Origin of the sequence: Rhodomicrobium sp. R_RK_3 (assembly GCF_002198715.1) — a bacterium.
In the GTDB taxonomy this organism is placed as follows: domain Bacteria; phylum Pseudomonadota; class Alphaproteobacteria; order Rhizobiales; family Rhodomicrobiaceae; genus R-RK-3.
Genome location: NZ_MWLK01000006.1, coordinates 112,606 through 221,994, shown reverse-complemented (window position 1 = coordinate 221,994; position 109,389 = coordinate 112,606). Strand labels below are relative to the sequence as shown.

Annotated in this window: 105 protein-coding genes, 1 tRNA gene, 1 other RNA gene and 1 pseudogene (1 of these 108 only partly in view); 51 read left to right on the top strand and 57 right to left on the bottom strand. The window is 65.9% G+C overall.

Annotated features, from left to right (window positions below; genetic code table 11):
- Positions 1-71: 71 nt before the first annotated feature.
- Both BLEFHOIH_RS03065 and BLEFHOIH_RS03060 read right to left on the bottom strand, forming a co-directional pair.
- Complete coding sequence (locus tag BLEFHOIH_RS03065; RefSeq protein ID WP_125461560.1) at positions 72-686, bottom strand: DUF937 domain-containing protein; 615 nt, start codon at positions 684-686, stop codon at positions 72-74.
- A gap of 416 nt (positions 687-1,102) precedes the next feature.
- Positions 1,103-1,564 (bottom strand): invasion associated locus B family protein, encoded by a 462-nt coding sequence (locus tag BLEFHOIH_RS03060; RefSeq protein ID WP_348626022.1) that lies wholly within the window; start codon positions 1,562-1,564, stop codon positions 1,103-1,105.
- 450 nt (positions 1,565-2,014) lie between these two features.
- Between BLEFHOIH_RS03060 and coxB the strand changes: the two genes are divergently transcribed.
- The 6 genes from coxB (at position 2,015) to BLEFHOIH_RS03035 (ending at position 7,364) form a co-directional block, all read left to right on the top strand.
- Positions 2,015-2,857 (top strand): cytochrome c oxidase subunit II, encoded by an 843-nt coding sequence (gene coxB, locus BLEFHOIH_RS03055; RefSeq protein ID WP_245296857.1) that lies wholly within the window; start codon positions 2,015-2,017, stop codon positions 2,855-2,857.
- An 80-nt stretch (positions 2,858-2,937) separates the two neighbouring features.
- Positions 2,938-4,539, top strand: coding sequence for a cytochrome c oxidase subunit I (gene ctaD, locus BLEFHOIH_RS03050; RefSeq protein ID WP_088343017.1), 1,602 nt, complete (start codon positions 2,938-2,940; stop codon positions 4,537-4,539).
- A 118-nt stretch (positions 4,540-4,657) separates the two neighbouring features.
- Positions 4,658-5,590 (top strand): heme o synthase, encoded by a 933-nt coding sequence (locus BLEFHOIH_RS03045; RefSeq protein WP_088343016.1) that lies wholly within the window; start codon positions 4,658-4,660, stop codon positions 5,588-5,590.
- A complete protein-coding gene (locus BLEFHOIH_RS26540) occupies positions 5,590-5,757 on the top strand; it encodes a hypothetical protein (RefSeq protein ID WP_170936964.1) in 168 nt (55 codons plus the stop codon). The genes BLEFHOIH_RS03045 and BLEFHOIH_RS26540 overlap by 1 nt, the downstream gene beginning before the upstream one ends.
- Before the next feature lie 10 nt (positions 5,758-5,767).
- Positions 5,768-6,403, top strand: coding sequence for a cytochrome c oxidase assembly protein (locus BLEFHOIH_RS03040; protein ID WP_088343015.1), 636 nt, complete (start codon positions 5,768-5,770; stop codon positions 6,401-6,403).
- 49 nt (positions 6,404-6,452) lie between these two features.
- The gene (locus tag BLEFHOIH_RS03035; RefSeq protein WP_088343014.1) at positions 6,453-7,364 is read left to right on the top strand and encodes a cytochrome c oxidase subunit 3; all 912 of its coding nucleotides are present in this window, start codon (positions 6,453-6,455) and stop codon (positions 7,362-7,364) included.
- Positions 7,365-7,652: 288 nt separating this feature from the next.
- On the opposite strand, the gene mutS is transcribed toward BLEFHOIH_RS03035, so the two are convergent.
- Positions 7,653-10,418, bottom strand: coding sequence for a DNA mismatch repair protein MutS (mutS, locus tag BLEFHOIH_RS03030; RefSeq protein WP_088343144.1), 2,766 nt, complete (start codon positions 10,416-10,418; stop codon positions 7,653-7,655).
- 302 nt (positions 10,419-10,720) lie between these two features.
- Here mutS and BLEFHOIH_RS26990 point away from each other — a divergent pair, with 302 nt between their 5' ends.
- Positions 10,721-12,991 (top strand): NADP-dependent malic enzyme, encoded by a 2,271-nt coding sequence (locus BLEFHOIH_RS26990; RefSeq protein ID WP_088343143.1) that lies wholly within the window; start codon positions 10,721-10,723, stop codon positions 12,989-12,991.
- A 206-nt stretch (positions 12,992-13,197) separates the two neighbouring features.
- Here the strand turns inward: BLEFHOIH_RS26990 and BLEFHOIH_RS26985 are convergent, their stop codons facing one another.
- The gene (locus BLEFHOIH_RS26985; protein WP_245296846.1) at positions 13,198-13,422 is read right to left on the bottom strand and encodes a DUF1127 domain-containing protein; all 225 of its coding nucleotides are present in this window, start codon (positions 13,420-13,422) and stop codon (positions 13,198-13,200) included.
- Positions 13,423-13,557: 135 nt separating this feature from the next.
- Here BLEFHOIH_RS26985 and BLEFHOIH_RS03015 point away from each other — a divergent pair, with 135 nt between their 5' ends.
- On the top strand, positions 13,558-14,433 hold the full coding sequence (locus tag BLEFHOIH_RS03015; protein ID WP_088343142.1) for a LysR family transcriptional regulator: 876 nt from the start codon (positions 13,558-13,560) through the stop codon (positions 14,431-14,433).
- 433 nt (positions 14,434-14,866) lie between these two features.
- Here the strand turns inward: BLEFHOIH_RS03015 and BLEFHOIH_RS03010 are convergent, their stop codons facing one another.
- A complete protein-coding gene (locus BLEFHOIH_RS03010) occupies positions 14,867-15,277 on the bottom strand; it encodes a MucR family transcriptional regulator (RefSeq protein ID WP_088343012.1) in 411 nt (136 codons plus the stop codon).
- Positions 15,278-15,914: 637 nt separating this feature from the next.
- Positions 15,915-17,375, bottom strand: coding sequence for a sodium:proton antiporter (locus tag BLEFHOIH_RS03005; protein WP_245296845.1), 1,461 nt, complete (start codon positions 17,373-17,375; stop codon positions 15,915-15,917).
- 153 nt (positions 17,376-17,528) lie between these two features.
- On the opposite strand from BLEFHOIH_RS03005, the gene msrB reads away from it, so the two are divergent.
- From msrB to BLEFHOIH_RS02985, 4 genes are all read left to right on the top strand, one after another.
- A complete protein-coding gene (gene msrB / locus BLEFHOIH_RS03000; protein WP_088343011.1) occupies positions 17,529-17,930 on the top strand; it encodes a peptide-methionine (R)-S-oxide reductase MsrB in 402 nt (133 codons plus the stop codon).
- 109 nt (positions 17,931-18,039) lie between these two features.
- Positions 18,040-20,190, top strand: coding sequence for a S9 family peptidase (locus tag BLEFHOIH_RS02995; RefSeq protein WP_088343140.1), 2,151 nt, complete (start codon positions 18,040-18,042; stop codon positions 20,188-20,190).
- The gene (locus BLEFHOIH_RS02990; protein ID WP_088343010.1) at positions 20,156-20,848 is read left to right on the top strand and encodes a DNA-3-methyladenine glycosylase; all 693 of its coding nucleotides are present in this window, start codon (positions 20,156-20,158) and stop codon (positions 20,846-20,848) included. The genes BLEFHOIH_RS02995 and BLEFHOIH_RS02990 overlap by 35 nt, the downstream gene beginning before the upstream one ends.
- A gap of 268 nt (positions 20,849-21,116) precedes the next feature.
- Positions 21,117-22,091, top strand: coding sequence for a complex I NDUFA9 subunit family protein (locus BLEFHOIH_RS02985; protein ID WP_088343009.1), 975 nt, complete (start codon positions 21,117-21,119; stop codon positions 22,089-22,091).
- A gap of 243 nt (positions 22,092-22,334) precedes the next feature.
- Here BLEFHOIH_RS02985 and BLEFHOIH_RS02980 read toward each other — a convergent pair whose 3' ends face one another.
- Positions 22,335-23,672, bottom strand: a complete 1,338-nt coding sequence (locus BLEFHOIH_RS02980; RefSeq protein WP_088343008.1) for a dihydroorotase — start codon at positions 23,670-23,672, stop codon at positions 22,335-22,337.
- A 104-nt stretch (positions 23,673-23,776) separates the two neighbouring features.
- Between BLEFHOIH_RS02980 and BLEFHOIH_RS02975 the strand changes: the two genes are divergently transcribed.
- From BLEFHOIH_RS02975 to BLEFHOIH_RS02945, 7 genes are all read left to right on the top strand, one after another.
- A complete protein-coding gene (locus BLEFHOIH_RS02975; RefSeq protein WP_125461559.1) occupies positions 23,777-24,130 on the top strand; it encodes a hypothetical protein in 354 nt (117 codons plus the stop codon).
- Between the two features lie 76 nt (positions 24,131-24,206).
- Entirely contained in the window at positions 24,207-25,097 is an 891-nt protein-coding gene (locus BLEFHOIH_RS02970; protein WP_088343006.1) for a folate-binding protein YgfZ, read from the top strand.
- Positions 25,094-25,681 (top strand): DNA-3-methyladenine glycosylase I, encoded by a 588-nt coding sequence (locus BLEFHOIH_RS02965; RefSeq protein WP_245296844.1) that lies wholly within the window; start codon positions 25,094-25,096, stop codon positions 25,679-25,681. Before BLEFHOIH_RS02970 ends, BLEFHOIH_RS02965 begins: the two co-directional genes overlap by 4 nt.
- Positions 25,682-26,010: 329 nt before the next feature.
- Positions 26,011-26,697, top strand: coding sequence for a GntR family transcriptional regulator (locus BLEFHOIH_RS02960; protein ID WP_088343004.1), 687 nt, complete (start codon positions 26,011-26,013; stop codon positions 26,695-26,697).
- Between the two features lie 224 nt (positions 26,698-26,921).
- Positions 26,922-28,637, top strand: a complete 1,716-nt coding sequence (oxc, locus tag BLEFHOIH_RS02955) for an oxalyl-CoA decarboxylase (protein ID WP_088343139.1) — start codon at positions 26,922-26,924, stop codon at positions 28,635-28,637.
- A gap of 39 nt (positions 28,638-28,676) precedes the next feature.
- On the top strand, positions 28,677-29,927 hold the full coding sequence (frc, locus tag BLEFHOIH_RS02950) for a formyl-CoA transferase (RefSeq protein WP_088343003.1): 1,251 nt from the start codon (positions 28,677-28,679) through the stop codon (positions 29,925-29,927).
- 294 nt (positions 29,928-30,221) lie between these two features.
- The gene (locus BLEFHOIH_RS02945; protein ID WP_088343002.1) at positions 30,222-30,689 is read left to right on the top strand and encodes a PAS domain-containing protein; all 468 of its coding nucleotides are present in this window, start codon (positions 30,222-30,224) and stop codon (positions 30,687-30,689) included.
- Positions 30,690-30,706: 17 nt separating this feature from the next.
- Here BLEFHOIH_RS02945 and BLEFHOIH_RS02940 read toward each other — a convergent pair whose 3' ends face one another.
- Positions 30,707-31,330, bottom strand: a complete 624-nt coding sequence (locus BLEFHOIH_RS02940) for a hypothetical protein (protein WP_125461558.1) — start codon at positions 31,328-31,330, stop codon at positions 30,707-30,709.
- Positions 31,331-31,573: 243 nt separating this feature from the next.
- On the opposite strand from BLEFHOIH_RS02940, the gene BLEFHOIH_RS02935 reads away from it, so the two are divergent.
- Entirely contained in the window at positions 31,574-32,389 is an 816-nt protein-coding gene (locus tag BLEFHOIH_RS02935; RefSeq protein WP_170936962.1) for a LysE family transporter, read from the top strand.
- Here the strand turns inward: BLEFHOIH_RS02935 and BLEFHOIH_RS02930 are convergent.
- The 3 genes from BLEFHOIH_RS02930 to BLEFHOIH_RS02920 all read right to left on the bottom strand — a co-directional run bounded on the left by BLEFHOIH_RS02930 (position 32,369) and on the right by BLEFHOIH_RS02920 (position 33,790).
- Entirely contained in the window at positions 32,369-32,629 is a 261-nt protein-coding gene (locus tag BLEFHOIH_RS02930; RefSeq protein WP_170936981.1) for a hypothetical protein, read from the bottom strand. The genes BLEFHOIH_RS02935 and BLEFHOIH_RS02930 overlap by 21 nt on opposite strands.
- A 132-nt stretch (positions 32,630-32,761) precedes the next feature.
- Positions 32,762-33,181: a TIGR02301 family protein gene (locus tag BLEFHOIH_RS02925; RefSeq protein WP_088342999.1), complete on the bottom strand. Its 420-nt coding sequence runs from the start codon at positions 33,179-33,181 to the stop codon at positions 32,762-32,764.
- Between the two features lie 123 nt (positions 33,182-33,304).
- Complete coding sequence (locus BLEFHOIH_RS02920; RefSeq protein ID WP_088342998.1) at positions 33,305-33,790, bottom strand: NUDIX hydrolase; 486 nt, start codon at positions 33,788-33,790, stop codon at positions 33,305-33,307.
- Positions 33,791-33,877: 87 nt separating this feature from the next.
- On the opposite strand from BLEFHOIH_RS02920, the gene BLEFHOIH_RS02915 reads away from it, so the two are divergent.
- From BLEFHOIH_RS02915 to BLEFHOIH_RS02905, 3 genes are read left to right on the top strand one after another with little or no spacing between them, the layout of a single operon-like run.
- Positions 33,878-34,339: a TerB family tellurite resistance protein gene (locus BLEFHOIH_RS02915; protein ID WP_088342997.1), complete on the top strand. Its 462-nt coding sequence runs from the start codon at positions 33,878-33,880 to the stop codon at positions 34,337-34,339.
- A complete protein-coding gene (locus BLEFHOIH_RS02910; RefSeq protein WP_088342996.1) occupies positions 34,336-35,202 on the top strand; it encodes an SDR family NAD(P)-dependent oxidoreductase in 867 nt (288 codons plus the stop codon). The genes BLEFHOIH_RS02915 and BLEFHOIH_RS02910 overlap by 4 nt, the downstream gene beginning before the upstream one ends.
- A gap of 37 nt (positions 35,203-35,239) precedes the next feature.
- The gene (locus BLEFHOIH_RS02905; protein WP_245296843.1) at positions 35,240-36,019 is read left to right on the top strand and encodes a glutamine amidotransferase; all 780 of its coding nucleotides are present in this window, start codon (positions 35,240-35,242) and stop codon (positions 36,017-36,019) included.
- A 15-nt stretch (positions 36,020-36,034) separates the two neighbouring features.
- Here the strand turns inward: BLEFHOIH_RS02905 and BLEFHOIH_RS02900 are convergent, their stop codons facing one another.
- Both BLEFHOIH_RS02900 and BLEFHOIH_RS02895 read right to left on the bottom strand, forming a co-directional pair.
- Complete coding sequence (locus BLEFHOIH_RS02900) at positions 36,035-36,895, bottom strand: hypothetical protein (protein ID WP_088342995.1); 861 nt, start codon at positions 36,893-36,895, stop codon at positions 36,035-36,037.
- A 149-nt stretch (positions 36,896-37,044) separates the two neighbouring features.
- Positions 37,045-38,643, bottom strand: coding sequence for a hypothetical protein (locus BLEFHOIH_RS02895; protein ID WP_088342994.1), 1,599 nt, complete (start codon positions 38,641-38,643; stop codon positions 37,045-37,047).
- Between the two features lie 412 nt (positions 38,644-39,055).
- On the opposite strand from BLEFHOIH_RS02895, the gene BLEFHOIH_RS02890 reads away from it, so the two are divergent.
- Positions 39,056-39,349, top strand: coding sequence for a hypothetical protein (locus tag BLEFHOIH_RS02890; RefSeq protein ID WP_088342993.1), 294 nt, complete (start codon positions 39,056-39,058; stop codon positions 39,347-39,349).
- Here BLEFHOIH_RS02890 and crtI read toward each other — a convergent pair.
- A complete protein-coding gene (crtI, locus tag BLEFHOIH_RS02885) occupies positions 39,346-40,851 on the bottom strand; it encodes a phytoene desaturase family protein (protein WP_088342992.1) in 1,506 nt (501 codons plus the stop codon). The genes BLEFHOIH_RS02890 and crtI overlap by 4 nt on opposite strands.
- A 10-nt stretch (positions 40,852-40,861) precedes the next feature.
- Positions 40,862-41,881, bottom strand: a complete 1,020-nt coding sequence (gene fni / locus BLEFHOIH_RS02880; RefSeq protein ID WP_088342991.1) for a type 2 isopentenyl-diphosphate Delta-isomerase — start codon at positions 41,879-41,881, stop codon at positions 40,862-40,864.
- A gap of 224 nt (positions 41,882-42,105) precedes the next feature.
- On the opposite strand from fni, the gene BLEFHOIH_RS02875 reads away from it, so the two are divergent.
- The 3 genes from BLEFHOIH_RS02875 to BLEFHOIH_RS02865 all read left to right on the top strand — a co-directional run bounded on the left by BLEFHOIH_RS02875 (position 42,106) and on the right by BLEFHOIH_RS02865 (position 44,585).
- On the top strand, positions 42,106-43,023 hold the full coding sequence (locus tag BLEFHOIH_RS02875; RefSeq protein WP_088342990.1) for a polyprenyl synthetase family protein: 918 nt from the start codon (positions 42,106-42,108) through the stop codon (positions 43,021-43,023).
- A gap of 38 nt (positions 43,024-43,061) precedes the next feature.
- On the top strand, positions 43,062-43,565 hold the full coding sequence (locus BLEFHOIH_RS02870; RefSeq protein WP_088342989.1) for a sterol desaturase family protein: 504 nt from the start codon (positions 43,062-43,064) through the stop codon (positions 43,563-43,565).
- 114 nt (positions 43,566-43,679) lie between these two features.
- Positions 43,680-44,585 (top strand): LysR substrate-binding domain-containing protein, encoded by a 906-nt coding sequence (locus BLEFHOIH_RS02865; protein WP_088342988.1) that lies wholly within the window; start codon positions 43,680-43,682, stop codon positions 44,583-44,585.
- 236 nt (positions 44,586-44,821) lie between these two features.
- Here BLEFHOIH_RS02865 and BLEFHOIH_RS02860 read toward each other — a convergent pair whose 3' ends face one another.
- On the bottom strand, positions 44,822-46,207 hold the full coding sequence (locus BLEFHOIH_RS02860; RefSeq protein ID WP_088343136.1) for a PLP-dependent aminotransferase family protein: 1,386 nt from the start codon (positions 46,205-46,207) through the stop codon (positions 44,822-44,824).
- 360 nt (positions 46,208-46,567) lie between these two features.
- Between BLEFHOIH_RS02860 and BLEFHOIH_RS02855 the strand changes: the two genes are divergently transcribed.
- Genes BLEFHOIH_RS02855 through BLEFHOIH_RS02820 form a run of 8 tightly spaced genes read left to right on the top strand, consistent with a single transcriptional unit; the run spans position 46,568 to position 53,583 of the window.
- On the top strand, positions 46,568-47,050 hold the full coding sequence (locus BLEFHOIH_RS02855) for an MSMEG_0572/Sll0783 family nitrogen starvation response protein (protein ID WP_088342987.1): 483 nt from the start codon (positions 46,568-46,570) through the stop codon (positions 47,048-47,050).
- A gap of 37 nt (positions 47,051-47,087) precedes the next feature.
- Complete coding sequence (locus BLEFHOIH_RS02850) at positions 47,088-48,164, top strand: Nit6803 family nitrilase (RefSeq protein ID WP_088342986.1); 1,077 nt, start codon at positions 47,088-47,090, stop codon at positions 48,162-48,164.
- Entirely contained in the window at positions 48,067-49,209 is a 1,143-nt protein-coding gene (locus BLEFHOIH_RS02845; RefSeq protein ID WP_088342985.1) for an MSMEG_0568 family radical SAM protein, read from the top strand. Before BLEFHOIH_RS02850 ends, BLEFHOIH_RS02845 begins: the two co-directional genes overlap by 98 nt.
- Complete coding sequence (locus tag BLEFHOIH_RS02840) at positions 49,206-49,751, top strand: MSMEG_0567/Sll0786 family nitrogen starvation N-acetyltransferase (RefSeq protein WP_170936961.1); 546 nt, start codon at positions 49,206-49,208, stop codon at positions 49,749-49,751. Before BLEFHOIH_RS02845 ends, BLEFHOIH_RS02840 begins: the two co-directional genes overlap by 4 nt.
- Entirely contained in the window at positions 49,748-50,725 is a 978-nt protein-coding gene (locus tag BLEFHOIH_RS02835; protein ID WP_088342984.1) for a sll0787 family AIR synthase-like protein, read from the top strand. The genes BLEFHOIH_RS02840 and BLEFHOIH_RS02835 overlap by 4 nt, the downstream gene beginning before the upstream one ends.
- Entirely contained in the window at positions 50,722-51,888 is a 1,167-nt protein-coding gene (locus BLEFHOIH_RS02830) for an MSMEG_0565 family glycosyltransferase (protein WP_088342983.1), read from the top strand. Before BLEFHOIH_RS02835 ends, BLEFHOIH_RS02830 begins: the two co-directional genes overlap by 4 nt.
- The gene (locus BLEFHOIH_RS02825) at positions 51,881-52,192 is read left to right on the top strand and encodes an MSMEG_0570 family nitrogen starvation response protein (RefSeq protein WP_088342982.1); all 312 of its coding nucleotides are present in this window, start codon (positions 51,881-51,883) and stop codon (positions 52,190-52,192) included. Before BLEFHOIH_RS02830 ends, BLEFHOIH_RS02825 begins: the two co-directional genes overlap by 8 nt.
- Positions 52,189-53,583, top strand: a complete 1,395-nt coding sequence (locus BLEFHOIH_RS02820; RefSeq protein ID WP_088342981.1) for an MSMEG_0569 family flavin-dependent oxidoreductase — start codon at positions 52,189-52,191, stop codon at positions 53,581-53,583. The genes BLEFHOIH_RS02825 and BLEFHOIH_RS02820 overlap by 4 nt, the downstream gene beginning before the upstream one ends.
- Before the next feature lie 43 nt (positions 53,584-53,626).
- On the opposite strand, the gene BLEFHOIH_RS02815 is transcribed toward BLEFHOIH_RS02820, so the two are convergent.
- From BLEFHOIH_RS02815 to BLEFHOIH_RS02760, 11 genes are all read right to left on the bottom strand, one after another.
- Entirely contained in the window at positions 53,627-53,917 is a 291-nt protein-coding gene (locus BLEFHOIH_RS02815) for a hypothetical protein (protein ID WP_088342980.1), read from the bottom strand.
- A 57-nt stretch (positions 53,918-53,974) separates the two neighbouring features.
- A complete protein-coding gene (locus tag BLEFHOIH_RS02810) occupies positions 53,975-54,553 on the bottom strand; it encodes a fasciclin domain-containing protein (RefSeq protein WP_088342979.1) in 579 nt (192 codons plus the stop codon).
- 299 nt (positions 54,554-54,852) lie between these two features.
- A complete protein-coding gene (locus tag BLEFHOIH_RS02805) occupies positions 54,853-55,560 on the bottom strand; it encodes an anti-sigma factor (protein WP_088342978.1) in 708 nt (235 codons plus the stop codon).
- Entirely contained in the window at positions 55,547-56,071 is a 525-nt protein-coding gene (locus BLEFHOIH_RS02800) for a sigma-70 family RNA polymerase sigma factor (RefSeq protein ID WP_088342977.1), read from the bottom strand. Before BLEFHOIH_RS02800 ends, BLEFHOIH_RS02805 begins: the two co-directional genes overlap by 14 nt.
- A 697-nt stretch (positions 56,072-56,768) precedes the next feature.
- On the bottom strand, positions 56,769-57,542 hold the full coding sequence (locus BLEFHOIH_RS02790; protein ID WP_088343134.1) for a molybdopterin-dependent oxidoreductase: 774 nt from the start codon (positions 57,540-57,542) through the stop codon (positions 56,769-56,771).
- Complete coding sequence (locus tag BLEFHOIH_RS02785; RefSeq protein ID WP_088342975.1) at positions 57,526-58,251, bottom strand: cytochrome b/b6 domain-containing protein; 726 nt, start codon at positions 58,249-58,251, stop codon at positions 57,526-57,528. The genes BLEFHOIH_RS02790 and BLEFHOIH_RS02785 overlap by 17 nt, the downstream gene beginning before the upstream one ends.
- A 313-nt stretch (positions 58,252-58,564) precedes the next feature.
- Positions 58,565-59,575, bottom strand: a complete 1,011-nt coding sequence (locus tag BLEFHOIH_RS02780; protein ID WP_088342974.1) for a DUF4394 domain-containing protein — start codon at positions 59,573-59,575, stop codon at positions 58,565-58,567.
- Between the two features lie 101 nt (positions 59,576-59,676).
- The gene (locus tag BLEFHOIH_RS02775) at positions 59,677-61,263 is read right to left on the bottom strand and encodes a copper resistance CopC/CopD family protein (protein ID WP_088342973.1); all 1,587 of its coding nucleotides are present in this window, start codon (positions 61,261-61,263) and stop codon (positions 59,677-59,679) included.
- Positions 61,260-61,778, bottom strand: coding sequence for a DUF1775 domain-containing protein (locus BLEFHOIH_RS02770; RefSeq protein WP_088342972.1), 519 nt, complete (start codon positions 61,776-61,778; stop codon positions 61,260-61,262). Before BLEFHOIH_RS02770 ends, BLEFHOIH_RS02775 begins: the two co-directional genes overlap by 4 nt.
- 17 nt (positions 61,779-61,795) lie before the next feature.
- The gene (locus tag BLEFHOIH_RS02765) at positions 61,796-62,293 is read right to left on the bottom strand and encodes a copper chaperone PCu(A)C (protein WP_088342971.1); all 498 of its coding nucleotides are present in this window, start codon (positions 62,291-62,293) and stop codon (positions 61,796-61,798) included.
- A 95-nt stretch (positions 62,294-62,388) separates the two neighbouring features.
- Positions 62,389-62,754, bottom strand: a complete 366-nt coding sequence (locus BLEFHOIH_RS02760; RefSeq protein ID WP_170936960.1) for a DUF2946 family protein — start codon at positions 62,752-62,754, stop codon at positions 62,389-62,391.
- 514 nt (positions 62,755-63,268) lie between these two features.
- Between BLEFHOIH_RS02760 and BLEFHOIH_RS02755 the strand changes: the two genes are divergently transcribed.
- On the top strand, positions 63,269-64,690 hold the full coding sequence (locus tag BLEFHOIH_RS02755) for a glycoside hydrolase family 140 protein (protein ID WP_088342969.1): 1,422 nt from the start codon (positions 63,269-63,271) through the stop codon (positions 64,688-64,690).
- A gap of 206 nt (positions 64,691-64,896) precedes the next feature.
- On the opposite strand, the gene BLEFHOIH_RS02750 is transcribed toward BLEFHOIH_RS02755, so the two are convergent.
- A complete protein-coding gene (locus tag BLEFHOIH_RS02750; protein WP_088342968.1) occupies positions 64,897-66,735 on the bottom strand; it encodes a DEAD/DEAH box helicase in 1,839 nt (612 codons plus the stop codon).
- Positions 66,736-67,288: 553 nt separating this feature from the next.
- Here BLEFHOIH_RS02750 and BLEFHOIH_RS02745 point away from each other — a divergent pair.
- Entirely contained in the window at positions 67,289-68,623 is a 1,335-nt protein-coding gene (locus BLEFHOIH_RS02745) for a hypothetical protein (RefSeq protein ID WP_125461556.1), read from the top strand.
- Positions 68,624-68,698: 75 nt separating this feature from the next.
- Here BLEFHOIH_RS02745 and rocF read toward each other — a convergent pair whose 3' ends face one another.
- Positions 68,699-69,643: an arginase gene (gene rocF / locus BLEFHOIH_RS02740; RefSeq protein WP_088342966.1), complete on the bottom strand. Its 945-nt coding sequence runs from the start codon at positions 69,641-69,643 to the stop codon at positions 68,699-68,701.
- 129 nt (positions 69,644-69,772) lie between these two features.
- Here rocF and BLEFHOIH_RS02735 point away from each other — a divergent pair, with 129 nt between their 5' ends.
- Positions 69,773-69,976 carry a DUF2905 domain-containing protein gene (locus tag BLEFHOIH_RS02735; protein ID WP_088343133.1) on the top strand — a complete coding sequence of 68 codons (204 nt, stop codon included), beginning with the start codon at positions 69,773-69,775 and terminating at the stop codon, positions 69,974-69,976.
- A gap of 11 nt (positions 69,977-69,987) precedes the next feature.
- Here BLEFHOIH_RS02735 and BLEFHOIH_RS02730 read toward each other — a convergent pair whose 3' ends face one another.
- The 12 genes from BLEFHOIH_RS02730 to BLEFHOIH_RS02675 form a co-directional block, all read right to left on the bottom strand.
- Positions 69,988-70,635 carry a glutathione S-transferase family protein gene (locus tag BLEFHOIH_RS02730; RefSeq protein WP_088342965.1) on the bottom strand — a complete coding sequence of 216 codons (648 nt, stop codon included), beginning with the start codon at positions 70,633-70,635 and terminating at the stop codon, positions 69,988-69,990.
- A 23-nt stretch (positions 70,636-70,658) separates the two neighbouring features.
- Entirely contained in the window at positions 70,659-71,126 is a 468-nt protein-coding gene (locus BLEFHOIH_RS02725; RefSeq protein WP_088342964.1) for an SRPBCC family protein, read from the bottom strand.
- Between the two features lie 192 nt (positions 71,127-71,318).
- Positions 71,319-72,443 (bottom strand): DUF1513 domain-containing protein, encoded by a 1,125-nt coding sequence (locus BLEFHOIH_RS02720; protein ID WP_088342963.1) that lies wholly within the window; start codon positions 72,441-72,443, stop codon positions 71,319-71,321.
- 2 nt (positions 72,444-72,445) lie between these two features.
- Positions 72,446-73,504 carry an imelysin family protein gene (locus tag BLEFHOIH_RS02715; protein ID WP_088342962.1) on the bottom strand — a complete coding sequence of 353 codons (1,059 nt, stop codon included), beginning with the start codon at positions 73,502-73,504 and terminating at the stop codon, positions 72,446-72,448.
- Positions 73,505-73,511: 7 nt separating this feature from the next.
- A complete protein-coding gene (locus tag BLEFHOIH_RS02710; RefSeq protein ID WP_088343132.1) occupies positions 73,512-75,011 on the bottom strand; it encodes a di-heme oxidoredictase family protein in 1,500 nt (499 codons plus the stop codon).
- 118 nt (positions 75,012-75,129) lie between these two features.
- Positions 75,130-76,428 carry an imelysin family protein gene (locus BLEFHOIH_RS02705; protein ID WP_088342961.1) on the bottom strand — a complete coding sequence of 433 codons (1,299 nt, stop codon included), beginning with the start codon at positions 76,426-76,428 and terminating at the stop codon, positions 75,130-75,132.
- Positions 76,429-76,593: 165 nt separating this feature from the next.
- Positions 76,594-77,589: a magnesium transporter CorA family protein gene (locus BLEFHOIH_RS02700; RefSeq protein ID WP_088342960.1), complete on the bottom strand. Its 996-nt coding sequence runs from the start codon at positions 77,587-77,589 to the stop codon at positions 76,594-76,596.
- Positions 77,590-77,816: 227 nt separating this feature from the next.
- A complete protein-coding gene (locus BLEFHOIH_RS02695) occupies positions 77,817-78,926 on the bottom strand; it encodes an SMP-30/gluconolactonase/LRE family protein (protein ID WP_088342959.1) in 1,110 nt (369 codons plus the stop codon).
- A gap of 263 nt (positions 78,927-79,189) precedes the next feature.
- Positions 79,190-79,807 (bottom strand): hypothetical protein, encoded by a 618-nt coding sequence (locus BLEFHOIH_RS02690; protein WP_125461555.1) that lies wholly within the window; start codon positions 79,805-79,807, stop codon positions 79,190-79,192.
- 47 nt (positions 79,808-79,854) lie between these two features.
- On the bottom strand, positions 79,855-81,006 hold the full coding sequence (locus tag BLEFHOIH_RS02685) for an SMP-30/gluconolactonase/LRE family protein (protein WP_245296842.1): 1,152 nt from the start codon (positions 81,004-81,006) through the stop codon (positions 79,855-79,857).
- Between the two features lie 114 nt (positions 81,007-81,120).
- Positions 81,121-82,077 (bottom strand): AraC family transcriptional regulator, encoded by a 957-nt coding sequence (locus tag BLEFHOIH_RS02680; protein ID WP_170936959.1) that lies wholly within the window; start codon positions 82,075-82,077, stop codon positions 81,121-81,123.
- A 183-nt stretch (positions 82,078-82,260) separates the two neighbouring features.
- Positions 82,261-82,776 (bottom strand): hypothetical protein, encoded by a 516-nt coding sequence (locus BLEFHOIH_RS02675; RefSeq protein WP_088342956.1) that lies wholly within the window; start codon positions 82,774-82,776, stop codon positions 82,261-82,263.
- A 112-nt stretch (positions 82,777-82,888) separates the two neighbouring features.
- Between BLEFHOIH_RS02675 and BLEFHOIH_RS27470 the strand changes: the two genes are divergently transcribed.
- The gene (locus tag BLEFHOIH_RS27470) at positions 82,889-83,011 is read left to right on the top strand and encodes a hypothetical protein (RefSeq protein ID WP_280950382.1); all 123 of its coding nucleotides are present in this window, start codon (positions 82,889-82,891) and stop codon (positions 83,009-83,011) included.
- Between the two features lie 105 nt (positions 83,012-83,116).
- Positions 83,117-84,523, top strand: coding sequence for a DUF305 domain-containing protein (locus BLEFHOIH_RS02670; protein WP_088342955.1), 1,407 nt, complete (start codon positions 83,117-83,119; stop codon positions 84,521-84,523).
- Between the two features lie 22 nt (positions 84,524-84,545).
- Here BLEFHOIH_RS02670 and BLEFHOIH_RS02665 read toward each other — a convergent pair whose 3' ends face one another.
- The 5 genes from BLEFHOIH_RS02665 to BLEFHOIH_RS02645 form a co-directional block, all read right to left on the bottom strand.
- On the bottom strand, positions 84,546-84,935 hold the full coding sequence (locus BLEFHOIH_RS02665) for a GFA family protein (protein WP_088342954.1): 390 nt from the start codon (positions 84,933-84,935) through the stop codon (positions 84,546-84,548).
- A gap of 53 nt (positions 84,936-84,988) precedes the next feature.
- Positions 84,989-85,129 carry a hypothetical protein gene (locus BLEFHOIH_RS26525; protein ID WP_170936958.1) on the bottom strand — a complete coding sequence of 47 codons (141 nt, stop codon included), beginning with the start codon at positions 85,127-85,129 and terminating at the stop codon, positions 84,989-84,991.
- Between the two features lie 110 nt (positions 85,130-85,239).
- A tRNA-Gln gene (locus BLEFHOIH_RS02660) sits at positions 85,240-85,313 on the bottom strand.
- Positions 85,314-85,681: 368 nt separating this feature from the next.
- On the bottom strand, positions 85,682-86,182 hold the full coding sequence (locus BLEFHOIH_RS02650) for a DUF892 family protein (protein ID WP_088342952.1): 501 nt from the start codon (positions 86,180-86,182) through the stop codon (positions 85,682-85,684).
- A 240-nt stretch (positions 86,183-86,422) separates the two neighbouring features.
- Positions 86,423-88,162: a glucan ABC transporter ATP-binding protein/ permease gene (locus tag BLEFHOIH_RS02645; protein ID WP_088342951.1), complete on the bottom strand. Its 1,740-nt coding sequence runs from the start codon at positions 88,160-88,162 to the stop codon at positions 86,423-86,425.
- A 165-nt stretch (positions 88,163-88,327) separates the two neighbouring features.
- Between BLEFHOIH_RS02645 and BLEFHOIH_RS02640 the strand changes: the two genes are divergently transcribed.
- Together BLEFHOIH_RS02640 and BLEFHOIH_RS02635 are read left to right on the top strand one after the other, a co-directional pair.
- On the top strand, positions 88,328-89,263 hold the full coding sequence (locus tag BLEFHOIH_RS02640) for a pirin family protein (RefSeq protein ID WP_088342950.1): 936 nt from the start codon (positions 88,328-88,330) through the stop codon (positions 89,261-89,263).
- Between the two features lie 116 nt (positions 89,264-89,379).
- Positions 89,380-89,691: pseudogene (locus BLEFHOIH_RS02635) on the top strand (GNAT family N-acetyltransferase); the annotation flags it as partial.
- Positions 89,692-89,738: 47 nt separating this feature from the next.
- On the opposite strand, the gene BLEFHOIH_RS02630 reads toward BLEFHOIH_RS02635, so the two are convergent.
- Together BLEFHOIH_RS02630 and BLEFHOIH_RS02625 are read right to left on the bottom strand one after the other, a co-directional pair.
- Positions 89,739-90,608, bottom strand: coding sequence for a C40 family peptidase (locus BLEFHOIH_RS02630; protein ID WP_170936957.1), 870 nt, complete (start codon positions 90,606-90,608; stop codon positions 89,739-89,741).
- The gene (locus tag BLEFHOIH_RS02625) at positions 90,605-92,029 is read right to left on the bottom strand and encodes a leucyl aminopeptidase family protein (protein WP_088342949.1); all 1,425 of its coding nucleotides are present in this window, start codon (positions 92,027-92,029) and stop codon (positions 90,605-90,607) included. Before BLEFHOIH_RS02625 ends, BLEFHOIH_RS02630 begins: the two co-directional genes overlap by 4 nt.
- 68 nt (positions 92,030-92,097) lie before the next feature.
- On the opposite strand from BLEFHOIH_RS02625, the gene BLEFHOIH_RS02620 reads away from it, so the two are divergent.
- Together BLEFHOIH_RS02620 and BLEFHOIH_RS26050 are read left to right on the top strand one after the other, a co-directional pair.
- On the top strand, positions 92,098-92,745 hold the full coding sequence (locus tag BLEFHOIH_RS02620) for a glutathione S-transferase family protein (RefSeq protein WP_088342948.1): 648 nt from the start codon (positions 92,098-92,100) through the stop codon (positions 92,743-92,745).
- Positions 92,746-92,880: 135 nt separating this feature from the next.
- The gene (locus tag BLEFHOIH_RS26050) at positions 92,881-93,663 is read left to right on the top strand and encodes a hypothetical protein (protein ID WP_125461554.1); all 783 of its coding nucleotides are present in this window, start codon (positions 92,881-92,883) and stop codon (positions 93,661-93,663) included.
- Here BLEFHOIH_RS26050 and BLEFHOIH_RS02610 read toward each other — a convergent pair.
- From BLEFHOIH_RS02610 to cpaB, 7 genes are read right to left on the bottom strand one after another with little or no spacing between them, the layout of a single operon-like run.
- Positions 93,569-94,618 (bottom strand): type II secretion system F family protein, encoded by a 1,050-nt coding sequence (locus tag BLEFHOIH_RS02610; RefSeq protein WP_088342946.1) that lies wholly within the window; start codon positions 94,616-94,618, stop codon positions 93,569-93,571. The genes BLEFHOIH_RS26050 and BLEFHOIH_RS02610 overlap by 95 nt on opposite strands.
- A 10-nt stretch (positions 94,619-94,628) precedes the next feature.
- A complete protein-coding gene (locus BLEFHOIH_RS02605; protein WP_088360701.1) occupies positions 94,629-95,603 on the bottom strand; it encodes a type II secretion system F family protein in 975 nt (324 codons plus the stop codon).
- Complete coding sequence (locus tag BLEFHOIH_RS02600; protein ID WP_245296856.1) at positions 95,596-96,939, bottom strand: CpaF family protein; 1,344 nt, start codon at positions 96,937-96,939, stop codon at positions 95,596-95,598. The genes BLEFHOIH_RS02605 and BLEFHOIH_RS02600 overlap by 8 nt, the downstream gene beginning before the upstream one ends.
- A 32-nt stretch (positions 96,940-96,971) precedes the next feature.
- A complete protein-coding gene (locus BLEFHOIH_RS02595) occupies positions 96,972-98,207 on the bottom strand; it encodes a cellulose synthase operon protein YhjQ/BcsQ (protein WP_088342943.1) in 1,236 nt (411 codons plus the stop codon).
- Complete coding sequence (locus BLEFHOIH_RS02590; protein ID WP_125461553.1) at positions 98,204-98,467, bottom strand: hypothetical protein; 264 nt, start codon at positions 98,465-98,467, stop codon at positions 98,204-98,206. The genes BLEFHOIH_RS02595 and BLEFHOIH_RS02590 overlap by 4 nt, the downstream gene beginning before the upstream one ends.
- 8 nt (positions 98,468-98,475) lie before the next feature.
- Positions 98,476-99,846 carry a type II and III secretion system protein family protein gene (locus BLEFHOIH_RS02585; protein ID WP_170936956.1) on the bottom strand — a complete coding sequence of 457 codons (1,371 nt, stop codon included), beginning with the start codon at positions 99,844-99,846 and terminating at the stop codon, positions 98,476-98,478.
- Between the two features lie 23 nt (positions 99,847-99,869).
- The gene (gene cpaB / locus BLEFHOIH_RS02580) at positions 99,870-100,613 is read right to left on the bottom strand and encodes a Flp pilus assembly protein CpaB (protein ID WP_170936955.1); all 744 of its coding nucleotides are present in this window, start codon (positions 100,611-100,613) and stop codon (positions 99,870-99,872) included.
- Between the two features lie 342 nt (positions 100,614-100,955).
- Here cpaB and BLEFHOIH_RS02575 point away from each other — a divergent pair, with 342 nt between their 5' ends.
- The 5 genes from BLEFHOIH_RS02575 (at position 100,956) to BLEFHOIH_RS02560 (ending at position 106,381) form a co-directional block, all read left to right on the top strand.
- Entirely contained in the window at positions 100,956-101,501 is a 546-nt protein-coding gene (locus tag BLEFHOIH_RS02575; RefSeq protein ID WP_125461552.1) for a hypothetical protein, read from the top strand.
- Positions 101,502-101,593: 92 nt separating this feature from the next.
- Positions 101,594-102,142 (top strand): spore coat protein U domain-containing protein, encoded by a 549-nt coding sequence (locus BLEFHOIH_RS26045; RefSeq protein WP_125461551.1) that lies wholly within the window; start codon positions 101,594-101,596, stop codon positions 102,140-102,142.
- Between the two features lie 126 nt (positions 102,143-102,268).
- Positions 102,269-102,937: a fimbria/pilus periplasmic chaperone gene (locus BLEFHOIH_RS02570; RefSeq protein WP_170936954.1), complete on the top strand. Its 669-nt coding sequence runs from the start codon at positions 102,269-102,271 to the stop codon at positions 102,935-102,937.
- Positions 102,938-102,980: 43 nt separating this feature from the next.
- A complete protein-coding gene (locus BLEFHOIH_RS02565) occupies positions 102,981-105,518 on the top strand; it encodes a fimbria/pilus outer membrane usher protein (protein ID WP_088342937.1) in 2,538 nt (845 codons plus the stop codon).
- Positions 105,518-106,381 carry a hypothetical protein gene (locus BLEFHOIH_RS02560; protein ID WP_088342936.1) on the top strand — a complete coding sequence of 288 codons (864 nt, stop codon included), beginning with the start codon at positions 105,518-105,520 and terminating at the stop codon, positions 106,379-106,381. The genes BLEFHOIH_RS02565 and BLEFHOIH_RS02560 overlap by 1 nt, the downstream gene beginning before the upstream one ends.
- Before the next feature lie 11 nt (positions 106,382-106,392).
- Here the strand turns inward: BLEFHOIH_RS02560 and rnpB are convergent.
- An RNA gene (rnpB, locus tag BLEFHOIH_RS02555) (RNase P RNA component class A) lies at positions 106,393-106,776 on the bottom strand.
- A 313-nt stretch (positions 106,777-107,089) separates the two neighbouring features.
- Between rnpB and BLEFHOIH_RS02550 the strand changes: the two genes are divergently transcribed.
- Positions 107,090-107,389 carry a hypothetical protein gene (locus BLEFHOIH_RS02550; protein ID WP_125461550.1) on the top strand — a complete coding sequence of 100 codons (300 nt, stop codon included), beginning with the start codon at positions 107,090-107,092 and terminating at the stop codon, positions 107,387-107,389.
- Here BLEFHOIH_RS02550 and BLEFHOIH_RS02545 read toward each other — a convergent pair.
- A complete protein-coding gene (locus tag BLEFHOIH_RS02545) occupies positions 107,382-108,491 on the bottom strand; it encodes a site-specific DNA-methyltransferase (protein WP_088342934.1) in 1,110 nt (369 codons plus the stop codon). The genes BLEFHOIH_RS02550 and BLEFHOIH_RS02545 overlap by 8 nt on opposite strands.
- Positions 108,492-108,725: 234 nt before the next feature.
- On the opposite strand from BLEFHOIH_RS02545, the gene BLEFHOIH_RS02540 reads away from it, so the two are divergent.
- Positions 108,726-109,389, top strand: the 5' portion of a protein-coding gene (locus tag BLEFHOIH_RS02540; RefSeq protein ID WP_088342933.1) for a metalloregulator ArsR/SmtB family transcription factor. It continues 347 nt past the right edge of the window; only the first 664 of its 1,011 coding nucleotides appear in the window; its start codon is at positions 108,726-108,728; its stop codon lies beyond the right edge, outside the window.

Below are 109,389 nucleotides of genomic sequence, written 5' to 3'. Positions count from 1 at the left end.
CGATGGGAAAAGCGGGCGCGGCGGTGCCGGCGGCCAGAGCACTAGGCTCCGGCCCTCGCACCGTCTTGCCGTCAGGCCGCGCGCTGGTTGTCCGTCCGCGCGAAGAGCGAGCTGATGACCTCGGAGAGGCTGGCGCGGCGTTCCTGCTGGCGGGCGCGGCTGGTCAGACGGTGGCGGCGGATCTCCACCGCCAGCGCCTTATAGGGGTTGGCCATCGCCACCTGATCGGCCCGGCCTTGCGAGATGCGGTGCAGGATCGAGCGCAGCGGCTGGCGCGTTTTTAGCTCGATGGCGCCCAGCGCCAATATGGCGATATAGGGCAGCATCCGCTCCAGCAAAGGCGGCGCGAGCGGCAGCACCTTGGCGCGGTTCTCGATGATCTTGCGCAGATGCGCCGCATTCGGGAACAGCGTCGCCAGGATCGCGCGCCCGTCGGCCTCGACCTGCGGATGGCCGAAAATGCCGGGATCGGCGAGATAGCGGTCATGCCGGCGGGTGCCGACGAAATCGAGGAAATTGATCAGCCCTTGCGAAGTGTCCATCCGCCGCGAGATGCTCTTGATCATGGGTGGGAGGAAATAACGAACAACCTGGGCGGCCAATTCATCATTGATGCCGAAGGCGGCTCCCATATTAGCGAACACCCGTCCCCCCTGGGCGCCGGCAATGGTGCGGAAAAGTCTCATCCGGTCTCTCTCGTAATGCCTGGCTGAGAGACGCCTATGGCGTCCCGAAAGCGCTAGTCACACGCAAGACGCAACGAACCGAACGCAAAGCGAATACATTGCAAACCAATACAACCGGCGGCCGGGCCGCCATCCCGAGCGGTTGCACGAAGCAGCCGCGAATCACACGCATTAAGGAAGTGTAAGGGAATTTAGGCGCAACCCGATGCGCGACCACCGCTATCCACAGGCACGGATGCCGATTGGCCACGCGACTGTGGCGCGCGGGGCACAGACGCTGGGGTGCGAATGGGCGGCTGATTTGGCGGAGAGGGCCTTGCCGCGAGCACAGCGCTTGTGGCGGCCCTTCCGGGCATTCGCCGAACGAAGCCGATACATCGGCGCCTTGCGCCGATGTATCTAAGTGTCCGCAAATCTCAGTTTAACTGCACCAGCCCGTCGGAAAAGCCGCCGAGCGAGATCGGCACGCCGATGCCGAATTCGGGCGTCTGGAAGATGATGAATACCGCGCTCTGGCCGGTCTTCATCTTCGAGATCAGCTCCTCATTGGCGACGACTTCCGCCACGCAGCCGACGGGGCCGCATTTCAGGAAAGGCGCATGGCCGACATCGACATTGTCGATCTTCAGGCCGAGCCCGGTCGGCAGCAGCACGCCGAGCGGCGCGACGACGCGCAAAATGCGGGTCTTGCCGTCATAGGAGCGCAGGAAGATCACCGTCAGCGACACGTTCGGCCGGTCCTCGGCCTTCACGCTCTGGACGAGCGCGCATTTCTCCTGCCGGGCGCCGGGCGGCTGGCCGCAGCGGAGCTGCCAGGAGCCGTGCGTCGCCTTGATCTGGCTGGAGCTGAGTTCGGGCCCCGCGGCTCGGGCCTGCACGGCGGCCGCAAGGATAAAGAGCAGCGTCCAAACCAACGAAGACCGTCTTGCCCTTATCACGCTCTGCTTTCTCCACTGACAATCATTCATATGCCGTCCGCGCACCGCTTAAACCGGGCGGGCGCTTAAGGTCAAGGCACGAATGGGAGGGAAAGGCTGTCTGCCACCTTTAAGGCCAAAGTGAGACTGCCTTGCGACAGCCCCGGTCCGCACGCAGCCCGACACGTGAAAATATGTCGCGAACGGGGGATAGGCGTTTACGCTCACAAATATTGTATATCTGGCTCGAACCGGCATAAGAAGGGTGCGCGTGCCGGTGAGGGCCCACGCCTGTTTGCAAACCGCCGCATTCTTTGCTTTCAGCAACGATAAGGGTTTCGAGGTGGACGGATGATGCTGATGAGCTTTCGAGGTTTGGGCCTGCGGTTGGCGGCGGGGCTTGCCTTCCTGATGCTGCCGGCTGTGGCGGCGTTCGCGGCCGAGGGGCGCCCGGAGAATTGGCAGATCGGTTTCCAGCCGGCCGCCACCCCCGTCGCCGAGCAGATGCACGGCTTCCATGATCTGGTGCTGGTCATCATGATCGCCATCGTGGTCTTCGTCACGGCGCTGCTGATCTGGGTGATGGTCCGCTATAATGCCAAGGCCAACCCGGTCCCGTCCAAGAACGCGCACAACACCACCATCGAAGTCGCCTGGACCATTATTCCGGTGCTGATCCTTTTGGTGATCGCGATCCCCTCCTTCCGGCTGCTCTATGCGCAATATGACGTGCCCAAGGCCGATGTGACGATCAAGGTGACGGGCCATCAGTGGTATTGGAGCTATGTCTATCCCGACCATGGCGGCTTCGGCTTCGATTCGCTGCTGGTCGAGCAGTCCGACATCAAGCCGGGACAGACCTACCTGCTCTCGGTCGACAATGAGGTCGTGGTGCCGGTGAACAAGGTCGTGCATCTCCTGATCACCTCGGACGACGTCATTCATGACTGGGCAATACCGGCTTTCGGCACCAAGGTCGACGCCATGAAGGGCCGCAATTCGCTCGCCTGGTTCCAGGCTACCGAAACCGGCACCTATTACGGCCAGTGCTCGGAATTGTGCGGCGCGCGCCATGCCTTCATGCCGATCGCGGTCCGCGTCGTCAGCGACGAGGAATTCGCGGCCTGGGTCGAGGGGGCCAAGCAGAAATTCACCGCCAGCATCGCCGCGCCGGTCCAGACCGCCGGGCATGAGGCGGAAGGTGCCAAGGCGGCCGGCAAGGCTCCGCTTGCGGTTGCCGCGAACGTTGATTGATAGGGCTGACCGGTCCAATCCGCGCGGGCGCAAAGCTTCAGGCCGGCGCGCGGGGGCCGCAATGAATAGAGGAACGGATCATGGCGACGAACGCTGAGGGTGGCACGCATGACAACCACGCGCCGGGCTTTGTCCAGCGCTGGCTTTTCTCCACCAACCACAAGGACATCGGCACGCTCTATCTGATCTTCGCCATTCTGGCGGGGATTTTCGGCGGCGCGCTCTCCGTCGGCATCCGCATGGAGCTGCAGGAGCCGGGGATGCAGATTTTCTCAAATCCGCATACCTATAATGTGTTCGTCACCTCGCACGGCCTGATCATGATCTTCTTCATGGTAATGCCGGCGATGATCGGCGGTTTCGGCAATTGGATGGTGCCCTTGATGATCGGCGCGCCGGACATGGCCTTCCCCCGCATGAACAACATCTCGTTCTGGCTGCTGCCGGCCTCCTTCACGCTGCTGATCCTGTCGCTCTTCGTCGAAGGCGATTCCGGCGGCACGGGCTTCGGCGGCGGCTGGACCATCTATCCGCCGCTCTCGACAACAGGCGCGCCTGGCCCCGCCATGGATCTCGCCATCCTGGCGCTGCACGTCGCCGGCGCCTCCTCGATCCTCGGCGCCATCAACTTCATCACCACCATCTTCAACATGCGCGCGCCGGGCATGACCCTGCATAAGATGCCGCTATTCGTGTGGTCGGTGCTGGTGACGGCCTTCCTGCTGCTGTTGTCGCTGCCTGTGCTCGCCGGCGCCATCACCATGCTGCTGACCGACCGCAATTTCGGCACCACCTTCTTCGATCCGGCCGGCGGCGGCGACCCGCTCCTGTTCCAGCACCTGTTCTGGTTCTTCGGCCATCCGGAAGTGTACATCCTGATCCTGCCCGGCTTCGGCATGATCTCGCACATCATCGCGACCTTCTCGCGCAAGCCCGTCTTCGGCTATCTCGGCATGGCCTACGCCATGGTTGCGATCGGCGTGATCGGCTTCATCGTCTGGGCGCATCACATGTATGCGGCGGGCATCAGCGTCGACACCCAGGCCTATTTCGTCTTCGCCACCATGGTGATCGCGGTGCCGACCGGCATCAAGATCTTCTCCTGGATCGCCACCATGTGGGGCGGCTCGATCACCTTCAAGACCCCGATGCTGTGGGCGATCGGCTTCATCTTCCTGTTCACCGTCGGCGGCGTGACCGGCGTGGTGCTGGCCAATGCCGGTATCGACCGCGCCTTCCACGACACCTATTATGTCGTGGCGCATTTCCACTACGTGCTCTCGCTCGGCGCGGTGTTCGCGATCTTCGCCGGCTGGTACTACTGGTTCCCGAAGATGACCGGCTACACCTACTCGGAATTCTTGGGCAAGCTGCATTTCTGGATCACCTTCGTCGGCGTGAACCTGATCTTCTTCCCGCAGCATTTCCTCGGCATGGCCGGCATGCCGCGCCGCTATGCGGATTACCCGGCCGAGTTCTCGGGCTGGAACTATGTCTCCTCGATCGGGTCCTATATCGCGGCCTTCAGCGTGGTGATCTTCATCGCCAGCATGATCTACGCCTTCCTGCGGGCGGAAAAAGCCGCCGCCAATCCGTGGGGCCCCGGCGCCACGACGCTGGAATGGACCTTGTCCTCGCCGCCGCCGTTCCACTCCTTTGAGGAACTGCCGCGGATCAAATAGACTGGCGGGCAGGCGGGGCTTCTCCCAGCCTTCTTGCCGCTTTGGACGGCCGGACGGGGCCGCGAAGCATCTCCTCTAGACCGGGCGGGGCCACCCCGCTCGGAAATGGTGGTCGGACATGAGCGACATCAGCGCAGCACAGACCCGGAATTTGCCTGAGGACGGCGGCGCGACGCAGGGCGCGCTGCGCGATTATCTCCTGCTGCTGAAACCGCGCGTCATGTCGCTGGCGATCTTCACCGCCCTCGCCGGCATGATCGCCGCGCCCGGTCCGCTGCATCCGCTGGTCGCCTTCACCGCATTGATCTTCATCGCGGCGGGGGCAGGGGCTTGCGGCGCGCTGAACATGTGGTACGACGCCGATATCGACCGCCAGATGAGCCGCACCGCGCTGCGCCCGATCCCGCAGAACCGCGTGCCGCCGGTGGAAGTGCTCAGCTTCGGCCTCGTGCTCGCCGCCGGTTCGGTGTTCTGCCTCGGCGTGCTGGTGAACTGGGTCGCGAGCGGCCTCCTGGCGCTGACCATCGCCTATTACATCGTCATCTACACCATGTGGCTGAAGCGCCGGACGCCGCAGAACATCGTCGTCGGCGGCGCGGCCGGGGCTTTCCCGCCGATGATCGGCTGGGCGGTGACGACGGGCAGCGTCTCGGTCGAAAGCATCCTGCTGTTCACCATCATCTTCCTCTGGACGCCGCCGCATTTCTGGGCGCTGGCGCTCTACCGGATGCGCGATTACGAGCGCGCGGGCGTGCCGATGCTGCCCAACGTCGCCGGCAAGGACGAGACGCGCCGCCAGATCCTGCTCTACAGCCTGCCGATGGCCGCCTCCGGCATCGCGCCCGGACTGATCGGGCTCGGCGGACCGCTCTATCTCGCCGTATCGACGGTGCTGGGCGCGATCTTCCTCTATCTCGCCTGGATGGTTTTCCGCCGCCGCGAAGGCCACCCGGCCGATAAGGCCGCGCGCGCCTTGTTCAGCTTTTCGATCTTCTATCTGTTCGCGCTGTTCGCCGTGCTGCTGGCGGAACATGGGCTGAGGCTGGTGTGATGCCCGAAGACAACCCGAACGACACCATCATCCTGACGCCGGAGGAAAAGCGCCGCCAGCGCATCCGCTCGCTCGCCATCGGCTGGGGCCTCGGCGTGCTGGCGCTGCTGTTCTTCCTGATGACCGTCGTCCGGCTGACGGGCAACATGGCCAGCCGGGGGCTTTGAGGTCGACACGATGAGCGATGAGGGCCGAGCCGCGAAAAACGCCAAGGCAGGCGCCGCCAACAAGCGGGTCGCGGCGAGCCTCGTGCTGTTCACCGCGCTGATGCTCGGCATGGCCTTCGCCGCCGTGCCGCTCTACCGGCTGTTCTGCCAGGCGACCGGCTATGCCGGCACGACGAAGCGCGCCGAGGCGCCATCGGCCAAGGCCATCGACCGCATGGTGACGGTCCGCTTCGACGCCAGCGTGTCCTCCTCGCTCGGCTGGAGCTTCCAGCCGGTGCAGCGCGAGCTCAAGCTGAGGCTCGGCGAGAACACCTTGGCTTTCTATCACGCCAAGAACCTGACCGACGAGCCCGTGACGGGCGTCGCGACCTTCAACGTCACCCCCGAGATCGCCGGCAGCTATTTCAACAAGGTCGAATGTTTCTGCTTCACCGAGCAGACGCTCGCAGCCGGGCAGACCGTCGACATGCCGGTCTCCTTCTTCGTCGACCCGGCCATCCTCGACGACCCGAGCGCCAGCCACGTCGAAGAAATCACGCTTTCATATACATTCTTCAAAGCGAATACGCCCGATCGCCCGGCCTCCGAGGGAGCGCCCAAAGGCGCGGCATCAAGGCAGTTGGAAAATGGGACACCACCCGGATAAAAGGGGCGGCAACGACGACGCGGACCGCCCGGGGACCAAGGGAACAGACATGGCCGACACTCACGCAAAGCATCATGATTACCACCTCGTCGATCCGAGCCCCTGGCCGCTGGCCGGTTCGGTCGCGGCGCTCGCCATGGCCATCGGCGCCGTCGCCTGGATGAAGACCAGCGCGGGCGGCGTGTTCGGCATTCAGGGGCCCTGGCTGTTCGCGGGCGGCTTCGCCGGCGTGCTGCTGGTGATGGCGATGTGGTGGCGCGACGTCATCGACGAGGCCGAGCACCGCCACCTGCACACGCCCGTCGTGCAGATGCATCTGCGCTACGGCATGATCCTGTTCATCGCCTCCGAGGTGATGTTCTTCGTCGCCTGGTTCTGGGCCTATTTCGACGTCGCCTTCTTCCCGGCCGACATCCACACCCTTCCCGGCACCAACGAAGTGCTCGGCGTCGTCGGCCGCGACGAGGTCACCGGCGGCAAGTGGCCGCCTATCCCGACCGGCGACGGCCGCTTCACCTCGACCTTCGATCCCTGGACGCTGCCGCTGGTCAACACCCTGATCCTTTTGACCTCCGGCACGACCGTCACCTGGGCGCATTACGCCCTCCAGGAAGGCGACCGCCGCGGCATGATCTGGGGCCTGTCGCTGACGGTGCTGCTGGGCATGCTGTTCACGGCGCTGCAGGCTTTCGAATACCACCACGCGCAGTTCCAGTTCGCCGGCCATATCTACGGCTCGACCTTCTTCATGGCGACCGGCTTCCATGGCTTCCACGTCATCGTCGGCACGCTGTTCCTGAGCATCATCCTGATCCGGGCGCTGCTGGGGCATTTCACCGAAAAGCACCATTTCGGCTTCGAGGCCGCCGCCTGGTACTGGCACTTCGTCGACGTGGTCTGGCTGTTCCTGTTCGTCAGCATCTATGTCTGGGGCGCGGGCACACCGGGCGCGCATCATTAGCGCGGGATCTTCTGGTCGGAGCTGACACGCTTCTCTTGCCGCAGTTCAGCCCTCTCCCATGGAAGACCTTTGCAAAACTTGCGATTCCTTCGCCCCGGCCGTTAGAGCCGGGGCCCACTCGCCTCTCCACTTGCCGCAGCAATAGCGGAAATATGATTGGGTCCCGGCTCGGCCTGACGGCCGTCCGGGACGACGGGGAGAGGACCTTCGATACGCAACGGTCTCCCAAGGGAGAGGGGGGAGCTGCGGCGAGGGTTGGCGCGGTGGTTCCGGCCAAGTGATCGAGCTCTAGCCCGGTGCGCTCTTTTCCCGGTCGAGCGCTTTCAGCCTGTAAAGCGCATCGAGCGCCTCGCGGGGCGACATGCTGTCGGGGTCGAGGGCGGCGAGCGCCCGGGCGAGCTCGGTGGCCGCCTTGTCCGGCTCGGGCTTCGGAGCGGCGGGCGCGAGCGCGGCGAAGAGCGGAAGGTCGCCCAGCGCCTCGGCATTCGGCTTGCCCTGTCCCTTCTCCAGCCGGGCGAGCACCTGCCGCGCGCGGGCGATCACCGGACCCGGCAATCCGGCAAGCTTTGCCACCTGGATGCCGTAGGAGCGGTCCGCCGCGCCCTCGACCACCTCGTGCAGGAAGACGATATTGTCCTTCCACTCCTTCACCGCGACCGTCACGTTCGTCGCGCAAGGCAGCTTTTCCGCCATCGCCGTCAGCTCGTGATAATGGGTCGCGAACAGGGCGCGGCACTTATTGACATTGTGCAGATGCTCGACCGCCGCCCAGGCGATCGAGAGCCCGTCGAAGGTCGCCGTGCCGCGGCCGATCTCGTCGAGGATGACGAGCGAGCGCTCGGTCGCCTGGTTGAGGATGGCGGCGGTCTCGACCATCTCGACCATGAAGGTCGAGCGGCCGCGCGCCAGATCGTCGGATGCCCCGACCCGGCTGAACAGGCGGTCGGCCACGCCGATATGCGCGGCGCGGGCGGGGACGAAGCTGCCCATCTGGGCGAGGATGACGATCAGCGCGTTCTGGCGCAGGAAGGTCGATTTGCCCGCCATGTTCGGCCCGGTGACGAGCCAGAGCCGTTCGCGGCTGAGATTGCAGCCATTGGCGATGAACGGCCCGGCCCGGCTCTTGGCCAGCGCCTGCTCCACGACGGGATGGCGGGCGGCCTCGATGGCGAAGGCGGTCGAGGCGTCGACCTCCGGGCGGCAATAGCCCTGCGCTTCGGCGAGTTCTGCAAGCGCGCAATAGACGTCGAGATCGGCGAGCGCGGCGGCGGCGGCGCTCAGCTTGCGCTCGTCCGCGAGGGCCTGGCGGCTCAGCGCGGCGAAGACCTCCAGCTCGATGGCGAGCGCCCGGTCGGCGGCGCCGGTTATGCGGGCTTCGGCGCTGGCGAGTTCCTCCGAGGTGAAACGCACCTGATTGGCGAGCGTCTGGCGGTGGCGGAAATTGTCCGAATGCGGCGGCTTCAGCAGAGGCCCGGCATTGGCGGCGGTGGTCTCGATGAAATAGCCGAGGAGATTGTTGTGCCGGATCTTCAGGCCCTTCACGCCGGTCTCGGCCGCGTAGCGCGCCTGCAAAGCCGCAATCATGCCCCGGCTGTCGTCGCGCAGGCGCCGGTTCTCGTCGAGATCGGCGCTGAAGCCGGCGCGGATGAAGCCGCCGTCGCGCTTCAGATGCGGCAGCTCATCGGCGAGCGCCGCCGACAGCTTCTCCGCCAGCGCCCCGTCAGCCGCCGCGAGCCGGTCTGAAATCGCGGCGATCTCGGCGGGGGCGCCGTCGGCCATCAGCGGTTCGGCGAGCAGGCGCGCGATCACCGCCGCGCAGGCAAGGCCATCGCGCAGTGCCCCGAGGTCGCGCGGGCCGCCGCGGTCGAGCGCGAGCCGCGACAAAGCGCGGGCGATGTCGGGCGCGGCTTTGAGGCAGTCGCGCAGCCGCGAGCGCAGCATCTGCCGGTCCTTGAGGAAGGCGACGGCGTCGAGCCGGGCATTGATGGCGGCGGGATCGGTGAGCGGGCTCGATAGCCGCGCGGCCAGTTCCCGGCTGCCGGCATTGGTCATGGTGCCGTCGATGGCGGCCATCAGGCTGCCCTGCTTGGCGCCTGCGAGCGAGCGCGTCATCTCCAGATTGGCGCGCGTCGCGGCATCGATGGCGAGGAACGCCCCGCCCCCGGCGCGGCGCGGCGGCCGCATCACCGGCTTCTGGCCGATCTGGGTGATCTCGACATATTTTAACAGCGCGCCGGTCGCGGCGAGTTCGCCCCGGCTGAAGCTGCCGAAGCCGTCCAACGCGTTGACGCCAAGCTCGGCCTTCAGCCCCGCCTCGCCGCTCGCCGCGCTGAAATAGGCGTTCGGCAAAGGCGTCAGAGCCGCGCCCGCATGGGCGATGATGCCGCGCAGAGCCTTGTCGCCGCTCAGCTCGTCGCTCATCAGCACTTCGCGCGAGGCGAGCCGCGCCAATTCGCCGGGCAGGTCCGCCGCCGCGCAGTCGCCGAGCAGAAACTCGCCCGTCGAGATATCGAGCGAGGCGAGCGCGAATTCCCCGCGTCCTCCGGCGGACGATCTGAACAGCGCGGTCAGAAAATTGTTCGCCGCCGCGTCGAGCAGGGTTTCCTCGGTGATGGTGCCGGGTGTGACGAGCCGCACCACGTCGCGCTTGACGACGGACTTGCCGCCGCGCTTCTTCGCCTCGGCCGGATCCTCGAGCTGCTCGCACACCGCGATCCGGAAGCCCGCCGCGATCAGCTTCTGCAGATATTCATCCGAGCGGATCACCGGCACGCCGCACATGGGGATATCCTCGCCCAGATGCTTGCCGCGTTTGGTGAGCTGGATGCCGAGCGCGCGCGAGGCCTGGACGGCGTCGTCGAAGAACAGCTCGAAGAAATCGCCCATGCGATAGAACAGCAGGCAGTCGGCGTGGGCCGCCTTGATCTTCACATATTGCGCCATCATCGGCGTTGCGGCGGCGTGGGACTCGTATTCGGCCGGCGTCACATCCCGGATGTCCCCGAATGTGCCGCTTTCCTCGTCAATCGCACGCCCAGCCGCGCGTTGCGTCATGCTCTGCCCCATCCGAACGCTGATGCAAATGCCACACAGATCGCCAGCGAAAAGGCATAGCGCGCTGCAACTGGGGCTGGAAAGTGCGGAGCTTAAGAAATGCACCGCTTGTTTCGTAACAATCCGGCAGCTATGGTCCAGCCTTAAAACACCAATGAATAAGAGGCTCTAAACGCCTCGAGGAAACCTCCAAGATCACCGCCATGACATTAGATATCCACGACAAAGCCGTCGCCAAGACCGCCATCGATAGCGAGCATGCATCGCCGGCGGACGTTTCGAAGCCGAGAAAGCCCGCCAAAATGCCCAAATCCGCCGACACCGCGTTCACGCGCCAGGACGCGCTGGAATTCCATCAGGTGGGCAAGCCGGGCAAGCTGGAGATCGTGCCGACTAAACCCTTGGCAACGCAGCGCGATTTGAGCCTCGCCTATTCGCCCGGCGTCGCCATTCCTGTCGAGGAAATCGCCAAGACGCCGAGCACGGCCTACGACTATACCGCCAAGGGCAACCTCGTCGCGGTGATCTCGAACGGCACCGCGATCCTGGGCATGGGCAATCTCGGCGCGCTGGCGTCGAAGCCGGTGATGGAAGGCAAGGCGGTGCTGTTCAAGCGCTTCGCTGACGTCGATTCCATCGACCTGGAAATCGGCACCGAGGATGTCGACCAGTTCATCAACGCCGTGCGCTATCTCGGGCCGTCCTTCGGCGGCATCAACCTGGAAGACATCCGCGCGCCCGACTGCTTCATCATCGAGCAGCAACTGCGCGAAATGATGGACATTCCCGTCTTCCACGACGACCAGCACGGCACCGCCATCATCGCCGCCGCCGGCCTCATCAATGCGCTGGACCTCACCGGCCGCGACATCCGCGACGTGAAGTTCGTCTGCAACGGCGCCGGATCGGCGGGCATCGCCTGCCTGGAACTCCTGAAGACCATGGGCCTGCGCCAGGAGAATTCGATTCTCTGCGACACCAAGGGCGTGATCTATAAGGGCCGCGAATTCGGCATGAACCAGTGGAAGTCGGCCCATGCCTCCGACACGCCCGCGCGCACGCTCGCCGAGGCGATGGTCGGGGCCGACGTGGTATTCGGCCTCTCCAGCGCCGGGTCGCTGACGCGCGAGATGATCGCAAGCATGGCGCCCAAGCCGATCATCTTCGCCATGGCCAACCCCGATCCGGAAATCACCCCGGAAGAGGTCGCCGGCATCCGCGACGACGCCATCATGGCGACCGGCCGCTCGGATTATCCGAACCAGGTCAACAATGTGCTGGGTTTCCCGTATATCTTCCGCGGCGCCCTCGACGTGCAGGCCTCGACCATCAATGACGCGATGAAGATCGCCGCCGCCGAGGCGCTGGCCGCACTCGCCCGCGAGGACGTGCCGGATAAAGTTGCCGCCGCCTATCAGGGCCGCCGCCTGCGTTACGGGCCGGATTACATCATCCCGGCGCCGTTCGATCCACGCCTCATCAGCCGCGTGCCCGAGGCCGTCGCCCGTGCGGCGATGGATTCCGGCGTCGCGCGCAAGCCGATCGCCGACATGGACGGCTACCGAGCGAGGCTAGACGGACGGCTCGATCCCGCCGCAGCCTTCCTGCATTCGATCTTCGCCCAGGTGCGGCAGAACCCCAAGCGCGTCGTCTTCGCCGAGGGCGAGGAGAACCGCGTCGTGCGCGCGGCCAATAATTTCTACAATTCCGGCCTCGGCACGCCGATCCTCGTCGGCCGCGAAGACCAGATCAAGAACGCCTTCCGCGTCAGCGGCCTCAATCACCGCGAGGGGATCGAGATCCACAATGCGCGGCTGTCGCATCAGAATCGCGAATATGCGGAGTTCCTTTATTCGCGTTTGCAGCGCAAGGGCTACCTCTTCCGCGACTGCCAGCGGCTCGTGAACAATGACCGCAATGTCTTTGCCGCCTGCATGGTCGCCTGCGGCCATGCCGATGCGCTGGTGACGGGCACGACGCGCAACTGGTCGACGGCTTTCGCCGACATCTCCCACGCGCTCGACCCGAAACCCTCGCATACGGTGATCGGCGTCTCGCTGGTCATTACGCAAGGGCGCAGTGTGCTGGTCGCGGACACCTCGGTGCATGACATGCCCAACGCTGAGCAACTGGCCAATATCGCGGTGGAAGCGGCGGCGGTGGCGGCGCGCCTCGGCTTTGAGCCGCGCGTCGCCATGCTGGCCTATTCGACCTTCGGCCATCCGCGCGGCGAGCGGTCGGAGCGCGTGGCGGAAGCGGTCAAGCTGCTCGACCGGCGCGGCGTCGATTTCGAATATGACGGCGAAATGGGGGCCGATGTCGCGCTGAACCGTGATGCGATGGCGCTCTATCCGTTCTGCCGCCTGTCCGATACGGCCAATGTTCTGGTGATGCCCGCCTTCCACTCGGCCAGCATCTCGACCAAGATGCTGCAGGAGCTGGGCGGCGGCACTGTCATCGGTCCGCTGCTGGTCGGCATGGCGAAGCCCGTCCAGATCGCCTCGCTCGGCGCGACCGACAGCGATCTAGTCAACCTGGCGGCGCTGGCGGCTTACGATATTTCGGGGTGCTGAGCGGGGAATGGCGGCGGCTTCACATTTGAGGTTGCCGCGTCCTCTCCTCCTTCGGCCCGGGCAGGGTGTTCTTGCGCTGTCCGGGGCGGTATTTGAACGCGTAGCCTTCGAATTTTCAAGTCATCGAGGCTACGAAAATACAAAGCGCGGACGGTCCTAACGAACCGGCCGCGCTCTCATTTCGGCTATACAGCCGCTCGCCGCGATCAGATCTTGTTCCAATCATGCGGCTGGTTCGCGATGCGGACGACGTCGGCGCGGGTCAGGCCAATATCCTTCAGCATGTGGTCATCGAGCTCCAGCAAAGCACGGCGCTGGCGCCGCTGTTCGGCATAGGATTCCAGCCGCAGCATCATACGGGACACCAGGCTGGGGCCCTGACGCGACGGCGCGGCGACCGAACGGCCCGCTTCGAAAGAGTCGGATCTCATCAACATATCTTGCACTCCTGCAATGGCTCGAAAATTTGGAGATGCGCGCGCAGTCCATAGATAAGGTTCCCCTTTGCATAAGCCAAACGAATGTTTATGATGATGATCATTAGCGATCGTTATGCAGGTGGCATCATGCGCAGAGATATCGATATCGGTTTGCTCCGGGCCTTCGTCGCCGTGGCGGAGACGGGCGGCATGACCAGCGCGGCGCGGGCTTTGAACCTCACCCAGGCGGCGGTCAGCCAGCAGATCCGGCGGCTGGAGGAGTTTTTCGACATCCCGCTTTTCACGCGCGGCAACCGCAAGCCCGAGCTGACGCCATCGGGCGAGCGGCTGTTCGCCTATTCGCGGCGGATGCTGTCGCTCAATGACGAGGTCTGGGGCATGATGACCTCGCCGGATTTCGAGGGCGAAGTGAAGCTGGGCGTGCCGCATGACATCGTCACCCCCTTCATCCCGCCGATCCTGAAGAGTTTCAACACCCATTGGCCGCGCGTGCGTGTCACGCTGGTTTGCCTTGCCACCTTCAAGCTCTTGAGATTGCTCGACGATCGCGAAATCGATCTGACGCTGACCACCGAGAGCCTGCCCGGCGACCGAGGCGAGTTGCTGCTGCCGGACCAATTGGTCTGGGTCGGCGCGCGTGGCGGCGATGCCCATAAGCGGCGGCCGCTGCCGGTCTCGTTCGGCGACGGCAGTTGTGCGTTCCGGGCCGCCACGGTCAAGGCGCTCGGCAATGCCGGCATCGACTGGCGGCTGACTTGCGAGACCAGTGACTTCAATCCATATTGCGCCACACTGGAGGCAGATCTCGCCGTCGCGCCGATGCTGAAACTGGCCGTGCCGCGCAGCCTGCAAGTGCTCGGCGCCGCGGAAGGGCTGCCGCCGCTACCGGTGTTCTACATCAACCTGCGGATGCCGGCTGCCGGTGGCAGCGAAATCGCCGACGAGATGGCCCGCTTCATCCGCACCGGATTCGCCACGCCCTATCAATCGCTTGCGGCTTAGGCCGGGGGCCTCGTCAGGCGGGCAGGAAGCGACCGGAGCAGTTCATCGGGGCGCTTCCCTTGCGCTGACGGACGGGGCGATGAATGGGAGAGACCCGCCGATCGCGCGGGGCGTCAGCCGACGTCGCGCTTCCTATCTCCGTCGCCCCGGACGGCGCGAAGTGCCGGGCCAGTGTCCAATCATCGCCCGACTCGGGAGTAGGCCGGGTGATATTCGTGCGCTCGGCATGCCTCGAATCGGCGCATCGAACCCCTTAATGCCGGTCCCCACCGAGACGATCAACCCGCACCAGTAAACTGCTGATTCTACTGCGAATACTGCCCTCACGGACCGGCCTTGCGCCACCCGTGCAACCGCGCCTCGCACAAAGCAAAACCTCCGCCTGATGGCGGAGGTTTGAAGACTTCAGGCTTTGGACTCGAGCTCGCGACGCTTATTTGCGACGCTGGCCAAGACCCATTTTCTTTGCGAGTGCAGACCGTGCCGCCGCATAGTTCGGCGCGACCATCGGATAGTCGTGAGGCAGGCCCCATTTGTCGCGGTATTCTTCCGGCGACATGTTGTAATGGGTGCGCAAGTGACGCTTCAGCGACTTGAACTTTTTGCCATCCTCCAAACAGACGATGTACTCAGGCGTCACCGAACGCTTGACCGGAACGGCCGGCTTCAGCTCTTCGCTGGGCGGCTGGGTCGCGTTCACAGACGCGCGCGACAAAGCGTCGTGCACATCGTTGATGATGTTCGGGAGGTCGCCAGCAATCACGGTGTTATTGCTGACATAGGCGGAGACAATGGTGGTTGTGAATTCAACCAGCTCATTGTTGTCTGATTTCATATCCATCATATGCGGTCTCCTGGCGTCCTTTGCGGACATCGTTCAGTTCATTCCATCAGCTCCGGGGGAGTCTGGGGTTCCGTCCGGAGCCTAATTCTCTAGGCAGCAAAGATGAAGATAATGGTCCCGCCGGATAGGCTCGCGTATTTTTGATAAAGCCCGAATGGACCTCACTATCTTCTCAGATCATAATATTCGAAATTGCTCGGTATTCAAGGAAAACTAATTAGTTTGGTCTAAAGAATAACCCCCACAAACAGTAAGTTGATAAGCGTGCCTGATAAGGCTCATATTTTACGGATGTTCTTATGGTAAAGCCGGAAATCGAGGGACAGAACGTACCGCTTCTGTGAATTTTTTCCGTTCAAAATCACCATATGCGCGGTGCATCCACCTCCAAACTCCTCATCTCATCTGGGCTGTCCCTGGTTTTTTTGAATTACGCGCACGCCGACGGGTGCGAGCATTCAGCCATACCGTAAAAAGTCGGAAATAGATAAATCTTTACCGGAGTTAGACCGGTAAGCGCTTGGCTTTCAACTGCCAAGCATTTGGAGCATTTTTGTGGAACGGCAATGCGGCGGTATGCCGCAGTTGATGAGTAGTAATGCTAACAGAGGCACAAATGCCGCAGCGTTGACGCCTTCTAGCGAAAAAATAGAAACGTGATCAGGGCAAATACGGGCAGCAGAAACACGGCCGCCCAGGCCATATAGCCGAAGAAGCTGGGCATCGGCACGCCCTGGCTCTCCGCGATGGACTTGACCATGAAGTTGGGCGCGTTGCCGATATAGCTGTTGGCTCCCATGAACACAGCACCCGCCGAGATTGCCAGCAAGGTGTTTGCCAGCGGCCCTTGCAACTCAGCCGGATCGCCGCCCGCGGCATTGAAGAAGATCAGATAGGTCGGCGCATTGTCCAAAAGGCTCGACAATAGTCCGGTCACCCAGAAATACATGGCGTTATTGGGGCCGCCGCCCGGCTCGCTGACGAGGTCCATCAGCGAGGCGAGGGCGCCGGAGCGCCCCGCATGCAGAATCGCGATGGCGGGTATGATGGTGACGAAGATGCCGGCGAAGAGCTTGGCCACTTCCAGCACCGGCTCCCAGGTGAAGCGATTGGCCTCGCGCGTCTGCCCCGGCGTCACCGCGAGCGAAATCGCGGCAAGCGCGACCAATGCCGCATCGCGCGCCAGTCCGGAAAGCGGCAGTTCGATTCCCCGCAGCGTCACCGCCCCCAAGTCCAGCGTTCCGCTCGCCAGCACGGCGCCCATCAGCAGAACCAGCAGCGCCATATTGGCAAAGCCGGTGACGAAGAGCGGCCGGTCCGGGCTAGGGTCGCGCGGCAGATGGCCTTCTCTCGCATAATAGGCGCGGTCGAGCAGGAAAAATGCCGCCAGCAGGATGCCGGACACGGTCAGCATCGGGAGGGCCATGGCCTTCAGCGGCCAGAAGAAATCGACGCCCTTCAGGAAGCCGAGAAACAAGGGCGGGTCGCCGAGGGGGGTGAGCGATCCGCCGATATTGGAGACCAGGAATATGAAGAAGACGACCGTGTGGGCGCAATGTTTGCGATCGTCATTGGCGCGCAGCAGCGGGCGGATCAGGATCATCGAGGCGCCTGTGGTGCCGACGATGCTGGCGAGCCCCGTCCCGGCGGCGAGAAAGCCGGTATTGACCAGCGGCGAGCCGTGCAGATTTCCGCCGACGAAAATGCCGCCTGCGATGGTGAACAGCGATCCGACCAGGATGATGAAGGGCAGATATTCCAGAAACAGCGTGTGCAGCAGCGTGTCGAGCGCCGGCGCGAAGCCGAATTGCACAGCGAACGGCGCCAGAAACGCCATTGCCCAGACCAGCGCCACCTTGCCATAATGATGGTGCCAGAAGCCCGGCGCGAGGAGTGGCAGCAGCGCGATCGACAGGAGGATGCCCGCAAATGGCAGCGTCCAGATCAGCCCCAACCGGCCGCCATCTGGCCCGTGCCGGGCAGCCTCCGCCGCAAAGGCAAGCTCCGGATCGAGAAAAACGTAGATGAATGCCAGCGCCGGCACCATGATTGCGGCGGGTCCGGCGAAACAGCGATAGAGGAAATGGCCCTGCGTCATGCTGTCCTGAGATCGATTGCTGCCGGGATGGTGGGATAACGCGCAGTTGACCGTAGAAGCGCGGCCGTCTGATCCGCAAGCACTTATAATGCAGCCGCTTTCGCCCCCATATCGGGGTGACGCTTCAGACACAGTCCAGGGAGTGATAAGCCGATGGGGAACGACCCGATCAAGAAGAGTGACGCGGAGTGGAAAGCCCAGCTTTCGCCCGAGGCCTATTATGTGACCCGCAAGCATGGCACGGAGCGCGCCTTTACCAGCCCGCTCAATGCCGAAAAGCGGACCGGCACCTATCACTGCGTCGCCTGCGGCGAGGCGCTGTTCTCCTCCGAGGCCAAATTCGAGTCCGGCACCGGCTGGCCGAGCTTCTACAAGCCGGCGGAGGGTGCGGCGGTCGGCGAGAAGGAGGATCGTTCCTTATTCATGCGCCGCACCGAAGTGCACTGCGCCCGCTGCGAGGCCCATCTCGGGCACGTCTTTCCAGACGGCCCACGCCCCACCGGGTTGCGCTATTGCATCAACGGCGTGGCGCTCGAATTTGCGCCCAAAGATTAGCCCGGCGGCTTGAATGCGGGGCGTGCCCGCGTCTATGGTCGCCAATGCCGCCTGCCCGCCGCGCGCCGCCCGGCCGGTCCCTCCCATTCCGCATCCGGTCGAGGACGCCATGTCAGACACCCAAAAAACGCAAAGACCCCTCGCGCCCACGGCTGAAAAGCGGCCGCTGCGCAGCCTGCATCACGGCATCGAGCGCTTCGACGATTACGCCTGGCTGCGCGCCGACAATTGGCAGGAGGTGATGCGCGACCCGTCCGTGCTGGCCGAGGACATCCGTTCCTATCTGTCCGCCGAGAATGCTTATACGGAAAGCGTGCTCGCCCAAACCGAGGCGCTGCTGGAGACGCTGTTCCAGGAGATGAAGGGGCGCATCAAGGAAGATGATTCGACCGTCCCGGCGCGCGACGGCCCCTGGGCATATTTCGTCAGCTTCGTCACCGGCGGCCAGCATCCCCTGTTCTGCCGCGAGCCCGAGGGCGGCGGCGAGAAACAGGTGCTGCTCGACGGCAACAAGCTCGCCGAGGGCCAGGCCTATTTCGATATTGCCAGCGCCACGCACAGCCACGATCACCGTCTGCTCGCCTATGGCGTCGACGACCGCGGCTCGGAATTCTACACGCTGAAGCTGCGCGATCTGGACAAGGGCGCCGACCTCGCCGACGTCATCCCGGAGACGACCGGACAGGGCGTCTGGAGTGCGGACGGGCAATGGCTGTTCTACACGCGGCTCGACGAAAACCACCGGCCGCGCCAGGTCTACCGCCACCGCCTCGGCACGCCGGCGGAAGAGGATATTCTCGTCTATGACGAGCCCGACACCGGATTCTATGTCTCCGTCAGCGAGACGTCCGACCGGCGCTACATCCTGCTGCAATCGGGCGACCACCAGACCTCGGAAGTGCACCTGCTCGACAGCGCCAATGTCGATGCCGAGCCGATCCTGGTCTCGGGGCGCGAGCAGGATCACGAATATTCCGTCGACCACCGCGACGACCGGCTGATCATCCTCACCAATTCCGGCGGGGCGGAGGATTTCCGCATCGTCGAGGGCGTGCCCGGCGCCAGCCGCGAAAGCTGGCGCGAGCTCGAGCCGCACCGGCCCGGCCGCCTCATCCTCGACGTGCTGGTGTTCCGCGATTTCCTCGTCCGGCTGGAGCGCGAGCAGGGCCTGCCGCGCCTCGTCATCCGGCGCTTCGAGGATGGCCAGGAGCATTCCATCGCCTTCGACGAGGAGGCCTATTCGCTGAGCGCCATGTCTGGCTATGAGTTCGCGACCAACAATCTGCGCTTCAGCTATTCCTCGATGACGACGCCGAGCCAGATTTTCGACTATGACATGGCGACCCGCGAGCGCCGCCTGCGCAAAACCCAGGAAGTACCGACCGGCCACCGCCCGCAGGACTACATCACCGCCCGCGTCTTCGCCCCCGCCGAGGATGGCGAACTGGTGCCGGTCTCGCTGCTCTACCGCCGCGATACCCCGCTCGACGGCTCGGCCCCGCTGCTGCTCTACGGCTATGGCTCCTATGGCATGGCGATGCCGGCGAGCTTTTCGACCAACCGGCTGAGCCTCGTGGATCGCGGCTTCATCTACGCCATCGCCCATATTCGCGGCGGCAAGGACAAAGGCTATGGCTGGTACCGCACCGGGCGGCGCAATCTGAAGGTCAACACCTTCACCGACTTCATCGCGGCGGGCCGCTATCTGGCCAGCAACGGCTTCACCAAGCCCGGCAACATCGTCGCCCACGGCGGATCGGCGGGTGGCATGCTGATGGGCGCCGTCGCCAATATGGCGCCGGAGCTGTTCAAGGGCGTCATCGCCGAAGTGCCCTTCGTCGACGTGCTGACCACCATGCTCGACGCCTCGCTGCCGCTCACGCCGCCGGAATGGCCCGAATGGGGCAATCCGCTGGCGAGCAGCGTCGACTACCTGACCATCGCGGCCTACTCGCCCTACGACAATGTCAGCGCCCAGAACTATCCGCACATCCTGGCGCTCGCCGGGCTGACCGATCCGCGCGTCACCTATTGGGAGCCGGCGAAATGGGTGGCGAAGCTGCGCGCCCTGAAGACGGACGGCAATCTCCTGCTCTTGCGCACCAATATGGAAGCGGGCCATGGCGGTGCTTCGGGCCGCTTCGACCGGCTGAAGGAAGTCGCGCTCTCCTATGCCTTCGCGCTAATGATCGCCGGCCGCGCCGGGCAACTGGAGGGGACCGCCAATGGCGAAGCGTCCGCGGCGCAAACCGGCGCCTGAGCCGGCGGAATTGCCGCTCGCCATCGCGACGGAAGCGGACCTGGAAGCCCATGTCGCGGCGCTGATCGCGATTGAGCCGTATTTCGGCACCATCCAGGCGTTGACCGGGCCGCTGCCGATGCGCCAGCTCGACCCTGGCTTTCACGGCTTGTTCTGGATCATCAGCGGCCAGCAGATTTCGGTTGCGGCCGGCCGCGCCATCTTCAACCGCGCCGAGGCTGCGCTCGGCACGCTCACGCCGGAGAATGTCGCTGGCGTCGATGATACGGTGCTGAAGACGGCGGGGCTTTCGGGGCCGAAAATCCGGACGCTGCGCGCGGTGTCGGCGGCGCTGCTGTCAGGCGAACTCGATCTGCCCGGCCTGCTCGAGCTGGAGCCCGAGGACGCCATCGCGCATCTCTCCGCCGTCAAGGGCATCGGCCGCTGGACGTCGGAGGTCTACCTCCTGTTCGCCCTCGGCCATCCCGACATCTTTCCCGCCGGCGACCTCGCCTTGAAAGAAGGCGCCCGCCTCGCCTTCGACCTCGCCGAGCGCCCCTCCGAGAAGGAGCTCATCGCCCGCGCCGAAGCGTGGCACCCGCATCGCTCCGCCGCCGCGCGCCTGATCTGGGCCTATTATGGCGCGGTGAAATCCGGCAAGCAGACGACGCCGGTTTAGCGGCCTCCTACGGTCCGATGGAGAAAGGGCGGCGCGCGTCGGCCCGCTGGGTCGGGGCCCTTTGCGCCGAGCTCTCGCAACCGGGAGGTAGCGCCGCGGCAATTGGCGGGTCGTGCCGCCGGCTTGCCCGACCATGTTTCAACGCCCAATCCTGCGCCCAAAGCCGCACCTGCCGCATCGGCGCTTCACAAAGTGGTGTCTGCCAGTGTAAGCGGAATGCGGGGATTCTTCCGCGCGATCGCTCAACAAACGAAAAGACGGATCAGCCATGGCCATCACGCTCAACAGCTCGACCTTGGTGACGGTGTTCGGCGGCTCGGGCTTTCTCGGGCGCTATGTGGTGCAGGCGCTCGCGCGCACCGGCTGCCGCGTCCGCGTCGCGGTGCGCCAGCCGCATCTGGCCGGCTTCCTGCAGCCGCTCGGCAGCGTCGGCCAGATCCACCCGGTGCAGGCCAATCTGCGTTTCCCGGCCTCGGTCCGGCGCGCCGCTGAAGGTGCGGACGGCGTCGTCAATCTCGTCGGCATCCTGCAAGCCTCGGGCAAGCAGAATTTCCGCGCCATCCAGGCCGAGGGCGCGGGTGTCGTCGCGCGCGCGGCGCGGGAGGCGGGCGCCCGGGCGCTCGTCCATATCTCGGCCATCGGTGCGAACCGGTCGAGCCCGTCGGCCTATGCCCGCAGCAAGGGCGAGGGCGAGGATCTGGTCAGCGCCGCCTTTCCGACCGCCAGCATTCTGCGCCCCTCGATCGTGTTCGGGCCGGAGGATGATTTCTTCAACCGCTTCGCCTCTTTGTCGCGCTTGTCGCCCTTCATGCCGCTGATCGGCGGCGGTCGCACGCGCTTCCAGCCGGTCTATGTCGCCGATGTGGCGCGCGCCGTCATCGCCGGGCTCGACGGCCGTGCTCGGCCCGGCGTGCCCTATGAGCTGGGCGGCCCCGCCGTCTACACGTTCCGCGAACTGCTCGACCTCGTCGCCGAATATACTGAGCGCAAGCGGCCCTATTTCCCGCTGCCCTTCTGGCTGGCCAAGCTCCAGGGTGCGATCCTGCAAGTGTTACCCAATGCGCCGCTGACCCTCGATCAGGTGCGGATGTTGCAGGTCGACAATGTCGTCAGCGAGGAAGCCGTCTCCGAGGCGCGCACCCTGCAGACGCTCGGCATCGAGCCGCAAGCGCTGGAGACCATCGTACCGCGCTACCTCGTGCGCTTCCGCCCCAAGGGCGAGTTTTCGACCCGGGCGATTTGAGGGGCGGGGCGCAGTGCGCTCCAAGGCAGCCCGCGCCCCAGCGCATTCGCGATGCCTCTCCCACTCGTCGTCCCGGACACCGCGAAGCGGTGCGCCGGGACCCAATGGCCGATCCGCGAGCACTGCGGCAAGAGGGGAGGCGAGTAGGCCCCGGCTCTGACGGCCGGGGCGACGGAGAATATTTTCTGAGTTGCCAGTTGTTCCGAGTCGGACGGGCTGCGGCTGGGTTTCAGCTCATCGAACCTAACCCCGCGCCAGCGCCTCGCCGAACCGGACCGGCTGCCCGTCCGCCTCGGCGGTGATTTCACCCTCGCGCATCACCACGCGGCCGCGCACCAGTGTCGCCACCGGCCAGCCCTTGACCGTCCAGCCGTCATAAGGCGTCCAGCCGCAGCGGCTGGCGCTGGCGGCATTCGTAATCACCCGCTCCGCCTGCATGTCGACCACCGTCAGATCCGCGTCATAACCGAGTGCGATCCGTCCTTTGCCCACGATGCCGTAGACGCGCGCGGGGCCGGCGCTGGTCAGGTCGACGAAGCGCGGCAAACTCAGCGCGCCGGCATTCACCCGGTCGAGCATCAAAGGCACCGTCGATTGCACCCCCGGCATCCCCGAGGGCGAGGCCGGATAGGGTTTCGCCTTCGCCGCCAGACTATGCGGCGCATGGTCCGAGCCGATCGTATCGACCACGCCCTGGCGCAGGCCTTCCCATAAGGCGGTGCGCTCGGCCTCGCCGCGCAAGGGCGGGTTCATCTGAGCGCGGGTGCTGAGCTGTTCATAGGCGTCCGGCGCGACCAGCATCAGATGATGCGGCGTCACTTCCGCCGTCGCCAGATCGCGATTGGCGGCGATCAGCGTCATCTCCTCCGCCGTCGAGACATGCAGGATGTGGATGCGCTTGCCAGCTTCCCGCGCCAATTGCAGGAGCAACTGCGTCGCCATGACCGCCGCTTTCGGGTCGCGCCATTCCGAATGGCTGGCGGGATCGTCCTCGCGGCGCAGGCCCTTCCGCGCATTCAGCCGCGCCTCGTCCTCGCAGTGGAAGGCGACGCGCCGCCCGACCACCGCCAGCAGCCGCCGCAGCAGGGCAGGGTCATCGACCAGCAGATCGCCCGTCGAGGAGCCCATGAACACCTTGATCCCGGCCGCGCCTTCCAGCCGCTCGAGCGTCGCCAGCTCCTCGATATTATGCGGCGTGGCGCCGGGGTAGAAGGCGAAGTCACAGTACATCCGGCCGCGCGCCCGCTTCACCTTGTCCGCCAAAGTCTCTGCGTTCACCGTCGCCGGATCGGTATTGGGCATGTCGAAAACGGCGGTGACGCCGCCGAGCACCGCCGCCCGGCTGCCGCTCTCCAGATCCTCGCACTCCTCGCCGCCCGGCTCCCGAAAATGCACATGGCTGTCGATCACGCCGGGCAGGATATGCAGGCCGGACGCGTCGAAGCTTTCGCCCGCCGCCCCCTCCGCAACAGTGCCAATATGCGAGATGCGGCCGCCGCGAATGCCGAGATCGGCGGCGGCGATGCCGTCCTGGTTGACGATGGTGCCGCCGCGAAGGACGAGGTCGTAGAGCTGTGCCATGAGATGCCGTCTGGAACGAGGAGCCGTGAGGCCCGTTTGATCCCTATGGATAGACGCGCGCGCCGCCTAGTTCAACGCGCAGCTCACAACATATAGGTTTGATGATGAGCGAGCACCGCAACAAAACGCCCGGCGATCCGCCGGACCCGAACGATAAGCCGCACAAGGAATATTGGCTGGACGAGGCGATCGCCGATTCCATGGTCGCGAGCGATCCGGTCTCAGCCGTCTCGAAAGGCGAGCCGACCGCGCCGCCGCGCGAGGGCGACGATGATGCGCCGGCGGACGAGAATGAGGAGGAGCCGCATGAGGAGCGCAAGCTCGACGAGGCGATCGCCGCTTCGATGGATGCGAGCGATCCGGTCGCGGTGATCACCAAGGGTGCCCCGACCACGCCGCCGCGCCGCCCGCGCCCGGACGACACGGCGCCGAAACCTCCGGACAAGATGGGCGGTTGATGCTCCCAGCGTGGGGCTTCGATTGCGCCTCGCCGTCAACTGTCATAGTAGAGAAGACGGCATTTAGGGATCGCGCATGTCTTATAGCCAAATCAGCCTGCTGCCCGACCGGGGCGTGATCGAGCTGCGGGGCCCGGAGGCGGCAAGCTTCCTGTCCGGCCTCGTCACCAATGATGTCGAGCGCGCCGAGCCCGGGCAGGCGGTGTTCGCGGGCCTGCTGACGCCGCAGGGCAAGATCCTGTTCGACTTCCTGATCTATGTCCGCGACGGCGAAACGCTCTGGCTCGACTGCGTCAAGGAGCAGGCCGAGACGCTTTTGAAGCGGCTGACCATGTACCGTCTGCGCGCCAAGGTCGAACTGGCAGACCGCTCGGCTGAGCTGGCGGTCGCGGCAGCCTGGGGCGACGAGCCGCGCGAAGGCAATGACGCCTTCATCGCCGCCTATGCCGATCCACGCTTCGCTCCGCTCGGCGAGCGGCTCATTCTCGAAGCCGATCCCGGCCAGCCGCATCATTTCGGCGACCGCGCCGGGGGCGACACGCTCTATCACAGCCACCGCGTCGCGCTCGCCGTGCCGCAGGGCGGCCTCGACTACGCCTATGGCGAGAGCTTTCCGCACGAGGCCTGCTACGACGATCTGCACGGCGTCGATTTCGAGAAGGGCTGCTATGTCGGTCAGGAGGTCGTCTCGCGGATGCACCACCGGGGCACGGCCAAGACCCGCATCGCCGCCATCGAGGCCAGCGCCCCGCTCGACCTGTCCGGCGCCGAAATCCGGGCCGGCGAATTCCCGGTCGGCACGCTCGGCTCGATGGACGGCACGCGCGGCATCGCCATGGTCCGGCTCGACCGCATCGACGAAGCCGCCCGCCATGGCATCCCCTTGCGCGTCGGCGAGGTGACTCTGACGGCGAGCCGCCCGGCCTGGGCGAGCTACGACGTCCCGGCAGGCGGGGTGCGGGCGTGAGCGAGCTGGTGCGATGCGGCTGGGCGGGCAGCGAGCCGATCTATGTCGAGTACCACGACAAGGAATGGGGCGTGCCGCAAGGCGACAGCCGCGCGCTGTTCGAGAAGATCGTCCTCGAGGGCTTTCAGGCCGGGTTGTCCTGGATCACCATCCTGCGCAAGCGCGAGCATTTCCGCCGCGTCTTCGACAATTTCGACGCGGAGAAGATCGCCGCTTACGGTCCGGAGAAACGGGCTGCGCTGATGGGTGATCCCGGTATCATCCGGCATCGGCAGAAGGTCGAGGCGGCGGTGACCAACGCGCAGGCTTATCTCGCCCTGTCGGAGCAGCAGAGCCTCGCCTCCTTCCTGTGGGATTTCGTCGATGGCAAGCCGGTGCAGAACCGCTTCACGAATTTGGGCCAGATCCCGCCGGAGACGCCGGTCAGCCGCGCCATCTCCAAGGCCTTGAAGGCGCGCGGCTTCCGCTTCGTCGGGCCGACGACGGTCTATGCCATGATGCAGTCGGTCGGCATGGTTAACGACCACATGATGCACTGCCACCGGCAGGAGCCGTGCTCGAAGATGATGCCGAAGTTGAAGTGAACTAAGTCGAGGGCTAGGCTTTCGCCTTTTTTGTTATTCCCGCGAAGGCAGGAATCCAGTACTCCGCAGCATTCGCATTTCAACCTGAGCAATCACTGTTTGCTTTGCCCTTTTACTGGATCCCCGCTTTTGCGGGGACGACAAGAGGGGGTGGTTGGAGGCGCGCCGGCTGACCCCTCATGCCGCGACCTGACGGCACTTCCCCACCCCGAATCCATCGGACCCGCGAACAAAATTTCTCACCCGAAGGGCGCGACACCTTGCGCGCGCCGCCATCTTGGTATACCAAATACCGTATGCCATGGTAACGTGCGAGGCAACCCAGGCTCATGTCCGAGAATCGCCTGAATATCGGTCCGCTCGGCGGCGCTGTCAGCCTCAGGGAGCGTGCCTACGACGCCATGAAGGCGGCGATCGTGCAGATGGATATTTACGCGCCCGACGCCGAGCTAAAATTCGACGAGCGCGACCTGTCGGCGCGCTTCGGGGTGTCGCGGACGCCGCTGCGGCAGGCGCTGGCGCTGCTCGACAATGAGCGCCTGGTCAAGATCGTCGCCCGGCGCGGCATCTTCATCGTCAGGAAGACCAAGGCTGAAATCCTCGACATGATCGCGGTCTGGGCGGCGCTGGAGAGCACGGCGGCGCGCCTCGTCACCGAGGTCGCCAGCGACGCCGACATCGAGGCGCTGCACGCGTTGGTCGACCCGCGCGCGCTAACCGGCATGCCCGAGGATTTAGGCGCCTACAGCCATGCCCATATCCGTTTCCATCAGGCCATCATCGAGGCGAGCCGCAGCTCCTATATCAGCGATATCACCAATGGCCTGTTCTTTCACATGCGCGCCATCCGGCACCGCATCATCGGCGACCGGGATCTGGCGTGCCGCTGCGTCGAGGACCGCTCGCAGATCGTCGCCGTGCTGGAGCGGCGAGACGGCGACCGCGCCGAGCGCCTGGTGCGCGAGCACACGCTGATGCTGCGCGACCATGTCGCCAGATATGTCGATCTGAACTAGCAACAACGCATTCAAAACATGGGAGGACTAGCGTGAACTTTTTCGCGAAGAGGCAATCGGCGGGGCCCGAACCGACGACCGCGCAGGAGTCCCCCGCGGCGCCCGCACCGGCAGCCCCCGCGGCCAATGGCGCGGCGGGTTTCATCCCCGCCTCCTATCCGCTCGGCATCGCGCGCGGGACGGGACCGGCCAAGGCGTTCGTCCCGGCATCCTATCCGCTCGGCATCGGGCCGAAACCCAAGGCCGAAGCCGAGCTGACCGACGGCTTCCACCTCGTCATCGACGCGCTGAAGCTGAACGGTATCGAGACCATCTACGGCGTGCCCGGCATTCCGATCACCGATCTCGGCCGTCTGGCGCAGGCGGCGGGCATCCGCGTGATCTCGTTCCGGCATGAGCAGAATGCCGGCAACGCCGCCGCCATCGCCGGCTTCCTGACCAAGAAGCCCGGCGTCTGCCTCACGGTGTCGGCGCCCGGCTTCCTCAACGGCCTCACAGCGCTCGCCAATGCGACGACCAACTGCTTCCCGATGATCCTGATTTCCGGCTCATCCGAGCGCGAGATCGTCGACCTGCAGCAGGGCGACTATGAGGAGATGGACCAGCTCGCCATCGCCAAGCCGCTCTGCAAGGCCGCCTTCCGCGTGCTGCATGCGGCCGATATCGGCATCGGCATCGCCCGCGCCATCCGCGCGGCGGTGTCCGGCCGTCCGGGCGGCGTCTATCTCGACCTGCCGGCAAAGCTGTTCTCGCAGGTCATGGACGGCGAGGCGGGCGCCAAATCGCTGGTCAAGGTCATCGACGCGGCCCCGGCCCAGATCCCCGGCAAAGATGCCGTCAAGCGCGCGCTGGATGTGCTGAAAAGCGCCAAGCGCCCGCTCATCATCTTCGGCAAGGGCGCCGCTTACGCCCAGGCCGACGACGTAATTCGCCAGTTCGTCGAAAAGAGCGGCATCCCGTTCCTGCCGATGAGCATGGCCAAGGGCCTCCTGCCCGACACCCATCCGCAATGCGCGGGCGCGGCGCGCTCGACCGTGCTCGCCCAGTCCGACGTCGTGCTGCTGGTCGGCGCGCGGCTGAACTGGCTGCTGTCGCACGGCAAGGGCAAGACCTGGGGTGAGGCGCCGAAGAAGTTCATCCAGATCGACATCGAGCCGAAGGAGATGGACTCCAATGTCGAGATCGCCGCGCCGCTCGTCGGCGATATCGGCTCCTGCGTCTCGGCGCTGCTCGATGGCCTCGGCGCCGATTGGGCGCCCGCTCCGGCCGCATGGACCGGCGCCATCAATGCCAAGAAGGAAGAGAACATCGCCAAGATGGCGCCCCGCCTGATGAACAACCGTTCGCCGATGGATTTCCACGGCGCGCTTGGCGCCCTGCGCGCGGTCATCAAGGAGCGGCCCGACGCCATCCTGGTCAATGAAGGCGCCAACACGCTGGATCTGGCGCGCGGCGTCATCGACATGTACCAGCCGCGCAAGCGCCTGGACGTCGGCACCTGGGGCGTGATGGGCATCGGCATGGGCTTCGCGGTCGGCGCGGCCATCGAGACCGGCAAGCCGGTGCTGGCGGTCGAGGGCGACTCGGCCTTCGGCTTCTCCGGCATGGAGGTCGAGACCATCTGCCGGTACAACCTGCCGGTCTGCGTCGTCATCTTCAACAATGACGGCATCTATCGCGGCCTCGACACCGACCCGACCGGCCGCGATCCCGGCACCACCGTCTTCGTCAAGGGCTCGCGCTACGACAAGATGATGGAAGCCTTCGGCGGCGTCGGCGTCAATGTGACGACCCCGGACGAGCTGAAGCGCGCGGTCGATGCCGCCATGGACTCGGGCAGGCCGACCCTCATCAATGCCGTCATCGACCCTGCCGCCGGCACCGAAAGCGGCCGCATCGGCAATCTCAACCCGCAAAGCGTCGTGAACCGCAAGAAATAGACCGGCGCGGCAAACAGACAGGAACGACAAGGAACCGCAATGACCAAAGCATTAGACGGCATCAAGATCATCGACTTCACCCATGTGCAGGCCGGTCCCGCCTGCACCCAGCTCCTGGCCTGGTTCGGCGCCGACGTCATCAAGGTGGAACGCCCCGGCTCGGGCGACGTGACCCGCGCCCAGCTCCGCGACATCCCCGACGCCGACGCGCTCTATTTCACCATGCTGAACTCCAACAAGCGCTCGCTGACCCTCGACACCAAGAAGCCGGAGGGCAAGGAAGTGCTGGAGAAGCTGATCCGCGTCTCCGACGTCATGGTCGAGAATTTCGGCCCCGGCGCGCTCGACCGCATGGGCTTCACCTGGGAGCGCATCCTGGAGCTGAACCCGAAGATGATCCTTGCCTCGGTGAAGGGCTTTTCCGACGGCCACCACTACGACGACCTGAAGGTCTATGAGAACGTCGCCCAATGCGCCGGCGGCGCGGCCTCGACGACCGGCTTCTGGGACGGCCCGCCCACCATCAGCGCCGCCGCCCTCGGCGATTCGAACACCGGGATGCATCTGGCCATCGGCATCCTCGCCGCCCTGCGCCAGCGCGACATCACCGGCCGGGGCCAGAAGGTCGCCGCCTCGATGCAGGACAGCGTCCTGAACCTGTGCCGCGTCAAGCTGCGCGACCAGCAGCGCCTCGATAAGGTCGGCTATCTCGAGGAGTACCCGCAATATCCGCACGGCCAGTTCACCGACGTGGTGCCGCGCGGCGGCAATGCGGGCGGCGGCGGCCAGCCGGGCTGGGTTTTGAAGTGCAAGGGCTGGGAGACCGACCCGAACGCCTATATCTACTTCACCATCCAGGGCCATGCCTGGGCGCCGATCGCCGACGCCATCGGCAAGCCGGAATGGAAGACCGATCCGGCCTACGCGACGGCGCAGGCCCGCCAGCCGCATATCGTCGAGATCTTCGAGACCATCGAGGCCTGGCTTTCCGACAAGACCAAGTTCGAGGCGGTCGACATCCTGCGCAAATACGACATCCCTTGCGCGCCGGTCCTGTCGATGAAGGAGCTGTCGGTCGATCCCTCGCTGCGTGCGTCGGGCACCATTGCCGAAGTCGATCACAAGGTGCGCGGCAAGTACCTGACGGTCGGCAGCCCGATCAAGTTCTCCGACATGAAGGTCGAGATCACCGGATCGCCGCTGCTCGGCGAGCACACGTCGGAAGTCCTGGCGGAACTCGGCTATTCCGAGGAGCACATCAAGAAGCTTCACGAAGCTCAGGCTGTCTGATTTCGCGGGAACCGGTCCGCAGGCGCCGCGATCATTCCCGGCGTCTGTAACCGCCGCAGCCTAGAGGGCGGCGCGCGTCAGCGTGCCGGGGTGAGGGGTTAAAACTATCGGTTAGGCATGACCCCCTCGCCCTAACCCTCTCCCCCATGGGAGAGGGGACCTGGCTGCGGATCAGGTTGGAGGTCCGAGGCGGCTCCGCCCAGAACATAACGGCCCCAGGCATTAGAGCAAACGGGCGGCGCCTCATGGGGCGTCGCCTTTCATGCTTGGCAATGCCGATCCGAGGAGACGAAGATGCAAACGACGGTTGATCTGAACGGCCTCGTCGCGGCCATGGGCGACGCGGTCATCGTCAGCGATGCGAGCGGCGCCATCACCTTGTGGAATCCGGCCGCCGAACGGCTGTTCGGCTATAGCGAGGCCGAGGCGCTGGGGCAGTCGCTGGACATCATCACCCCCGAGCGGCTCCGCGCGCGGCACTGGGAGGGCTACCGGAAGACCATGGAGACCGGCATCACCAAATACGGCACCGACCTGCTGCAGGTGCCCGCCATCGACAAGGCGGGGCGGTCGTTCTCGATTGCGTTTACGGTCGGATTGCTGCATGGGGCCGACGGCAAGGTCTCGGGCATCGCCGCCGTCATCCGCGACGACACCCACCGCTTCGAGCGGGACAAGACCCAGCGCAAGAAAATCTTCGAACTGGAATCCAAGCTGACGGCGCTTGGCAACGCCGCGCCCGCCGAGCCGCCCGCCGCGTAACCGGCGGGCCTTCCCACCTATTCGATGTGGTCGGCGAAATAGTGCCAGACACCGTCATGGCCGATGCCGATGCGGTAATCATCATATTTGCCGGCACTCTTCATCGCCTTCGCCCGCTCGGGCGAGACGATGGTCAGCAGTTCCACCTCCTGGGCGGGTGTCAGTTTGCCGAGGTCGAGGGCGGCGAAATAGGGCCAGACATACATCTCGTCGCCCGTGCCCGGGGACTGGCGCACGAAGCCGGAGCGGAAGAGCTGGATCATGCGCGCCATCATCTCGCGGCCCTCGCCGTCGCCTGATGCGGTGCGCAGATGGTCGATCGGATCGGAGATTTTTTCCCGCGCCACCATCGGCGGAATCTCGTTCATCTCAACCGGAATGCGCATGGCGTTGATCTCGCCGCTCATCGCCGCTTCGAGGATGGCGCCGCGCATCCGGTTGACCTCGGCGGGAAGAGTTGAAATGTCTCGCAAAATCTCGACATCGCTTTTCCCGCCTATCGCCTTCGGATTGGCGGTTTTTTCTGCTCTTACCGAGGGGGTGAGCGCGGGCAGGGCATAGACAAGACCCAGGCCCGCCGCTAGGAATAACATCGTAGCTGCGAGGCGGCGAATCGCGGTCGGTCCTTGTGGCTGTCGCATCCGGCACTTCTCCTAATGGTGCGTTCTATCGCTTCGCACCATCGTTCTTTAGCTTATGGATCAGATCGTGCTGACAATTCAGTGAGTTGGGTCTAAGCGTGTTGCGCCGGACCGGAACTGAAATGGCAGGTTTGAGCCAATAGTGCAGCAAAAATTTACAGAATGAAGGCAATTTGGGGACTGCCGATTGATGCAACCGACAGGGCTATCGACGAGCCAACCTAATGACGGGGCCAGCTAAGGGTGTTTCCTACTGAAGCCGTTACGTCCAGCACGCAGCTTATTGCCAGCGGCCTCGTTATTGGCGTGCTGATTGCTGCGCCTGTCGGCCCGGTCAACATCATCTGCATTCAGCGGACATTGGAGCGCGGCTTCTGGGGCGGCTTCGCCGCCGGACTTGGCGCGGTGCTGGCAGACGGGCTGATCGCCGCCGTCGCTGCATTCGGCATCACCGCGATCTCGGGAATTCTCGACGCGCACCGGCAGGAGATTCAACTCGTCGGCGGGCTGATCATGATCGCCTTCGGAGTGCGGCTCTATATGGCCAAGCCGCGCCTCGCCGTGCCGAAGCGGACGACCTTCACCCAGCTTCGACGCATCGTCGATTGGGTTCCGGAGAGCCTGCGTCCGGCGCTGCGCTTCCAGATCTGGCGGCTGTTGCCCCATGCGGGCGTGACCACCCAGACCTTCTTCCTGACCATCACCAATCCCGGCGCCATCCTCGGCCTGTTCGCCATTGTCGGCGGCCTAGGCTCGGTGATCGGCGGCATCGACAGCTACGTCGAGGCTTTGACGCTGGTCTTCTCGGTGATGGCGGGGAGCCTGCTCTGGTGGGCGGGCCTGTCGCGGCTGATCGAGAAGCTGCGCGGACGGCTGACGGAGAGCCGGCTGAAGATCATCAATCAGGTGGCGGGAGCGGTGCTGCTGGCCTTTGGCGGCCTGCTGTTCTTCCAACTGGCGATCGGGATGCTGGGTCATGCGGCCGGCGCCTCGACGGCGCCGCCGCTGATCCCGAGCCTGATCGGACGTCAGCTCGGCCTATTGGGTAACCCGGTTTAGCGTAAACTCGCCATTGTGGATGCGCCGGGGCAGCCCTTCCGTCATCTTGGCGACGGCATCCTCGCCGTAGCTGGAGACGAGATCCGACAGGGCGGCGAAGAAGGCCGCATTGGCCAGCATCTCGGGTTGGATGCCGTCATAAATGGCTTCCTCCCAAGCTTCCATAATATAACGCAGAGCAGCCTGCTTCTGCTCATCCAAAGCCGCCGTAGTTTCCCGTGGCAAGTCGTAATTTCTTATCCGATACACGCGCGGCTCTCCGATCTGACCTTACATTTGCCCGCACCCACGCCTAGCATAGCCGCCGGGAGAGCGTATCATTGGCGTGTCTTGTTGCTTAACGGGCCAATGGGATCGATGAAATCAAATGTCCTAACGATGATCTTCCACAAGACCATTAGCGATGCTTGAGCCTTGCTCCATGAAACGGTTGATGGCCAGGACCGCCGGCCGGGTGCAGGTCCGGTAGGTGCGGGCATAGCCGCGATAGCCCTTGTTGAAACTGTCGACCAGCCGGGCGCGGCGCAGCGCGCTGGTGCCTTCGGCATTGACGAGATCGCGCATCTGGTTGCGCCAGATCTGGCCCTCGGCAGCGCCGCACAATTCGCGCAGATAATGGACCGCGCCGAGAATTTCAGACAGCCGGTAGATTTGCGCATCATAGGGACGCGCATCGGGATCCCCGGACGCCGCTGGAGGCTGCGCCGCTTGCGCCCGCGCTGTGCCCGAGGGGAGTCCGGCCGCCGCCAACACCATGATCACCAAACTCGCAATGAACGATCTGAACGTCATATTACAAGCGCTCTATACCGGAGGTTGTAGGCCGGCGTCAATTTCAACCGGGAAGGAAAGAATACTTACCACCGCTTTTACATCTTCGCCCGGCCCTTTATGCGGCCAATCGGGGTGCAGCCGTCAGAAACTTTCCAATCGCAGGTTTTCCGCCGCGGCGTCAATCAGCGCTTCCAGCCCGTCCGTCAGGGAAAGCTGCGCGATTTGCGCGCGGTCGAACCAGCCCGCCACCTCGGCGTCGCTGTCCGCGCGCGCTTCGCCGGAGAGCCAGACGCCGTAGAACACGACGATCACCCGATGCAATAGCACGCCGCCGCTGTCATTTCGGTGAACGACGTCCTTGACGCCGGCAAGGCCGAGCAATTGCGCCTCGATGCCGGTCTCTTCCCGCAGCTCGCGGCGGGCGGCGTCGAGCGCCGGTTCGCCCGGCTCGATATGGCCGCCGGGAAAGCTCCACAAGCCGACGGATGGCGGCTGCCCGCGCCGCACCAGCAGTAGCTTGCCGCCGCGAAAAATCGCCGCGCTGACCGCCGCGCGGGGGATGATGCCCGCGTTATCGGCCGCGCTTGCCGGGCCACCGCTTCCATCGCTCGTTGCATCGCTGGACATGCTTCCAATATATCCCCTCGGGCGCTACAAGCGTTGCTGGCTCTCCGCTATCCGCCCGCCATCAAACATGTTTGAGGATCGATTGCCATGTTCAAATCGATTGCCGCATTCCTCGACGGCTTGTCGGAGCGGCAAGACAGCAAGGCGCTCGCCGCCGATGAGGTGCAGCTCGCGGTCGCCGCGCTGCTGTTCCACGCCGTCGCCATCGACGGCACCGTGCGCGAGGACGAGATGGGACGGCTGAAGCCGCTGCTCGCCTCGCATTACAATCTCGACGAAGCCGGCCTCAACCGCCTGCTCACCCAGGCGCAGCAGCGCGAGCGCGAGTCGGTCGATATTTTCCGCTTCACCTCCGTGCTGCGCGACCGGCTTTCGCCCGAGGAGAAGCGCGAGATCATCGGCATGATGTGGCGCGCCGTCTATGCCGATGGCGAGCTGACCGCGCTCGAGGACAATCTGATCTGGCGCACCGCCGAATTGCTCGCCGTGCCCGCGCGCGAGCGCATGGAGATGAAGCAGATCGTCCGCGCCGAGTACAGCCGGGCATGACCAATTGGCTGCAACGGCTGGAGACCTTGTGGTCGCGGCGGCATCTACGTGGCGCCGAGGGGCCGCTGCCGGAGGATGCAGGCCGCAAGCCCGTTTGCGTCATCACCGGAGGCAGCGAGGGCATCGGCCGGCATCTGGCCAATGAATTCGCCGCGCGCGGCCATGCGCTGCTGCTGGTGGCGCGCACCGTTGCAAGGCTCGAAGCCGCCGCCGCCGAGCTGCGCCGCGATCACGGCGCGGAGGTGCATGTGGCCGCCGTCGATCTGACCCTGCCGGATGCCGCCGCCGCTATTGGCAAGGCGCTGGACCGTCACCGCCTCTATGCCGACATCCTCGTCAACAATGCCGCCTTCGGTCTCGGCGGCGCCTTCGCCGGGCAGAAGGCCGAGACCATCCTGGCGCTCTGCCGGCTGAATATCGAAGCGCTGACCATGCTCACCCGCGCCTTTCTGCCGGCCATGCTGCTGCGCGGGCGGGGCGGCATCCTCAACATCGCCTCGCTCGGCGGCTACACGCCCGGCCCCTATCAGGCCGTCTATTACGCCTCCAAAGCCTATGTCGTCTCCTTCACCGAGGCGCTGGCCTATGAGAATGCCGGACGCGGCGTGCGCATCTCGGCGGCGGCGCCGGGCCCCGTCGCGACGCGCTTCCACGAGCGGATGGGCGTTGGCAAGGCGCTCTATCTGAAGCTTGCGATGATGCCGCCGGAGATGGCCGCCCGGATCATCCATAGCGGCTTCATCGGCCGGCGCACCATCATCGTGCCGGGGCTGATGCCCTCGTTCAACGCGTTCTGGACCCAGGTCATCCCGCACCGCTTCCTGACCCCGCTCGTCGGCACGATTTTGAAACGGCGCTATTGAGTTTCGGGACGCGATCGCTCAATCTGCCAAAATGCCCATGCGCCAGGTCGAAGACGAAAATTCCGCCGACGATGATGCCGGCGGCATTGCCATGCTCGGGTCCGGACCCGCAGCGCCAAAAAAGCTGCTGGTCATCGTGCACCGGCGCGAAACCAATCCCGGCGCCATCGGCCAATGGCTTACCGGCAACGGCTACCGGCTCGATATACGCTGTCCCCGCTTCGGCGATCCGCTGCCGCCGACATTGGCGGGACATGCGGGCGCCGTGGTGTTCGGCGGCCCGATGAGCGCCAATGATCCGGACGATTATATCCGCGCCGAAATCGACTGGCTCGCCGTGCCGCTGCGGGAGAACAAGCCGTTCTTCGGCGTCTGCCTCGGCGCGCAGATGCTGGCCAAGCATCTCGGGGCCGAGGTCAGCAGCCATCCCGGCAAGATCATCGAGGTCGGCTATTATCCGATCACGCCGAGCGAGGCGGGCGCCGCGCTGACGCAGTGGCCGGATCAGGTCTATCAATGGCACCAGGAGGGGTTTACGCTGCCGTGGGGCGCACGCAGGCTGGCCAGCGGAAGCCAGTTCGAGAACCAGGCGATTCAGTATGGCGAGAAGGCGTTCGGCGTGCAGTTCCACCCCGAGATGACGCTGGCCATGATCCACCGCTGGACCACCGTCGCCGCCCATCGCCTCGCCTCGCCGGGGGCGCGCTCGCGCGCCGAGCACATCATGGCGCATTGCGTGCATGGCGAGCCGCAGCGGGCATGGCTCGACCGCTTCATGCGGATCTGGCTGGGACAGGTCGCCGCGCGCCAAGGCTGAGGCTGGCGGGCGCCGTCAATTGCCGCTGAACGGATTGAGACTGTCCAGAAAACCCGACGGCTCCTGCGCCGGCTCCGCGGCGGCGCCTTCGGCGGCCGACCAGCCTTGCGCGGCCCCGGACCCGCCCGGCGGCGGGGCGGTCAGATCGATGCGGGCGACATTGTTCGTGGTGCCGTTCTGGATTTTGCTTTCCGCCGCCGCCGATGCCGCCGGCGTCTGAGCGGGACGGCCGTTCTGTGCCGAGGCCGCGGGCTTCTTTCCGGGCGCGGGGGCTGCGTCGGGCTTGGCGGCCGCTTTCGGCGGATTGGTCTGGCCGGCGCGCGGAGCCGCGCCATTCGGCGCCTGCGGCGCGGGCTGAGGCGCGGCGGCCTGCGGCTGGTCGGCCAGTGCGGCGGTGACATCGGCCGGGCTGAGATTGACGCCGATGCCGTAGATGCGCCAGTCGGTGCCGATGCGCTGGAAGATCAGCTCGAAATTCACTCGTTCCGGCGTCGTTGGGAAATAGCCCGAGAGCCGGAGCAGGCCATTGGGGTTCAATTGCGGCTCTGCGAGCAGCTTCGGCGTGAAGAAAAGGACAGGCGACAAATCGATCTGCCGCTGGCGCAGCGCCGCGAAGATCTGGGCCAGCCGGGCCGAATCATTGCCCGCGCGGAAAGCGGGCGCGCCGAGGTCCTGCAGCACGGTGTAATTGCCGGTCTGATTGGCCTGATTGAGCGCGATGATCGAGGAGCGGATCAGCAGATTGAGCTTGATGGCGTCGGGCATGGCCGGCGTCGTGGGCTGGGCCGGTTGCGCGGGCGCTTGCGGAGCGGGCTGTTTCCTCTGCTGTTGCTGGGCCGCCGCCTGTTCGGCCATGACGAGCATCAAGACGGCCATCGATAGCGATCCTGCCCGAACTCGCCCCATCTCCCGTCAGCCCTTTCGGTCGGAATTTCCATGATCCGGCCACACCGTTTCCGGGCGGTGAGCAGGCGAGAAAATGGGCCACCGGCAGATCCGGTGGCCCAAGCTTGATGGGCGCGGTCTTACCAGGAGACTTGCACACCGGCGCGGCCGGCAACCGTGCGATCGGTTTGATGGCCGCCATAATTGTTTTCGTTCAAGCTGACGCCGACGCCGCCTGAAATCGCCCAGCGCTCGTTGCCCCCCATGAAGTTCTGGCCGATCACGCCCATCGCGGCCACGGCCAGCGCCGAATTGCCCTCGAAGAAGCCGACATTTGCGGCAAGGCCGAAGGTCTCATTGCCGACGAGGTCGGGGTTTTCCAGCGCGGTGGCGATAGCGATGCCGGCGCCCTGCTCGCCGAGCTCACGGAAGATCTGGCCACCATCGGAGGCAAGATGTCCATTCGAGTCGGTGGTTACGACTTCCAGCGGGCCGGTCTGACGCTCGCGGCTGAGATCGGAGGTTATGCCGGGAGCGGTATAAGTGTGGTTCGCGGTGCCGAGCACGAACTCGTTCTCCTTCGAGGCGACGGCGCCATTGCCGGAGCTGTCGCGGCCGACGGCGACCGAGCCGTTCGCATTGGCGGACGTGCCCGCGCCGAGCGCCGTAGCGTTCTCACCTGCTTCCGACCCCGCGCCGATCGCGGTTGCGGCATTGCCGGAGGTGCGGGAAAACGCGCCATAAGCCGTTCCGCCTTGAGTGAACGCGGCAACCTCGGAGCCAAAGCCGCTTGCGGTGGCGAACGCCGTGCCGGAGACGTCGGAGAACGCGCCGTTTGCCGTGGAGCCGATGCTGAGCGCCGCGTTGGAATGCGCGCCGGTTGCCGTGGACCCGATGCTGAGCGAAGCGCTGGCATCGGCGCCGGTGGCGGTGGAGCCGATGCTCAATGCGGCATTCGCGCCCGCGCCCGTGGCGGTCGATTCGATGCTATAGGCGACATTCGCGCCCGCGCCGGTCGCGGTCGAGCCGATGCTGTTGCTGGCATTTGAGAAGGCGCCGGTCGCCGTCGAGCCGACGCTGTCGCTGGCATCCGACGAGGCGCCGGTCGCGGTGGAACCGAAGCTGTCGCTCGCATTGGCCAAAGCGCCGGTTGCGGTCGAGAACGCGCTATCGTCGGCCTGCGCGCCGGAACCGAATGCGCTCGATAGCAGCGCCTCCGAGGCGCTTGCGTTCGGACCAATGGCGGTCGCGCCGATACTGCCGCGGACGTCCGAATTCTGACCGCAGGCGAATGAATTGATCGAGCCTGCGTCGCTGGCCCCGCTGTATCTGGGCGTCACGCTGTTGATGACATTTACGTGAGAAGCAGTCACATTTGTTACAAATTCGCCTGTCTCAGTCGTCAAAGTCGCGTCTTCCAGCACCGGTGTTTCCGAGCTGCCGACATTGGTTACGACGAGACCTGCAGGAATGATCGTGTAGGTTCCCAAAAAGCCTAAGTCAGCCTTGACGGCTGGGTTCTTGGTCTGAGTCACCTCGTCCACGACGCTCACCGTGCTCGTCTCGAGTCCGACGTCGGTGATCGCTGAGCCTGTATCTACGTCGATATCCTTGACAACTTCCGTGGAGGTTGTGCTCACGCCCGTCGCGCAGCGGGCGGCGAAGGCCGGCTGTGAGAAAGCGGCCAAAAGTGCCACCGCGCTGGCGGAGACCGCCAGACGTTTAATCTGCTGCTTCATTATCATCCCTCACATAATGCCCCGGCAGCGGCGCCTAGCCCATAAGCGCGAAATTCGCTGCCCAGTCTTTGTTCAATTCAATTCCGTAAATGCCCCCGAAGGGGACAAGGAGCTTCCATAAACGCTTACAATGCACAGACGATAATCATTGGAATCCGTGTGCCGCAATCGAAACATAAACCCGCCACAATGAATACTTGCGGAAATTACGGACGGTGGCCGGAGCGCAACATAAAGCACGGAGTTTCTACTTTAGCGTGTGTTAACCTGTGAATTGAAGCTTGCGGTAATGCTTGCCGTAGAAATATTGCCGGGGGCCCCGGAAAAGCAGGGCTGCTGCGAAAATAAGGCTCCACTTGACTTTTTATGCTTAACCGAATATGAACAAAACAAGAACATCGGAGTGACGCGTATGACCGACGACAAGCCGGACAAGGCCGATCTTTTCGCGCATCCCAGTCTGACGGAGTTCGACTACAAGCCGCTGCTGGTGGCGCTGCGGGAGTGCCGGTTTCGGGTCGCCGAGTTCATGGGGCGGACCGGGCCGCGCAATCCGGCGCATATCGAGGGCGAATCGCTGCTCGCCTATATCGACGCGGTGGCGCGGCTGACCCGCGTGCCGGGCGCCATGAAGTTCATCAAGCAGAGGCCGAAAGAGCCGGGCGGGAAGTGGCCCGCCACCAAGCCGGCAGAGGATGAGCGCTAGCGCGCCACCGCCGGGATCAGCTTGTCGATCACCTTGGCCGAGCACAGCACGCCCGGCATCCCCGCCCCCGGATGCGTTCCGGCGCCGGTGAGGTAGAGGCCGTCGATGCCTTCGGCGCGGTTGTGGAAGCGGAACCAGGCGCTCTGGGTGAAATAAGGCGCGATCGAAAAGCCGCTGCCCTGATAGCTCAGATAATTCTGCTTGAAGTCGGCCGGTGTCAGCATCAGTTCCGCCGTGATGGTCTCGCGTAAGCCGGGCAGGATGGTGCGGTCGAGCGCTTCGACGATCTTGCCGCGCAGGCGCGGGCCCTCGACGCTCCAATCGAGGCCGGCGCTGAGATTGGGCACTGGGCAGAGCGCGTAAAAGCTGTCGCAGCCTTCGGGCGCAAAGCTCGGATCGGTCGCGGTCGGGCGGTGGATGTAGAGCGAGAAATCGTCTGCCAGCGTGCCGCGCTTAAAAATGTCGTCCAGCAATTCGCGGAAGCGCTCGCCCAGCCAGATGGTGTGATGCGCGACCTCCGGGTATTGCCGCCGCGTGCCAAAATAGAGAAGGAACAGGCCCATCGACAGCCGCGCCGCGCGCATCTTCAGCCGCGCACCCGCGCCGAGCTTGTTCGACGGCAGCATCTCGGTGAACAGATGCATCGGATCGGCGTTCGACACGACGATCTCGGCAGGCACCGTCCGCCCATTCGCCAAGCTCACCCCCGTCACCTTGCGGCCTTCCAGCGTCACGCGCGCGACGGTCTCGTTCAGCCGCACGTCGATGCCTGTCTCCTCCATCAGGCGTCCGATGCCGGCGATCATCGCGCCGGTGCCGCCCATGGCGAAATGCACGCCCCATTTGCGCTCGAGAAAATGGATCAGCCCGTAAATGCTGGTCGTGTCGAACGGGCTGCCGCCGACGAGGAGCGGCTGGATCGAAAAAGCCTGCCGCAATTTCGGGTTCTTCAGATATTTGGCGATCATCTGCCAGACGGTGCGGTGCGCGCCGAGTTTTACGAGCGCCGGGGCCTGCGACAGCATGGTCGAGAAATTGTGGAAGGGCTGGTCGGCGAGACCTGTAAAGCCGGCGTTGAAGAGCTGTTCGGAATGGGCAAGCAGGCGCAGATAGCCGTCGGCGTCGGCGGGCTCGAAGCGGCGGATTTCGGCCAGCGTGTCCTCGACGGTGCCGCCATAGTCGAAAGTGTCGCCGTCCGGGAAGCGGAAGCGGTACCACGGGTCGAGCGGCACCAGCGTGACGTAATCCTCCATGCGCCGGCCGAACAGCGCGAACAGCTCTTCGAACAGGAATTGCGCGGTGATGACGGTCGGCCCGGCATCGTAGCGGAAGCCGTCGCGCTCGAAGACCTGGGCGCGCCCGCCCAGCATTGGTCCGCGCTCGAACAGCGTGACGCGGTAGCCCTTGGCGCGAAGCCGGAGCGCCGCCGCCATGCCGCCAAGGCCGCCGCCGATGATGACCGCGTGCGGCGCGGCGCCGTTCCCGGCGGGTGAGTTCAGCATGGGGGGAACCTCAAGGGATGAGCGGCGCCTGCCGCAGGTCGTTCAATGTCGGGCTGCCGGTGCAGAAACAGGCGATGCGCAGCTCGGCGATGCGGTCCTCGAAATGCGCGGTGACGGCGTCGACGCCTTGCAACGCGGCCGACAGCACGCCCGCCGCCTGCCCGACCAGATCGGCGCCCAGCCGGATGGCCTTGGCTGCGTCGAGCCCGCTGCGGATGCCGCCGGACGCGATCACCACCGCGTCGGGGCAGGCCGCCCGCACATCGGCGACGGCGCGGGCGGTCGGAATGCCCCAGTCGCGGAAGGTCTCGGCGACGGCGCGCAGCCGGGCATTGGGCGCGCGCCCCGCCTCGACGGCGGCCCAACTCGTGCCGCCCGCGCCCGCGACGTCGATGATGCGCACGCCGGCGTCCCAGAGCCGTTTTGCCAGCGGCCCGGAAATGCCCGAGCCGACTTCCTTGACAATGACCGGCACCGGCAGGGTCTTGACCAGCGCCTCGATGCGGCCGAGCAGGCCCGACCAGTCGCGGTCGCCGCCATGCTGTACGGCTTCCTGCAGCGGATTGAGATGAATGATGAGGGCGTCGGCGCCGATCATCTCGACGACGCGGCGCGCCATCTCGGCACCGCCGGGCTGGGCGAGCTGAGCCGCGCCCAGATTCGACAGAAGCGGCATCTCCCCGACGAAGCCGCGCAATTCGCGCCCGAAGCCGAACGAGCCGCCATCCTCGATCGCTACGCGCTGCGAGCCGACCGCGAAGGCGATGCCGAGCTGGCCGGCGGCGCGCGCCAGCGTTTCATTGATGGCGGCGGCCTTGGCCGGACCGCCCGTCATCGAGCTGATCAGCAGCGGCGCCTGCATCCGGCGGCCCAAAAAAGCGGCCGAGAGATCGACATCGTCGAGATGCATTTCCGGCAGGGCGACATGCTCGAACTGCACGGCCTCGAAGCCCGTGGTTCCGGCCGTGCGGACATTCTGCGTCAGGACGACGTTCAAATGTTCGTCCTTGCGCCGGAGCATGTCGGACATAAAATTCCTTTTCCATTGCGTGCCGTGGACAAGGGGGCGTAAAGCTAAAACGGCGAAAGGTCAAATGGCGTTGAGTTAAGACGACGCATGGAGGCAGCCATTCGTCATCCTCATGCCGCGCTGCATCGGTAAAATATTTGTCACCACCGCCGCCCGTTCGACAAGAATTTCCGCGATAATCACGCGATAATACGGGACGCAATGAGGGTATATGAGCTTGCTCCATGCTGAGCAATGAGAACCTGACACAGTCGATGCGGGAGCTGCGCGATGCGGTCGAGATCAAACTCGACGCGCTCATCCCGCCGCCCGAGCAGCGCCCTGCCGACCTCCACCGCTCCATGCGCCATACGCTGCTTGCTCCGGGCAAGCGCGTGCGCGCGCTGCTGACGCTGTTCGCGGCGATGCATCTGGGAGGCGACGAGGAAAAGGCGCTGAGCTCGGCCTGCGCCTTGGAGATGGTTCACGCCGCCTCGCTGATCCTCGACGATCTGCCGGCCATGGACAACGCCTCGCTGCGGCGCGGCCGGCCCGCCAATCACGGCGTCTATGGCGAGGCGACGGCGATTCTGGCCGCCATCGGGCTGCTCAACCGCGCCTTCGGCATCATCGCCGAGGATGAAACGCTGGATGCCGGCGCCAAGGTCCGCCTGGCGGAGATTCTGAGCCGGTCGGTCGGCTCGGAGGGGCTGGTCGCGGGCCAGGAGCAGGATTTGAAATGGGCGCCCGCCGAGGCGACCCGCGAGGATGTTGCGCTGGTCCATGCAAGGAAGACGGCCGCCCTGTTCTCGGCGGCGGGCGAAATGGGTGCGGTCGCGGCGGGGGCGGATGAGGCCCATGTCGGGCTGCTGCGTGATTTCGGCCTGAAACTCGGCCTCGCCTTCCAGATCCTGGACGACCTCATCGATGCGACCGACAATCGAGAGAGCGCGGGCAAGGATGTGTCGCAGGATCACGGCCGGCCCTCGCTGGTGCTGACCATTGGGCTGGATGCGGCGCGGCGCGAGGCGCAGAACTATATCGAGGACGCCTCCTCGCTGATCTCCTGCAGCGGCGGCGATGAGACCGCGCTGAGACATTTCGCCATGGGCTTGATCGCGGGGCTGGAGAATAAGCTGAAATCGGTGCGGGGGCTCGGCTGAATTTGGCCGGGCGATGCGGTTCGGATAAGGGGTAAGCGATGCCCGAATGGTTGATCAGCCTGACGGTTTTCCTGGGCGTGTTTCTCGGCATGGAAGGCGTTGCCTGGGCGACGCATAAATATGTCATGCATGGCAGCCTGTGGAACCTGCATGAATCGCATCACCGCCCACGCAAGAGCTGGTTCGAGCTGAACGATTTGTTCGGCTTCTTCTTCACCGGCATTTCGCTCGCGCTGATTATCGCGGGCACCTTCTATTACAGCCCGTATTTCTGGGCGGGCCTGGGCATGGCGGCCTATGGCGCCGTCTATTTCCTGGTGCATGACGTGCTGGTGCATCGCCGCGTCGAGCATGGTTTCGTGCCGCGCAACGGCTATCTGCGCCGCATCTATCAGGCACACCGGCTGCATCATGCCGTCCCCGGCAAGGAGGGCTCGGTCTCCTTCGGCTTCCTCTATTCGCCGCCGCCGGAAAAGCTGGCCGCCAAGCTGAAGAGCCAAGCCGCCAAGGACATCGTCGCGGAGGACCGCACGGTCCATTAAGGCCCGATGGCCCGCATCTTGGCCTTTCACCATGCGTTTTCCGCCCGACGCCTTCCATTTATTCGCGGTAGATGGCAGTCTGTTGGACGTGCCTACCGAAAAGTGGAAGGTCCGATGGATCGTTTCGACTCCATGTCGATCCTGCTCAGCGTGGTGGAAGCCGGCAGCCTGTCGGCAGCGGGGCGCAAGCTGCGCATGCCACTGACGACGGTCAGCCGCAAGATCTCCGACCTGGAAGCGCATCTGAAGACCCGGCTCCTGAACCGGACCAGCCGCCAGCTCACGCTGACCGACGCCGGGCTCGCCTATGTCGCCGCCTGCAAGCGCATTCTGGAGGATCTGGGCGAGGCCGAGCGCGCGGCGATGGGCGAATATAGCGCGCCCAAGGGCAATCTGGTCGTCACCGCCCCGGTGGTGTTCGGTCGCCTGCATGTGCTGCCGGTGATCTCGGAATTTCTGAAAAGCTTCCCCGAGATCGACATCCGGCTGGTGCTCGCCGACCGCCTCGTCAATATCCTCGACGACCATATCGACCTCGCCATCCGCATCGGCCGCCTGCCCGACAGCAGCCTCGTCGCCATCCGCATCGGCGAGATCCGCCGCGTGATCTGCGCCAGTCCGTCCTATTGGGCGGCGCGGGGGCTGCCGGCCAGCCCTGACGAGCTGCGCACGCATGACTGCATCGCCTTTCAGGGCCTGACCGCGCCCGAGGCCTGGCGTTTCGGCAACGGCAATGCCGAGATGCTGGTGCCGCTGCATTCGCGGCTGGTCGTCAACACGGCGGAAGCCGCCATCGACGCGGCCATCGGCGGCGTCGGGGTGACGCGGGTGCTGTCCTACCAGATTGCCGACGCGGTGCGGGCGGGCCGGCTCGCGACCGCCCTCGAAGCCTTCGAGCCCGCACCCTGGCCGATCAGCCTCGTCCATGCCGGGCAAGGCCTATTGCCGCTGAAGTTGCGCGCCTTCCTCGATTTCGCCGCGCCCCGGCTGAAGGAGCGGGTGACACAGGCGGCGCTGTAGGTGGTCGGCAATGATGGAAGGGCTGACGCAACGGCTCGCTGCAATGTCCCGCTCGCCCCGCGGGCCCTCTGAGTATTCCGGAAACCTCTCATCCGTCGCCCCGGCCGAAGAGCCGGGGCCCACTCGCATATCCTCTTGCCGCAGCGATCGCGGATCAGCCATTGGGTCCCGGCTCACCGCTTCGCGGTGTCCGGGACGACGGGAGGGGCGAACGGTGGCCCAAGCGATCCCGCTCTTTACAGAAAGCTCGACGTGAATGCGGGCGACTCCGTCAGCGCGTGGGCCATGAACTCCAGCGCGCTGCGCACGCCGCTGCGCTCGGTCGGGCCGCCCAGGCAGACGCGCACGGCCTCGATGGGCGTGCCGTCGACCGTGAAGGCGTCGCTGGCGACGACGCCGATCCGGCTCGCCCGCATATGGCCGACAAAGGACGAGCGGGTCCAGGGCGGGCTGAGCGGTACCCAGAGATGGAAGCTCAGCGGGTCGGCGCGATAGCTGCCGGCGGGCAGCATTTCGGCGGCGAGCGCCTGCCGCGCCATGGTCTCCTTGCGGATGAAGCGCAGCAGGGCATCCGCCGTGCCGTCCTCGATCCAGCGCGTGGCGAGCGCTTCGGTGAGCGGCGAGGCCATCACCACCGCGCCGCGCAAGGCCGCCGCGAAGGGCCAGCCGGAGCGGGCGTCCGGCGTGATGACATAAGCGAGCCGCAAGCCTGCACCAAGGCATTTGGCGAGTCCCGCCACATGCCATGTGAGTTCGGGCGCGAGGGCCGTGAACGGCGCGGGGCCATCTACGGGGATGAAGCCATAGGCATCGTCCTCGACGATCGGCACGCCATAGCGCCGGGCGACGGCGACGATCTCGGCGCGGCGCTCGGGCGGGATGGTCAGGGTGGTCGGATTTTGCAGGGTCGGGTTGAGATAGAGTGCCTTTGGCGTCCGCTCGGCGCAGACCTTGGCGAAGGCGTCCGGGTCGATCCCCGCCTCGTCCATCGGCAGGCCGCGCAGCTCCAGCCCGAGCTGCGCCGCCAGTGCCCGCGCACCGGGATAGGTGATCGCCTCCGATAGGATCAGGTCGCGGCTGCGGGCGAGCGTTGTGAAAATGCCGAGCAGCGCCGGATGGGCGCCAGGGGTGATGAACAGCCGGTCGGCCGCCGGGGTCAGCGCGCGCTGGGCGAGCCATTTCAGCGCGCCGTCCTTGGCCGCGTCCGATCCGCCAAAGCCCTGATAGCGCATCAGCGCGACCAGATCCTGGCCGACCGCCTCCAGGCCCAATTCCATCCGCGCCAGCAGCAAGGGATCGTCCGGCTCCGGCGGCAGGTTCATCGAGAAATCGACCAGCTCCGGCCGCCGCGCCGCCGCCGCCGTCCGCACCTTTCGCTGCGCCTGGCGGACGAAGGTGCCCCGGCCGACGCGCGATTCGATCAATCCGCGCTTTTGCGCCTCGACATAGCCGCGCGCGACGGTGGTGAAATCCACGCGCAGACGGCGCGCGAGCTGGCGCTGCGGCGGCAGCCGGTCGAGCGGGGCGAGGCGGCCGCTCTTGATGTCCCTGGCGATAGCGTCCGCGATGGCGAGATAGCGGGGCTTGTCGTTGCCGGTCAGGTCTGGAAGCCAATCAGGCATCGGCGCGCTCAAAACCCCTTATCGACTATAGGCGATCTGCACCACCGCGTGCCCTGCGGCCCTGCGGCGCTTTCAGCCCGTTGCGATGCAAATATCGGGCCGCGCCAAGCATAGTCCAGAGCCTTCTGCACTGCCGGGAAAAAATGCAAAGGGCTGTTTCCGAGGCAGGCGAGCGCGGCGGCAAGGCGGAAGCGGGAATGCCAATTCCGCCTATTGACTGCATAATTGTATGCAAATTGACCGCATGTGCCAACGGAGTGAGCACGCGATCAATTGGCATGGAGTTTGCAATCCGTAAACGGCAACGCTTCCGGGCGCAGTGCCTGAGCGAAGCGGTTACGCTCACGACAGGAGAGGCTTATGCCCGCAGTCGCTTTTGCCCCGCACCAAAAAGGTGATTACCTCGTCGATTACGAAGAGAAGGTGTTTGAGGACGTCAAGGCGGAACCCGGCGAGAAGGCGCTCGTCACCTTCCACACGGTCGCCTTCGAAGGCTCGATCGGCTTCGTCAACCTGCTGCAAGCGACCCGCCTCCAGCGCAAAGGCTTCGAGACATCGGTACTGCTCTACGGTCCCGGCGTGACGCTGGGCATCCAGCGCGGCTTCCCCAAGCTCGGCGACGAGGCCTTTCCGGGCCAGCAGAATTTCAACAACACGCTGGTCAAGTTCATGTCCGAGGGCGGCAAGGTCTATGCCTGCCGCTTCGCCCTGCAGGCGCTTTACGGCCATGGCGAAGGCGCGCTGATCCCCGGCATCCGGCCGATCCACCCGCTCGACGTGCTCGACATCATCCTGCTGCACCGCAAGGACAATGCCTTCATGGTCCATACCTGGACCGTCTGAGCGCGATCTGACCAAGGCGGATCGAAGGGAGACCGGGATGGCCGAGAAACGAATGATCCGGGTTGCCGCCGTGCAGCTTTCGCCGGAGCTGGAGAGGCCCGGCGGCACGGTGGACAAGGTGCTGGCGGCGATCGCCGAGGCCGGCGCCAAGGGCGTCCGGCTGGCGGTTTTCCCAGAAACCTTCGTGCCCTGGTATCCCTATTTCTCCTTCATCTACCCGCCTTTCAAGACCGGCGCGGAGCATCTGCGCCTTTATGACAATGCCGTCGTGGTGCCGGGTCCCGTCACGGATGCGGTCGCCGCGGCGGCGAAGGCGCACGCCATGGTGGTCGTGCTCGGGGTGAACGAGCGCGATCATGGCACGCTCTACAACACCCAGCTCGTCTTCGACGCCGATGGCGCGATCGTGCTGAAGCGCCGCAAGATCACGCCGACCTTCCACGAGCGCATGATCTGGGGGCAGGGCGACGGCTCCGGCCTGACCGTCGTCGAGACCGCCGCCGGGCGCGTCGGCGCGCTGGCCTGCTGGGAGCATTACAATCCGCTCGCCCGCTACGCGCTGATGGCGCAGCACGAGGAGATCCACGTCGCGCAATTTCCCGGCTCGCTGGTCGGGCCGATCTTCGCCGACCAGATCGAGGTGACGATCCGGCATCACGCGCTGGAATCGGGCTGCTTCGTGGTCAATGCGACCGGCTGGCTGAGCGAAGCCCAGATCGCCGCCATCGCCCCGGATGAAAGTTTGCGCGGGCCGCTGCGCGGCGGCTGCATGACCGCGATCATCTCGCCGGAAGGCGTGCATCTGGCGCCGCCGCTCAAGGACGGCGAGGGCTTGGTGATCGCCGATCTCGACATGGGTCTCATCCTGAAGCGCAAGCGCATGATGGATTCGGTCGGCCATTATGCGCGGCCCGAATTGCTGCATCTCGTCCTCGACAGCGCCGCCGCCGTGCCCATGCGCGCCGCCGCCGCCACTGCCGCGCCTTTGTTTGCCGCCAGCCTTGGGAGTAATGCCGATGAGCCCGTCCCCGCAGAAGTCAGAGACGCTGGAGAAGCCGGTTCGGACGGAGACCCTCATCAACGAGTTGCAATCGCTGGGAGCGCGGCTGGCTGACCCGAAAGCCGGCGCCGAAAGCCGGCGCGGCGGGGCGGGCCCGTCCGACCACAAGGCGATGACGCTCGACGGCATGACGGTCATGGTGCCGGTGCACACCGCCCCCGCTTTCGAGAGCCCGTTCACCGTCGAGAAGCCGGACGCCGCCGGGCGCGGCCGCCTGCTGCGCGACGGCGTGCCGGTCAGCGAGGTGCTGTTCCCGAGCCGCCCGCGCTTCTACGACCTGACCACCGCCGACGGCATCCCCTATTGGAAGATCGCCGTCCTGCATGGCCGTGACGTGCTGGCGACCACCGTGCTGCAAAGCTGCATCCGCTATCAGAGCCGCACCAAGACCTGCCAGTTCTGCTCCATTGGCCAGTCGCTCGCGGCGGGCCGCACCATCGAGCGCAAGACCCCAGCGCAACTGGCCGAAGTCGCCAAGGCCGCCGCCGAACTGGACGGGGTCTCGCATATGGTGATGACCACGGGCACGCCGCGCGGCGAGGATCGCGGCGCGGCGATGCTGGCCGAAAGCGCCGCCGCCGTGAAAGCTGCCGTCGCGCTGCCGATCCAGGCGCAATGCGAGCCGCCCGGCGACGACATCTGGTTCGAGCGCATGAAGGCGGCGGGCGTCGACGCGCTCGGAATGCATCTGGAGGTCGTCACGCCGGAGCTGCGGGCGCGCATCATGCCCGGCAAGGCGCAAGTGCCGCTCGCGCGCTATTTCGAAGCCTTCGCCGCCGCCGTGCCGGTCTTCGGCCGCGGCCAGGTCTCGACCTATATCCTCGCCGGCCTCGGCGATACCAGGGAAGCCATCCTCGACATCAGCGCCAGGCTGATCGCGCTCGGCGTCTATCCCTTCGTCGTGCCGTTCGTGCCGATTTCCGGCACGCCGATGGAGAGCCACCCGGCGCCCGCGCCCGGCTTCATGCACGACATTCTGAAGCCGCTCGCCGAGATGCTGCACGCGGGCGGCTTGCGGGCGGCCGACGTCAAGGCCGGCTGCGCCAAGTGCGGCGCCTGCTCGGCGCTGTCGACCTATGAGCGGAGGGCGACGCTGTGATCTTCGACCCCTTCCTGCCCTTCATCGCCAGCGCCTACCGCGTCAAATACGCGACCGAGCCTTGGGAATTCCGCGATGCCGCCGCGCTGCGCCGCCGCGTCTTCTGCGACGAGCAGGGCCTGTTCGAGGACGACGACCGCGACGAGATCGACCGCATCGCCATCCCGCTGGTGGCGCTCTCCTTCCTCGGCCTTGACTCCGATGAAGTGGTCGGCACGGTGCGCATCCATGAGGCCGAGCCGGGGCTGTGGTGGGGCTCGCGCCTCGCCGTCGCCGAGCGCTACCGCAAGGTCGGGCAGATCGGCGCGGGGCTGATCCGGCTGGCGGTGTCGTCGGCCCACGCGCGCGGCTGCAAATGCTTCCTCGCCCATGTCCAGAGCCAGAACGCGCCGCTGTTTCACAAGCTGCATTGGGAGACGCTGGCCGAGATCGAGATCCATGGCCGCCCGCATCATCACATGCGGGCCGATCTCAGCCACTATCCGCCGATCGCCGATGCCGAAACCGGCTTCCTCTCGCTGCCGAAGAGGCTCGCCGCATGATCGAAAGCCGCCGCCTCGCCGAACTCGCCGAGCGCCTGCGCGACAGCCGGGGCTTCGCCGCCAAGCGCGACATTGCCGGCGCAATGGCGCGGCTCGGGCTGGCGGGCGGCGCGGCGGTCGCGGTCGGCGACGATTGCGCGGCGATCCCGGATGGCGACGGTTTCCTGCTGTTCGCCATCGAGGGTTTCATCAACGCGTTCGTCGCCGCCGATCCCTGGTTCGCGGGCTGGTGCGGGGTGATGGTCAATCTCTCCGACGTCGCCGCCATGGGCGGACGGCCGCTCGCCGTCGTCGATGCGCTCTGGGCCGATGGCGATGCCAAGGGCGAGCCGATCCTGGCCGGTTTGCGTGCGGCGTCGGCGGCGTTCGGCGTGCCGCTGGTCGGCGGCCATACCAATTTGCGCTGCGCGTCGAGCCAGTTGTCGGTCGCCGTCCTGGGCCGCGCGAAAAAGCTGCTGACCAGCTTCGACGCCAGGCCCGGCGACCGGCTGATCGCCGCCATCGATCTGCGCGGCCGCTATCGCGAGCCCTTCTCCAATTGGGAGGCCGCGACCACGGCGCCGGCCGAACGCCTGCGCGCCGACCTCGCTTTGCTGCCCGAGATCGCGGAGGCGGGCCTCTCGCGCGTCGCCAAGGACATTAGCCAGGGCGGGCTGATCGGCACCGCGCTGATGCTGGCCGAATGCTCCGGCGTCGGCGCGGCCATCGACCTCGCCGCGATCCCCCGGCCCGCCGAGGTCCCGCTGGAGCGCTGGCTGGAAACCTTTCCGAGCTTCGGCTATCTGATCGCCGCATCGCCGGCGGAGGCCGCCGCGATCGTGGCCCGCTTCGAGGCGCGCGGCATCGCCGCAGCCGAGATCGGCGCGATCACGGCCGGCAGCGCCATCACGATTTCCGAGCGAGCCCAGCGCGAAACCGTCTGGGATCATGCCAGGACGCCGTTTATCGGCTGTACAGTAAGGGAGCTGTCATGACCGCCACGACGCCACGACTTCGCATCGCCATTCTCGCCCATTCCACCAATCCGCGCGGCGGCGTCGTCCACGCCCTCGCCCTCGCCGATGCGCTGACCGAACTCGGCCATATCGCCGTGCTGCACGCCCCCGATCCGAGCGGGCGCGGCTTCTTCCGGCCCTCCGATTGCCGCACCGTTTCGGTGCCGGCCTCGCCCATCGGCAGCGATGTCGCCGAAATGGTCGAGATCCGCGCCGGCGAATATGTCAGCTATTTCGAGAACGCCGCCAATCGAGGCTTCGACGTCTGGCACGCCCAGGACGGCATTTCCGGCAATGCGCTGGCCACGCTGAAGGAGCGCGGGCTGATCCCCGGCTTTGCCCGCACCGTGCATCACATCGACAGCTTCCACGATCCGCGCCTGCACGCCATGCAATTGCGCGCCATCACCTCGGCCGACCGTCATTTCGTCGTCAGCCGCACCTGGCAGGACGTGCTCGCGCGCGATTTCGGGCTGGCGGCGCCCATCGTTGGCAATGGCGTCAGGCGCCGGGAATTCTCGCCCGTCCCCGACGGCACCGACGCCATTCTGCGGCGGACCTTGAAATTGACCGGGCGGCCGGTGTTCCTATCGATCGGCGGCGTCGAGGAGCGCAAGAACACGCTTCGGCTGTTCGACGCCTTTTGCCGCGTCCGCCTCACTTTTCCGGATGCGCAATTCGTCATCGCGGGCGGCGCATCCGTCCTGGATCATACCGCCTGGCGCTGCCAGTTCGACGCCGCGCTCGCCCAGAGCGGACTGCCGTCGGACGCCGTGCAGCTCACCGGACCCCTGCCGCAGCATTTGATGGCCGCCCTCTACCGCAGTGCCGACACGCTGGTCTTTCCATCGGTCAAGGAGGGTTTTGGCCTCGTCGTGCTGGAAGCCATGGCGAGCGGCGTGCCTGTTGTCACCTCGCGCATCGCGCCCTTCACCGAATATCTCGGCGAGGGCGATGTCGCGTGGTGCGATCCGCAGGAGCCGGCCTCGATCGCCGAGGCGATGGTCGCCTCGCTGGCGCCCGCCGCCCGCCGCACATGGATCGCGCGCGGCCATGAACTGGCGGCGCGGCACGACTGGACGACGGTCGCCGAGCGCCATCTCGCCGTCTATGCCGAACTCGCGGAGCCCGTCCATGCCTGAGATGCATTTCTCCATCCGCTGGCCCGATGGCAGCGTCGAGCGCTGCTATTCGCCCTCGCTTGTGGTGCGCGATTTCCTGGCCGAGGGCGCGGCCTACCCGCTGCCGAAATTCCTCATGCGCACCCGCGAGGCGCTGCTGCTGGCGAGCAATCGCGTCAAGGCCCAATACGGCTTCCCCTGCGGCCGGGCCCTGAGCCAGCTCTCGCGCATCGAGGAGCAGGCCGCGCGCTTCGCGCCCGACTCGGTGGTGACGGTCGAGCGGCTGGAGGAGGCCGCTGCCGTATTGCCGGGGGGCCGGTCATGACGGCACTCGCGCCGCATTACCCGGTCGTCATCGTCGGCGGCGGTCAGGCGGGGCTGGCGACGAGCTACCATCTGAAGGCGCGCGACATCGCCCATATCGTCCTGGAGCGCCATCGCATCGCCCATTCCTGGCGCAATGAGCGCTGGGACAGCTTCTGCCTCGTCACGCCGAACTGGCAGTGCCAATTGCCGGGCCATCCCTATCGCGGCGGCGAACCGCACGGCTTCATGCCCAAGGACGACATCGTCGCCTATGTCGAGGACTATGCGCGAAGCTGCGATCTGCCGGTCGCGGAAGGCATCGGCGTCGAGCGGCTCGAGCGCGACGGCGCGGCGTTCCGCCTGCAAACCAGCGGCGGCGCGATCACGGCGGACGCGGTGGTGCTTGCGGTCGGCGGCTATCACCGGCCGAATATTCCGCGCGGCGCCGAGGCGCTGCCGGCGGGCATCGCGCAGCTCCACTCCTCGCAATATCGCAATCCGGCGCAGCTACCTGACGGCGAGGTGCTGGTGGTCGGCTCAGGGCAGTCGGGCTGCCAGATCGCGGAGGATCTGCATCTGAGCGGGCAGCGGGTGCATCTGGTGGTCGGCAGCGCGCCGCGCTGTCCGCGCTTCTATCGCGGCCGCGACGCTGTCGACTGGCTCGCCGATCTCGGCCAGTACGACCTGCCCGTGCATCAGCATCCGCTGAAGGAAGGCGTGCGCAAGAAGGCCAACCACTATCTGACCGGACGTGGAGGCGGCCGCGACATCGACCTGCGCAAATTCGCCGGCGAAGGCATGCGGCTCTATGGACGCCTGCGGCGGATCAGCGAGGGTGTCATCGGCTTCGAGGACGATCTGGAAAAAAATCTCGACGCCGCCGACGCGGTCTATAACGGCATTTGCGCGCTGATCGACAAGCATATTGACGAGGCGGGCATTTCCGCGCCGCCCGGCGGCCGCTACGAGCCGGTCTGGCGGCCTGGCGATCCGGCGAATCCGGCGGCGGAGGCCCCGCCGCGCAGGCTGTGGCAGCGCGCCTTTTCCCCGGCGATCCCGGACAAGGCGCATCTGCAACTCGATCCGGTCGCGGCGGGCATCACCAGCGTCGTGTGGAGCACAGGCTTCCGCTCGGATTACGGCTGGGTGCGTCTGCCGATGTTCGACGGAAGCGGCTATCCGATCCATCAGCGCGGCGTCACCGCCATCGACGGCGTCTATGTGGTCGGGCTGCCCTGGCTGCATAGCTGGGGATCGGGCCGTTTCATCGGCGTCGGGCGCGATGCGGATTTCATCGTGCGGGCCATCGCCGAGCGCCAGAAAGCGGCCGTGCTCCCCGGCTATTACCATGTCCCCGCCATCGAGGGCGAGGTGGCGTATCATCCCTTCGCCAGCCACAGCTTTTCATAGAAGCGGCCCCGGAGAGGGGCCGCTCATGCCATGTCCTGAACAATCACCAATGGCGATGGCAACGCCAGCTATAGGAGTGGTCGTAGCAGTAGCGCTGATAGCGCCAATGGTCCTTGTGCCAATGGCGATGCCAGTAGCGGTGCTTGTGCCAGCGGTAATGCGAGGGCTTCCAATAATGCCGGTCCGAACCGTAATCGGAGTGGCCATAATTATAATGGGAGCTGTAGCCGTCGCCGTAATAGGTGACGGGGCGCGCGCCGTCCGCGCTGGCGGCCGAGCTGCCGGCAATCGCGGCCATGACCGCAAAGCCGAATGCGATGAAGGTCGTCTTCATGGGCTTTACTCCATCAATTGGATTGTAACGCAGGGTTGAGGTCGCGGCCGCCGGGGCTCAGCTCGGCAGCAGCACGCCGTCGATGACGTGGATGACGCCGTTCGACTGCAGCACATTCGAGATCGTGATGCTGGCCTTGCCGCCCTTCGCATCGATGACGGAAAGCTGCGTGTCCGAGGTCTTCTCGATGGTCAGGGTCCCGCCCTGCACGGTCTTCAGCGTGAAGCTGCCGCCCATTGCGCCGGCCTTGGCCATCAGCTCGTCGGCGGTAAAGCGGCCGGAGACGACGTGATAGGTGAGCACGCCCGCGAGCGTCTTCTTGTTCTCGGGCTTCAGCAGCGTCGGCACCGTGCCGGCGGGGAGCTTGTCGAAGGCGGCGTTCACCGGCGCGAACACCGTGAACGGTCCGGGGCCCTTCAGCGTGTCGACAAGGCCGGCGGCCTTGACGGCGGCGACGAGGGTGGTGTGGTCCTTGGAGTTGACGGCGTTGTCGACGATGGTCTTCGAGGGGAACATCGGCGCGCCGCCGACCATCACCGTGGTCTCAGGCTGGGCCGCCGATAGGCTGGTCGCCGCGCCGAAAGCCGCCGCGCCGATGGCCGCGATGGCGACGAGGGTCTTTGCAGATTTCAACATCTCACTTCTCCGATTTGCTTGGGCTCCATGTTCGGAGCTGGCGAAGTTACGGAGGCGGGACGGCAGGGTTTCAGATGCGGGGATCACGGAGTGGTGAGCGGGGCGGTGGCCCTGAACCTCCCCTCCCGTCGTCCCGGACGGCCGTCAGGCCGAGCCGGGACCCAACCCCGGCACCGCGAGCACTGCGGCAAGAGGAGATGCGAGTAGGCCCCGGCTCTGACGGCCGGGGCGACGGGGTGATTTGCCGAGTTTTGTAAAAGGTCTCCAACGAGAGAGCCTTTGGCCGCGGAGATCGGCCGTCAGAACGGCGCGCTGATCAGCGGGCCGCTATAGAGCACCGGGCCCGTCACCTTGCCGGTCGGCGAGCCGCCTTTCGGCTCGAGGCTGATGGCGACGGCGGAGGCTTCGATGGTGGCCGGGTCGTAGCCGTGCAGGCGCTGGCTGACGGTGAGCGGGGCCGAGATCACGCCGAGCGACCGGGGATCGCCGAGCTTGGCATTGATGAGCCAGAGTTCGTAGCTCTTGTCGGGCGCGGCCGGGCTGGTCAGCGGCTTGACCGTCAGCGTCCGCGTCGGCAGGTCGACGGTGACGAGGAAGGCGGGCGAGGCGGAATCCTTCTGCAGCACGGCGACGAGGCGGGTCTCCGGCGCGGGCGCGTGGATCCCCTGCCAAGCGATGAAGAATGCCAGCGAGGCCGCCAGCGCCGTGCTCGCCGCCGCAACCGACCGCCACAGGCTCAGCTTGCGGCGCAACTCGACGACATTGCCGGGGCGCTCACGCTCGGGCAGGCCGAGCCGCGTCTCGATGCGCGCGAACAGGTCGGCGGGCGGCGCTATCGGCTCACCCGCGTCGAGGAGCGGGGCGAACTGGCTCTCCCAGCGCAGGATGGCGCGGTCGAGCGCGGGCTCGCGCCGGCGGCGGGCGGCGATGGCGGCGCGTTCGGCCGCATCCAGCGTGCCGAGCACATATTCGCCGGCGAGGGCGTCGATATCGTCAAGCTCGTTCATCGCCGAGACACGCCCTGAGTTGCATGAGGCTGCGCCGCAGCCAGGTCTTGATCGTCGCTACCGGCGCACCGAATTTCGCCGCGAGCTCTTCCCGCGACATGCCGTGATGATAGGCCAGCAGCACCATTTCGCGCCGGTCCGGTTCGATGCCGTCGAGGCAGGCCATCAGCCGCGCCCAGGTCTCGCTCTTCTCGCGCGCATCGAGCGGGTGGACGAATTCGTCCGGCACATCCATCAGCTCCGGCCGCTCCTCGATCGAGACGGGCTGGGCGCGGCGCACCTCGTCCAGCGCCAGATTGCGCGCGATTACCGCCATCCAGGTGATCGGCGAGCCGGAGCCCGGATCGAACGACTCCGCGCGGCGCCAGATTCGCAAATACGCCTCCTGCACGATCTCGTCGGCGAGATCCTTCCTGCGTAAGATACGGAAGACGATGCCGTAGAGTTTCGCTGAAGTGGCGCGGAAAAGCATTTGAAATGCTTCGCGATCCTCCGCCGCGACGCGCCGCATCAGCACGACGAGATCCGTTGTCCCCGTTGGCGGTGCCACCAAACTCCCCTCCAGGCCGCGTCCGCCCGCGTTTTACCGGGATTTTATCGGACAGGGAAGGCCGTATGCGGAGCGCTTTCGCCGTGCCGGGCACAACCGGCGCAACCTGGCTCCCGCCTTCATCCCGATTCGATTGAGATCAATAATCAATAAATCGAAAATCCAACAACACGCCTTTTGGACGAATTCTCCAATAACTTTCCATCTTTATCAACGGTTTTTCCGCAATTTACTTTCACTGATTGCTTAGACAAACAGTATTTTTTGCGCCAGACAGGTCGATCGAGGAGTATAGGTGGCATGTGATAGTGTTCTGTGCTTTGGCGCTAGGAGTGTATCATGCGTCCTATGGTATTGATGTTTTCGCTGCTTTCGCTTTTGATGCTCGTTGGAGCGCCGAGCCCCAGCTACGCGGGCGATTGGTGTTTCTTTCGATCAAACGCGCCGAAATTAGGATTGCAGTGTCCGAGAGGCACATGCGCCTGCGGCTATACTTGCAAGTCATGTGACGGCTATTGCTTCGGTTGGCAGATGAGCCGTGGAATTCCGGGGCGTCTGGTCCGCCTCAACTAGTCTTTTCAAATGCGATGCGCCCGGCCAACCCGCGGCGCGTCGCTTTGCTCCGTTCAATACCGCCACCTGGGGAACCAAGGGGGGGTCATATTCCCGCATACCAGGAATAGCCGTTATCGGCCCAGTAGCTGCCATTGCCGCCGCCGATATTGGCAAAGCTCTCCACCGCCTCGATGGCCATCACATATTTCGCGTGCTTGTAGCCGAGCTGGCGCTCCACGCGCAGCCGCAGCGGCGCGCCATGGGCGACCGGCAAGTCCTGGCCGTTCATTTCATAGGCGAGGATGGTCTGCTCGTGCCAGGCGTCGTTGAGGTCGATGCTCTCGTAATAGGGGACGGGCGGGCTGAAATCGCCGCTCGGCAGGGCGTCGGCGCAGTGGAAGACGATGTAGCGCGCGGTGGGTTTGAGATCGGTCTTCTCCAAAAGCGCCGACAGCCGGGTACCGCTCCACTTGCCGATGCAGCTCCAGCCTTCGACGCAATCATGCCGGGTGATCTGCGTCCGCGACGGCAGGGCGCGCAGATCGGCGAGCGAGAACTGCGCCGGACGCCCGACGAGGCCGGTCACGTTCAGCCGCCAGTCGGAAAAGCCCTGGCCGGCGGCGGCTTGATAGGCTGCGTTGTCCGGATCGGTGCTGCCGTTCGGGCGGAACTTTGGCGACAGATCGGCCTCGTCGAATTCGGCGGCGAGCGCGTTGGGGCCGAGCGCCCGCTGCACGGTCTGGTCCACCGGGTTGGCCGCGCCGAGGATGCGGCGCACGGTCTGGTCCTGGGTGAGCTGGTCGCAGCCGGTAAGCAGCGCGGCGCCGAGGCCGCCTGCCATCTTCAGCAGCGCCCTGCGGTTAAGATTTTGCGCGATCGGCATGGCCGTCTCCCGTTTCGATGGCATAGCGGCCGGTGATCATCGACCGCAGATTGTTCCAAAAGCCCGAGGCCAGCACCATCGCAACATGCACGATGAAGAAGGCGAGCAGCCCCGAAGCGGCGAGGAAATGCACCGTGCGCGCCGATTGCCGTCCGCCGAACAGCGCGGGCAGCCATTGGAAATCGGCGTTGAGGCGCGGCGACATGCAAAGGCCGGTGACGATGACGAGCGGCACGAGGACGACGATCACCGCGAGATAGGCGAGCTGTTGCAGCACGTTATAGCGGCGCGCCTCCTCGCCCTGGGGGAAGCGGAGGCGGATATGCTCGCGGATCGCTTGGCCGACATGGGCGAGTTCGGCGCGCGTCGGCAGGAGGTCGCGGCTGAGATGGCGGCTGACGAGCGAGGCCAGAAGATAGACCGCGCCGTTGATGACGAGCAGCCAGGCGAAGAAGAAATGCCAGAGCCGCCCGCTGGCGAGATCCTGATAGGAGGGGAGCGTTGCCCAGCCGGGGAAGGGGCCGATGAGGGCGAGCGGGTTGTCGAAGGTCGAGATATTGCCCCAATAGAGGGCGGGATGAGCGTTGAAGATCTGCAACCCGCTCATCAGCAGCACCGCGAGGCAGAGCGCGTTGACCCAATGCGTCACGCGGGTGACGGCGGAATGCCGCCGAATCAGCAGTTTCGGCGATGGCTGGGGCATGGAAGCCTCCGTTCGGTCCTCGCGGGACTATACTGTGTCTGCCAGCGGAAGTTTCGCGCTGGATTGAGATCGATTGCGCACTTTTTCGTAATACGGGCGGAGGTCCGCTCCTGCCTCGCCCCGGCCGAAGAGCCGTGGCCCACTCGCCTCTCCGCGGGCACTGCGGCAAGCGGGGACGCCTGTAGGCCCTGGCTCTTCGGCCGGGGCGACGCTTCGGGAGGCGCATCGCAATGACGCAACGACCGGCCCCGTCCGCCACGGAGCCGGTCATCGAGAGCGGGCGGCCTCGCTCGGCCCGCCCGCACCACGCTACTCAATAATGCTCTTCGCGCTCGCAATTCGGGCCGCCGCGCTTGGCTTTGGGGGCGGAATAGGCGTCGCGCTTCATGCTGCGCTCGGTGCGGTATTGCGGCTGCTTCTCGTAGCCCGCCTTCATCTGCCCGGTGGGCTTCGGCTCGCCCGCGACCATGCCCTTAGGCGGCAGGTAGGAGGCGGTCATATCGGCGCCGGCTTGCGACTTCATCATCATGTCGCCGCCGACCCGCTTCATCCCCGCCGCCGGCAGCACGGCGATGTCGCGCACGTCGGAGGGAAGCCCGGCGATCGCCTTGCCGCCGCCTACCTTGCCGCTCGCCAGATCGACCGAATAGAGATTGCCCTTCGCCAGCAGCATCGCCGAATTCACGCCCATGCCGTCGGTCGAGATGTCGAAGGCGATGGTCTCGGCATCGATGCCGAGCAAGCCGATGCCGCTCAGGATGCCGTCATTCGGCGGCGCTTGGCGGAACAGGCCGCCGGTTGCGGCGTCGATATCGTAGAGCGTGGTTTCCTTGGCGCCCTTCACCGCATTCACATAGGCGCCCGCGATCACCATCGGCGAGCCGCCGATCGCCGGCTCGGTCGCGGCGAAGGTCAGAGGCTTGTCGGTCGCCACTTTGCCGTCATCGACATTGGCGCGCAGATTGGTGCCGTCGCTGCCGATGATGCGCATGCGGTCGGCGACCGGATTGAAATCGACGCTGATCTTCGCGCCTTCGGGCAGCGGCGTGTCGAGTTGGGATTTCGGCGTCGCGCGGCCGGATGCCGGGTCGATGGTCGAAACGCTGCCGTCGCCCGCAAGCGCGTAGAGCTGGCCATCCGCCGGGCGGATGTCGAGGCCGAGGATCGGCCCGGCGCCTTCGATCTTGGTGAGGCCGGTGGTCTTGCCGGTGCGGCTGTCGATGGTGGCCAGGAGGTCGGTGCCGACCAGGGCGAAAATGGTTTCGGCATGGGCGCTCGACACTTGCAAAGCCAGGGCCGCCGCCGCCGCGAGATAATAACGCATGGTGTTCTCTCCTCGAAAAACGGTCCGCGGGAATTCGCTGCCGTTGTCCGAGATACGGGGCGTTTCGGCGCGGGTTTTAAATCCGCGAAAAAAAATTTGCCTTAGCGCCGGATGTCGATTTCGCCGTCGAGCTTTAGGAGCTCGAAATCGGTCACCAGGATTTCGAGCTCGACCTGCCAGCGCCCGGCTTGCGGGATGGTGAGGCCGTCGACGGCCCAGGTGCCGTCGCCGGGGCGGGTGGCGGGGCGGCGGATCGGCTCGATGCCGGCGGTGGGGTTGGCGAGCACCAGCGTCAGCTCCCTGGCGGCGAGCGGGCCGAAATCGCCCGTCATCAGGAATATGGATGCGGTGGTGGTGCCGGCGCGGCCGGGGGTGAGGGTGAAATCGGCCATCGCCTTGGCGGTGTGGATGTGGATCGCGGCGGGCTTTGCGGCAGCTTCGGCGAGGGCGCGGGGCGGCGGCGTGAAGCGCCAGGCGGCGGCGACGCCGAAGATGGCGAGCATCAGCGCGGTTTCGATCAGGATGGAGCGGCGCAAAATGTGGAACGCGCCGACATCGCCGCCCAGCGTCCGATGCGTGAAGCGGTAGCGGTTGGCGGCGGCAAAGGCGAGCAAGGCGAGGAGCAAAGCCAGCTTGATGAGCAGGATCTGGCCGTATGCGGTGGTCCAAAGCGCATCGGGGCTCTGCACCTGGACGAAGGCGAGCAGGATGCCGGCCGCGAGCAGCGGCAGGATGGCGAAGGGGATCGACGCGGAGAAGCGGCGGAGGGCGGCGATCGAGTCGGGCCCGTTCGTGGCAAGGAGCGTGGCGAGCGGTATCAGCGAACCCGCCCAGAAGGCGATGGCGATGCCGTGCAGGAAGACGGCGGGGCGGGTGAGCCATTGCGGCGGCGCGGCGCTCGCATGTCCGCTGGCGGCGAGGGCCAGTCCGACGGCGATCAGGGCGAGGAGGGACAGTGCTTTGGCGGGCCAGCCCCTCGGCAGCAGGGCCAGCAATCCGCCGACGAGGGCGATAGCGGCGAGAGACGCGGTGTCGCCAAAACTCGTTGCGAAGCCGGTTGCCCAAACGATCCGCCTGCCGAGCCCGTCGAGCGAAGCACCGAGCGCATCGACGCCTTGCAGTCCGACCGAAATCCCAACCGCGAGCAAGCCCAGCCCCATCACACCGGCGGCGAGACTCCTTGCGCCTCTGCCGCCGTCGCCGATCCACGCCGCGAAAAACGCGCCGCCGACGCCGAAGAACAGCCCGGCATAGAGCAAGACCCTCGCGGCCCAAAGGGCGCGCCGCACCGGCCAATCGACGGCTTCGTCAATATCCGGCAGCGGCCCCGCGCTCGGCGCGCCGATCGAGAACAGCAGCGACCCGCCGACCGGATGCCCGTCCTCGGAGACCACGCGCCAGCTCAGCGCATGCGTCCCGGCGCCCAGCCCGGGCGGCGCGTCGATGCTGAGCCTGTTGCCCTCCAGCGCGAAATGGTCCAGCGCGACCGCGCTGCCATCGGGGCGGATCAGCTTCAGCACCAGCGGCGCAATGGGCTGGTTGAAGGTCAGCGTCAGGCGCTGTGGCGCCGCCGCGACGACGCCGTCATCCGCCGGCTCCGACCCCACCAGCGCCGCATGGGCAAAGGCAGGCGCGCCCGAAGCGAGCAGCGCCGCCATGGCCAAAAGGATCAGCGCGATCCGCCTCATTTCTTCGGCAAGAGCTTGACGCCCGGCGCCGGCTTTTCGTAATCCGCCGCCGATTTGCCCGCTTCCGGGATCTCGATCCAGCGCTCGACGCCCTGTTCGCATTCCTGCACGACGGGGAAGTAGAGCACCGTCTCCGGCGCCAGATCGGCGGTGAGGCTGGTCTGCATGACGAACTCGTCATAATAGTCATCGGGCAGTTTGCCGCCGCTCCAGACGACTTCCTTGACGCCTTCGCTCAGCGTCACCCCGTGATAATAGGGGTAGGACTTTGCATATTTGCCCTTCACGGTTTCCAGCGACCAGCCCGGCTTCGGCATCGGCTTGACGGCAATGACCCCTTCGGGGATCTGCACGCGCAGCTTGACCGTCGCCGCGCCCTTGCAGCCATGCGGCACGCGGAAGACCGCCTTATAGCCCGACGCAACCGGCGCTTCCTTGGCCTCCAATGTGACATGGGCGAGGGCGGGCGCTGTCCCGGCCGCGAGCAGCGCGGCCGCGAGAATGGATTTCAGCATCAATGGTCCCCGCGCGCTTAATGCTTGTGATGGCCGTGCGCTTCAGCGCCGGTCGCGCCGATCGCCTGCACTTCGAACTCCACGGGAACCTTGCCGGCCTTCTCGAAGGCGAGCGCGCCCTTGATCATGGCGCCCTGCTTAAAACCGCTCTTCAGGCCCATCATCATCAGGTGGTAGGAGCTGGGCTTGAACTCGACGGTTTCGCCCGGCTTGATCTCGACGCCGTCATCCAGCTTGCGCATCTTCATCAGGTCGTTCTCGACCGACATCTGATGCACTTCGACCGTCTCCACGCCGTCCGCCGAGCCGCCGACCAGCCGGTCGGGCGCGGTGCCGTGATTGGTGATGGTCATGTAGCCGGCGGCCGTCTTGGCGCCGGTGGGTGTCGCCCGCGTCCAGGGGTGATCGATTTCGAGGCTGCCGGCCTTGAATTCATGGGCGGCAAGAGGGGCGGCGGTAATGGTCAGCGCGGCAGATAAGAGAGAGGCGCGCAAAATATTGCGGAAATGCAGCATGGTTTAAGCTCCTGAGGGCTTTGGCGTATCGAATGATGTGCGCCCGGCTTATGTGTCCGGCCCGAAGGCAGCGGGCATAAGCATGGGCAGAAGTCTCAGGAGAAATACGGGGGTGCCCGGGCGCTGTGCGCGTCGAGACGGAAGGGCAGGGCGGCGTCCTGACCGGCGCGCGTGGCCAGGGCGGGCGCGAATTGTTCGCCTGCCGGGAGGGCATGATCGGCGGCGGTCGCCAGATGGCCAAGCGCGGAATAGGGGCAGAGCGTGGCAGCGTGTCGATGATCCGCGTTTTGGTCGTCGCTCGGATCGGCGGGCAGCGAGCGGCTGTCGCCGGAGCTGCAAAGCACGAGTTTGAACTCGCCCCGCGCGGCGGCGGCCGGATCGGGCATCACGCCCGGCGCGATCACAGCGCGCAGCAGCACGACGAACACGCCGAGCCATGCGGCCAGCGCTCCGAATGCCATGCGACGCGGATTTAGCCCAATCATCATGCGCTAAATACTAAGCAATAATGCGAAATTTGGGCAGTGTTTCTTTTGGCCGCAAAGGGCGCGCGTTGCTGGGCCGGACGGCTCCACCAACAGGCCCCCGCGCCAGGCGCGCCGGCTTGGACTTTAGGCCCACGAGCCGATCCTCGACAGTTTCCGCCAGCGCGCCGGCATGCTCTATGTCGGCTTCCTGGAAGCGCCGTTCTCGCGCGCCAAAACCATCACGCTCGTGAGCGTCGCGCTGGCCTTCTGCGCCATCACCGCTGTTCTAGTCAGGATTTAGCCTGGCCCGTGCCTCGCTTTCCGGTGTCATGACCGGAGGGCGGGGCATTTTTGTGCGGAGCTACGTCTTGACGATGGTGCGCGCGTCAAGCGGGCAAAGGTGGCGAACGTCACTTGGCGGCGGCGCGCATCCGCGCTATCGAATCGCGGGGCCGGACGAGGTTGCGGACCCCGGCCGGTTTCGCGGATTTTTGGAGCGTGCAAGCCCATGGCCCGGTTTTTTCGCCGCCTCCCGCGACGCAGGCCGCTCGCCGCCCTCGCCTTGCTCGCGCTGATCGCGGCGAGCGCCGTCGCCGTCACCGCGATGCTGGCTCACCTGCCGGGGCGCGGTGCGCGAAGCTCCGGCCTCGTCCTGGCCGATCCGAGGCCGGCCGCCGCTTTTCCGCTCAAGGTCGAGGCGGGCAAGCGGTATCTCGTCGATGCGGGCGGCGCCCCGTTCCTGATCCAGGGCGACGCCGCCTGGTCGCTGATCGCCGATCTGACCCGCGCCGAGGTCGACATTTATTTGGCCGACCGGCACGCGCGCGGCTTCAACACGCTGCTCGTCAACCTCATCGAGCATCAATTCGCCCGCAAGGCGCCGAGCAACGCCAATGGCGACGCGCCCTTCACCGAGCCGGGCGATTTCACCAAGCCGAACGAGGCTTATTTCCGCCACGCCGACTGGGTGCTGGGCCGCGCCCGCGCGATGGGCTTCATGGTGCTGCTGACCCCGGCCTATATCGGCTTTTCCGGCGACGACCAGGGCTGGTGGCGGAGCATGGCGAAGGCCGGTCCCGACGCGATGCGCGGCTACGGCGAATTTCTCGGCCGTCGCTATGCCGGGTATGACAATATCATCTGGGTCAATGGCGGCGATTACGACCCGCCCGACAAGGCGCTGGTCGGCGCCGTCGCCGCCGGGCTGAAAGCCGCTGCGCCCCAGCAATTGCACACCGCGCATAATGGGCCGGAGACCGTCGTGCCGGAATTTTGGCGCGGCTCGCCCTGGCTCGACCTGACCACCCTCTACACCTATCAGCCGGTCTGCCAGCGCGCCGCCGAGGCTTACCGGGAGCCCGGCGGGCGTCCGGCCTTCCTCATCGAGAGCACCTATGAGGACGAGCACGATGCCGGTCCCCAGCGTGTGCGGCAGCATGCTTATTCGGCGCTGTTATGCGGCGCGTCGGGGCAGGTGTTCGGCAACAATCCGATCTGGCATTTCGGCCATCCCGGCCTCTTCCCCGCCCCGACCGACTGGTGGCACGCGCTCGGCAGCCAGGGCGCGCAGAGCATGACGCATCTGGTGAACCTGTTCCAGGGCGTGCCCTGGTGGGAGCTGCGGCCGGATCTGGACGGCACGCTGGTCGTTGCGGGCCGAGCGGAGGGCATGGAGCAAGCCGTAGGCGCGCTGACGGCGGACCGGAAGCTAGCGTTAGTCTATTTGCCGACGGCGCGCGAGATTTCGATAGATCTCGGTAAGTTTGACGGCAAGGTGGTCTCGGCGCGCTGGATCGATCCGTCGAGCGGCAAGGAGACGGATGCGGGGGGATCGGTCGAGACGTCGGGGGGGCGTAAGAGTTTCACGCCGCCTGGGCAGAATGCGGCCGGCGATGGGGATTGGGTGCTGGTGCTAAGGGTCGCGAACTAGGCCATCGCGCGGATCAGAAATGGCGAACCGCGCCCGGCATGTCGCACAATTCAACAGCAGCGGACCCAGCTCAATACAAAGAGATATTTCGAAATCCCCGCGAAGGCGGGGATCCAGTACGCCGCAGCGCCAGAGGTCAGGCAGCAAGCCAATTCCGGCTTCGTGAATACTGGATCCCCGCCTTCGCGAGGATTGCGTTTAATTGATTACCCGCCCGCCGCAGGCCGAGCGCGGGCGGCGGCCCGGCGCGCCTTGGATGGATTCATCTTCTTGCGCGGCTTGCCGTCATCTCCGGCGCCGGGGCGGGTGGCCGCATCCGGCTGATGCCCTAACTTGCGCTTTGCGCCTTCCAGCTTGCCGCGCGGCGGACCAGCCTTCCGGTCGGCGAAGGACTTGCCAGAATGTGGAGGACGCCCGCGTCCGTCCTCGGTCTGCTCCGGCGCGGAATCCATGCGCTTGACCTTGATGCTGTTCTCCAGCGTGCGGCTCGGGCCGATGGCGGCGAAGAAGCGGTCGACGCTGTCCGCCGCGAGTTGGACATGGGTCTCGTCGGGCTGGATCTTGATCGCGCCGATGTCGCGCTTGGTGATCTTGCCCGCGCCGCACAGCATCGGCAAAAGCCAACGCGGCTCCGCATTCTGCTTGCGCCCGACCGAGATCGAGACCCAGACGCTGTCGCCGAATTCGGTGCGCTGGGGCTTCCTCGGCTCGGCCGCCGACCGCGGCGCCGGCGCGACATCCAGCAGATCCTCCGGCGCCGATTGCCCCGCCCGGTAGCGGCGCACGAAGGCGGCGGCGACCTGCTCGGCCCCGTGCCGTGCCAGCAATTCCTGCACGAAGGCGGTCTCGTCCTCCTTCAGCGGCTCGGTCAAGGCCGGATCGGCCAGGATGCGCTCGTCGTCGCGGCGGATGACGTCGTCGGCGGAAGGCGGCTTGGCCCAATTGGCATTGATGCCGGCACTCATCAGCAGGCGTTCGGCGCGTTTGCGCGCGCTTTGCGGCACGATCAGCACGCTGACGCCCTTGCGGCCGGCGCGGCCCGTCCGCCCGCTGCGGTGCAGCAGCGCCTCGCGATTGGTCGGCAGGTCGGCGTGGATGACCAGTTCCAGATTGGGCAGATCGATGCCGCGCGCGGCGACATCGGTGGCGATGCAGACGCGGGCGCGGCCGTCGCGCATCGCCTGCAGCGCGTGGGTTCGCTCGGACTGGCTGAGTTCGCCCGACAGCGCCACCACCGAAAAGCCGCGATTGCTGAACCGCGCCGTCATATGGCTGACGGCAGCGCGCGTCGCGCAGAAGACGAGGGCGGTCTTCGCCTCGAAATAGCGCAGCACGTTGACGATCGCATTTTCCTTCTCGTGCGATGCGACCAGCAGGGCGCGATATTCGATGTCCAGATGCTGCTTCTGCTCGCCGGCGGCGGTGATGCGCACGGCGTCGCGCTGATATCGCTTGGCGAGATCGACGATCGAGCGCGGCACTGTGGCGGAGAACATCAGCGTGCGCCGCTCGGTCGGCGTTGCCTCCAGGATGAATTCCAGGTCTTCGCGGAAGCCGAGATCGAGCATTTCGTCGGCCTCGTCAAGCACCACGGCCTTCAGCTCGGAGACGTCGAGCGAATTGCGGGTGATGTGGTCGCGCAGGCGGCCCGGCGTGCCGACGACGATATGCGCGCCCCGTTCCAGCGCCCGGCGTTCGCCGCGCATATCCATGCCGCCGACGCAGGAGGCAATGGTCGCGCCGGTCGGCTCATACAGCCATTCCAGCTCGCGCTTGACCTGCAAGGCAAGCTCCCGCGTCGGGGCGATCACGAGGGCGAGCGGCGCGCCGCCATGCGTGAAGCGCTCGGCCCCGTCCAGGAGGCCGGGCGCGAGCGCCAGGCCGAAAGCGACGGTCTTGCCGGAGCCGGTCTGCGCCGAGACCAGCGCGTCCTTGCCGGTCAGCTCGGGGGCGAGCACCGCGCGCTGCACCGGCGTCAGTTCGGCATAGCCGCGTTTGCTGAGCGCCTGGCCAAGCGCCGGAACGATGCCGTCGAACTCTGTCATGCGTAGGGTCTTTCAGAATTCGGGTGTCATTGCCCGGTTTCGGATCGCCTGATTGAGGCGCATCTCGGCGCGGCCGATGGTGCGGTGCGACAAATGCTTGATGCATTTGATACGTGGCGTCGGCTGAGTTGTACAGAGCACTTGGGCGCGTCATGTTGATTGCGCAGATCTGCGTTGCGGCGCCGCACAAGGCGGAAATTTCGGTCTAGGCAAGGCTGACGCCGCTTGCCGTCTTGTGTCCAGCCTCCGCAGCTATGTATTGAATTGTCTGCCGCAAGTCATTGATATTCTATGACGATCATCACAAGAATAGTTCCCCCTCTGTTCTTTGCACGCTCTGAGTGTCGTACCCGATTTGCCACTCTTATTGGCAAACCCGCCTGCTTTTTCGCCCGTGCGCGATTGCATTATGGTCCGCGCCGGACTCTTGCGATAAATTCCCGGCGGGGGACTTTGGGCGACGGATGGGATTTCGGTTTCCGTTGGCAGTTGCGTTCGGTGTGCGGCACCGGCCGCTCCCCCCGCAGAAAGCACGTTTGGGGGAGTGTGTTTTATGTCTGCTTTATCCGTTTCGTTCGCCGATTTGCGGCGCGGAGCCTTCGGGCGCAGTTTGAACCGCGCCTTCGCCAAATTTGCCGGCCTGCTGATCTGCCTGCCGCTCGCCGCCTGCGCCTTCACCGATTCGACCGTCGATGGCCGCTACGACACCATCAACCGCAGCACCGACGCAGCCCGCAATCAGGCCATCCTTTTGAACATCGTGCGCGCCTCCAAGGCCGAGCCGCTGAATTTCGTGGCCTTCTCCAAGATCGGCGGCACCACTTCGACCAGCCTGGGCGTCGGCCTGCCGTCCTTCCTGATCGGGCCGGACAAGGTACCGAACCAGCGGCAGGTGACGCTCGGCAACAGCACGTTGAACGGCAGCGTCGCGGCGAACAGCAATTTCGACATCGCCATCCTGGAGAACAAGGATTTCTACAGCGCGCTGCTGACGCCCGTTGACGACGTGACGCTGAATTTCTTCGAGCGCCAGGGCTATCCGCGCGAGCTGCTGTTCTGGCTGTTCGCCGATGCGGTCCGCGTGACGCAGGGCTCGAAGACCGTCGAGTTCCGCAACGAGCCGTCGGAGGAGAAATCCTGCGAGACGCTCGGGGCGCATCGCTGGTGCTTCGTCGATTATGTCGATGCGGCCATCGACACCGGCTTCCGCGTCGAGACGCGCGTCGTCGAGAAGCAGCAGCCGGGTTCGGATGGGCGGCCGCGCAGCGTCCCCAAGACCGAAGGCCGGCCGTGCTTCGATCCGGTGCTGGCCGACCGGGCAAGACGCGAAGTCCTCGAAGGGGTGCGCAAGCGCCCGCGCGGACCGCTGGCGCAAGGGCTCAATCCGATTTGCGGCAAGACGCCCTGGCCGAAGTCCGAGGACGGCGAAGGCCGGCGCGGTAAGTCCGCTGCCTCCGAGGGCCTTTCGGTCAATCGCCTGATCGTTCAATCGGCGCCGTCGCCGGCGCAGGATTATACGCCCCGGTCGCTGCGTCCGGGTGGCGAGGCGGCGCCGCAAAAATTCTCCGGCGCCAAGCAATATTATGAGATCTCGACGCGCTCGACCTACGGCATCTATCAGTTCCTCGGCCGGATCTTGGCCGAGGGCGCCATGGACCGCGTCCGGCTGGACGGCACCGGCAAGGAGGATTCCCGCGTGCTGACCATCGTCGAGGGCGGCTCGGTGCCCTGCTTCACGGAGGTCGAGGATTTCGGCAAGCATTACTGCGTCCCCGCCGAGGGCGCGGAGAATACCAAGCGGATCATCAGCTTGCTGGCCCAGTTGCTGGCGCTGAAGACGCCGCAGACCGATCTGCCCTTCACCCCGACGGTGCGGCTGACGCCGTAAGCGAGGAACCGGCAACCGGCGGGCGCTGGCCTGCCGGTCCCCAGGGAAGGGCCGCTCGGTTGCGGCCGGCCCCGATCAGCCCACCCATTGGCTCCGCGTCGGGCGGTCCATGGTGCGTCGGCCGAACAGGCTGGCGGCGAGATCGGTCATCAAGGTGGCGGTGCGGCCGCGCTCGTCGAGGAAGGGATTGAGCTCGGCCAGCTCCAGCGAGCTGACGAGGCCGCTATCGTGCAGCATCTCCATGACCAGATGCGCCTCGCGCACGGTGGCGCCGCCGGGAACCGTGGTGCCGACGCCCGGCGCGACGTCCGGATCGAGGAAATCGACATCGAGGCTGACATGCAAAAGGCCGTTGCGCTTGGCGATGCGCTCCAGGAACGGCGCCAAGAGACGGGCCATGCCGTGCTCGTCGATGGCGCGCATGTCGTGCACGGTCGGCCCGTGCCGCATCAGCAGCTCGCGCTCCGGCGGATCGATGGAGCGGATGCCGATCATCATGACGTTATGCGGGTTGAGCGGCGTCTCCAGCGGGCGGCCGAGCAGCGCGTCGAAGCCGGGCAGGCCGCATAGAAAAGCCACCGGCACGCCGTGCATATTGCCGCTGACGGAGGTCTGCATGGTGTTGAAATCGGGATGGGCGTCGAGCCAGAGCAGGAATTGCTCGCGCTCGCGCGAGGCAGCGAATTCGGCAAGGCCCGCGCCGATGCCCATCGAGATCGAATGATCGCCGCCGAGGCAGAGCGGCATCCAGCCCGCTTCCTGGATGGCGATGGTCTGCCGCCGCAAGGCGCGCGCCCAGGCGGCGGATTGCTCGAAATTCAGCATCCGGGTGATGCCGGGGCGAAAGCCTTCGAGCCGGTCGGGCGCGGCGTCGCCGAAATCCTTGACCTCATGGCCGAGCGCGGTCAGCGCCTCCGCCAGTTCGGCGGTGCGGAAGGCGGCCGGGCCCATCGCCGCGCCGCGCTGGGTAGCGCCGGTCTCGACCGGTGCCCCGAGAATGCCGATGCGGCGCAGGATCATATTAGCCAAGCCTCCAGATATTGCGGAATTATGCTTATATATGGCGCAATTTATGGCGTGGCGAGCCTGCCGGCGCATGCCGCCGCGGGCTTTCTCCACAGCCGATCCGGCGCCGAGGGAGTGCCTGCCATGGGAAAGGCCCTGATTATTGCCGGCATCGTGCTGATCGTCGCGGGGCTGCTCTGGGGCTATGCGGGGAGGCTCGGCCTAGGCCGCCTCCCCGGTGACATCGTCATCGAACGCGAAAATTTCCGGCTCTATTTGCCGATCGTCACCAGCCTGCTGATCAGCCTGGTGCTGTCGGTCATCCTATGGCTGATCGGCAGGTTCTGACGGCCGCGCGCCTATGCTTGCGGGAACATCGCGAAATACGGCTCGGCCTCCCGCAGGACGCGGGCGAAGGAGGGCCGCTGGCGCAGCCGCTCGAAATAGGCGGCGGCATTAGGATGGCCGCCGAGCGGCAGCAGCTTGTCGGCGTAGAACAGAGCCGGCGCGGCGGCGCAATCGGCCATGCTGAAGCTCTCGCCCATCGCCCATCGGCTCGCCGCCATCTGCCGGTCGATCATGCCATAGGCCTGCCGCAGCGCCGCCATCGCCTGTTCGACGCCATGCGGGTCTTTCCGCCCCTCCGGGCGCAGCCGGTCCTCGACCACCTTCTGCATCGGCGTATGGACATAGATGTCGAAGAAGCGGTCGCCGAAGCGGGCGTGGCGGGCCAGATCGGGGTCGGCCGGGATCAGCGGGGCGGGGCCGGGATAATGCTGCTCCAGATATTCGATGATGATCGAGGATTCCGGCACCGTCCGGTCCTTCGCCTCGTCGCGGAGCACCGGCATCTTGGCGAGCGGCCAGAGCGCCGCGAATTTGGCGCGGGCCTCCGGGTCGCCGAGATCGACGAGGTGCGGCGTGAACGGCGTCTCGTTTTCATAGAGCGCGATCAGCACCTTATGGCAATACGAGGCCAGCGGATGATAGTATAGCGTGAGCGGCATGGCGGCTCTCCGATTTGGCGGGCTCAGCCCGCATTGCGTTCCAGGTCGGCGGCGAGGGCGTCGAGCAGCCACTCGGTGCCCATCTGGCGCTGGTCGGCAATGTCGTGGCCGTCGAGAAAGACGCCCTGCTCGGTAAAGACCAGCCGCGTGCCCGTTCCGTCCGGCTTGAACTCGACCGTCATCAGCGAGACGGAAATGCGCGTCGCATCCAGATGCAGGTCGTAAGTGGCGATAATGCGGGTATCGGGGATGATATCCTGATAGCGCGCCTCGTAGATATGCCGCTGGCCGCCGGTGCGCCGGGCGGAATTGTACTCGCGCCCGCCGACGCGGAAATCCAGCTCGTAATGGCGCTCCTCCCAGCCGGCATCGCCGCCGAACCAGCGTTTCTTGGCGACCGGATCGGCCCAGGCGGCGAAAACTTGCGCGGGCGAGGCGGTGAAGCGCCGCTCGATGACGAAGGTGGCGTGCGAGGCGGATCTTTCGGTCATGCGGGATTCCTCTAACGGCGCGTTATATACCTATTGGTTAATTAGCGAGCTGGTTAAATACAAAGGCAGATCCAGGGAGTCAAGCGCTTCCTGGGGAGCGCGCCAATGCGGTGCGCCACGATGGGGATGGGTAGCGCACGCGGTCGCATCCGACGGTTCGGAGCGCGAGCGACTCGATCGGGTGTTACTGGATCACCAAAGCCGGATCACATGATTGTCCCAGCTCACGCCGGACCAGTCGAGCGAAGCGTCGGCGTGGCTGGCGCCGGTCTTTAGGGAATGCTCGATGACGCAGCCTTCGCCGCTGGTGAGGACGAAATTGCCGGCTTCGGCCGCGTCGGCGACGCCGCAGCCGTCGATCAGGCGCTCTTCGCCGAGGAAGCGGCGGCTTTCGGCGTCCCAGAAGGTGATGCGGCCGCCTTTGGGCGCGGAGGCTGCGATCAGCGTGCCCGAGGCATCCGCCGCGACCGAGCCGATATAGTTCTTCAGCCCGCGATGGATCTCATGCGGCGGCGCCATCAGCAGGGGCCGCTCGCCGAGCCGGTGGAAGCCCACGAGCGGCGGGAAGTCCTCGGCCGCGCCTTCATATTGGCAGCCGAACGCCACCAGATCGCCCGCCGCGACGGCCAGATGCCGGATGGAGAGCTTGTGCAGGGCCTTGTCCAGCACATGCTTCTCGATAATGTCCCCGGTCGCGGTGTCGATATAGACCAGTGAGGGCTCCATCGTCGCGAGGTTGAGCGGGGTGCGGCCGGTCTCGGGGTCCAGCTCGATGCCGCCATTGGCGACGACCAGCGTGCGGCCATCGGAGAGCAGCGCCATGTCGTGCGGGTCCATGCCGGCGCTGGGGAATTCGCCGACCGGCTTGTAGCCCGCGCCCGCGTCGCGCACGCCGATGACGCCGCGCGAGGCATCGCCGGTGAAATCGTTCTCGGTGGAATAGAGCAGGCGGCCGTCGCCGGAGAAGACGCCATGGCCGTCGAAATGGCGGCCCTCCGACGCGGAGAACCAGAGCGGCGGCCGGGCGGCGTCATCGCGCGAGAAGACGGCGGCGAAAGTGCCGGGGCGGCGGGCGAAGACGACGCAATCGCCGGTGCCGGGGCGGAAGGTGAGGTCGTGGCCGCGCGCCGGGAGGGCGAGACGCGCCCGGTCGCCCTCGGCGGTGAACAGCACGGCGGCGTAGGAGCCGTCGGCCTCGCGGCGGGAGGCGGCGTAGAGGCTCGGCGCATCGGCCAAAGCCAAGGCCGCTCCCGGCAGCATCGGCAGCGCGCCCGCGGCGAGCGCTCCGGCGAGAAAATCGCGGCGCGAGATGTTCATGCTCAATCTCCGTCCAGCGCGTTGAAGCTCATCGGCAGAGCTGCGCCGGTTACGATAGCCTGTCCACCCGTCACCTGAATGTTAATCAGGCCGAACACGACAGAATTCAGCTTCTCCCAGCTCGGCTTCGATGCCGTCACATCGGCGATCGGCGTGCCGGTCAGCCCGTCCAGCGCCTTTTCGATCAGGTCGAACTGGTCAAGCGTCGAGCGCTCCTCGCCGGTGCCGGCCTGCTTGACGATCTCGCCGAGCCCGGCATTGCGATACAGATCCTCGATGGCCTCGATATTGGCCTCGATCGAGGCGACGGCATTGCCGCTGCGCCAGAAGGCGGCGCGGCGCGGCCGGGCTTCCTGCGGATTGCCCATCAGCACGCGGTTGAGCTTGGCATTGCGGGTCTGCTGCAAGCCGGTGGTGAACGCCTTGAACAGCTCCAGCGTGACTTCCTTGTCGTTGTGATAGAGTTTTTCCGGCCCCGGCGCGGTCAGATTAGCGGCAAAGCCGTCATTAACGGCCCATTCGTCGCGCACCGCCGCCGCTACCCGCGTAAGATGCGCCGCGATGGATTTGGCGAACTGGCAGGCAAAGGCCTGGTCCTCGGGCGTGGAGGCGGTCACGCCTTCCGCGTCGCCGCTCCACATCAGCGCTTCGAAGGCGGTCAAGCCTTGCAGCGCCACGCTTTTCTCACCCAATGTCGCCGGGCTTAGCACGGTCTGATCCTTCTGGGCGAGCGCGGCATTGAGCTGCTTGCGGCCGAGGCTTTTCGGGTCCGGCCAGAACATGAAGCGCTCGAAGCGGTTGTCCGCCAACATCGGGCCGAAGCGCAGATGCTCGACGCCCGACCAGCCGAGAACCGCCTGCTTGAACGCGGCATCGAGCGCTGCGCGGTCCCCGCCGCCAGCGCAATACGCATTCGTCGCCGTGCTAAGATCGGCCATCGCGGTCGCCAGCCGCTGATAGGCCGGGCGGATGTGGTTCTCGACGGCCTTCTCGCCGATGGTCCGAGCGCTCGCCGTGCCCATGCCGGCGGCGAGGATCAACAAACCCAGCAGCGCACGCATCAAAACCTCACAGCGAATTCACGAATGCGATCAGCGCGTCACGGTCCACTTTCGGCAGCGCGGCGAAGGCATTGCGCGATGTCTGAGCCTCGCCGGAATGCCACAGGATAGCTTCGACAATACTCCTCGCCCGCCCGTCATGCAGGAAAAATGTGTGGCCGTTGACGGTCTGGGTCAGGCCGATGCCCCAGAGCGGCGGCGTGCGCCATTCTCGCCCGTTCGCCTCGCGCTCGGGCCGGTTGTCGGCAAGGCCCTCGCCCATGTCGTGCAGCAGCAGGTCGGTATAGGGCCAGATGGTCTGATTGGAGAGGTGCGGGGCGTTCGGCGCGTCGCCCGTCGTCGATGAGGGGGCGTGGCAGGCGGCGCAGCCGATGGCGCTGAACAGGCGCTTGCCTTGCAACACCTCTGCGGCGGCCGGGTCGCGGCGGGCCGGCACGGCGAGGTTTTGCGAGTAGAAGACGACGAGGTCGAACAGCTCCTTGTTGATCTCGGCGCCGGTCTCCGGCGGGCTGTTGCCGTTCGGCGCGCCGAGGCAGGCGGGCTGCTTCTCGGTGCACTCGCCCGAGGGCTTGTCGAGCAGCGGACTGGAAATGCCGATGTCGCCGGCAAAAGCTTCAGCGGATTGCTGGGCGATGCTCGGATTGCCCGCCTTCCAGCCGAACCGTCCCAGCCGCGCCGCGCCGCCGCCGCTCTCGCGCACCCAGTTCGGCCGACCGGAAATGCCGTCGCCATTCTTGTCGCCTGGGTCGGCGCGGGCGAGGATCGCGGCTTCCGGGATGGCTTCGAGCAGGCCGAGCCCGATCATCGGCGGCGCGATGCGCGGCGAGATCTGCGTATCCGGATGCAAGGGGCCGTAGCCGAGATTGTCGATGGAATAGGCCGGCTTGCGGAGGCTGACCTTCTCGCCGTCGGCCAGCACGACCTCGCTCTCGGCATAGTCGACATGGATTTTGCCCTCGGCGATCTGGCCCTGGATCGAGAGGTCCTGCAATTGCGTGCCGTAGGTCGGCTCAGGCTTGGTGTCGGCGAGGACGCCGAATTCGGCCTTGTCGGAAGGCTGCGCCTCGCCCGGGATCGACAGCCGCAGCAGCATCGAGATGGCGTCGCTCTCGGGCCAGTTCGCGCGGGGCGGATGGCCGCGTCCGTCCTTGATGTGGCAGGACTGGCAGGATTTGGCGTTGTAGAGGGGCCCGAGCCCATCGGAGGATTTCGTCGAGGCCGGCGCCGAGACCCAGAGCTTGGTGAAGATGCCATTGCCGATCTTGAAGTCGAATTCGCGCTTGAATTCGAGATTGCCGGAGGCGTGCGAGAAAGCGTCGAGTGTGTTGACGCTCTTGCGCGAAGTCGCCGCGCCGCCGGGCAATTCCTCGCCGGGCTCGAGCGCGGCACCGGCGGTGGCCTGCGCCTGCGGGTCGTCGAGTCCGGCCGCGCCCGCGCCGCGCAGCAGGCCGGCGGCAAGGAAGGCGCTCGCGAGAAAAACCAGCCGGCGGTCTCTGGCCCCCGGCATGCTCGATCGGCGTGGCCGGCGGGCGCCCCAGCGCATGGGTGTTTTCATCGCTCCTTATTGCAATGGATTCATGCGGCGCGGAAGCCTTGTCGCCAAAATCCGCCGCGCCGCGAGGGTGTTAGCCCTTTTTGCCCTTCATCGCCTTGCTGGGATCATCGAGACTGTCGGAGCCCTCGAAGGTGATCGCCTCGAGCTTCAACGCGGCGACGGCGCGCTCGACCGCCTTGGTCTGATCGAGCAGCTTGTCGATGACGGTCTGCACCACGGCGTTGCCTTCGGCATTGCCCTCGCCGATCATCTGGTCGTAGCGCTCCTTGCTCTCGGCGCGCTGCTTCAGGGCGGCGGCGGCGGCAAGGCTGGCATCCAGCGCCGCACGCAAAGTCTGGTCGCCCTCGGCCGAGGCGGCTTTCACCAGATCGGCCGGGCTGGCGCCCGCGACCGTGCTGCCATCGACGCGCTTATACGAGCCGAGATAGACATTCCGCATGCCGACAATGTTCAGGTGATGCGAATTATGCGTGTTGTCGGCGAAGCAATCATGCTCCTCCTCCGGATCGTGCAGCAGCAGGCCGAGCTTCATGCGCTCGCCCGCCAGCTCGCCGTAGGAGAGCGAGCCGAGCCCGGTGAAGATGGTGACGACGCCTTTGGCCGGGTCCTCGGTCACGGCCTTGCGCGCATCGCCCGTGGGTCCCCATTGCGCGGCCATCCATTCCAGATCCTCGACCAGCAGATCGGTGACGACGCGCAGATATTCGGCGCGGCGTTCGCAATGGCCGCCGGTGCAGTTCTTGACGTCGAAATCGGTGGCGGGGCGATCGCCGGCGCCGGGCCCGGTGCCGTTCAGATCCTGGCCCCAGAGCAGGAATTCCACGGCGTGATAGCCGATCGAGACATTGGCCTCGACGCCGCCCGCCTGATGCAGCTCGTCCGCCAGCAGGGTCTTGGTGATCTTGGAGGCATCGATATCCTTGCCGCCGAGCGTCAGCTTGTCATTGGCGATGACGTTGGCGGCATAGAGCGCGTTCTCTTCGGATTCGATGCCATAGGCGGTGTCGACATAGTCGATCAGCCCTTCATCGAGCGGCCAGGAATTCACCTTGCCTTCCCAATCGTCGACGATCTTGTTGCCGAAGCGGAACGCCTCCGTCTGCATGTAGGGAACGCGGGCGGCGAGCCAGGCTTCGCGCGCGGCCTTCTGGGTCTCCGGCGTCGGCTTGGCCAGGAAGGCGGTGATAGCGGCTTGCAGTGTCTTGGCGGTTGAGACCGCGTCCTCATAGCCGGCCTGCGCGATATCGGCATAAGTCTTTACGACGGCGGCCGGATCGGCGGCCTGGACGGCGGGCGCGGCGGCAAGCAGCAGGCCGGCAGCAGCGGCTAGAGTTCGGCAGAACTTGGCGCATGAGATTTTGAGTGTCATTGGATCGTGCTCCCGCGACGACAGAAAAAGCGAGTAGCCCGCGCGCGCCGCAGCCTGTCAACTGCATGGTGGGAAATGTGATTGATTAGCGGTGTAAAAGAATAAGGCGGATGAATAGCTTAGCCGCGCGGGCGAAGCCTCGGCGGGAGCAGGGGCTATCCCCAGTCACAGCCACCCGCTTCGCTTGAACCAATAGATCGGCACGATGGCGGAGATCACCATCAGGATCAGCGCGAACGGATATCCGAGCGCCCAATTGAGCTCCGGCATATATTTGAAGTTCATGCCGTAAATCGTCGCCACCAGCGTCGGCGGCAGGAAGACCACGGCGGCGATGGAGAACACCTTGATGATGCGGCTCTGCTCGATATTGAGCAGGTTGAAGGTCGCATCCTGCAGATGGCCGATCTGCGAGGCGAGGCGGGCCGAATATTCGGACAGCGAGGTGATGTCCCGGGTCAGCGACTTGGCCTTCGCCTTGGCGCTCTTCTGCAGCCACTCCTCGGTGCTTTGCTGGAAAAACGCCAGCACGCGGCTGAAGCTCAAAAGGCTTTCGCCGAGCTTGGCCAGCAAGGCGCTGAAATGGCCGAGCTTGCGGACGACGCGCTGCAAATCGATATGCGGCTGCAGCGCCTTGGCGCCGCCCTGCGAGTCATTCAGGTCGCCGAACAGTTCATGCGCGACGCCGTCGAGATCGGCGGTGACCTTCTCCAGCACGTCGGCGACGCGCTGCACGATCTGCTCGACCAGCGAGACGAAAAGCAGATCGCTGGTGGCGTGATCCTCCGGCTTGCGGGCGCATTTCTGCTGGAAGGTCTGAAAGGGCAGCGGATCGGAATAGCGGATGGTGACCAGATGCTGCGGCGTCACGACGAACATGACCTCGGCACGGACCGGACGGCGCTCGGAGATGCCCGCGATGACGATGCCGGTCATGAACAGCCCGCCATGCTCCTCGTAGATCCGCGAGGATTCCTCGATCTGCCGCATTTCCTCCCGCGTCGGGATATTGAGGCCCAGGGTCTGCTCGACCGTCACCTCTTCCTCGGCTGTCGGGTCCTGCAGGTCGATCCAGGTGGCCTTGCCGAAGCGGTCCTTCAGCTCCACCGTGGAGGCGAGCTTCTGCAAGCCGCTATTCTCGACTGCGTAGAGCGTTATCATGCGAGCAAATTCCCGGAACCGCCAGAACTGGCAGCTCTATAGCAAACCTTGACCGGACATTCGTGCGAAAACGATGGAGGACAGTCGCGGTTCCCAAACGCTGCGCGCGGCGGTCTGAGGGATCGCCGCCCCGCCAAAATGCTTACGGGCCGCCTGATAGGGCAGCCCGCAATCTGCGATGTCCGGCGAACGGGATCAACACACCGCCAGCGGTGCCCCGGCCCGGGTCAAGGCTTCAGGGCGCCCTGCACGCTGGTATAGACGGCATAGAGCGAGGTCGAGCCGCAAATATACAGCCGGTTCCGCTGCTGGCCGCCGAAGCACAGATTGGCGACGGTTTCGGGTATGTGGATCTTGCCGAGCAATTCGCCCTCGGCCGTGTAGCCGCGCACGCCGTCCTCGTTCGGATCGCCCCAGCCCACCGAGCACCAGACCCGGCCGCCCGTGTCGCAACGCACGCCGTCGGTGATGGCGGGCTTGGGCATGTCGGCGAAGACTTTGCTGTTGACCAGCTTGCCGCCCACATGCTCGACGTCGAAGACGCGGATATGCGAGGGGTTCTGCGGCCCGTCCGTGAAGCCGGTGTCGCAGACATAGAGCTTCTTCTCGTCGGGCGAGAAGCAGAGGCCGTTGGGCTCCACAAAATCATCCGCGACCACCCGGATCTCGCCCGATTTCGGATCCACCCGGTAGACATTGCGCTTTTCCTGCTCGGGATCGGCCTTGATGCCCTCGTAAAACCCGCCGATGCCGTAGACCGGATCGGTGAACCAGATCGAGCCGTCGGCGGCGACCACCGCATCGTTCGGCGAGTTCAGCCGCTTGCCATTATATTTGTCGGCGATGACGGTGATCGAGCCGTCGAGCTCGGTGCGGGTCACCCGCCGGCCGCTATGCTCGCAGGTGATCAGCCGCCCCTCCCGGTCGATGGTGTTGCCGTTCGAATTCATCGACGGCTGGCGGTAGACGCTGAGATGACCGTCATCCTCGCTGAAGCGCATGATGCGGTTATTGGGAATGTCGCTGAACAGCACATAGCGCCCGGCCGGGAAGTAGACCGGCCCCTCGGCCCAGCGGAAGCCGGTGGCGACGCGCTCGACGGCCATGGTGCCGGCGAAGGCGGGGAAGCCGTTCGGCCCGAATGTGGCGGCGGGCTTGGCGGATTCCAGGCGGGAATCCGGATAGCGGCTGCCCGGCAGCGGCCCCAGCGGGAGGGGCGCGGTCGACGGGGTCGGGGCCCCCGTTTGCCCGGGCGGGATCGCGGTTGCGGCAGAGGCCGCTTTCGCGGTGACGGCCGCCGCAGCCGCCGTCATTGCCAGAAATTTGCGTCTGTTCATTGCTACCTCCCTAGAATGTAACACGAATCAGGATCCGAACATCCCGGCTTGTTTTCAAACTCGGGCAGTTATTCGGACTTTTGGAGAGTAACACGAACGAAACTTACTGCGGAGACTTGTCGGGGCTTGTTCAGCCGGAGCGAGACGTCACTAATATTGTGAAAGCCTGGGGTTCTGGAAACTCAAAGACGATTATGACCAATGGCGGACAGGAGATCGTCTATTTCGCTCAGGCAGCGGATCGCTGGTCGCGGAGCGGTTCGCTAGCGCGACTTCCATAGGCGGATCGTGGCGATCGAGGCCTGGGTGTATCCGGGTGGATCGGTGTCGCCGCCGAAGGGCGCCTTGCTCGTCAGCGTGTTCGTCGTCAGAACCCCGCCGACATAGGGGGCCGGCAATCCGCTGAGGACGAGCTGACAGCGGACGGGAAACAGGCCGGCCTCGGGGAAATCGACCTTGAGCGCCAGGCACTCGCCGACGCCGCGAAAGGACAGCGAGCCCAAGCTCACCTCGGCATAGAAGTTTTGGCGCGGCCGTTCGCTGGTGGCGCCGAAGCAGGCGCGGAGTTCGGCGACCCGCCGTGCCTTCGCGTCGGCCACCTTTCCGTCCTCCAGATTGAGCTGGAGGCTCCAGAACGAGAAGAAGCGCTCGGCATCCGCTGGAAACGGCTCGAATCCCGTTCTGGCGGAGGCGCACCAGCCATCGGCGGGCTCGCGCGGTTCCCTGATACTGCGGAGAATGTAGATCTCCTCCAGCGACGCCGCCGGCCGGGGCGCGTCGCCGGCGAGCGCTGCCCCGGTGGAGGGCATCGTGACGACGCCAAATATCGCGGCGGCCGCGATCAATCCCAAGCGAGCCGCTCGCGCCAGCCTGTCAGCCATCCAATGCATCCCGAACGCCTCGGCTATCCGGTTGCCGCCAATGCCCCTCATCGCGGCAGCCAGCCGATGCCATGCGCATGCAGGCTATGGATATAGAGGCGCTCCGCCGTCTCGGTGGCGCCCGTGGTTTCCGGATAGGCGCCGCTCGGGTCTTGCAGATCCTCGGTGACCCGGCCGTCCTCGTCGATGGCGAAGACGTGGCCGTAAGACTCCCCGAGCGGCAGAAGCGATCGCGGCAGCCTCAGCAGCACCTTCCTCAGGAACGGCTTTTCGGCGAGCGAATCCGCCGCCGGATTGCGCGGCTTGAACAGCCCGACCCAGATGCGGCCATCGCGCCCGCGCATCAGGTTGTCCGGGTAGCCCGGCAGGTTGTCGAGCAGGATCCTCGCCTGTGGCGAGCCGCTCTGGACGTTGAGATTGCTCGCGCCGCCGTCGATCTTCCAGACGCGGTAGCGGCCGGTCTCGTTGACGAACAGGGTGCGGCCGTCGGCGCCCAGGGCGATGCCGTTGGCGAAGGAGAGGCCGTGCGCGACGATCCGCGTCCGCCCGGCGGCCGGATCATAGGCGAGCACGCGGCCGGTCGCCGATTGCTCCAGAATGTCGAGCACGCTGGCTTCATAGGTGCCGCCCCATTGCGGGGGAGAGAAGCGCGTCGAGGCATTGGTGAAATAGATGGTCCCGTCCGGCGCCACGACGACGGAATTGGCGTAGCTGACCGGATCGCTGGGGGTCACCTGATCGGCCAGCACGCTGGCGCGCCCGTCCGGGCCGATGGCGAGCAGCCCTTTCACGGCGTCGGCGGCGATCATGCGGCCTTGCGCATCGAAGGCGAAGCCGAGCACGCGTCCGCCCGTATTCGCGAAGACCTCCGGCTTGCTGCCGTCCGGGTCCATGCGCAGCAGATTGCCGCTCAACATCGCGGCATAGAGCTTGCCGTCAGGTCCGATCGCGATGTGCTCCGGCCCGATTTCCTGTCCGAGATCGATCGTCCGCAGCGCCGCCAGGCGGGTGTTGGGCGCGAAGGCCCCAGTATAGCCGGGCGGCGTCTGCGCCGGCCAGGAAACCGGTTCGGCCGGAATCGGCCAGAAGCAGAAATAGGCAACCGCGCCGGCCAGCACCAGCGCCACGATGCCGGCGGCCTTGTAGAGCACCGGAAGTGCCGCGCGCCTGCCTGTCCGCTCGTCGTTCAGCAAAGTCAATACGGCCTCCGGAAGTGCCCCAGCCTCGCGCAGTCGCAACCGGGCAGCGCTTAGCAGGTCGGGCGTTCCGCGTATTTCAAAAACTTGCGAATTTCTCCCCGGATGATCCCGCGCCTAGCGCCCCATTGCCGAGGCGGGCGCTCCGGTCTGCATGGCGCGCCGGTATTCGCCGGGCGTCGCGCCCAGATCGCGCTGGAAGGCCGTGGTGAAATGCGCCTGGCTGGAGAAACCGCAGGCCGCCGCCACATGCGCCAGACTGGTTCCGCCCCGGTCGAGCATCTCGCGGGCGCGCCGGATGCGCCGTGAGAGCACATAGGCGTGCGGGCTCATGCCGACCGTCTCCTTGAAGCGCCGGGCAAAATGATAGACGCTCATCGCCGCGACCCCGGCCAGCGACGCCAGATCGAGATCCCGGTCGATATTGGCTTCGATATAGTCGATGACATGCGCGACGCCGCGCGCCGGGATCTTGCCGAAGGACGTGCGCACCGGGCGTCCGGCGTGGCTCGAAAAGCGCCGCACCAGGATATCGGAGAGGATCAGCGCCCAGCTATCCAGAATGAGATTGGTCGGCTCGATCGAGGCAAGACCGTACTGGACAGTGCGCGCCGCGTTGCACAGGCGATCGTCCCTGATGCCCGACGGCATCCGCACTTCGGCATGGGCAAGTTCCCGGTCGAAGAGGCTCTCGCAGACGGCGCCGAGCAGTGTGAACGGCACGTAGAGATGCACGAAGCTGACGGGATGCTCGAAGCGCCAGCGCGCGCCTTCGAACGGTTGCATGGCAATCGCCCCGACGTCGGTCGGTGTCGCCTCGTCATTGCGCCAGACCCGGCCGCCGCCGGTGTTCAAGGCGACGCTGGCAAAGTCCAGGTCGCCGAGCTGCGCGGTTTCCTCGATGGTGGCGTGCCAGAAGGTCGCCTTCAGCGTGGTCTTGGCGCCGAGACCGATGCTCCGGGTCGGCGCGATGATGTCGCTTTCAAGATATCGGGGCGCGGCGTCGGACGCCGCCACATCGCAAAAGGCGAGGCCCTGCCTGTCGTCAGGATCGGCCGATGGAGAGTCCGGCATGGGCTGGCGCATCTCAAAATTGCAGGCAGGTGCATTACTCGAAAATGCCAATCTCTATTGCGACGTTGCTCAACGCCCCTGGCAAAGCTTAGCCGTGGTCGAGAGGACACGCAAGGTGAGCAGGCGCCCTCAAACGGGGTGTACGAGGGCCGCCAGGGCTAGCAGGCCGCCGCGGGCGGCGCGTCAGGTCGTCCCGGCCTTGCGGGCGCCAGGTCCGAGGACCCCGCCGATCTTCCGGGCAATGTCCTTGGCGAAAAGCGGGGTTTCTCCCTCCACATGCCAGCGCAGGAAGAGTGGCAGCAGGCCCATGGTCGCGACGAGCCGCAGCAGCGTCGGCATGCGCGCCTCGACCGTGCAGCGGAACCGAGCGCTGCTGGCATCCTTGGGCTCGACCTCGAGCGTCCAGATCACCTCGATCGTGGCGGGCGCGAGATGCATGATGTAGACGCGGCTATTTCTTGAATGCATGACGACATGATCGGGGGCGGTCTTGGCGGCGAGATAGTGCTGGATCAGCAAATGGCCGCCGACGCTCTCGACATTGACCGTCCCCAGCCTGCCATCCTCGCGGAAGGCTCCGGCGGCGCGATGGGCGGGCGAGCATGCCTGAAAGTCGCGGTCGGACAGGTTGGCCAGCCAGCCGACGAGGTCAATGCGGTCCGCCGGGTAATCGATCGATGTCTCGCTAGTCGCCTTCATCCTCGTCACACTTCCCCCGTGGAACGGCTGGCGGCCCTTGATTCGGGTACCGGCTTACATCGATTGCGAACACCTCATCCTATCGCAGATCTCTCGACGCGGAGGGTTCTGCATGCAAAAAAGCAAGAATTTGAAAAGCAGCCGCATCGGCGATCCGCTATGGTTGTTCCGGCGATCCCAGCGTGGCGAGGAGCCGGGCGAGGCTTACAAGCCACTGAAAGACTTGGACGATTGAAATGCACTGACCGGCATCTTCTCATCGGTGGTGTCAACCGCCCCGCTTTCCGCCTGACCCTTCTCACAGACATCCGTTCCGCGACCAGCTAAAGGACCGCCATCGATGACCCATGCCTCGCGCTTCCAGCCGTCTCTTTGGGCCGCCGCCGCGCTGACCGTCGCCGCCGGCGCGCTCATCGCCTCGCCGGCGCGGGCGCATGTGAAATGGTTCGCGCCCTATATCGTCGGCGCGCCGCCGCAGCCGATCGGGGCGACGCTTGGCAATGTCTGGTTCTGGACCGGGATCGCGCTCGTTCTCGCCTTTTTCCTCGTCACCCGCGCCATCGAGAGGTCGAGCGCCGGCGAAATCATCCTGACCCGCCTCGACCGTCTGACCGATCCGCTCTGGAGCCGGCTCGATGATTTCGTCCGCGTCGTCATCGCCGCCTTCTTCGTGGCGATCTTCGCCGTCGGCGGCGTCTATCTGACGCCCGACCTGCGCACCCCGGCGGAGTGGGTTTCGTGGACCCAGCTCCTGATCGCCGGCATGATCTTTTCCCGGCGGACGCAGCCGATCGCGGCGGCGGGCATCATCGGGCTCTGGCTGCTCGCCTTGCGCGATTACGATGTCTTCCACCTGCTCGACTACCTCGCGCTGGGGCTCGGGGTTGCCGCCTATCTGGTGCTCGAGGCATCCGCAAATCCGGAATGGCGCAAGCACCGCTTCGAGGCGCTGCGCTACGGCGTGGCCATCGCCCTGATGTGGTCGAGCCTGGAAAAATTCGCCTATCCGGACTGGTTCACGCCGCTGGTCGACGAAAAACCCTTCCTCACTTTCGGCATGCCGCGCGAGATGTTCATCCCGATGGCTGGCGTCGCGGAATTCACCATGGGATTCGGCCTGCTGTGGACCCCGCTGGTGCGGCGGCTGTCGGCGATCGCGCTCTTCATCATCTTCAATGCCGCCGTCTATCCGTTCGGCCGCACCGACTTGATCGGACATGCGCTCATCATGGCGATCATCGTCGCTATCGCCGCCGACCACACGCGGGAAATCCACGTCCTGCCGGCTCTGAAGCGCGCTCTCGCCGGCGTTCCGGCGGGCCTTGCCGTTGCCCTGGTCACCTTCGTCGCCGGATATTGGGGACTTCACATCGCCATTTACGGCATCGAGGGCGAAACCGGCGCGACGTCCGCCGAGCATCTGACCCATACGCCGAACCCGGAATATCCGCACGCGGCCCCGAGCGCGGCAGCCGCTGCGGCGACGGCCGAGGCCGCCAACCGCTTGGCGATGGAGCGGATGCACGGCCCGATGATGGAAGGCATCGGCCATGCCGACCCCGACATCGCCTTCGTGCGCGGCATGCTCACCCATCACCAGGGCGCGGTCGACATGGCGGAGATCGTGCTGAAATTCGGCAAGGACCCGCAGAACCACCATTTCGCGCGCGAGATCATCGAGACGCAAAGCCGGGAGATCGGCGAGATGCGCGAATGGCTCAGGCGGAAGGCTGTCGGCCAACCTTGAGGCCGGTTCCGGCGGTGACCGGTCAGAACCACATGTCCGCAACGCATCGCCCGTCGCGCGGCAGGTCTTCGAAGCTGTTCAGCCCGTCGAAATGGTCGACGACGATGGCGGCCACAGCCGCCGGCTCCGCGAGCCTGAGATTGACGGCGATGCGGCGGCGGCCATCCTCCCCCGGCGAGAGTTCCCGCCAATAGGCGACGCACCCGCATTCGGGACAAAAATGGAAGGCCAGGTTGCGCCCCCGGACGTAAGGCCGCGTCGCGCCCGACGCCCTTATCCGGCCATCCTCGTAATCATAGGCCCACAGCGTCCCATAGCGCCGGCAGGCCGTGCAATTACAGGCGGTGGCCGCCTCGGGGAGCCCTTCAAAGCTCCAGCGAACGGCGCCGCAATGACAAGAGCCTTCGATCATCTGGTGCCCTCATTCCTCCAACCGGCGTCCTCGTCGGCCGCCTTGGCCACAGCCTAGCTCGTAATGCCGATAAAGAGCATCCCGCCCAGCACGACAACGCCGGCCGCCACGGCGGCGGCCCGGCTGCGCGTCAGCCCGTAGGCGATTGCTGCCGCCAAAGCCGGAACGAGAATTAACGGAAGTATTGTGCGCATGGTCCCCCTCCCGATGCAGTTACCCCTCGCATCTTGCTATACGACAGCTAGGTGAGAGGTTGCCAGTCCTTAGAGTCCTGGGTGAGGGAAACCGCGCGCTGGGAAGAAGCTGGCTGGGGGACTAGGACTCGAACCTAGATTGACGGAGTCAGAGTCCGCTGTCCTACCATTAGACGATCCCCCACTAACCTACTGAAATCGCTGTATAGTTTGTTACAGTGTCTCTAAAATAGGCCGGGTTTCAGAAATAGGTACTTCGTCCGTTCCCTTCCGTCAACCCTGTTTTGAGCCCTTGCCTAGGGCTCCCCTCCGGCGGCGGATGCCGCGATGACGGGAAACTGGCCCCGGGCCCCGCCGCTTCTGGCAAATCGGGCGATGGCGCGCACCGTCCGCATCGCTATTCCCTGCTGGCTGGTCCCGATGGCGCCGGCGGCTTTTCCACCAGCCCTCTGCGCCTCGATGCAAGCGTCGGGGCGGCGCCCCATGCTCAAATCGCGGAAGGCAATTCCTAAGCGGTCGCGCTCTCGGAGCGTCAGTGCAAAGTCCAGCCTGTCAATGCGTCGCGCGCGGCAAATGCGGCGTGGCGGAGAACCCGCGCAGGGCCAGGGCGGTCAGCCTCTGGTCGGCGCTTTCCTCTTCCTCGAGACTGTCTTCCAAAATCTCGGCGATCTCGATCAGGTCGAGCTGCTCGGCCCAGGCGATCAGGGTGGCATAGCGCGCGATCTCATAATGTTCGATGGCCTCGGCGCAGCCGATCATCGCGGCATCCAGCACGACCGGGTCGCGCGAGCCGGCGATGGCCTCCTCGGTCTCCTGCACGAGCCCCTTGAGCGCCGGGCACTCTTTGCCTTCGGGCGGGCTGGCGATCAGGCCGAACACCTCCTCCAGCCGCTCGATCTGGTCCTTGGTCTCTTGCAGGTGGTCATCGAGCATGACGCGCAATTCGACCGAATTGGCCCTGGCCGCGAGCTTCGGCAGTATTGCCAGTACGGCGTGTTCGGTGAAGTAGATGTCCTTCAGCCCGGCTTCGAAAAGCGTCCTCATATCGTCCATGGTCCGGCTCCCGTGTCTCCCGCGCCATCCCGGGTTACCGCTGGGCAACACGCTGGCCTGAGCACGGTTCCTTGGCTGCGGCGAAGGGCGCGGGACTGTGGCCGAAGCGCCCGGGGCAAAGCTGGAACCATGGCGATCGGCGCCCGTTTCCCGGCTCGGGAAAGGGGGCAGGATCGCGGCCGAACCTCCAACGGACGCGGTCAGGGTTGACCGGCCCCCTTTCTCACCCCCACCCGATTGTCATTGGGCGCCGGCAGGCCGCAGCGAGCTCGTCTGCACAAGGCTGGCGAAGGCGCCGCCCTGGCGCACCAGCTCATCATAGGTGCCGGCCTCGACGATGCGTCCGGCGCGGAAGACCAAAATCTTGTCCGCGTTGATGATGGTGGTCAGGCGGTGGGCGATGATGAAGGTGGTGCGGCCGATGCGGACATTGTCGAAGGCGCGCTTGATATGCGCTTCGGTCTCCACGTCAAGGGCGCTGGTCGCTTCGTCGAGGATCAGGATGGGCGCGTTCTTCAGGATAGCCCGCGCTATGCCGACACGCTGGCGTTCGCCGCCCGACAACGCCGTTCCGCGCTCGCCGATGACGAACTGGTAGCCGCCGGGCTTGGCGATGATGAATTCGTGCGCCTCGGCCATTTTCGCCGCCGCCTCGACCTCCTCCTGGGTGGCGCCGGGGCGGCCGATCTGGATATTTTCATAGATCGAGCGGTTGAACAGGCCGACCTCCTGGAACACCACGGCGATCGAATGCCGGAGCGAGGCGAGTGTCACGTCGCGGATGTCGATGCCGTCGATGGTGATGCGGCCCTTGCCGGGATCGCGCAGGCGCTGCAGCAGAGCAAGCGCCGTGGTCTTGCCCGCGCCGGTATGGCCGACCAGGGCGACAGTCTCGCCCGCCTTGGCTTCGAAATCGAGGTCATAGACGCCGCTGGTCTCGGGGCCGAAGCGGAAGGTGACGCCCTCATAGCGCACCGAGCCGCTGACATCCTTCAACGGCACGGCGTCAGGCTTTTCGACGATGGTGGTGCTGGCGTCGAGCAGGTCGAAGAAAGCGCCCAGCGTCGGCACCTGGCTGAACAGGCGCGAGACGAAGCTGGAGATCTGGTCGAGCTTGCCGATGAGGAGGGCGGCGAAGGCGACGAAGCTGACGATCTCGCCGACCGTTACCTGGCCGGTCGAGGCGAGCAGCGAGCCTACGGCGAAGATCGCCACCATCGAAATCGTCGCCGCCGCGCGGGTGACGACGGTCAGGAGGCCCCACCAGGTCAAGACCGGATATTGCGCGAACAGCACCTGCTGCATCAGCGCCCGCAGCGCCAGTTGCTCCTCGGTCAGCCGCGCATAGCTCTGCACGATCGGAACGTTCGAGATGACGTCGCCGACGCGGCCGAACATGTCCTGGTAATGCACCTCAATGGCGGACTGCCCCGCTTCGGTCTGGCGGATGACGAAGATGTTGAAGAAGGTGTAAACGATGGCGAGCAGCAGCAGGATGCCGGCGAGCCGCGCATCGATCAGCAGCGCGGTCGGGATCAGCAGCAGAATGCTGATGATGGCGGACAGATGCTCGCGCATGAAGGTCAGCCAGAGCACGAACAGCGTGTCGGCGCCCGCCAGCATGATGCGCACCACCCGGCCGGTGCCCCGCTCGGCATGGTAGCTGATCGGCAAGGTGATGGCGCGGTCGAAGGCGGCGGCAAGCGTCGCAAGCTTCTGCCGGTGCGCCAGCCGGTCGGCCCAGACCGACAGAAAGACGCTGGTGAGCAGGCCGAAGAAGCCGAGCAGCGCCCACAGGCCGATCAGCGACATCGAGCGCTTGTTGCTGGCCAGCGCGTCGACCACCCGGCCGAACAGGATCGGCTCGGCGAGCTGCACCACGGCCAGCACGGCATTGGCGACGACGAGGAAAGCCGTCAGCCAATATTCGTTTTTCAGCATGCCGAGCGCGCGCCAATATGTCTGCAGAAGCGCCTTCATCGTCGCGGGTCTCCGCTCGCCCGGTGGAGTTGCTCGACCGAGCCCATTGGGCTTTGCTCACGCTTTCGCGAGGCTCGGGTGAGAGGAATTGTCTTTTACCGGGACACAGCTAGGCTTAAGCAAAGCTGAAATCAATGAAGGTTTTCCTTCGGATAGGGTGCAAATATGAGCTGGAACCCCGCTCTCGAGCCGCATTACCCCATGGGGGCCGAAATCGATGCCATCGAAACGGTGATCGTGCCGCGCGCCCGCGACCTCGGCGGCTTCGAGGTGCGGCGGGCGCTGCCCTCGGCGCAGCGGCAGATGGTCGGCCCCTTCATCTTCTTCGACCAGTTCGGCCCGGCCGAATTTCTGACCGACCAGGGCATCGACGTGCGCCCGCATCCCCATATCGGTCTCGCCACCGTCAGCTATCTCTATAGCGGCTCCATCCTGCACCGCGACTCGCTGGGGACGCAGAAAGAGATCTTTCCCGGCGACGTGAACTGGATGATCGCCGGGCGCGGCATTTCGCATTCCGAGCGCACCAGCCCGGCGGTCCGGGCGCAGCCGAAATCCTCGCTCTATGGCATCCAGACCTGGGTGGCGCTGCCGGATCGGGACGAGGAGGTCGATCCCGGTTTCGAGCACCGCCCGTCGGCCGAGCTGCCGCTGATCGAGGGCGAGGGCAAGACCGTGCGCCTGATCCTCGGCACCGCCTACGGCGAGCGGGCGCCGGTGAAGACCTTTTCCGAGATGTTCTATGCCGATGCGCTGCTGGAGGCGGGCGCGCGGCTGCCGCTGCCCGACGATCACGAGGATCGCGGCCTGTTCGTGCTGGAGGGCGAGATCGAGATCGCCGGCCAGACATTCGAGGCCGGCCGCCTGATGGTCTTCCGCCCGGGCGATGCGATCACGGTGACGGCGCTCAAGCGCTCGCGACTGATGCTGCTGGGCGGCGAGACGTTTCCCGGCCCGCGCTATATCTGGTGGAATTTCGTCGCCTCCTCCAAGGAGAAGATCGAGGCCGCCAAGGACGCCTGGCGCAGCGGCGACTGGGCGCATGGCCGCTTCCAGCTCCCGCCAGGCGATGAAGCCGAGTTCATCCCGCTGCCGGATTAGCGGAGTATTTTTTGTCATCCCCGCGGAAGCGGGGATCCAGTAAAGGGCCGGATTTGGCCGTGAGGCATCGCCTTACCGCTAGTGCTGCGGCCTACTAGTTTCCCGCGTTCGCGGGAATGACAAGGTGGATATTGACAAGCGGAGGGGAAACGCACTTGAGCAACGTCACCATCACCCGCGAAGTCGGCCCGAGCAAAGGCCGCTATGTGGCGCGCGTCGAAGGCATCGAAGGGGAGGGCGAGTTGGTCTACAGCCGCCTCGGCCCCAATCTCATCAGCGCCGACCACACCGGCGTGCCCGAGCAGTTTCGCGGTCTGCGCCTCGGTCTCGCGCTGGCCACCCGGCTCGTCGAGGACGCCCGCGCCGAGGGCGTGAAGATCATCCCGCTCTGCCCCTATGTCAACGCCGAGCGACGCAAGCACCCCGACTGGGCGGATGTGTCCAGGAGACCTGACATTGATTGGAGCCGCAGGCTTCAGCCCAGCTTCAGCCCGGCGATGCGGCGGATGGTGGTGACGTCGCCGTGGGTGGTGGCGATGCGCTCGACGGCGCGGCGGATCGGCTCGACCACGACCTCCATCTGGTGGCCGCTGGCGTGGATCATCCATTCGGCCGATTGCACCATGCCGACATGGCCGCGCCAGAATACCAGATCGCCGCGCGCGAGCTTATCGAGATCCTTCTCGGGCAGCGGGGCGCCGATCTCGGCCTCCTGCATGTCGCTGTCGCGCGGGGCGGAGAGGCCAGCCGCCTGCATTGAGGTCTGCACCAGGCCCGAGCAGTCGATGCCGGCGCCCGAGCGCCCGCCCCACAGATAGGGCGTGCCGATCAGCTTCTCGGCGAGGCGGACGAAATCCTTGCCCTTGTCCTCCATCGTCTGCAGGTGGCCGCCAAAGGCGAAGCCGCCGCGCCCCAGCTCCAGGAAGCGGCCCTCGCGGCCGACCACCGTCACCTTGGAATTGAAGCTCAGCCGCATGATCGGCGGCCGCTTCATGTCGGGCGCGGGATAGACGAAGGTGCCGCGCGAGGACACCCAATGGGTCGGCTCCTCGATGGTGGCGGAGAGATTGTCCATCGGCATGTAGCCGACATAGTTGTCCTGTTCGAGCTGCACCCAGGCCCAGCCCTCGGCGGCGTCATAGACGGTGACGAGTTCGCCGCACAGCGCCTCGGTCGTCAGCGGCGCGTCGAAGCGCGGCACGATGCGCACCGGCGCGACAGCGCCGACAACCTGGCGCAGCTCGCCCTGCGAATAGCGCGGCGCGCGGACCCTCTCCTTCAGCGAGGCGGCGGCCATGTCCTCCCGGATGACATGACGCCGCGGATCGAGCGGACCTGAATTCATGCTCTCGGAAACGTCCTCTTCAGATGATCGAACACCGCGCGGGCGGCCTGCGGCTCCCCGCCATGAGGCTTGCCCGGCTGCGGCTTTGGCACCCAGCCATATATATCGAAATGCGTATACCGCGTCGCCGCTTTCACAAAGCGCTTTAAAAACAACGCGGCCATCACCGATCCGGCGAAGGGTTCGGGGTAGATGCTGCTGACATTGGCGATGCGGCTGTCGAGCAGCATGTCATAGGGCTGCCAGAACGGCATCGGCCACATCGGGTCGCCGAGGCGGCGGCCGGTTTCGGTGAGCGCGGCGGCGAGCGCGGCATCGGTGGAATAGACCGGCGGCAGTTCCGGGCCGAGCGCAACGCGGGCGGAACCGGTGAGCGTCGCGAAGCTGAACAGGCTCTCGGGCTGCTCGGCATCGGCGAGTGCCAGCGCATCGGCCAGCACCAGGCGTCCCTCCGCATCGGTGTCGCCGACTTCGACGGTAAGGCCCGCCCGGCTCTTGAGCACGTCGCCGGGCCGGAAAGCATTGCCGGAGATGGAATTTTCTGCCGTCGGGATCAGCACGCGCAGCCGCAGGCCGAGCCCGGCGCTCATAATCATCGCCGCCAGCGACAGGGCCGTCGCCGCGCCGCCCATGTCCTTCTTCATCAGCGCCATCGAGCCGCCGGGCTTGATATTCAGCCCGCCCGTGTCGAAGCAGATGCCCTTGCCGATCAGCGTGACTTTCGGCGCGGCTTCGTCGCCCCAGCGGATGTCGATCAGGCGCGGCTCGCGCGAGCTGGCGCGGCCCACCGCATGGATCAGCGGAAAGTTTTCGGCCAGCAGGTCGTCGCCGGTGATGACGTCGCATTTGGCGCCGAAATGGCTGGCGACGCCGCGCGCCGCATCCTCCAGCTCGGCCGGGCCGAGATCGTTGGCGGGCGTGTTGATGAGATCGCGGCCGAGCCAGATGGCGGCGGCGATGCTGACGATATCGGGTTTGCTGACGCCCGGCGGCAGCCGCAGGCGCCGTTCGCCGCGCGCCCCGTTCGACTGGTAATGCTGGAAGGCATAGGCGCCGAGCGCCCAGGCTATGGCGGCCAGCTCCGGATTCTCGGCCGCGCCGGCAAAATGATAGCCGCCCTTCGGCAGCACCGGCGGCAGGCTGCCGGCCTGCAGCGGGCTCGCCCAATCATGCCCGTCCCTGCCGAACACCACGCCGCCCAGCCCGTCTTCGCCCGGCAGCAGCGCCCAATTGCCCGGCGCGGGCTTGAAGTCGATCGCCTTCAGCCAGGCGTGGTCGCGCGGCGCAAGCTCTTGCGCGAGCGCCTCGGGCTCCTTAAGGCTGTCGGCGAACCAGATCGGGCAGGTCGGCTCGCCGGCGTTCTCGTCGATGAACAGCGCGGCGACTTGGGTTGCGAGCTCATTGAGGGCGGGTAACATCATCTCTCTTTGCAACGATTCTGGTGTTGATCGGAAAGTCTTGGGTAAAAACAAATCTGGAGATGGGCGGTATGGGCGAAGATTACGAGCTGATCATCGGCGACAAGAGATACTCTTCCTGGAGCCTGCGTCCATGGCTGGCGCTCACCGCATTCGGCATTCCCTTCAAGGAAACCATGATCCGTTTGCGCCGGCCCGAAACCTTGTCGGAAATCCTCCCCCATTCGCCATCCGGCAAGATCCCCGTGCTGAAGACGGGCGGCCTCGCTATCGGGGATAGCCTCGCCATCATCGAGTTCCTGGCTGAACAGCATCCAAATAAATCCCTATGGCCGGCGGATCGCGACGCGCGGGCCATCGCGCGGTCGGTATCGGCCGAGATGCATTCGAGCTTTCAGGCACTCCGGAACGAGTTCCCGATGGATTTCACCAGCAGTTTGGGCTTCCCGGACAATGCCAGCGGACAGGCCCGCGCCGATATTGCGCGGATTGTCGCGATCTGGGGGGATTGCCGGCGCAGATTCGGCGGCGGCGGCGATTTTCTGTTCGGCGCCTTCTCGCTGGCCGACGCCATGTACGCGCCGGTTGCGAGCCGCTTCCGGACCTATCAAGTCGAGCTGTCCGAATTCGGCGACGATGGCAGCGCCGCCCGCTACCGCGACACCATGCTGGCCATGCCCGAGATGCAGGCCTGGGAAGAAGCGGCGCGGGCGGAATAATCAGCCTGTGCAGATTGCCGCGAGGATGAACGCCACCGGTCTGCGAGGCCGGTGGCGTTTGCCGTTGATTCTACTTATTTCTCTAAAATGCGAATCTCATTTTACTGAAGTCTATAATTCAAGGACTTTGGCAAAATGTGGATACGATTTGCGATGTTGGGCGCGTTTTGCGCCTTCGCCGCCCTCGCCGCCGGCTGCGGTGAACGATCGCCGGAGCCGGCCCTATGGCATCGCCTGAGCAACCCGCGTCTCACTTCGAACGCGGGTTTTCCTTCGCCCGCCGAGGCGGTGGAGAGCGCCGCCGCACTGCATGCGGCGGGCTCCGAGGCCGAAGCCTTCGCGCTGCTCGGCGCGGCGCACCGGCGCTACCCGGACGATCCGGGCCTGCTCTCCGCCTATGGCCGCCAGGCGGTGCTGATGGGCGAGGACGAGTTGGCCGAGCTGTTGCTGGCGCGCGCCCTGGCCGCGAACCCGAATGACTGGCGTGCCCTCTCCGCGCAAGGCGTGCTCGACGAGCGCGGCGGGCAGCATGTGGAGGCGCGCGGCGCGATGCTGCTCGCGCGCTCGCTCTCGGCGCAGGAACCCGTCGTGCTCAACAATCTCGGCATCAGCTATCTGATCGAGGCCCGCGCGGCGGAAGCGGCCGCCGTGTTGCGGCAGGCGCTGGCCTCGCCGGCGCTGAAGCCGGCCCATGCGGCGCGGATGAAGCGCAATCTGGCGGTGGCGGTCGCCGTGCAAGGCGATTTCGACCTCGCCGAGCGGCTGGCGGGCGAAAGACTGCCGCGCGCGCTGAAGCAGGCCGGCGGCGAGGCGATTGCCCGCTTCATGGGGCTCCCGGCCCGGACAGTGGCGCGGGCGGGTGGCTGGACGACGCGGCTGGCCGATGCGTCGCGCGAATTTCCGCGCCCGGGGCAATGAACTGGCGGCCATGCACGCGCAGTGCGTCGCCCGCCTCGATCAGCGCCGGTCCGAGAATGACGGTCAGCAGCACCGGCAGGAAGAACACGACCAGCGGCACCGCCAGCAATGTCGGCAGGGCGGCGGCCTTGCGCTCGGCCTCGGCGGCGCGCGCCTCGCGGCATTCGAGCGCGGCGGCGGTCAGCGCCTGGGCGATGGAGCTGCCATGCCGCTCGGCCTGGACGAGGGCGGTGGTGATGAGCTTTACGGCGGCAATGCCGGTTCGTTCGCCGAGATTGGCGTAGGCGCGCCAGCGGGCGGGCAGATAGCACAGCTCGGCCAAGGTCAAACTGAGTTCTTCCGCCAGAGCGGCGGATTGGCCGGAGATGTCGCGCGTGACCTTGGCGAGCGCGGCTTCGACGGACATGCCGGATTGCACGCAGATCAGCAGCAGGTCGAGCGCGTCGGGGAAGGCGCGCAGGATGGCGGATTGCCGCCGCGCGATGAGCTGGTCGAGGACGAGGCGCGGCAGGGCGTAGCCGAGGGCGGCCGCGGCGATAGCAAGCGGGACGGCCTGGACGGCAGGGAGCGGCGAGGCGGGGGAGAGCAGCGCGACGAGCGCTCCAGGGAATAGCAGGGCAGGGGCGGCGGCCGGCAGCAGCAGGAACAGCGCTTCCGGGCCGGGGCCGCGCAGTCCGGCCATGCGCAGCCGGGCGGCGAGATCCTGCGGTCCGCGCCTTGCCTCGCCGCGAAGCTTGCGCATCAGCCGTGCCAGCGCACCGGGCCGCTCGCGCCTGAGCTTGCCCGCCGGGCGTGCCGGCGGATTGGCGCGCCGCTCCTTGCCCGCGATGCGGCGCAGCCTCTGCCTCACGCGCTGGTCGGTATCGGCGGGCATGGTGAGCGCGGTCACGGCGGCGAATGCGGCGGCACCCGCCAGCAGCATGGCGAAATCGGCATTGCTCAAAAGCGGCGGCATGGCGGCCTCCTCACGGCTCGATCCGCGCCATGCGGCGCAGGACCAGGATGCCGAGCAGCAGCCACACCGCGCAGAACGCCGCGACCCGGCGTCCGGCCTCGTTCGACCAGAGCATCGAGATATAGGCGGGCGCGAAAATCGCCGTCGCCGCGATCACCAGGAAGGGCAGGGCGCCGATGACCATCGCGGATGTCCGCATTTCGGCGCTGGCGATGCGCACCTTGGCGGCGAGCCGCTGGCGGTCGCGGAGCACGCGCGAGAGATTGGCGAGCGGTTCGGAGAGATTGCCGCCGCTCTGGCTTTGCACGGAGAGGATCGCCACGAAGAAGCGGATTTCGGCGGCCGGCATGGCGGCGGCGAGTTTTTCCGCCGCCGCCGGGAGCGGCACGCCGGCCTTGAGCTGCGCCAGGATCGCGGCGAATTCGTGCCGCACCGGATCGTCGGCGTCGGCGGCGGCGATGGCGAGGCAGTCGATCAGCGGCAGCCCCGATTTTACCCCGCGCAGGATCATGTCGACGGCGGCGGCGAAGGCGGTGAGGAAGGCTTGCTTGCGCCGCTCGGCCCGGTAATCGAGATAGCGCTGCGGCAGGAGCACCGCCGCAATCAAGGCCCCCGTGAGCGCTGTCGCGGGACCGGATTGCAGCGCGAGGCCGGTGTAAAGCACGACACCGCCGACGATGGCGCACAGGCCGAGATATTGCCCGGCGGTCCAGCTCAAGCCCGCCGCCGCGATCTGCGCCTGAAGCCGCGACGCCCGGTCCGCCCGTCTTCGCAGGGCGATCGATCTGAGGGCCGTTGCCTGGGCGCGCCGTGTCGGTCGCGTGACGGGTACGGCTTCGGTGGAGCGGCTTTTCAGCAGGGCCTCGAATACCGCGCTGCGCTGGTCGCCAAGCGCCGCCGGAAACAGCACCGCGAAAAACGCTCCGCATACGACCGCCGCCGCGCTGATCGCCGCCAGCAGCGCCGCCCCATCCGCCTCAGCCATCGCCGCCTCCCGTGCGCGCCGCCAGAATCTCGGCAAGCTGCCGTTCCAGGCCGAAATCGCGCGCGCGTTCGGCAACGCGCGGCTTCGAAATGCCGGTGAAGCGATGCCGGCCGACCAGCGCGCCGTCCGCGTCCTCGCCCAGCACCTCGAAGCGGACGAGATCCCGCACGCTGATGGCGTCCCCCTCCATGCCGACCACTTCGGCGATGTGGGTGACGCGCCGCCGTCCGTCCCGCATCCGCGCCGTCTGGATGACGATGTCCACCGCGCCGGCCATCATCTGCCGGATGGCGCGCGAGGGCAGGGCGAAACCGGCCATCAAGACCATGCCTTCGAGCCGGTGCATGGCCTCGCGCGGCGCGTTGGCGTGCAGCGTCGACATCGAGCCGTCATGGCCGCTGTTCATCGCCTGGAGCAGGTCGAACGCCTCGGCGCCGCGCACCTCGCCGACGATGATCCGCTCCGGCCGCATCCGGAGGCAGTTGCGCACGAGGTCGCGCATGGTCACGGCGCCCTCGCCTTCCAGATTCGCCGGGCGGGTTTCGAGCCGCACCACATGCGGCTGCTGCAATTGCAATTCGGCGGCGTCCTCGCAGGTGATGATGCGCTCGGCCGGGTCGATATGGGCGGTCAGGCAATTGAGCAGGGTGGTCTTGCCCGAGCCGGCGCCGCCGGAGATCAGGATGTTGCAGCGGCAGCGGGCGATGATGCCGAGCAGCGCCTCGGCCTCCGCCGACAGCGCGCCGAGCGCAACGAGCTGGCCGAGAGTCAGTCGCTCGCGGCGGAATTTGCGGATGGTCAGCGCCGGGCCGTCGAGGGCGAGGGGCGGGAAGATGATGTTCACCCGGCTGCCGTCGGGGAGCCGCGCGTCGCAGATCGGCGCGGTGTCGTCGACCCGGCGGCCGACGCGGCTGGCGATGCGTTGGCAGATATTGGCGAGCTGCTGGTTGTCGGCGAATTGCACGGGCGCGGGGCTGACCCGCCCGTCGATCTCGACGAAGCACTCGCGGGCGCCGTTGATCATGATGTCGGTGATGGCGTCCTGCGCCAGCAGCGGCTCGAGCGGGCCGAAGCCGAGCACGTCGTTGCAGATGTCCTCAAGGATGTCATCGCGTTCGGTGGCCGTCAGCACCGCCGTCCCGCCGCGCAGGATGTCGCCCGCCAGCTCGCGGATCTCCTTGCGCGCCTCGGGGGCGGCCAGTGACGCCAGCTCGCCGAGATCGATGCCGTCGATCAGCGCCTCGAAGGTGGCTTTCTTGATCGCGTGATGCCGGTCCGAGCGGACAAAGCCGCGTCCGGCGGCGCGGGGTTTCACAGCTTCCGGCGCGGGCGCCATCTGCCCCAGCCGCTTTCCGAACGCCGCGCGGCTCATAGCGCGCGTCGGCGGCCGAGCCGTTCGATCAGCGGCCGGATCAGGCCGGAGGACTGCCCCGCCGCCGGGGCCTTGCCGCCGAGCGTCGCGGCGAGCGCGCGGAACAGCTCCAACACTTTCGCCTTCGGAGACGTCTCGCCGATCATCAGGCCGTTATTGGCCGCCGCGCCGAAAAGCTGGGCGTCGAATTCGACGATCGCCGCCGGTTCCAGATCGACGGCGGCAGCGAAATCGCGCGCGGAAATCTCCGGACGGCGCGGCGTGCCCGCCTTCGACAGCACCAGGATCGGCGGCTTGTCGGTCATGCGCAGGGCGCGGGCGGCGTCGATGATGTTCTTGGCGTTGCGCAGGTTGGCCAGATCCGGCTCGGCGACGATGACGATGTCGTCGGCCCGCGCGACCAGCGCCCGCGCCCAGCCGCGCCAGTCGCGCGGCAGGTCGAGCAGGGTGAAGGGCACGGTCTGGCTGAGCAGGTCGGCGAGGTGCTCGGCGCTGTCGGGCGCAATCTCGTCGGCCGCGCCGAGCGTGCAGGGCGGCGTCAGCAGGCCAAGCCGCTCGGAGCAGCGTGTCATCAGCTTTTCGAGCATGGCTGCGTCGAGCCGCTCGCCGGCGGCCAGCGCTTCGCCCATGCCGTGGCCGGGGTCCTGGTTGAAGTCGAGGCCGAGCGTACCGTAAGCGAGGTCGAAATCGGCGATCACGGTCTCGGATTTGAGCTGTTCGGCCAGCGTCCAGCCGGTGTTGTGGCAGATCGTGCTCGCCCCGCAGCCGCCTTTCGCACCGATGAAGGCGATCACCCGCCCGAGCGGCTCGGCGGATTGGCCCGACAGCGCGGCGGAGACGCTGTCGGCGAGTTGGCGCGGCTGGATCGGGGCCACCAGATAATCGCTGATATTGCGGCGCAGCAGCTCGCGGTAGAGCCGGACATCGTTGACATGGCCGATGACGATCAGTTTCGTGCCCGCGTCGCAAACCTCGGCCAGCGCTTCCAGGTCGGCCAGCATCGTGGCGCTGTCGAGCAGCGATTCGACCAGCATCAGGCCGGGCGTCGGGGCGGCGGCGAAGACATTGCGCGCGGCATGGACGCCGCCCATCTGCAGGGTGAGATGCAGCTTTGCAAAGCGCCGCTCGGCAAAGGCGTCGGAGACGGTTTTGGCCGTGCCGGTGTCCTCGCAGAAGGCGTGCACGCCGATGCCCTGTTCGGCCTCCGGGCGTCCTGGCGGGGCGGCGTTCATGGTTTCGGCCTCACGGTTTCGGCTTCGGCCGGCGCGTCCGCCCGCCTCTGCGCATATTGTCCGATGGCGGCGTCGCGGCGGAGGGCATCGCGCGGGGATTCGCGGCGGGGCAGAATGAGATCGTCGCCGTTCCCGGCCAGCGCCGCGACATTGCGCGCGGTCGCGGCGCCAGGACGCCACCCTGCCTCCGGCTCGGCACCGCAGCCGGCTAGCAGCGCCAGCGCCGCCATGGCGAAAATCCTTGCAACACCCCGTCTCATGCCGCCGCCTATTCCACGATGAAGCCGTAGTCGCGCCCGGCGCCCGCCATCGCTTCGGCCCCCGCCGCCCCGGCCAGCAAGGCCGGCGGATCGGCCAGCCCTTCGCCCTGCGGCTGCGACAGGGCCCGCGCCTGCGTCCCGCGCACCAGGATCGGCGTCACGATCACCACCAGTTCGGTTTCGGAGCGGACGAAATCCCGGCTCTCGAACAGCACGCCGAGCACCGGCAGCGTCCTGAGGCCGGGCAGCCCATCGACATTGCGCCGCGTCTGCGATGAGATCAGCCCGGCCATGACCAGCGAGCCGCCGCTCGGCAGCTCCAGCGTGCTGCTGGCGCGGCGCACCCGGAGCGCCGGGATGCTGATCTCATTCACCGTCACCGCGCCCTCATTGGTCAGCTCGCTGACCTCGGTCGCGATCTGCAGGCTGATCCGCCCTTCGGAGAGCACCACCGGCGTGAAGGACAAGCCCACGCCGAAGGACTTGAAACTGATCGCAGGCCCGTCGCGGTCGCTGCCCGTCGGCACCGGATATTCGCCGCCCGCCAAAAATTTCGCGGTCTCGCCCGAGACCGAGGTCAGGTTCGGCTCGGCGAGGGTGCGGGCAAGGCCATTGCGCTCCAGCGCCTGCAGGATGGCATCGATGCGCGCCTTGCCGTTGCCCCAGCTTCCCGCCAGCGCATGGCCCGCGCCGGGCATGCCCGCCTCGCCGGCCAGACTGTCGAGCGTCGCCCCGGCCACCATGGCGCCCGAGACCGGAAAGGCGGTTTCGGCCAGCGCCGCCGCCGCGACATTGCCGCTCGCCAGCGCCTCGCGGATGTCGACGCCGAGCCGCCGGATGACGCTGCGATTCATCTCGACGACGCTGACGCGCAGCAGCACCTGCTCCTTGGCCTCGACATTGACCAGATTGAGCACCTGCTCGCGCTTGCCCACGAACCGCCCGGCGATGTCGGCGATGCGGGCCGCCTCGAGCGGGCTGGCGACGCTGCCGGTGACGATGATGGTGTCGTTCATGGCCTCGAGGCGGATGTCGGCGCCGGGAACGAGGCGGCGGATCATCCGCGTGACGGGAGCCAGATCGCGCTCGACCGAGACGTCGAGGCTCAGCATCGGCTTGCCGTCGCGGGCGACGAAGCTGACGCCCGCCTGCCCGACCTGCTGGCCGATCAGATGCACCCGCCGCATGGTCCGGACCACGGCCTCGACGATGCGCGGGTCGGAGACGACGACTTCGCGGACATCGCCCGGCAACTCGATCAGCGTGGATTTGTTCAGCCCGACGGAGACCGAGCGGGCGGTCTCGCTCTGCTGGGGAGGCTCGGCGCCCGCCGCCTGAACGCCGATGGCGAGCATCAGCATGGCTAGGGCCGGGATCAATGCGCAACGCCTTGCTCTCCGGCTCATCGGGGGCCCCTGTCGCCGGACGAGCCGCTCGCCTGCCGGCCGAATTTCATGATCTTGACCGGTTCGCCCGGCGCCTCGTCCGCTTCATCCGCCGATGCCGTTTGCGCAAGGTCGGCGGTCGCCATCAGCGCCAGCGAAATCTCACCGCCGGTGCGCCTGGCCGCGAGGCGGCGCGCCTGTTCGGGCGTCAGTTCGAGCGTCGCCGTCCGCGCGCCGCCCTTGCCGGTGGCGAGCACCTTGGCGCCGTGCAGGATGGTGCGCGCCGCGGGCGGCCCGTTCTGCGCCTGCCGCGTCCAAAGCACATCCACCCGGTCATTGGCTTGGATCAGGCCGCCTGCCGCGCTCTCGTCCTTCATGGCGATGGCGACCGCGCGCATCCCCGGCGCGATCGACGCCGCCATGGCGCCGCCGTCGCCGGGACGGATGAGCTTGGCCTCCGCCACCGGCTCGCCCGCCAGCAGCGGGAAGCGCGCAAGGCCCGGCGCGAAATCCGGCGCAGGCCGCCCTGGGCCGCGCGCGATGGCAGCCTCCGGGATCGCCGCGGCCGGCCATGGCTGCCAGCGCAGATCGCCCGCCTCGACCCGCTCGCCGGCGGCGATCGCCCGACCCAGCACGAGCACTTCGCCGGCCGTCTGGCGCGGCTCGGGAGACGGCGCCTTCGCGGCGTTGCGCGCGATCGCCGCCGAGCCGGCGGCGGCACCGGCCGCAAGCGCCAAGACCAGGCCGCGTGCCCAGCGCATCACATATCCCCCCATTCCAAAGAGCAATTTCGCCGCTCAGCATCGGCCGGCAATGGTCAACGAATGGTTAATTTCCGCCTAGGCATCACTACGGATTCGGCGGCAGTTCCTTATGGGGCAAGGCTTTGACCTGGGGCGTCTTGATGCAGAAATGACACAGACGCGATGCCCGAATGCCAAAAATAGGATTTCCACTGATAGATGCCTGCAGGAATTCGTGAGCATTTTAATCAAATAAATTCTGCCGCCGTCGCGCCGATATTTGAATGTCGAATCAAACGACTAAGCAAAACTGCGTAAATCATTTCGTTTCTGTCAGTGTAGCGTAAGAGTATCTCCTCCATGGCCTGTTTTCGACCCTCTGCCGCGCATGCGTTTCTCGCCGCTTTGATCGCCCAGCCGGTCGCCGCGGTGCTGGCCCAGACGGCGCCGGCGGACCGGATCGAGATCGCGTTGCGCGGCACCATTTTGCCGAAATGCGAGATGGCCGGAATTGGGGCCTCGCTCGATCTCGGCACGCTGTCGCCGTCGGCCCCGCAAGGTCTGCGCGAGCTGAATTTCTCCATCAATTGCAACACGCCATTCGCCTATCGCCTCGTCTCGCTGCATGACGGTTTGCGCCATGAGAGTGCGGGCGAAGCTGGAGCCGGACTCGCGACCCGGCTGCCTTATAGCGCGGCGGTTATCTTCGGTACCGACGAGGGCACGCCGCTGCGTCTGGACTGCGCCAGCGTCCAGCTTGGCCCCGGGTGCCAGGGCGATTCCGGCGAGCGCAGCGCCGTCGGCAAGGACGCGCTCCTGCTGCTGAGCTGGGGGCCGGTCCCGGCGGCGCTGCTGTCGGGGCGCTACCGGGACGAGCTGCGCCTGGGCTTGAACCCGCGCGATTAGCGCCAACGGCAAGCAACGAGAGGAGAACACAGCCGCTTCAAGACAATCTTTTGTGTAATCAATCAGCAAATTAATAACATAGGGGCAATACCATGAAACGTTCGCTTATTCTTGCGGCAGCGATTGCCACGTTGGCCGGAACGACCCAGGTCGGCGCGGTCCAACATTCGGTGTCACTTTCTGCATTGGTAGCGGCAAGTTGCAGTGTTACCGGCACGCCCACGATTTCTGGCTCCGGCTTTACAAATCCAACCCTCGCCAGCTCGAATTTTGCTGCTACCGTGGTAAACGGGATCGCGCAGTCGACAATAGGGACAATTACGTTCCCCTCGGTTGTTTGTACCGGAGGAAATATCAAGGCGACTCTGGATCCCCTCGGCACCGCGATTGTGAATAGCATTGCGATGCCGAGCGGAAACAATATCAATAGAATAGATTATACTGCAGAAGTAAAAACTAGCGCCAACCAGCAGATTGTGGCGGTAAATACCGCTAATAATACTGCTAGCAGTTCAGCAAACTCCGGCATTGCATCGGATGCAATAACTCTCAAAATAACGATTGCAGCAACGCCTTCCGGAAAAACATTGTTGCCTGGAAGTTATTTGGGGACGTTAAAACTCGACATTGATCCGATCTAATAATTGAACCCGCGCTCCCGGTATTAAACATATTGGGAGCGCTCGGGAGCGTTCAGCATGTCAAGATTAGTCTCGATTGCGTTTTTGGCATTGACCGTCTTTTACGGACCGGCGCCGGCACACGCCATGTCCATAGAACCCATGCTGCTTGAGATTTCATCCAGCGGGCGGACCACCCAGCAATCCTTCAAGGTCGTGAATGACGGTCCCGCGCCACTCCCCATCGAAATCCAAGTGTCGAAGTTCGATTTGGGCCTCGACGGGGAACAGAAGCTGGTGAAGGTGGCGGACGGGGTGATGGTCTATCCCGTGCAGGCGATGATCCCTCCCGGAGCATCGCAAGTATTCCGCGTGCAGTGGATAGGCGATCCGGCAATCTCCAAGAGCGAAAGCTACAAACTCAGCGTCTTGCAAGTCCCAGTCAAACCCTCCAAGGGGGAAAGCGGCATCCAGATCGTGATGAGCTTTGGCGTCACGGTGAATGTCTCGCCGCCGCAAGGGACATCGGATCTCGTCATCACCCAGGCCGCGCCGGTGACCGGCAAGGACGGCAAGCGCGTCGCCTCGGTGACGCTCAAGAACCCGGGCAACAAGCATGCCTATCTGCGTAACGCCACGCTCAGCCTCACCGGCAATGGCTGGTCGGCGCAGCTCAGCGCCGGCGAGATCGCGCAGAAAATCGGCTTGGGCATCGTGCAGCCGGGCAAGGAGCGGCGTTTCCTTTTGCCCATCGAGGTGCCGGGCGCGGTCTCGGCGATCCAGGCGAGCGTGAAGCTGCAGCCCGAGGGCCGCTGACCGTCGCCTTCCCGCCCGCATCCGCTCAAGAGGTCGTTTCGGGATGGTCCTCGCCTATGGGATATGCCTGCGGCGCGCGGCGCTGCTCGCCGGCCTCTGCCTCGCCGGAGGCATGCACGCCCATGCTGGTGACGACGCCGCGGTGCTCAATCCGACCGGCCGGGTGCTGGAGATGATCGCACCGCTCAATTTCGGCCCATATTCCCTCGGCGATCTCGCCATCCGCATTCTGCCCAGCCAGGAGGTCGAGGTGCCGAAGGCGGCGCTGCTGGCCGCCGTCAAGCCGCTGCTGCGCGCCAAGGTCTATGAGGCTCTCGCCGCCGCGAGCGCCACCTGCGCGGGCGACCATTGCAATCTCGCCCGCCTGCGCGATGCCGGCTTCGATTTCCGCTTCGACCCGGCGGCGGTCGCGATCATCGTCTATCCCTCGCTCGATCAGAAAGCGGAGGGCGATATTCGCGTCCAGGCCGACAGCGCGATCACCGAAAGCCCCAATGCCGCCGAGGCGGCGGACCTGTCCGCGTTCCTCAATCTGCGCTCGGCTGTCGACTATATCGGCGACAGCCCGTCCGGCTGGGCAGGACTTCGCGCGCCGGCCTTCGACCTGGAGGGCGCGATCCGCTGGCAAAGCCTGGTGCTGGAAGCCGAGGGCACCTACGAGCCGGACGATTTCTCCTGGTTCGGCGAGCGCGGCGACGGGTTCCGGCGCCGCGGCACCCGTCTCGTGCGGGATTTCGAGGAGGATGCGGTGCGCGCCAGCCTGGGCGACGTCTACCCGATCGGCACCGGCCTGCAATACGCCCCCGATCTGCTCGGCCTGTCGCTCGAGCGCTCCTACAGCAAATTGCAGCCCGGCCGGAATATGCGCTCGACCGGCCGCCGCTCCTTCCGGCTGGAGCGCCCGTCCAGCGTCGATATCGTCGTCAACGGCCTGACGGTGCGCAAACTCCGGCTCGATGCCGGCGACTACAATCTGAGCGACCTGCCCGTCGCCCAGGGCGCCAACGACATGGTGCTGCTCATCGAGGACGATCTTGGCTCTCGCCAGCGGCTCGAATTCACCAGCTTTTCCGACGCGGCGCTGCTGCCGCCGGGCCTTTCTGAATGGTCCTTCGCGGCGGGCGTCCCGGCCGGCTTCACCGGCGGCGAGCCCGACTATCAGACCGATGCGCTGTTTGTCACGGGCTTTTACCGGCGCGGCCTTTCGGAGAGCGTCACCGGCGAGGCGCATCTGCAAGGCGACGGCGCGCGGCTGATGAGCGGTTTGGGCGTGATGTTTGGCGGCCGGCTCGGCTTCGTGGCGCTGGAGGGCGCGGCGAGCGTCGACGAGGACCGCTGGGGCGCGGCCTTCGACGGCGATTACGCATTGGCCGATATCGCCGACGGCGGCGGCCGCATGCACAGCCTCCGCCTGTCGGCGAAGGCGCGCACGGCCGATTTCGGCGCACCGCACCCGGCCTTTCGCCTGGACGATGACGCCATCCGCTCCGAATGGCTGGCGCTGTCGGCGAGCTACGCCACGACGCTGCCTTTCGAGGTTTCGGCGGCGCTGTCCGGCGGCTTCGGTTTCGGCTTCGAGCCCTGTGACGACAGCTATCATGCCGATCTCAGCCTCTCCCGGCCGCTCGGCCGCAAACTCAGCCTGGGGTTGAGCGGGGGCTATTATTACCGCGCGCTGGACGCCGATCTGAGCCTGAGTCTGAGGCTGCAATACCGCCCGGATGAAAATTCCAGCCTGTCCGCCAGCTTCGATGCGCCCGGCCGGCGCAGCAGCCTCGTCTATGACCGGCAGGTCGGCCAGGGCGTCGGCAGTTGGGAGACGACCGTCGATGTCACGCACCAGATGCCCGAGCACACGGCCTCCTATGAGGGAAGCGAGGAGAATTCGGTGAATGCGTCACTCCGCTATACCGGCAATCGCGGCACGGTTTCGCTCAGCCAGGACAGCCGCTTCGCCGGGCTGGACGCCGCGCGGATCGACCAGCGGACCTCACTCCGCGTCGAGACCGGCATCGCCTTCGCCGATGGCAGGATGGCGGTCGGGCGGCCGGTCTCGGGCGGCTTCGCCATCGTCTCGCCGGCCGACAATCTGGCCGCCAACGAAATTACCATCGGCGGCGACGGCTCGGGCGTTGTCGCGCATACGGATTGGCTCGGCCCGGCACTGGTGCCGAGCGTCGCGCCCTACCGTCTGACCCGCGTCGATTACGACGTCGCCGACCTCCCATCGGGCTACGATCTGGGCGACGGGCTGTTCGACCTGATGCCGAAAAACGGCTCCGGCTACAAGCTGACCGTCGGCTCGAGCTACACCGTCACCGCGCTCGGCACGCTGATCGGCGCGGATGGCGAGCCGGTCGCGCTGCTCACCGGCGTCGCCATCGAGGAGAAGGACCCGGCACGCCGCGTCGAGCTGTTCACCAACCGGGAGGGCCGGTTCAGCGCGCAAGGGCTCGCGCCGGGCATTTGGCTGATCGAGATGGCGAGCGAGCCGAGGACGCTGTTCCAGTTGACGGTCCCGCCCGATACGGTGGGCTTCTACCGGGCCGAGCCGTTGCGGCCACTGCGGGAGGGGAAGTGATGCGGGCGATGCGTGCCGCGCTGCTTGCCGCCGCCGCCCTTGCGCTCGGCCAGGGCCCGGCCTGGGCGTGCGCCGGGCAGATCACCGCCGCCCCCGAGCCGAGGCTGACCTATCAGCCGTTCGAGGTGGCCGGGGCCGCCGCCGAGCAACGGGTGACGGTCCGCAACAATGGCGGCGAGGCCTGCATATTCCAGCTCGATTTCGCGCGGCTCGACCATGCCGGGCAGGGGCTCGGCGGATTGGACTTCACGATCAAAGGCGTCTCGGGGGAAGTGCTGGCCGCTGCCGCGCCATCATCCGCCAGCGCCGCGGGCCTGACCAGCCGTCCGCTGGCGCCGGATGAGAGCTTCGATTTCGTCTACAGCGTATCGGTCCCGGCGGGACAGGTGACGCCGCCGGGCGACTATCAGCAGATGTTCGAGCTGCGCCTGCGGGGGGCGTCCGGCGCCCCCCAGATCCTCGACACCCGGCCCTTGCGGCTGAGCTGCCTGGTGCAGCGCTATCTCAGCATCAACATCGCCGGAGCGGGCACCCGCACCACCATCGATTTCGGCGTGCTGGCCGAGGGCGCGACGAGGCATGTCCGCATCGCGACGCGCAGCAACCAGCCTTTCGCGCTGGCTGCCACGTCGCAGAATGGCGGCGCGATGGCGATGGCGCCGCCGCTGCAAAGCTGGCGCGTGCCCTATGCGATGACGCTGAACGGCGCGGCGGTTGCCTTCCCCGCCAGCCTCGGCCCCTTCAACGGCACCGGCCTCGCGGGCCACGAGCTCGACATCGTCTTCACCATCGGCGACATCGCCAACAAACGCGCCGGGCTCTATGCCGACGAGATCACCATCGAGATCAAGCCCGCGATCTGAGGGGAGGGAAATAAGCCAGCCGGCCTGTAAGCCGGGTTCTGTACGGAGTTGCCTCCGCGATGACCATTCATCTGGGACGCGCATTGCTGCGCGCCTCTAGCAACCAACCCGGGCGGCGGCCTGGAAACAGGCTCGCCATCCCCCTTGCGGGCGATGGACATGCCGCCCCTATTCGGTCTTGCTCCCGGCGGGGTTTACCATGCCGCGACTGTCACCAGCCGCGCGGTGCGCTCTTACCGCACCCTTTCACCCTTACCCCGGCATGCCGGGGCGGTTTGCTTTCTGTGGCACTTTCCCTGGGGTCGCCCCCGCCGGACGTTATCCGGCGCCGTGTTTCCATGGAGCCCGGACTTTCCTCCACGGGCAAAACCCGCAGCGGTCATCCAGCCGACTGGCTGCCTCTGATAAGGGGAAAACGTCTGTCCAAGTCAAGCTTGCAGAGTGACGCTACGTACTCTCCACAAGCCATAGGTGTAAAGGGGAGCTCAATACGTGTTCGCACCTAGATTTGCAAAATTGCCACAAATTTGGCGATCTCGCGATGCTATGATGATTTTGGTGGGACATCTCGTATTGCGGGATGGCCTTTATCCCTTTCCTAATGTTAGTGGTACATCTAGGCGGGTGCCGCGAGGCTTCTGCAACCCGACTTTTTATTCGCGTAAGCAAAATCAATAACGAGCGTTTAAGAAGAATGGAGGACTTGGAATGAGTGCAGCACGAAGTAAAAATTTGGCCGCCTGGGTCGACGCTGCTCAGAAGCTCGGCATGAATTCTACCAAACATGTTGACTGCCCGGATTGCGGCAAGCCTGCTTTGCAGGTCCGGGACGTCGAATATGGCTGGGGCCACAGTAAAGGGCTCGAGCGTTATTTGGTATGCTCGCAATGCGGCGCTTACAATGCTGTCAACCTCCGCCATGCCCGCCCGGCCTTCGAAGCGCCGGCCGCCGAAGCCTATGCCGAAGACGAACAAGTGGAATTGCGCAAATCCGTCTCCGCTAAGTAAGCAGGGACAGACCGAGTTGCTTGCGGGCCTTTTCCCGCAGGACATCGATCGGTTCGAGCCCGGCATCCGTCCGCACATGCCAGAACGTCCAGCCATTGCAGGCCGGACGGTTTTGGATACGGGCGCCCATCTTATGGATCGAGCCCTGTTCGCCGGCCAGCGCTAGCGTCCCATCCGCCCGCACCTGCGCCTTCAGCGTTGCCTTGGCATCGTAGAGCGTCGCGCCGGGGCTGATCATGCCGAGTTCGAGCAGCGCGCCAAATGGGATGCGTGCCTCGCTCCGGCGGCTCCGCAGCAGCTTCAGATCCTCGCCGGTCAGCGGCTGCACGGCCGCGATTCGCTCCATGGCGGCGCGGGCATAATCCGGGTCGCGCTCGATGCCGATGAAATGCCGGCCGAGGCGCTTGGCGGCGGCGCCGGTGGTGCCGGTGCCGAAGAACGGGTCGAGCACGATTTCGCCCGGCTGCGTCGAGGCCAGGATGATGCGGTAGAGCAGCGCCTCGGGCTTCTGAGTCGGATGCGCCTTGCGGCCGCCATCATCCTTCAGCCGCTCGGGACCGCTGCAGATCGGGATTAGCCAGTCCGAGCGCATCTGCACATCGTCGTTGAACGCCTTCAGCGCCTCGTAATTGAACGTATAGCGCGAGGCCTCCCCGCGTGAGGCCCAGATCAGCGTCTCATGCGCATTGGTGAAGCGCCGGCCGCGAAAATTCGGCATCGGGTTGGTCTTGCGCCAGATCACGTCGTTCAGCAGCCAGAAATCCAGGTCCTGCAGTGCGCAGCCGAGGCGGAAAATATTGTGATAGCTGCCGATCACCCAGATCGCGCCGTCCGGTTTCAGCGCCCGCCGGCACTCGCCGAGCCATGCCCGGCAGAAAGCGTCGTAGCTGGCAAAGCTGGAAAACTTATCCCAGTCCTGATGCACGCCGTCCACCCGCGTATTGTTCGGGCGCAGCAGATCCTGCGTGAGCTGGAGATTATAGGGCGGATCGGCGAAGACGAGATCGACCGATGCACTGGGAATTTTCTTCAATTCCTCAAGGCAATCGCCCAGAACGATCTGGTCGGTGAGGGCGGATACGCGAGACGCCGAAACGGTCATGTACGAAATCCACTAAAACGCAACCTCGACGAGGCGGCCGGAAACCGGAAATCGGGCTCCAGGGCGCGGGGACGACGGTGCCACGAGTGCCGGATCGGCACAACTCAAAGCTGTCTTAAGTCGAAATTAAGCGGACGGGGTTAATGCCGGCTTAACGGCGTGCCGGTCTGGGGCCTTGACTTTTGCCGCCGATAGAAGGATATAAAGATATGTTTATATGAGGACGAATTCGTAATGCAAGGGGCGATCCCCGCGGCGGAACTGGTCGAGATCCTGCGGTCGGCGGGGGAGACCACGCGGCTGCGCCTGTTGATGCTCCTCGCCCATGGCGAGTTCAACGTCAAGGATTTGACCCAGATTCTCGGGCAGAGCCAGCCGCGCCTCAGCCGACACCTCAAGCTGCTGGCCGAGGCCCGGCTGATCGAGCGCTTCCAGGAGGGTAGCTCGGTCTTTTACCGCCTCGCCGAGCACGGCCCCGGTGCCGCCATCCTGACCCAGCTTCTCGCTGCCATCGACCCCAAGGATGCCCTGATCGGCCGCGACCTTGCCCGCGCCGATGGCCTGCGCCAGGAAAAGAGCGCCGCCGCCCAGGCCTATTTCGAGGCCCACGCCGCCGCCTGGGACGAGATCCGCTCGCACCATGCGCCTGAAGCCGCCGTCGAGGCCGCCATGCTCACAGCGATGGGCCAGGGGCCTTTCGAGCTGCTGATCGACCTCGGCACCGGCACGGGCCGCATTCTGGAGCTGTTCGCCGCACGCGCGGCCCGCCTCGCCGGCTTCGACGTCAACCGGGAGATGCTCGCCCATGCGCGGGCGCGCCTCGCGGCGGGCGGCGTCCGCAATGCCCAGCTCCGGCTTGGCGATATCTTCAACCTTCCGCTCGAAACTGGCGCGGCGG

Excerpts from the sequence above, each read along its gene's own strand:
- BLEFHOIH_RS02960 (WP_088343004.1), top strand. The coding sequence starts at position 26,011 with ATGTCCGAGAATCGCCTGAATATCGGTCCGCTCGGCGGCGCTGTCAGC.
- BLEFHOIH_RS02860 (WP_088343136.1), bottom strand. The coding sequence starts at position 46,207 with ATGCCTGATTGGCTTCCAGACCTGACCGGCAACGACAAGCCCCGCTAT.
- BLEFHOIH_RS03040 (WP_088343015.1), top strand. The coding sequence starts at position 5,768 with ATGAGCGATGAGGGCCGAGCCGCGAAAAACGCCAAGGCAGGCGCCGCC.
- BLEFHOIH_RS02560 (WP_088342936.1), top strand. The coding sequence starts at position 105,518 with ATGCGGGCGATGCGTGCCGCGCTGCTTGCCGCCGCCGCCCTTGCGCTC.
- BLEFHOIH_RS02680 (WP_170936959.1), bottom strand. The coding sequence starts at position 82,077 with ATGCCGGACTCTCCATCGGCCGATCCTGACGACAGGCAGGGCCTCGCC.
- BLEFHOIH_RS03035 (WP_088343014.1), top strand. The coding sequence starts at position 6,453 with ATGGCCGACACTCACGCAAAGCATCATGATTACCACCTCGTCGATCCG.
- BLEFHOIH_RS02985 (WP_088343009.1), top strand. The coding sequence starts at position 21,117 with ATGGCCATCACGCTCAACAGCTCGACCTTGGTGACGGTGTTCGGCGGC.
- BLEFHOIH_RS02545 (WP_088342934.1), bottom strand. The coding sequence starts at position 108,491 with ATGACCGTTTCGGCGTCTCGCGTATCCGCCCTCACCGACCAGATCGTT.
- crtI (WP_088342992.1), bottom strand. The coding sequence starts at position 40,851 with ATGCTGAACTCACCCGCCGGGAACGGCGCCGCGCCGCACGCGGTCATC.
- BLEFHOIH_RS02890 (WP_088342993.1), top strand. The coding sequence starts at position 39,056 with ATGACCGACGACAAGCCGGACAAGGCCGATCTTTTCGCGCATCCCAGT.
- BLEFHOIH_RS02730 (WP_088342965.1), bottom strand. The coding sequence starts at position 70,635 with ATGCCGCTCACGCTATACTATCATCCGCTGGCCTCGTATTGCCATAAG.
- BLEFHOIH_RS03010 (WP_088343012.1), bottom strand. The coding sequence starts at position 15,277 with ATGATGGATATGAAATCAGACAACAATGAGCTGGTTGAATTCACAACC.
- BLEFHOIH_RS02700 (WP_088342960.1), bottom strand. The coding sequence starts at position 77,589 with ATGATAACGCTCTACGCAGTCGAGAATAGCGGCTTGCAGAAGCTCGCC.
- BLEFHOIH_RS02875 (WP_088342990.1), top strand. The coding sequence starts at position 42,106 with ATGCTGAGCAATGAGAACCTGACACAGTCGATGCGGGAGCTGCGCGAT.
- BLEFHOIH_RS02650 (WP_088342952.1), bottom strand. The coding sequence starts at position 86,182 with ATGGACGATATGAGGACGCTTTTCGAAGCCGGGCTGAAGGACATCTAC.
- BLEFHOIH_RS02980 (WP_088343008.1), bottom strand. The coding sequence starts at position 23,672 with ATGGCACAGCTCTACGACCTCGTCCTTCGCGGCGGCACCATCGTCAAC.
- BLEFHOIH_RS03015 (WP_088343142.1), top strand. The coding sequence starts at position 13,558 with ATGCGCAGAGATATCGATATCGGTTTGCTCCGGGCCTTCGTCGCCGTG.
- BLEFHOIH_RS02815 (WP_088342980.1), bottom strand. The coding sequence starts at position 53,917 with ATGAAGACGACCTTCATCGCATTCGGCTTTGCGGTCATGGCCGCGATT.
- BLEFHOIH_RS02850 (WP_088342986.1), top strand. The coding sequence starts at position 47,088 with ATGGCCGAGAAACGAATGATCCGGGTTGCCGCCGTGCAGCTTTCGCCG.
- msrB (WP_088343011.1), top strand. The coding sequence starts at position 17,529 with ATGGGGAACGACCCGATCAAGAAGAGTGACGCGGAGTGGAAAGCCCAG.
- BLEFHOIH_RS02770 (WP_088342972.1), bottom strand. The coding sequence starts at position 61,778 with ATGCTGAAATCCATTCTCGCGGCCGCGCTGCTCGCGGCCGGGACAGCG.
- BLEFHOIH_RS26990 (WP_088343143.1), top strand. The coding sequence starts at position 10,721 with ATGCCCAAATCCGCCGACACCGCGTTCACGCGCCAGGACGCGCTGGAA.
- BLEFHOIH_RS02780 (WP_088342974.1), bottom strand. The coding sequence starts at position 59,575 with ATGCGTTATTATCTCGCGGCGGCGGCGGCCCTGGCTTTGCAAGTGTCG.
- BLEFHOIH_RS02750 (WP_088342968.1), bottom strand. The coding sequence starts at position 66,735 with ATGACAGAGTTCGACGGCATCGTTCCGGCGCTTGGCCAGGCGCTCAGC.
- BLEFHOIH_RS02805 (WP_088342978.1), bottom strand. The coding sequence starts at position 55,560 with ATGAACGAGCTTGACGATATCGACGCCCTCGCCGGCGAATATGTGCTC.
- BLEFHOIH_RS02630 (WP_170936957.1), bottom strand. The coding sequence starts at position 90,608 with ATGAATTCAGGTCCGCTCGATCCGCGGCGTCATGTCATCCGGGAGGAC.
- BLEFHOIH_RS02975 (WP_125461559.1), top strand. The coding sequence starts at position 23,777 with ATGAGCGAGCACCGCAACAAAACGCCCGGCGATCCGCCGGACCCGAAC.
- coxB (WP_245296857.1), top strand. The coding sequence starts at position 2,015 with ATGCTGCCGGCTGTGGCGGCGTTCGCGGCCGAGGGGCGCCCGGAGAAT.
- BLEFHOIH_RS02645 (WP_088342951.1), bottom strand. The coding sequence starts at position 88,162 with ATGAAGGCGCTTCTGCAGACATATTGGCGCGCGCTCGGCATGCTGAAA.
- BLEFHOIH_RS02845 (WP_088342985.1), top strand. The coding sequence starts at position 48,067 with ATGAGCCCGTCCCCGCAGAAGTCAGAGACGCTGGAGAAGCCGGTTCGG.
- BLEFHOIH_RS26525 (WP_170936958.1), bottom strand. The coding sequence starts at position 85,129 with ATGCGCACAATACTTCCGTTAATTCTCGTTCCGGCTTTGGCGGCAGCA.
- BLEFHOIH_RS03045 (WP_088343016.1), top strand. The coding sequence starts at position 4,658 with ATGAGCGACATCAGCGCAGCACAGACCCGGAATTTGCCTGAGGACGGC.
- BLEFHOIH_RS02945 (WP_088343002.1), top strand. The coding sequence starts at position 30,222 with ATGCAAACGACGGTTGATCTGAACGGCCTCGTCGCGGCCATGGGCGAC.
- BLEFHOIH_RS02825 (WP_088342982.1), top strand. The coding sequence starts at position 51,881 with ATGCCTGAGATGCATTTCTCCATCCGCTGGCCCGATGGCAGCGTCGAG.
- BLEFHOIH_RS26050 (WP_125461554.1), top strand. The coding sequence starts at position 92,881 with ATGTGGATACGATTTGCGATGTTGGGCGCGTTTTGCGCCTTCGCCGCC.
- BLEFHOIH_RS02565 (WP_088342937.1), top strand. The coding sequence starts at position 102,981 with ATGGTCCTCGCCTATGGGATATGCCTGCGGCGCGCGGCGCTGCTCGCC.
- BLEFHOIH_RS02575 (WP_125461552.1), top strand. The coding sequence starts at position 100,956 with ATGGCCTGTTTTCGACCCTCTGCCGCGCATGCGTTTCTCGCCGCTTTG.
- BLEFHOIH_RS02745 (WP_125461556.1), top strand. The coding sequence starts at position 67,289 with ATGTCTGCTTTATCCGTTTCGTTCGCCGATTTGCGGCGCGGAGCCTTC.
- BLEFHOIH_RS02720 (WP_088342963.1), bottom strand. The coding sequence starts at position 72,443 with ATGAACATCTCGCGCCGCGATTTTCTCGCCGGAGCGCTCGCCGCGGGC.
- BLEFHOIH_RS02810 (WP_088342979.1), bottom strand. The coding sequence starts at position 54,553 with ATGTTGAAATCTGCAAAGACCCTCGTCGCCATCGCGGCCATCGGCGCG.
- BLEFHOIH_RS02725 (WP_088342964.1), bottom strand. The coding sequence starts at position 71,126 with ATGACCGAAAGATCCGCCTCGCACGCCACCTTCGTCATCGAGCGGCGC.
- BLEFHOIH_RS02920 (WP_088342998.1), bottom strand. The coding sequence starts at position 33,790 with ATGTCCAGCGATGCAACGAGCGATGGAAGCGGTGGCCCGGCAAGCGCG.
- BLEFHOIH_RS02715 (WP_088342962.1), bottom strand. The coding sequence starts at position 73,504 with ATGCGTGCGCTGCTGGGTTTGTTGATCCTCGCCGCCGGCATGGGCACG.
- BLEFHOIH_RS02640 (WP_088342950.1), top strand. The coding sequence starts at position 88,328 with ATGAGCTGGAACCCCGCTCTCGAGCCGCATTACCCCATGGGGGCCGAA.
- BLEFHOIH_RS02590 (WP_125461553.1), bottom strand. The coding sequence starts at position 98,467 with ATGAGACGGGGTGTTGCAAGGATTTTCGCCATGGCGGCGCTGGCGCTG.
- BLEFHOIH_RS26540 (WP_170936964.1), top strand. The coding sequence starts at position 5,590 with ATGCCCGAAGACAACCCGAACGACACCATCATCCTGACGCCGGAGGAA.
- BLEFHOIH_RS02905 (WP_245296843.1), top strand. The coding sequence starts at position 35,240 with ATGCGCCAGGTCGAAGACGAAAATTCCGCCGACGATGATGCCGGCGGC.
- cpaB (WP_170936955.1), bottom strand. The coding sequence starts at position 100,613 with ATGCGCTGGGCACGCGGCCTGGTCTTGGCGCTTGCGGCCGGTGCCGCC.
- BLEFHOIH_RS02675 (WP_088342956.1), bottom strand. The coding sequence starts at position 82,776 with ATGAAGGCGACTAGCGAGACATCGATCGATTACCCGGCGGACCGCATT.
- BLEFHOIH_RS02690 (WP_125461555.1), bottom strand. The coding sequence starts at position 79,807 with ATGGCTGACAGGCTGGCGCGAGCGGCTCGCTTGGGATTGATCGCGGCC.
- BLEFHOIH_RS02610 (WP_088342946.1), bottom strand. The coding sequence starts at position 94,618 with ATGCCGCCGCTTTTGAGCAATGCCGATTTCGCCATGCTGCTGGCGGGT.
- BLEFHOIH_RS26985 (WP_245296846.1), bottom strand. The coding sequence starts at position 13,422 with ATGAGATCCGACTCTTTCGAAGCGGGCCGTTCGGTCGCCGCGCCGTCG.
- BLEFHOIH_RS26045 (WP_125461551.1), top strand. The coding sequence starts at position 101,594 with ATGAAACGTTCGCTTATTCTTGCGGCAGCGATTGCCACGTTGGCCGGA.
- BLEFHOIH_RS02705 (WP_088342961.1), bottom strand. The coding sequence starts at position 76,428 with ATGACACTCAAAATCTCATGCGCCAAGTTCTGCCGAACTCTAGCCGCT.
- BLEFHOIH_RS02995 (WP_088343140.1), top strand. The coding sequence starts at position 18,040 with ATGTCAGACACCCAAAAAACGCAAAGACCCCTCGCGCCCACGGCTGAA.
- BLEFHOIH_RS03065 (WP_125461560.1), bottom strand. The coding sequence starts at position 686 with ATGAGACTTTTCCGCACCATTGCCGGCGCCCAGGGGGGACGGGTGTTC.
- BLEFHOIH_RS02895 (WP_088342994.1), bottom strand. The coding sequence starts at position 38,643 with ATGAAGCAGCAGATTAAACGTCTGGCGGTCTCCGCCAGCGCGGTGGCA.
- mutS (WP_088343144.1), bottom strand. The coding sequence starts at position 10,418 with ATGACGCAACGCGCGGCTGGGCGTGCGATTGACGAGGAAAGCGGCACA.
- BLEFHOIH_RS02550 (WP_125461550.1), top strand. The coding sequence starts at position 107,090 with ATGAGTGCAGCACGAAGTAAAAATTTGGCCGCCTGGGTCGACGCTGCT.
- BLEFHOIH_RS02855 (WP_088342987.1), top strand. The coding sequence starts at position 46,568 with ATGCCCGCAGTCGCTTTTGCCCCGCACCAAAAAGGTGATTACCTCGTC.
- rocF (WP_088342966.1), bottom strand. The coding sequence starts at position 69,643 with ATGATCCTGCGCCGCATCGGCATTCTCGGGGCACCGGTCGAGACCGGC.
- BLEFHOIH_RS02925 (WP_088342999.1), bottom strand. The coding sequence starts at position 33,181 with ATGACGTTCAGATCGTTCATTGCGAGTTTGGTGATCATGGTGTTGGCG.
- BLEFHOIH_RS02820 (WP_088342981.1), top strand. The coding sequence starts at position 52,189 with ATGACGGCACTCGCGCCGCATTACCCGGTCGTCATCGTCGGCGGCGGT.
- BLEFHOIH_RS02710 (WP_088343132.1), bottom strand. The coding sequence starts at position 75,011 with ATGCCGGGGGCCAGAGACCGCCGGCTGGTTTTTCTCGCGAGCGCCTTC.
- BLEFHOIH_RS02900 (WP_088342995.1), bottom strand. The coding sequence starts at position 36,895 with ATGGCCGTCTTGATGCTCGTCATGGCCGAACAGGCGGCGGCCCAGCAA.
- BLEFHOIH_RS02755 (WP_088342969.1), top strand. The coding sequence starts at position 63,269 with ATGGCCCGGTTTTTTCGCCGCCTCCCGCGACGCAGGCCGCTCGCCGCC.
- BLEFHOIH_RS02775 (WP_088342973.1), bottom strand. The coding sequence starts at position 61,263 with ATGAGGCGGATCGCGCTGATCCTTTTGGCCATGGCGGCGCTGCTCGCT.
- BLEFHOIH_RS03005 (WP_245296845.1), bottom strand. The coding sequence starts at position 17,375 with ATGACGCAGGGCCATTTCCTCTATCGCTGTTTCGCCGGACCCGCCGCA.
- BLEFHOIH_RS02665 (WP_088342954.1), bottom strand. The coding sequence starts at position 84,935 with ATGATCGAAGGCTCTTGTCATTGCGGCGCCGTTCGCTGGAGCTTTGAA.
- fni (WP_088342991.1), bottom strand. The coding sequence starts at position 41,881 with ATGTCCGACATGCTCCGGCGCAAGGACGAACATTTGAACGTCGTCCTG.
- BLEFHOIH_RS02765 (WP_088342971.1), bottom strand. The coding sequence starts at position 62,293 with ATGCTGCATTTCCGCAATATTTTGCGCGCCTCTCTCTTATCTGCCGCG.
- BLEFHOIH_RS02625 (WP_088342949.1), bottom strand. The coding sequence starts at position 92,029 with ATGATGTTACCCGCCCTCAATGAGCTCGCAACCCAAGTCGCCGCGCTG.
- BLEFHOIH_RS27470 (WP_280950382.1), top strand. The coding sequence starts at position 82,889 with ATGCAAAAAAGCAAGAATTTGAAAAGCAGCCGCATCGGCGATCCGCTA.
- BLEFHOIH_RS02835 (WP_088342984.1), top strand. The coding sequence starts at position 49,748 with ATGATCGAAAGCCGCCGCCTCGCCGAACTCGCCGAGCGCCTGCGCGAC.
- BLEFHOIH_RS02990 (WP_088343010.1), top strand. The coding sequence starts at position 20,156 with ATGGCGAAGCGTCCGCGGCGCAAACCGGCGCCTGAGCCGGCGGAATTG.
- BLEFHOIH_RS02830 (WP_088342983.1), top strand. The coding sequence starts at position 50,722 with ATGACCGCCACGACGCCACGACTTCGCATCGCCATTCTCGCCCATTCC.
- BLEFHOIH_RS02870 (WP_088342989.1), top strand. The coding sequence starts at position 43,062 with ATGCCCGAATGGTTGATCAGCCTGACGGTTTTCCTGGGCGTGTTTCTC.
- BLEFHOIH_RS02915 (WP_088342997.1), top strand. The coding sequence starts at position 33,878 with ATGTTCAAATCGATTGCCGCATTCCTCGACGGCTTGTCGGAGCGGCAA.
- BLEFHOIH_RS02620 (WP_088342948.1), top strand. The coding sequence starts at position 92,098 with ATGGGCGAAGATTACGAGCTGATCATCGGCGACAAGAGATACTCTTCC.
- BLEFHOIH_RS02785 (WP_088342975.1), bottom strand. The coding sequence starts at position 58,251 with ATGCCCCAGCCATCGCCGAAACTGCTGATTCGGCGGCATTCCGCCGTC.
- BLEFHOIH_RS02910 (WP_088342996.1), top strand. The coding sequence starts at position 34,336 with ATGACCAATTGGCTGCAACGGCTGGAGACCTTGTGGTCGCGGCGGCAT.
- BLEFHOIH_RS02970 (WP_088343006.1), top strand. The coding sequence starts at position 24,207 with ATGTCTTATAGCCAAATCAGCCTGCTGCCCGACCGGGGCGTGATCGAG.
- BLEFHOIH_RS02570 (WP_170936954.1), top strand. The coding sequence starts at position 102,269 with ATGTCCATAGAACCCATGCTGCTTGAGATTTCATCCAGCGGGCGGACC.
- BLEFHOIH_RS02595 (WP_088342943.1), bottom strand. The coding sequence starts at position 98,207 with ATGAACGCCGCCCCGCCAGGACGCCCGGAGGCCGAACAGGGCATCGGC.
- BLEFHOIH_RS02735 (WP_088343133.1), top strand. The coding sequence starts at position 69,773 with ATGGGAAAGGCCCTGATTATTGCCGGCATCGTGCTGATCGTCGCGGGG.
- ctaD (WP_088343017.1), top strand. The coding sequence starts at position 2,938 with ATGGCGACGAACGCTGAGGGTGGCACGCATGACAACCACGCGCCGGGC.
- BLEFHOIH_RS02865 (WP_088342988.1), top strand. The coding sequence starts at position 43,680 with ATGGATCGTTTCGACTCCATGTCGATCCTGCTCAGCGTGGTGGAAGCC.
- frc (WP_088343003.1), top strand. The coding sequence starts at position 28,677 with ATGACCAAAGCATTAGACGGCATCAAGATCATCGACTTCACCCATGTG.
- BLEFHOIH_RS02600 (WP_245296856.1), bottom strand. The coding sequence starts at position 96,939 with ATGGCGCCCGCGCCGGAAGCTGTGAAACCCCGCGCCGCCGGACGCGGC.
- BLEFHOIH_RS02800 (WP_088342977.1), bottom strand. The coding sequence starts at position 56,071 with ATGCGGCGCGTCGCGGCGGAGGATCGCGAAGCATTTCAAATGCTTTTC.
- BLEFHOIH_RS02605 (WP_088360701.1), bottom strand. The coding sequence starts at position 95,603 with ATGGCTGAGGCGGATGGGGCGGCGCTGCTGGCGGCGATCAGCGCGGCG.
- BLEFHOIH_RS02940 (WP_125461558.1), bottom strand. The coding sequence starts at position 31,330 with ATGCGACAGCCACAAGGACCGACCGCGATTCGCCGCCTCGCAGCTACG.
- BLEFHOIH_RS02670 (WP_088342955.1), top strand. The coding sequence starts at position 83,117 with ATGACCCATGCCTCGCGCTTCCAGCCGTCTCTTTGGGCCGCCGCCGCG.
- BLEFHOIH_RS02760 (WP_170936960.1), bottom strand. The coding sequence starts at position 62,754 with ATGGCATTCGGAGCGCTGGCCGCATGGCTCGGCGTGTTCGTCGTGCTG.
- BLEFHOIH_RS02695 (WP_088342959.1), bottom strand. The coding sequence starts at position 78,926 with ATGAACAGACGCAAATTTCTGGCAATGACGGCGGCTGCGGCGGCCGTC.